This is a genomic window from Desulfosporosinus paludis, from assembly GCF_045689965.1.
Taxonomy (GTDB): Bacteria; Bacillota; Desulfitobacteriia; order Desulfitobacteriales; family Desulfitobacteriaceae; genus Desulfosporosinus; species Desulfosporosinus paludis.
The window spans coordinates 1268775-1381248 of the sequence record NZ_CP144211.1 but is presented as its reverse complement, the minus strand read 5'-3'; the positions used below and the strand labels follow the sequence as shown (position 1 = coordinate 1381248).

The 112474-nt window shown below is 42.5% G+C and carries 139 protein-coding genes and 3 pseudogenes (2 of these 142 only partly in view); 107 read left to right on the top strand and 35 right to left on the bottom strand.

What is annotated here, in order from left to right; all coding sequences use genetic code 11:
• On the top strand, positions 1-705 hold the final stretch of the coding sequence (locus tag VZF35_RS07160; protein WP_407312296.1) for an acyltransferase family protein. 999 nt of this gene lie to the left of the window's left edge; 705 of the gene's 1704 nt are visible here — the last part of the coding sequence; its start codon lies beyond the left edge, outside the window; it ends in the stop codon at positions 703-705.
• Between the two features lie 228 nt (positions 706-933).
• On the opposite strand, the gene VZF35_RS07155 is transcribed toward VZF35_RS07160, so the two are convergent.
• Positions 934-1491, bottom strand: coding sequence for a flavin reductase family protein (locus VZF35_RS07155; RefSeq protein ID WP_407312294.1), 558 nt, complete (start codon positions 1489-1491; stop codon positions 934-936).
• A gap of 267 nt (positions 1492-1758) precedes the next feature.
• Here VZF35_RS07155 and VZF35_RS07150 point away from each other — a divergent pair, with 267 nt between their 5' ends.
• The 3 genes from VZF35_RS07150 to VZF35_RS07140 all read left to right on the top strand — a co-directional run bounded on the left by VZF35_RS07150 (position 1759) and on the right by VZF35_RS07140 (position 4818).
• Complete coding sequence (locus VZF35_RS07150) at positions 1759-1944, top strand: GAF domain-containing protein (RefSeq protein WP_407314513.1); 186 nt, start codon at positions 1759-1761, stop codon at positions 1942-1944.
• A gap of 232 nt (positions 1945-2176) precedes the next feature.
• Positions 2177-2950, top strand: a complete 774-nt coding sequence (locus VZF35_RS07145; RefSeq protein ID WP_407314511.1) for an ABC transporter ATP-binding protein — start codon at positions 2177-2179, stop codon at positions 2948-2950.
• 2 nt (positions 2951-2952) lie between these two features.
• Positions 2953-4818, top strand: a complete 1866-nt coding sequence (locus tag VZF35_RS07140) for a putative ABC transporter permease subunit (RefSeq protein WP_407312293.1) — start codon at positions 2953-2955, stop codon at positions 4816-4818.
• Between the two features lie 169 nt (positions 4819-4987).
• Here VZF35_RS07140 and VZF35_RS07135 read toward each other — a convergent pair whose 3' ends face one another.
• A complete protein-coding gene (locus VZF35_RS07135; protein WP_407312291.1) occupies positions 4988-5710 on the bottom strand; it encodes a glycerophosphodiester phosphodiesterase in 723 nt (240 codons plus the stop codon).
• Positions 5711-5887: 177 nt separating this feature from the next.
• On the opposite strand from VZF35_RS07135, the gene VZF35_RS07130 reads away from it, so the two are divergent.
• Both VZF35_RS07130 and VZF35_RS07125 read left to right on the top strand, forming a co-directional pair.
• Positions 5888-6145: a hypothetical protein gene (locus tag VZF35_RS07130; RefSeq protein WP_407312289.1), complete on the top strand. Its 258-nt coding sequence runs from the start codon at positions 5888-5890 to the stop codon at positions 6143-6145.
• Between the two features lie 148 nt (positions 6146-6293).
• On the top strand, positions 6294-6656 hold the full coding sequence (locus VZF35_RS07125) for a hypothetical protein (RefSeq protein WP_407312287.1): 363 nt from the start codon (positions 6294-6296) through the stop codon (positions 6654-6656).
• Positions 6657-6854: 198 nt separating this feature from the next.
• Here VZF35_RS07125 and VZF35_RS07120 read toward each other — a convergent pair whose 3' ends face one another.
• Positions 6855-7235 (bottom strand): VOC family protein, encoded by a 381-nt coding sequence (locus tag VZF35_RS07120; protein WP_407312285.1) that lies wholly within the window; start codon positions 7233-7235, stop codon positions 6855-6857.
• A 280-nt stretch (positions 7236-7515) separates the two neighbouring features.
• Here VZF35_RS07120 and VZF35_RS07115 point away from each other — a divergent pair.
• The 3 genes and pseudogenes from VZF35_RS07115 (at position 7516) to VZF35_RS07105 (ending at position 9684) form a co-directional block, all read left to right on the top strand.
• A pseudogene (locus VZF35_RS07115) lies at positions 7516-8351 on the top strand (helix-turn-helix transcriptional regulator).
• 118 nt (positions 8352-8469) lie between these two features.
• Positions 8470-9102, top strand: coding sequence for a type 1 glutamine amidotransferase family protein (locus VZF35_RS07110; RefSeq protein WP_407312283.1), 633 nt, complete (start codon positions 8470-8472; stop codon positions 9100-9102).
• A 45-nt stretch (positions 9103-9147) separates the two neighbouring features.
• The gene (locus VZF35_RS07105) at positions 9148-9684 is read left to right on the top strand and encodes a VOC family protein (RefSeq protein ID WP_407312281.1); all 537 of its coding nucleotides are present in this window, start codon (positions 9148-9150) and stop codon (positions 9682-9684) included.
• A 750-nt stretch (positions 9685-10434) separates the two neighbouring features.
• On the opposite strand, the gene VZF35_RS07100 is transcribed toward VZF35_RS07105, so the two are convergent.
• Entirely contained in the window at positions 10435-10557 is a 123-nt protein-coding gene (locus tag VZF35_RS07100) for a hypothetical protein (RefSeq protein ID WP_407312279.1), read from the bottom strand.
• A 960-nt stretch (positions 10558-11517) separates the two neighbouring features.
• Between VZF35_RS07100 and VZF35_RS07095 the strand changes: the two genes are divergently transcribed.
• The 4 genes from VZF35_RS07095 (at position 11518) to VZF35_RS07080 (ending at position 15356) form a co-directional block, all read left to right on the top strand.
• Positions 11518-11652 carry a hypothetical protein gene (locus VZF35_RS07095; RefSeq protein WP_407312277.1) on the top strand — a complete coding sequence of 45 codons (135 nt, stop codon included), beginning with the start codon at positions 11518-11520 and terminating at the stop codon, positions 11650-11652.
• Positions 11653-11996: 344 nt separating this feature from the next.
• On the top strand, positions 11997-13169 hold the full coding sequence (locus tag VZF35_RS07090) for a PLP-dependent aminotransferase family protein (protein WP_407312275.1): 1173 nt from the start codon (positions 11997-11999) through the stop codon (positions 13167-13169).
• 86 nt (positions 13170-13255) lie between these two features.
• Positions 13256-14782: a PLP-dependent aminotransferase family protein gene (locus VZF35_RS07085; protein ID WP_407312273.1), complete on the top strand. Its 1527-nt coding sequence runs from the start codon at positions 13256-13258 to the stop codon at positions 14780-14782.
• Between the two features lie 223 nt (positions 14783-15005).
• The gene (locus tag VZF35_RS07080; protein ID WP_407312272.1) at positions 15006-15356 is read left to right on the top strand and encodes a YczE/YyaS/YitT family protein; all 351 of its coding nucleotides are present in this window, start codon (positions 15006-15008) and stop codon (positions 15354-15356) included.
• Positions 15357-15427: 71 nt separating this feature from the next.
• Here the strand turns inward: VZF35_RS07080 and VZF35_RS07075 are convergent, their stop codons facing one another.
• Positions 15428-16327: a LysR family transcriptional regulator gene (locus tag VZF35_RS07075; protein ID WP_407312270.1), complete on the bottom strand. Its 900-nt coding sequence runs from the start codon at positions 16325-16327 to the stop codon at positions 15428-15430.
• A 446-nt stretch (positions 16328-16773) separates the two neighbouring features.
• Here VZF35_RS07075 and VZF35_RS07070 point away from each other — a divergent pair, with 446 nt between their 5' ends.
• From VZF35_RS07070 to VZF35_RS07020, 11 genes are all read left to right on the top strand, one after another.
• Entirely contained in the window at positions 16774-17958 is a 1185-nt protein-coding gene (locus VZF35_RS07070) for a glycine/sarcosine/betaine reductase component B subunit (protein ID WP_407312269.1), read from the top strand.
• A 117-nt stretch (positions 17959-18075) separates the two neighbouring features.
• Positions 18076-19386, top strand: coding sequence for a glycine/betaine/sarcosine/D-proline family reductase selenoprotein B (locus VZF35_RS07065; RefSeq protein ID WP_407312267.1), 1311 nt, complete (start codon positions 18076-18078; stop codon positions 19384-19386).
• Positions 19387-19416: 30 nt separating this feature from the next.
• Positions 19417-20352 (top strand): thioredoxin-disulfide reductase, encoded by a 936-nt coding sequence (trxB, locus tag VZF35_RS07060; protein WP_407312265.1) that lies wholly within the window; start codon positions 19417-19419, stop codon positions 20350-20352.
• 26 nt (positions 20353-20378) lie between these two features.
• Entirely contained in the window at positions 20379-20705 is a 327-nt protein-coding gene (locus VZF35_RS07055; RefSeq protein WP_407312263.1) for a thioredoxin family protein, read from the top strand.
• On the top strand, positions 20706-21167 hold the full coding sequence (grdA, locus tag VZF35_RS07050) for a glycine/sarcosine/betaine reductase complex selenoprotein A (RefSeq protein ID WP_407312261.1): 462 nt from the start codon (positions 20706-20708) through the stop codon (positions 21165-21167).
• A 66-nt stretch (positions 21168-21233) separates the two neighbouring features.
• On the top strand, positions 21234-22793 hold the full coding sequence (gene grdC / locus VZF35_RS07045; protein ID WP_407312259.1) for a glycine/sarcosine/betaine reductase complex component C subunit beta: 1560 nt from the start codon (positions 21234-21236) through the stop codon (positions 22791-22793).
• 1 nt (position 22794) lies between these two features.
• The gene (gene grdD / locus VZF35_RS07040) at positions 22795-23943 is read left to right on the top strand and encodes a glycine/sarcosine/betaine reductase complex component C subunit alpha (protein WP_407312257.1); all 1149 of its coding nucleotides are present in this window, start codon (positions 22795-22797) and stop codon (positions 23941-23943) included.
• Positions 23944-23989: 46 nt separating this feature from the next.
• Complete coding sequence (locus VZF35_RS07035) at positions 23990-25477, top strand: SLC13 family permease (RefSeq protein ID WP_407312255.1); 1488 nt, start codon at positions 23990-23992, stop codon at positions 25475-25477.
• Between the two features lie 317 nt (positions 25478-25794).
• Complete coding sequence (locus tag VZF35_RS07030; protein WP_407312253.1) at positions 25795-26277, top strand: RNA polymerase sigma factor; 483 nt, start codon at positions 25795-25797, stop codon at positions 26275-26277.
• Positions 26270-27640 (top strand): hypothetical protein, encoded by a 1371-nt coding sequence (locus tag VZF35_RS07025; RefSeq protein WP_407312251.1) that lies wholly within the window; start codon positions 26270-26272, stop codon positions 27638-27640. The genes VZF35_RS07030 and VZF35_RS07025 overlap by 8 nt, the downstream gene beginning before the upstream one ends.
• A 138-nt stretch (positions 27641-27778) precedes the next feature.
• A complete protein-coding gene (locus VZF35_RS07020; protein WP_407312249.1) occupies positions 27779-28498 on the top strand; it encodes an SIMPL domain-containing protein in 720 nt (239 codons plus the stop codon).
• Positions 28499-28642: 144 nt separating this feature from the next.
• Here the strand turns inward: VZF35_RS07020 and VZF35_RS07015 are convergent, their stop codons facing one another.
• Positions 28643-29488 carry a sialate O-acetylesterase gene (locus tag VZF35_RS07015; RefSeq protein WP_407312247.1) on the bottom strand — a complete coding sequence of 282 codons (846 nt, stop codon included), beginning with the start codon at positions 29486-29488 and terminating at the stop codon, positions 28643-28645.
• A 351-nt stretch (positions 29489-29839) separates the two neighbouring features.
• Here VZF35_RS07015 and VZF35_RS07010 point away from each other — a divergent pair, with 351 nt between their 5' ends.
• Positions 29840-30442, top strand: coding sequence for a class I SAM-dependent DNA methyltransferase (locus tag VZF35_RS07010; protein WP_407312245.1), 603 nt, complete (start codon positions 29840-29842; stop codon positions 30440-30442).
• 175 nt (positions 30443-30617) lie between these two features.
• Here VZF35_RS07010 and VZF35_RS07005 read toward each other — a convergent pair whose 3' ends face one another.
• The 5 genes from VZF35_RS07005 to VZF35_RS06985 form a co-directional block, all read right to left on the bottom strand.
• Positions 30618-30878, bottom strand: coding sequence for a spore coat protein D (locus VZF35_RS07005; protein ID WP_407312243.1), 261 nt, complete (start codon positions 30876-30878; stop codon positions 30618-30620).
• A 48-nt stretch (positions 30879-30926) separates the two neighbouring features.
• Positions 30927-31061 carry a hypothetical protein gene (locus VZF35_RS07000; RefSeq protein ID WP_407312241.1) on the bottom strand — a complete coding sequence of 45 codons (135 nt, stop codon included), beginning with the start codon at positions 31059-31061 and terminating at the stop codon, positions 30927-30929.
• Between the two features lie 829 nt (positions 31062-31890).
• Complete coding sequence (locus VZF35_RS06995; RefSeq protein WP_407312239.1) at positions 31891-32217, bottom strand: YmaF family protein; 327 nt, start codon at positions 32215-32217, stop codon at positions 31891-31893.
• A gap of 84 nt (positions 32218-32301) precedes the next feature.
• Positions 32302-33867, bottom strand: a complete 1566-nt coding sequence (locus VZF35_RS06990) for an FAD-dependent oxidoreductase (protein ID WP_407312237.1) — start codon at positions 33865-33867, stop codon at positions 32302-32304.
• 347 nt (positions 33868-34214) lie between these two features.
• Positions 34215-34505: a hypothetical protein gene (locus VZF35_RS06985; RefSeq protein ID WP_407312235.1), complete on the bottom strand. Its 291-nt coding sequence runs from the start codon at positions 34503-34505 to the stop codon at positions 34215-34217.
• A gap of 304 nt (positions 34506-34809) precedes the next feature.
• On the opposite strand from VZF35_RS06985, the gene VZF35_RS06980 reads away from it, so the two are divergent.
• The 8 genes from VZF35_RS06980 to VZF35_RS06945 all read left to right on the top strand — a co-directional run bounded on the left by VZF35_RS06980 (position 34810) and on the right by VZF35_RS06945 (position 41001).
• The gene (locus VZF35_RS06980) at positions 34810-35019 is read left to right on the top strand and encodes a DUF1657 domain-containing protein (RefSeq protein WP_407312233.1); all 210 of its coding nucleotides are present in this window, start codon (positions 34810-34812) and stop codon (positions 35017-35019) included.
• A 758-nt stretch (positions 35020-35777) separates the two neighbouring features.
• On the top strand, positions 35778-36410 hold the full coding sequence (locus tag VZF35_RS06975; RefSeq protein ID WP_407312231.1) for a TetR/AcrR family transcriptional regulator: 633 nt from the start codon (positions 35778-35780) through the stop codon (positions 36408-36410).
• Positions 36411-36422: 12 nt separating this feature from the next.
• A complete protein-coding gene (locus tag VZF35_RS06970) occupies positions 36423-37313 on the top strand; it encodes an ABC transporter ATP-binding protein (protein WP_407312229.1) in 891 nt (296 codons plus the stop codon).
• Positions 37310-38839 carry an ABC transporter permease gene (locus VZF35_RS06965; RefSeq protein ID WP_407312227.1) on the top strand — a complete coding sequence of 510 codons (1530 nt, stop codon included), beginning with the start codon at positions 37310-37312 and terminating at the stop codon, positions 38837-38839. The genes VZF35_RS06970 and VZF35_RS06965 overlap by 4 nt, the downstream gene beginning before the upstream one ends.
• A gap of 300 nt (positions 38840-39139) precedes the next feature.
• Complete coding sequence (locus VZF35_RS06960) at positions 39140-39436, top strand: putative quinol monooxygenase (protein WP_407312225.1); 297 nt, start codon at positions 39140-39142, stop codon at positions 39434-39436.
• A 103-nt stretch (positions 39437-39539) separates the two neighbouring features.
• Positions 39540-40004 carry a pyridoxamine 5'-phosphate oxidase family protein gene (locus VZF35_RS06955; protein WP_407312223.1) on the top strand — a complete coding sequence of 155 codons (465 nt, stop codon included), beginning with the start codon at positions 39540-39542 and terminating at the stop codon, positions 40002-40004.
• Between the two features lie 135 nt (positions 40005-40139).
• Positions 40140-40418, top strand: a complete 279-nt coding sequence (locus VZF35_RS06950; RefSeq protein WP_407312221.1) for a transposase — start codon at positions 40140-40142, stop codon at positions 40416-40418.
• Between the two features lie 388 nt (positions 40419-40806).
• Positions 40807-41001, top strand: coding sequence for a hypothetical protein (locus VZF35_RS06945; protein WP_407312219.1), 195 nt, complete (start codon positions 40807-40809; stop codon positions 40999-41001).
• Positions 41002-41060: 59 nt separating this feature from the next.
• On the opposite strand, the gene VZF35_RS06940 is transcribed toward VZF35_RS06945, so the two are convergent.
• The gene (locus VZF35_RS06940) at positions 41061-42776 is read right to left on the bottom strand and encodes a methyl-accepting chemotaxis protein (protein WP_407312217.1); all 1716 of its coding nucleotides are present in this window, start codon (positions 42774-42776) and stop codon (positions 41061-41063) included.
• A 405-nt stretch (positions 42777-43181) separates the two neighbouring features.
• Between VZF35_RS06940 and VZF35_RS06935 the strand changes: the two genes are divergently transcribed.
• The 4 genes from VZF35_RS06935 to VZF35_RS06920 all read left to right on the top strand — a co-directional run bounded on the left by VZF35_RS06935 (position 43182) and on the right by VZF35_RS06920 (position 46000).
• Positions 43182-43574: a DUF3795 domain-containing protein gene (locus VZF35_RS06935; RefSeq protein WP_407312216.1), complete on the top strand. Its 393-nt coding sequence runs from the start codon at positions 43182-43184 to the stop codon at positions 43572-43574.
• A 247-nt stretch (positions 43575-43821) separates the two neighbouring features.
• Complete coding sequence (locus VZF35_RS06930) at positions 43822-44280, top strand: GNAT family N-acetyltransferase (protein ID WP_407312214.1); 459 nt, start codon at positions 43822-43824, stop codon at positions 44278-44280.
• Between the two features lie 224 nt (positions 44281-44504).
• Positions 44505-45698, top strand: a complete 1194-nt coding sequence (locus VZF35_RS06925) for an SIR2 family protein (protein ID WP_407312212.1) — start codon at positions 44505-44507, stop codon at positions 45696-45698.
• Entirely contained in the window at positions 45677-46000 is a 324-nt protein-coding gene (locus VZF35_RS06920) for an SIR2 family protein (protein WP_407312210.1), read from the top strand. Before VZF35_RS06925 ends, VZF35_RS06920 begins: the two co-directional genes overlap by 22 nt.
• A 16-nt stretch (positions 46001-46016) precedes the next feature.
• On the opposite strand, the gene VZF35_RS06915 is transcribed toward VZF35_RS06920, so the two are convergent.
• Complete coding sequence (locus VZF35_RS06915; RefSeq protein ID WP_407312208.1) at positions 46017-46433, bottom strand: hypothetical protein; 417 nt, start codon at positions 46431-46433, stop codon at positions 46017-46019.
• Positions 46434-46721: 288 nt separating this feature from the next.
• Between VZF35_RS06915 and ltrA the strand changes: the two genes are divergently transcribed.
• Complete coding sequence (gene ltrA, locus VZF35_RS06910) at positions 46722-48041, top strand: group II intron reverse transcriptase/maturase (RefSeq protein WP_407312206.1); 1320 nt, start codon at positions 46722-46724, stop codon at positions 48039-48041.
• A 219-nt stretch (positions 48042-48260) separates the two neighbouring features.
• Positions 48261-48578 carry a hypothetical protein gene (locus VZF35_RS06905; RefSeq protein WP_407312204.1) on the top strand — a complete coding sequence of 106 codons (318 nt, stop codon included), beginning with the start codon at positions 48261-48263 and terminating at the stop codon, positions 48576-48578.
• Between the two features lie 77 nt (positions 48579-48655).
• On the opposite strand, the gene VZF35_RS06900 is transcribed toward VZF35_RS06905, so the two are convergent.
• From VZF35_RS06900 to VZF35_RS06890, 3 genes and pseudogenes are all read right to left on the bottom strand, one after another.
• A complete protein-coding gene (locus VZF35_RS06900) occupies positions 48656-48853 on the bottom strand; it encodes a hypothetical protein (RefSeq protein WP_407312202.1) in 198 nt (65 codons plus the stop codon).
• A 275-nt stretch (positions 48854-49128) separates the two neighbouring features.
• A pseudogene (locus VZF35_RS06895) lies at positions 49129-50717 on the bottom strand (IS1634 family transposase).
• Positions 50718-50992: 275 nt separating this feature from the next.
• The gene (locus VZF35_RS06890; protein ID WP_407312200.1) at positions 50993-51649 is read right to left on the bottom strand and encodes a transposase; all 657 of its coding nucleotides are present in this window, start codon (positions 51647-51649) and stop codon (positions 50993-50995) included.
• A 339-nt stretch (positions 51650-51988) separates the two neighbouring features.
• Between VZF35_RS06890 and VZF35_RS06885 the strand changes: the two genes are divergently transcribed.
• From VZF35_RS06885 to gvpJ (VZF35_RS06810), 16 genes are all read left to right on the top strand, one after another.
• A complete protein-coding gene (locus tag VZF35_RS06885; protein ID WP_407312198.1) occupies positions 51989-52441 on the top strand; it encodes a hypothetical protein in 453 nt (150 codons plus the stop codon).
• A 246-nt stretch (positions 52442-52687) separates the two neighbouring features.
• Positions 52688-52894, top strand: a complete 207-nt coding sequence (gene gvpJ / locus VZF35_RS06880) for a gas vesicle protein GvpJ (protein WP_407312196.1) — start codon at positions 52688-52690, stop codon at positions 52892-52894.
• A 69-nt stretch (positions 52895-52963) separates the two neighbouring features.
• Positions 52964-53329, top strand: a complete 366-nt coding sequence (locus VZF35_RS06875) for a hypothetical protein (RefSeq protein WP_407312194.1) — start codon at positions 52964-52966, stop codon at positions 53327-53329.
• Positions 53330-53334: 5 nt separating this feature from the next.
• Positions 53335-54219 carry a gas vesicle protein GvpN gene (gene gvpN / locus VZF35_RS06870; RefSeq protein WP_407312192.1) on the top strand — a complete coding sequence of 295 codons (885 nt, stop codon included), beginning with the start codon at positions 53335-53337 and terminating at the stop codon, positions 54217-54219.
• A gap of 50 nt (positions 54220-54269) precedes the next feature.
• On the top strand, positions 54270-54461 hold the full coding sequence (locus VZF35_RS06865) for a hypothetical protein (protein WP_407312190.1): 192 nt from the start codon (positions 54270-54272) through the stop codon (positions 54459-54461).
• Positions 54462-54570: 109 nt separating this feature from the next.
• Positions 54571-54795 carry a gas vesicle protein GvpJ gene (gvpJ, locus tag VZF35_RS06860; protein WP_407312188.1) on the top strand — a complete coding sequence of 75 codons (225 nt, stop codon included), beginning with the start codon at positions 54571-54573 and terminating at the stop codon, positions 54793-54795.
• A 15-nt stretch (positions 54796-54810) separates the two neighbouring features.
• Complete coding sequence (gene gvpO / locus VZF35_RS06855; protein WP_407312186.1) at positions 54811-55083, top strand: gas vesicle protein GvpO; 273 nt, start codon at positions 54811-54813, stop codon at positions 55081-55083.
• Positions 55084-55144: 61 nt separating this feature from the next.
• Complete coding sequence (locus tag VZF35_RS06850; protein ID WP_407312184.1) at positions 55145-55858, top strand: GvpL/GvpF family gas vesicle protein; 714 nt, start codon at positions 55145-55147, stop codon at positions 55856-55858.
• Between the two features lie 44 nt (positions 55859-55902).
• The gene (locus VZF35_RS06845; protein WP_407312182.1) at positions 55903-56109 is read left to right on the top strand and encodes a gas vesicle protein GvpG; all 207 of its coding nucleotides are present in this window, start codon (positions 55903-55905) and stop codon (positions 56107-56109) included.
• Complete coding sequence (locus VZF35_RS06840) at positions 56106-57185, top strand: GvpL/GvpF family gas vesicle protein (protein ID WP_407312180.1); 1080 nt, start codon at positions 56106-56108, stop codon at positions 57183-57185. Before VZF35_RS06845 ends, VZF35_RS06840 begins: the two co-directional genes overlap by 4 nt.
• Positions 57178-57378, top strand: a complete 201-nt coding sequence (locus VZF35_RS06835; protein ID WP_407312178.1) for a gas vesicle protein — start codon at positions 57178-57180, stop codon at positions 57376-57378. Before VZF35_RS06840 ends, VZF35_RS06835 begins: the two co-directional genes overlap by 8 nt.
• Positions 57375-58124: a GvpL/GvpF family gas vesicle protein gene (locus tag VZF35_RS06830; protein ID WP_407312176.1), complete on the top strand. Its 750-nt coding sequence runs from the start codon at positions 57375-57377 to the stop codon at positions 58122-58124. Before VZF35_RS06835 ends, VZF35_RS06830 begins: the two co-directional genes overlap by 4 nt.
• Positions 58121-58453, top strand: a complete 333-nt coding sequence (locus VZF35_RS06825) for a gas vesicle protein K (RefSeq protein ID WP_407312174.1) — start codon at positions 58121-58123, stop codon at positions 58451-58453. Before VZF35_RS06830 ends, VZF35_RS06825 begins: the two co-directional genes overlap by 4 nt.
• 16 nt (positions 58454-58469) lie before the next feature.
• Positions 58470-58838, top strand: coding sequence for a gas vesicle protein (locus VZF35_RS06820; protein ID WP_407312172.1), 369 nt, complete (start codon positions 58470-58472; stop codon positions 58836-58838).
• A gap of 229 nt (positions 58839-59067) precedes the next feature.
• On the top strand, positions 59068-59280 hold the full coding sequence (gene gvpA, locus VZF35_RS06815) for a gas vesicle structural protein GvpA (RefSeq protein ID WP_407312170.1): 213 nt from the start codon (positions 59068-59070) through the stop codon (positions 59278-59280).
• Between the two features lie 115 nt (positions 59281-59395).
• Positions 59396-59608, top strand: a complete 213-nt coding sequence (gene gvpJ, locus VZF35_RS06810; RefSeq protein ID WP_407312168.1) for a gas vesicle protein GvpJ — start codon at positions 59396-59398, stop codon at positions 59606-59608.
• A gap of 52 nt (positions 59609-59660) precedes the next feature.
• Here gvpJ (VZF35_RS06810) and VZF35_RS06805 read toward each other — a convergent pair whose 3' ends face one another.
• The 4 genes from VZF35_RS06805 to VZF35_RS06790 form a co-directional block, all read right to left on the bottom strand.
• Positions 59661-59975: a hypothetical protein gene (locus VZF35_RS06805; protein ID WP_407312166.1), complete on the bottom strand. Its 315-nt coding sequence runs from the start codon at positions 59973-59975 to the stop codon at positions 59661-59663.
• An 85-nt stretch (positions 59976-60060) separates the two neighbouring features.
• Positions 60061-60345, bottom strand: coding sequence for a glycosyltransferase (locus VZF35_RS06800; RefSeq protein ID WP_407312164.1), 285 nt, complete (start codon positions 60343-60345; stop codon positions 60061-60063).
• A gap of 179 nt (positions 60346-60524) precedes the next feature.
• Positions 60525-61331 carry a hypothetical protein gene (locus VZF35_RS06795; protein WP_407312162.1) on the bottom strand — a complete coding sequence of 269 codons (807 nt, stop codon included), beginning with the start codon at positions 61329-61331 and terminating at the stop codon, positions 60525-60527.
• A 186-nt stretch (positions 61332-61517) separates the two neighbouring features.
• Entirely contained in the window at positions 61518-63074 is a 1557-nt protein-coding gene (locus tag VZF35_RS06790; RefSeq protein WP_407312160.1) for a beta-propeller fold lactonase family protein, read from the bottom strand.
• Positions 63075-63294: 220 nt separating this feature from the next.
• Here VZF35_RS06790 and VZF35_RS06785 point away from each other — a divergent pair, with 220 nt between their 5' ends.
• The gene (locus VZF35_RS06785) at positions 63295-63996 is read left to right on the top strand and encodes a hypothetical protein (RefSeq protein WP_407312158.1); all 702 of its coding nucleotides are present in this window, start codon (positions 63295-63297) and stop codon (positions 63994-63996) included.
• Positions 63997-64002: 6 nt separating this feature from the next.
• Here VZF35_RS06785 and VZF35_RS06780 read toward each other — a convergent pair whose 3' ends face one another.
• Positions 64003-64563 (bottom strand): endonuclease domain-containing protein, encoded by a 561-nt coding sequence (locus tag VZF35_RS06780; RefSeq protein ID WP_407312156.1) that lies wholly within the window; start codon positions 64561-64563, stop codon positions 64003-64005.
• Positions 64564-65123: 560 nt separating this feature from the next.
• Positions 65124-65438, bottom strand: a complete 315-nt coding sequence (locus VZF35_RS06775) for a hypothetical protein (protein ID WP_407312154.1) — start codon at positions 65436-65438, stop codon at positions 65124-65126.
• Positions 65439-66304: 866 nt separating this feature from the next.
• Between VZF35_RS06775 and VZF35_RS06770 the strand changes: the two genes are divergently transcribed.
• Both VZF35_RS06770 and VZF35_RS06765 read left to right on the top strand, forming a co-directional pair.
• Positions 66305-66493 (top strand): hypothetical protein, encoded by a 189-nt coding sequence (locus VZF35_RS06770; protein ID WP_407314509.1) that lies wholly within the window; start codon positions 66305-66307, stop codon positions 66491-66493.
• Positions 66494-66583: 90 nt separating this feature from the next.
• Complete coding sequence (locus VZF35_RS06765) at positions 66584-66952, top strand: DUF421 domain-containing protein (protein ID WP_407312152.1); 369 nt, start codon at positions 66584-66586, stop codon at positions 66950-66952.
• A 179-nt stretch (positions 66953-67131) separates the two neighbouring features.
• Here the strand turns inward: VZF35_RS06765 and VZF35_RS06760 are convergent, their stop codons facing one another.
• Positions 67132-67731: a 4Fe-4S ferredoxin gene (locus VZF35_RS06760; protein ID WP_407312150.1), complete on the bottom strand. Its 600-nt coding sequence runs from the start codon at positions 67729-67731 to the stop codon at positions 67132-67134.
• A gap of 475 nt (positions 67732-68206) precedes the next feature.
• Here VZF35_RS06760 and VZF35_RS06755 point away from each other — a divergent pair, with 475 nt between their 5' ends.
• Positions 68207-68668, top strand: a complete 462-nt coding sequence (locus VZF35_RS06755; protein ID WP_407312148.1) for a CBO0543 family protein — start codon at positions 68207-68209, stop codon at positions 68666-68668.
• Positions 68669-68965: 297 nt separating this feature from the next.
• Positions 68966-69877: an L-lactate dehydrogenase gene (locus tag VZF35_RS06750; protein WP_407312147.1), complete on the top strand. Its 912-nt coding sequence runs from the start codon at positions 68966-68968 to the stop codon at positions 69875-69877.
• A 28-nt stretch (positions 69878-69905) separates the two neighbouring features.
• Here VZF35_RS06750 and VZF35_RS06745 read toward each other — a convergent pair whose 3' ends face one another.
• The 6 genes from VZF35_RS06745 to VZF35_RS06720 form a co-directional block, all read right to left on the bottom strand.
• Positions 69906-70556 carry an FAD-dependent oxidoreductase gene (locus tag VZF35_RS06745; RefSeq protein WP_407312145.1) on the bottom strand — a complete coding sequence of 217 codons (651 nt, stop codon included), beginning with the start codon at positions 70554-70556 and terminating at the stop codon, positions 69906-69908.
• Positions 70547-70753 (bottom strand): FAD-dependent oxidoreductase, encoded by a 207-nt coding sequence (locus VZF35_RS06740; RefSeq protein WP_407312143.1) that lies wholly within the window; start codon positions 70751-70753, stop codon positions 70547-70549. The genes VZF35_RS06745 and VZF35_RS06740 overlap by 10 nt, the downstream gene beginning before the upstream one ends.
• Positions 70754-70870: 117 nt before the next feature.
• Positions 70871-71035, bottom strand: coding sequence for a hypothetical protein (locus tag VZF35_RS06735; RefSeq protein ID WP_407312141.1), 165 nt, complete (start codon positions 71033-71035; stop codon positions 70871-70873).
• A gap of 12 nt (positions 71036-71047) precedes the next feature.
• The gene (locus VZF35_RS06730; RefSeq protein ID WP_407314507.1) at positions 71048-71338 is read right to left on the bottom strand and encodes a hypothetical protein; all 291 of its coding nucleotides are present in this window, start codon (positions 71336-71338) and stop codon (positions 71048-71050) included.
• On the bottom strand, positions 71293-71931 hold the full coding sequence (locus VZF35_RS06725; RefSeq protein ID WP_407312139.1) for a hypothetical protein: 639 nt from the start codon (positions 71929-71931) through the stop codon (positions 71293-71295). The genes VZF35_RS06730 and VZF35_RS06725 overlap by 46 nt, the downstream gene beginning before the upstream one ends.
• Entirely contained in the window at positions 71900-72562 is a 663-nt protein-coding gene (locus VZF35_RS06720) for a hypothetical protein (protein WP_407312137.1), read from the bottom strand. The genes VZF35_RS06725 and VZF35_RS06720 overlap by 32 nt, the downstream gene beginning before the upstream one ends.
• Before the next feature lie 1032 nt (positions 72563-73594).
• Here VZF35_RS06720 and VZF35_RS06715 point away from each other — a divergent pair.
• The 6 genes and pseudogenes from VZF35_RS06715 to VZF35_RS06690 all read left to right on the top strand — a co-directional run bounded on the left by VZF35_RS06715 (position 73595) and on the right by VZF35_RS06690 (position 77463).
• Positions 73595-74279: pseudogene (locus VZF35_RS06715) on the top strand (SOS response-associated peptidase).
• Between the two features lie 344 nt (positions 74280-74623).
• Complete coding sequence (locus VZF35_RS06710) at positions 74624-74797, top strand: aspartyl-phosphate phosphatase Spo0E family protein (protein ID WP_407312135.1); 174 nt, start codon at positions 74624-74626, stop codon at positions 74795-74797.
• Positions 74798-75008: 211 nt separating this feature from the next.
• Entirely contained in the window at positions 75009-75311 is a 303-nt protein-coding gene (locus VZF35_RS06705; RefSeq protein ID WP_407312133.1) for a DUF5658 family protein, read from the top strand.
• Between the two features lie 134 nt (positions 75312-75445).
• Complete coding sequence (locus VZF35_RS06700; protein ID WP_407312131.1) at positions 75446-76396, top strand: DMT family transporter; 951 nt, start codon at positions 75446-75448, stop codon at positions 76394-76396.
• Between the two features lie 53 nt (positions 76397-76449).
• Positions 76450-76638: a hypothetical protein gene (locus VZF35_RS06695; RefSeq protein ID WP_407312129.1), complete on the top strand. Its 189-nt coding sequence runs from the start codon at positions 76450-76452 to the stop codon at positions 76636-76638.
• Between the two features lie 684 nt (positions 76639-77322).
• Positions 77323-77463 carry a hypothetical protein gene (locus VZF35_RS06690; RefSeq protein ID WP_407312127.1) on the top strand — a complete coding sequence of 47 codons (141 nt, stop codon included), beginning with the start codon at positions 77323-77325 and terminating at the stop codon, positions 77461-77463.
• Between the two features lie 50 nt (positions 77464-77513).
• Here VZF35_RS06690 and VZF35_RS06685 read toward each other — a convergent pair whose 3' ends face one another.
• Genes VZF35_RS06685 through VZF35_RS06670 form a run of 4 tightly spaced genes read right to left on the bottom strand, consistent with a single transcriptional unit; the run spans position 77514 to position 79059 of the window.
• Positions 77514-77753 carry a hypothetical protein gene (locus tag VZF35_RS06685; RefSeq protein ID WP_407312125.1) on the bottom strand — a complete coding sequence of 80 codons (240 nt, stop codon included), beginning with the start codon at positions 77751-77753 and terminating at the stop codon, positions 77514-77516.
• A gap of 14 nt (positions 77754-77767) precedes the next feature.
• Positions 77768-78031: a hypothetical protein gene (locus VZF35_RS06680; protein WP_407312123.1), complete on the bottom strand. Its 264-nt coding sequence runs from the start codon at positions 78029-78031 to the stop codon at positions 77768-77770.
• Entirely contained in the window at positions 78024-78632 is a 609-nt protein-coding gene (locus VZF35_RS06675) for a hypothetical protein (RefSeq protein ID WP_407312121.1), read from the bottom strand. The genes VZF35_RS06680 and VZF35_RS06675 overlap by 8 nt, the downstream gene beginning before the upstream one ends.
• A 13-nt stretch (positions 78633-78645) precedes the next feature.
• Positions 78646-79059, bottom strand: coding sequence for a helix-turn-helix domain-containing protein (locus VZF35_RS06670; RefSeq protein WP_407312119.1), 414 nt, complete (start codon positions 79057-79059; stop codon positions 78646-78648).
• Positions 79060-80129: 1070 nt separating this feature from the next.
• Between VZF35_RS06670 and VZF35_RS06665 the strand changes: the two genes are divergently transcribed.
• The 18 genes from VZF35_RS06665 to VZF35_RS06580 all read left to right on the top strand — a co-directional run bounded on the left by VZF35_RS06665 (position 80130) and on the right by VZF35_RS06580 (position 93151).
• The gene (locus VZF35_RS06665; RefSeq protein ID WP_407312117.1) at positions 80130-80522 is read left to right on the top strand and encodes an RNA polymerase sigma factor; all 393 of its coding nucleotides are present in this window, start codon (positions 80130-80132) and stop codon (positions 80520-80522) included.
• Positions 80523-80602: 80 nt separating this feature from the next.
• Positions 80603-80731, top strand: a complete 129-nt coding sequence (locus VZF35_RS06660) for a hypothetical protein (protein WP_407312115.1) — start codon at positions 80603-80605, stop codon at positions 80729-80731.
• A gap of 6 nt (positions 80732-80737) precedes the next feature.
• Positions 80738-80947 carry a helix-turn-helix transcriptional regulator gene (locus tag VZF35_RS06655; protein ID WP_407312113.1) on the top strand — a complete coding sequence of 70 codons (210 nt, stop codon included), beginning with the start codon at positions 80738-80740 and terminating at the stop codon, positions 80945-80947.
• Between the two features lie 8 nt (positions 80948-80955).
• The gene (locus tag VZF35_RS06650) at positions 80956-81309 is read left to right on the top strand and encodes a DUF4406 domain-containing protein (RefSeq protein WP_407312111.1); all 354 of its coding nucleotides are present in this window, start codon (positions 80956-80958) and stop codon (positions 81307-81309) included.
• Positions 81284-82096 (top strand): phage antirepressor, encoded by an 813-nt coding sequence (locus VZF35_RS06645; RefSeq protein WP_407312109.1) that lies wholly within the window; start codon positions 81284-81286, stop codon positions 82094-82096. Before VZF35_RS06650 ends, VZF35_RS06645 begins: the two co-directional genes overlap by 26 nt.
• A complete protein-coding gene (locus VZF35_RS06640; RefSeq protein WP_407312107.1) occupies positions 82093-83337 on the top strand; it encodes an SNF2-related protein in 1245 nt (414 codons plus the stop codon). The genes VZF35_RS06645 and VZF35_RS06640 overlap by 4 nt, the downstream gene beginning before the upstream one ends.
• Positions 83330-83644, top strand: a complete 315-nt coding sequence (locus tag VZF35_RS06635; RefSeq protein ID WP_407312105.1) for a VRR-NUC domain-containing protein — start codon at positions 83330-83332, stop codon at positions 83642-83644. The genes VZF35_RS06640 and VZF35_RS06635 overlap by 8 nt, the downstream gene beginning before the upstream one ends.
• The gene (locus tag VZF35_RS06630; RefSeq protein WP_407312103.1) at positions 83620-85230 is read left to right on the top strand and encodes an AAA family ATPase; all 1611 of its coding nucleotides are present in this window, start codon (positions 83620-83622) and stop codon (positions 85228-85230) included. Before VZF35_RS06635 ends, VZF35_RS06630 begins: the two co-directional genes overlap by 25 nt.
• Before the next feature lie 23 nt (positions 85231-85253).
• Positions 85254-85709, top strand: a complete 456-nt coding sequence (locus VZF35_RS06625) for a DUF669 domain-containing protein (RefSeq protein WP_407312101.1) — start codon at positions 85254-85256, stop codon at positions 85707-85709.
• 98 nt (positions 85710-85807) lie between these two features.
• A complete protein-coding gene (locus VZF35_RS06620; protein ID WP_407312099.1) occupies positions 85808-85978 on the top strand; it encodes a hypothetical protein in 171 nt (56 codons plus the stop codon).
• The gene (locus VZF35_RS06615; protein WP_407312097.1) at positions 85975-87669 is read left to right on the top strand and encodes a hypothetical protein; all 1695 of its coding nucleotides are present in this window, start codon (positions 85975-85977) and stop codon (positions 87667-87669) included. Before VZF35_RS06620 ends, VZF35_RS06615 begins: the two co-directional genes overlap by 4 nt.
• Before the next feature lie 187 nt (positions 87670-87856).
• A complete protein-coding gene (locus VZF35_RS06610; protein ID WP_407312095.1) occupies positions 87857-89731 on the top strand; it encodes a phage/plasmid primase, P4 family in 1875 nt (624 codons plus the stop codon).
• Positions 89732-90220: 489 nt separating this feature from the next.
• Positions 90221-90607, top strand: coding sequence for a hypothetical protein (locus tag VZF35_RS06605; RefSeq protein ID WP_407312093.1), 387 nt, complete (start codon positions 90221-90223; stop codon positions 90605-90607).
• 115 nt (positions 90608-90722) lie between these two features.
• On the top strand, positions 90723-91178 hold the full coding sequence (locus VZF35_RS06600) for a hypothetical protein (protein WP_407312091.1): 456 nt from the start codon (positions 90723-90725) through the stop codon (positions 91176-91178).
• Between the two features lie 114 nt (positions 91179-91292).
• Complete coding sequence (locus tag VZF35_RS06595) at positions 91293-91532, top strand: hypothetical protein (RefSeq protein WP_407312089.1); 240 nt, start codon at positions 91293-91295, stop codon at positions 91530-91532.
• A gap of 28 nt (positions 91533-91560) precedes the next feature.
• A complete protein-coding gene (locus VZF35_RS06590) occupies positions 91561-91770 on the top strand; it encodes a hypothetical protein (RefSeq protein ID WP_407312087.1) in 210 nt (69 codons plus the stop codon).
• The gene (locus VZF35_RS06585) at positions 91761-92123 is read left to right on the top strand and encodes an HNH endonuclease (protein ID WP_407312085.1); all 363 of its coding nucleotides are present in this window, start codon (positions 91761-91763) and stop codon (positions 92121-92123) included. Before VZF35_RS06590 ends, VZF35_RS06585 begins: the two co-directional genes overlap by 10 nt.
• Positions 92124-92602: 479 nt before the next feature.
• Positions 92603-93151: a P27 family phage terminase small subunit gene (locus VZF35_RS06580; RefSeq protein WP_407312083.1), complete on the top strand. Its 549-nt coding sequence runs from the start codon at positions 92603-92605 to the stop codon at positions 93149-93151.
• Between the two features lie 25 nt (positions 93152-93176).
• Here VZF35_RS06580 and VZF35_RS06575 read toward each other — a convergent pair whose 3' ends face one another.
• Positions 93177-93479 carry a hypothetical protein gene (locus VZF35_RS06575; RefSeq protein WP_407312081.1) on the bottom strand — a complete coding sequence of 101 codons (303 nt, stop codon included), beginning with the start codon at positions 93477-93479 and terminating at the stop codon, positions 93177-93179.
• A gap of 130 nt (positions 93480-93609) precedes the next feature.
• On the opposite strand from VZF35_RS06575, the gene VZF35_RS06570 reads away from it, so the two are divergent.
• The 7 genes from VZF35_RS06570 (at position 93610) to VZF35_RS06540 (ending at position 99451) form a co-directional block, all read left to right on the top strand.
• Positions 93610-94884 carry a site-specific DNA-methyltransferase gene (locus VZF35_RS06570; protein WP_407312079.1) on the top strand — a complete coding sequence of 425 codons (1275 nt, stop codon included), beginning with the start codon at positions 93610-93612 and terminating at the stop codon, positions 94882-94884.
• Positions 94885-94961: 77 nt separating this feature from the next.
• Positions 94962-95618: an HNH endonuclease gene (locus VZF35_RS06565; RefSeq protein ID WP_407312077.1), complete on the top strand. Its 657-nt coding sequence runs from the start codon at positions 94962-94964 to the stop codon at positions 95616-95618.
• Between the two features lie 223 nt (positions 95619-95841).
• Positions 95842-96663, top strand: coding sequence for a hypothetical protein (locus VZF35_RS06560; RefSeq protein WP_407312075.1), 822 nt, complete (start codon positions 95842-95844; stop codon positions 96661-96663).
• Complete coding sequence (locus VZF35_RS06555; protein WP_407312073.1) at positions 96653-96850, top strand: hypothetical protein; 198 nt, start codon at positions 96653-96655, stop codon at positions 96848-96850. Before VZF35_RS06560 ends, VZF35_RS06555 begins: the two co-directional genes overlap by 11 nt.
• A gap of 84 nt (positions 96851-96934) precedes the next feature.
• A complete protein-coding gene (locus VZF35_RS06550) occupies positions 96935-97174 on the top strand; it encodes a hypothetical protein (protein WP_407312071.1) in 240 nt (79 codons plus the stop codon).
• A 45-nt stretch (positions 97175-97219) separates the two neighbouring features.
• A complete protein-coding gene (locus tag VZF35_RS06545) occupies positions 97220-97726 on the top strand; it encodes a RadC family protein (RefSeq protein ID WP_407312069.1) in 507 nt (168 codons plus the stop codon).
• A gap of 180 nt (positions 97727-97906) precedes the next feature.
• Positions 97907-99451 (top strand): terminase large subunit, encoded by a 1545-nt coding sequence (locus VZF35_RS06540; RefSeq protein ID WP_407312067.1) that lies wholly within the window; start codon positions 97907-97909, stop codon positions 99449-99451.
• Positions 99452-99465: 14 nt separating this feature from the next.
• Here the strand turns inward: VZF35_RS06540 and VZF35_RS06535 are convergent, their stop codons facing one another.
• Positions 99466-99816 (bottom strand): hypothetical protein, encoded by a 351-nt coding sequence (locus VZF35_RS06535; protein WP_407312065.1) that lies wholly within the window; start codon positions 99814-99816, stop codon positions 99466-99468.
• A gap of 159 nt (positions 99817-99975) precedes the next feature.
• Here VZF35_RS06535 and VZF35_RS06530 point away from each other — a divergent pair, with 159 nt between their 5' ends.
• From VZF35_RS06530 to VZF35_RS06455, 16 genes are all read left to right on the top strand, one after another.
• On the top strand, positions 99976-101244 hold the full coding sequence (locus tag VZF35_RS06530; RefSeq protein ID WP_407312063.1) for a phage portal protein: 1269 nt from the start codon (positions 99976-99978) through the stop codon (positions 101242-101244).
• A 6-nt stretch (positions 101245-101250) separates the two neighbouring features.
• On the top strand, positions 101251-102294 hold the full coding sequence (locus VZF35_RS06525; protein ID WP_407312061.1) for a head maturation protease, ClpP-related: 1044 nt from the start codon (positions 101251-101253) through the stop codon (positions 102292-102294).
• Positions 102284-103561: a phage major capsid protein gene (locus tag VZF35_RS06520; protein WP_407312059.1), complete on the top strand. Its 1278-nt coding sequence runs from the start codon at positions 102284-102286 to the stop codon at positions 103559-103561. The genes VZF35_RS06525 and VZF35_RS06520 overlap by 11 nt, the downstream gene beginning before the upstream one ends.
• 21 nt (positions 103562-103582) lie before the next feature.
• The gene (locus VZF35_RS06515) at positions 103583-104059 is read left to right on the top strand and encodes a hypothetical protein (RefSeq protein ID WP_407312057.1); all 477 of its coding nucleotides are present in this window, start codon (positions 103583-103585) and stop codon (positions 104057-104059) included.
• Between the two features lie 85 nt (positions 104060-104144).
• On the top strand, positions 104145-104738 hold the full coding sequence (locus tag VZF35_RS06510) for a head-tail connector protein (RefSeq protein WP_407312056.1): 594 nt from the start codon (positions 104145-104147) through the stop codon (positions 104736-104738).
• Positions 104739-104752: 14 nt separating this feature from the next.
• Positions 104753-105082 carry a phage head closure protein gene (locus VZF35_RS06505; RefSeq protein WP_407312054.1) on the top strand — a complete coding sequence of 110 codons (330 nt, stop codon included), beginning with the start codon at positions 104753-104755 and terminating at the stop codon, positions 105080-105082.
• A complete protein-coding gene (locus VZF35_RS06500; RefSeq protein WP_407312052.1) occupies positions 105075-105488 on the top strand; it encodes an HK97 gp10 family phage protein in 414 nt (137 codons plus the stop codon). The genes VZF35_RS06505 and VZF35_RS06500 overlap by 8 nt, the downstream gene beginning before the upstream one ends.
• Positions 105488-105919, top strand: a complete 432-nt coding sequence (locus VZF35_RS06495) for a DUF6838 family protein (RefSeq protein ID WP_407312050.1) — start codon at positions 105488-105490, stop codon at positions 105917-105919. Before VZF35_RS06500 ends, VZF35_RS06495 begins: the two co-directional genes overlap by 1 nt.
• A gap of 7 nt (positions 105920-105926) precedes the next feature.
• On the top strand, positions 105927-106994 hold the full coding sequence (locus VZF35_RS06490; protein ID WP_407312048.1) for a phage tail sheath subtilisin-like domain-containing protein: 1068 nt from the start codon (positions 105927-105929) through the stop codon (positions 106992-106994).
• Positions 106995-107004: 10 nt separating this feature from the next.
• Positions 107005-107433: a phage tail tube protein gene (locus VZF35_RS06485; RefSeq protein ID WP_407312046.1), complete on the top strand. Its 429-nt coding sequence runs from the start codon at positions 107005-107007 to the stop codon at positions 107431-107433.
• 57 nt (positions 107434-107490) lie between these two features.
• The gene (locus VZF35_RS06480) at positions 107491-107892 is read left to right on the top strand and encodes a phage tail assembly chaperone (protein WP_407312044.1); all 402 of its coding nucleotides are present in this window, start codon (positions 107491-107493) and stop codon (positions 107890-107892) included.
• A 189-nt stretch (positions 107893-108081) separates the two neighbouring features.
• Positions 108082-110280, top strand: a complete 2199-nt coding sequence (locus VZF35_RS06475; protein WP_407312042.1) for a phage tail tape measure protein — start codon at positions 108082-108084, stop codon at positions 110278-110280.
• Between the two features lie 12 nt (positions 110281-110292).
• Positions 110293-110697 (top strand): phage baseplate protein, encoded by a 405-nt coding sequence (locus VZF35_RS06470; RefSeq protein ID WP_407312040.1) that lies wholly within the window; start codon positions 110293-110295, stop codon positions 110695-110697.
• Complete coding sequence (locus VZF35_RS06465; RefSeq protein WP_407312038.1) at positions 110694-111686, top strand: terminase; 993 nt, start codon at positions 110694-110696, stop codon at positions 111684-111686. Before VZF35_RS06470 ends, VZF35_RS06465 begins: the two co-directional genes overlap by 4 nt.
• A gap of 9 nt (positions 111687-111695) precedes the next feature.
• Positions 111696-112064 carry a DUF2577 domain-containing protein gene (locus VZF35_RS06460; RefSeq protein WP_407312036.1) on the top strand — a complete coding sequence of 123 codons (369 nt, stop codon included), beginning with the start codon at positions 111696-111698 and terminating at the stop codon, positions 112062-112064.
• Positions 112061-112474 carry the 5' portion of a DUF2634 domain-containing protein gene (locus tag VZF35_RS06455; protein WP_407312034.1) on the top strand. It continues 18 nt past the right edge of the window, so the window shows 414 of its 432 coding nt (coding positions 1-414); it begins with the start codon at positions 112061-112063; its stop codon lies off the right edge, out of view. The genes VZF35_RS06460 and VZF35_RS06455 overlap by 4 nt, the downstream gene beginning before the upstream one ends.

The following is a 112474-nucleotide window of genomic DNA, read 5'->3' as shown; positions in this document are numbered from 1 at the left end:
CCGATGTGGTTCGCTGTGATGCTGCTCGTTTTCGATCTGGGCTACCTCGCCTGGCGGACGGTTGGGAAGAACAGGCCGGAGAGCCCGGTACTGGAGAACCGCATGCTGCTTACGTTCCCCAGAGTTGCTCTCTTCACGCTTGCGCTGGCGGCCGCCAGTTACCTGCTTCGGATCGCCGTACCGTACGGCATACCCGTGCTCGGATTCCCGTCGCTTGGATATCTGGCCCAATACCTGAGCTTTTTCCTTATAGGAATGCTTGCCTATAAACGGGACTGGCTCCGCACAGTCTCCGGTTCGCTCGGAAAGATAGGCTTCGTTTTGGCCGTGCTCGCGACGGTCATACTGTTCCCCACGGCGATGATTATCGGCTCCGGCAGCAAGTGGATAGGCTACGGGAGTTGGGCGTCGGCCGTCTTCGCGCTGTGGGACTCGATCTTCGCCGTGGGAATCAGCCTCGCGCTGGTCACATTCTTCCGCCGCTTCCTCGACGGCGGGCAGAAGATCGGCAGGTTCCTCTCCCGGCATTCATTCACGGTATATGTCATCCACGCTCCCATCCTTGTTTTCCTGGCGCTGGTTCTGCACAGCTTACAGATGCAGCAATTGCTGAAATTCTGCCTGGCGGCGATCGTGTATTTACCGCTCTCCTTCGCTGTAGCCTGGCTTGTAAGGAAGATACCGTATGCGCAGAAAATATTATGAGGAGGTTTTAAAATGTATTTATCAATTCAAAAATTGCATCATGTAATTGGCAATAAAAGCGTCAGGAAACGCTTTTGAGCATTAGATAATAATTTCAAATTAACAACATTAAAGACCTGCAATTTAGCAGGCCTTTAATGTTGCCGTTAAGAAACTCTATTCGTCCCTTTAACAGGTCTAGGCGTTGGCGGCTAGGAGTTATACTATTCATCGTTTTATAAAGGTTTTTTATTTATTCTCCGATAGCTTTACCCCTGTTCTAAAAAGATTCCCTACGGCCTCATTTAAGCTATAATAGCTAGCCCCCATCATAATAATGGGATTCAGTTTTAGCGGGTCTGGCTTGCCATCAGTGGTGCAGTCCTCATTAACATATACGGCAACAATCTCCCCTAAAAACATTTCAAAATCGAATAAAGGAATAACCTGAATAACTTTGCAGAGGAAATTCATGGAGCATTCTTTGATCATAGGTGCTCTTCCTAATTCGTCATAGAAGGGAGTAAATAAGCCTGACTTATCGACTGTTTTCCCTGACACAATTCCACAATAATCTGTCGGTTCAACTATGGAAATCGGAGGAATGTTCACGCTAAAGTACCCGTTTTCCTTGACCCCTGGCGTTGTATAATGGGTGCTTTTTAATGAAACATAAAGCACTGGCTTCATACTTACCACTCCACATGCTCCCACAGTGACATAATTGGGCTTTCCATTAACATCTGCTCCAATAATCATCGTTGGAAAAGGACCAAAGGGTTGATTTTGAATTTTAATCTTTTTCATGGTAATCCTCCTATTCATTTAGTGAATATGAATATATTTTTTGTTTAAACTTTTCTGCTGTAGAAGGTGAGGCAGTATAAATCATTAATTTCAAATCAGGATAGTTTGATAACTGCCTTCATCGTATCCTACTACTCTCAATCGTAGGATAACCACAATATGGTTGAACTATCTTTACCTTGATATATTAGTAATATAGCAAAAAAGAGTTAAAAAATAAAATTATTTGAATTGGAGTGAATTAATTCATGAAGATATTTGTAACACATAGCTTGTGATGGAGCTTCCGCCTCAGAAATCGTCATACCAATAAGCAAGGATGATACATTGATTGGCGTCCTGGATATCGACAGCCCCGTCAAAGCCAGATTCAACGAAGAGGACCGGCGGGGCCTGCAGGGCTTTGTAGACATTTTATCCGCCAATATCCATTGGGAGGACTTGCTTCGTTAACCATGTACAGGCATAGTCCATACAGCGTTTAAAGGTTAAACTTTGTCTCTTATAAAAATTGCATGACAGTGGAAAGTCCAGTAATGCTCGCTTGTCAAATCCAAAATTCAAAGGCAGGGGCAGGCTCTTTTTTATTAAATTTCTTTGCTTCCACATATATCTTTCAAGTTTATGTTAAAGTAAGGAGAAGAAATAGTCGGGTGAAGGGAGCTTTAGCGAAGTGAGCTTTAACATAGGAGATGTTTTAATCAAGGCAAATCAATTGACCAAGCGTTACGGCTCTGAGCCGGTGGTCAAAGGCTTAAATCTGGAGGTTAGGGGCGGAGAAATATTCGGCTTCTTAGGCCCCAACGGTTCAGGGAAGACAACAACCATCAAAATGCTGACCGGATTGCTGGAGCCTTCGGCAGGAGAGGCCTTTATCTGCGGCTATGATATAGCCAAGCAGTCAACTCAGGCCAAGGCCCTCATGGCTTATGTTCCGGATCAGCCGAAGTTATACAGCAAGCTTTCAGCCCGGGAATTTTTAAAGCTGATCGCCGCGCTTTACCGCATTCCTCTGGAGTCTGTCAAACCGAGAATCGGACAGCTGCTGGAAATGTTCGGCCTGGAGGAACGGGCGGATGAATTGTTGGAGGGATATTCCCACGGAATGCGCCAGAAAGTTGTTCTGGCTTCAGCGCTTATTCATCAGCCGAGAGTTATTCTGCTGGACGAGCCCACGGTGGGGCTGGACCCGGCCAGCGCCCGCCTGCTCAAGGATATTCTGCAGGAGATGGCCCGGCAGGGAGCGGCAGTTTTTGTTTCCACGCACATTCTGGAGATTGCCGAAAGAATGTGCCATCGGGTCGCTATTTTAAAAAACGGCGACCTGATTGCTCAGGGCAGTCCGGAAGAACTGCGCCGGCAAGTGGGCCATGAGCAGGAGAGCCTGGAGGATATTTTCCTGGAGCTGACCGGCGGTCATGAGGAAGCGGAACTGATCAAAGGTCTGGAGGAGGGATAGGCATGAAAATCACGTTACCTCCGCCGCTGACCGAGCTGCCGCACCGTCAGTCTTTCACCCAGGATTTTGGCTTGCTGCTGAAAAACCAGCTGCGGGTTTTCTGGAATAATCTGCGCCACCGCCCGCCCAGGGCCATCATCGCGATGCTCATCTTTACCCTGGTGCTTCTCTCGATCCTTGTCTCCTTAGGCGCTTTGGCTTATGGGGCCTTAAAAGTCCTGTCGCCGCAAACCGCCCAGGGATTTCTTTCCTTGTTGTTTATGGGCGGTTTAATGGGCCAGATCTTTTTCGGGATCACGGCGGCTTTTGCCGCCCTGTATATGTCCGAGGATTTGGAGACCCTCTTCGTGGCGCCGGTTTCCCTGAAAGCCGTTTTTGCTGTTAAGTCTCTGAGCGTCATGGCGAGCAATTTATTGACCGTGTTTTTGTTGGCCTTTCTGCCGGGAATTTTTTACGGCCTGCTTTTTCAGGCCGCGGCCGCCTACTACCTCATGGTTTTGCTGGTGGGCATCGGACTGTGGGTTAGCGGTACGGCGATAGCGGAACTGCTTAATTTGGTGGTCATGCGGATTGTGCCGCCTCACCGCAGCAAAGAAGCGGTTGGTTTTATTGGGGCGCTGACCGGAATTCTCATCGCCGTAACCGCTCAAATTCCCAGGATGCTGGTGGGCAACGGCCAGAAGTTCAGCCTGGACAGCTGGCTCAGCGGCCATAATCAACTGATTCAAGTGATGAATTATTTTCCTTGGGGCTGGGGTTCGCTGGCGCTGGTCTCGGGGATTAGCGGGGATTTTCTGAGCGGCCTGGGCTGGAGTGTGCTTCTGCTGGCCTTGGGTGTTTTGCTTTTCAGCTTGGCCTTTGTGCTGGTGGAGCGCGGCTTCCGCAGAGGCTTTATTTCCCTGAGCCAGGGTGAAGGCGGAAGGCGCCGCAGACGGCGCCCTGCGGAAGCGGGCGCTAAGAAGAACCCACCGCTGAAAAGCCGGGTATTGGCGTTTAACCATGAAGTGAGCGCGGGAACCGCTTCCCCTTGGGCAGGGATGTGGGCGATTGCCAAAAAGGATTTGCTTTATTTGAAGCGCGATACCCGCGAATGGTTCGGTTATTTGGTGCCTTTAATCATCATGGGCGTTTTCATCCTTCAGCATTTGTTTGCCAACGACCGATCCTCACGCTCTTCCCTGATCACGGTGCTTATCATGTATACGGTGATGTTCAGCGGCAACCTGGCACTGCAATCCTTTGGCCGGGAAGGGGAGTCGGACTGGCTGCTCAACAGTGTGCCGCTGGCCGGCTGGCCGGTGGTCTGGGGCAAACTGACGGCGGCGGTGCTGCCTACTCTGGTGTTGATGGAAGCTTTGTTGGTCGGTACGGCGGTTTCCTTGGGCCTATCTCCGTCGCTGATTGGGGCGCTGGTTTTAGCGGCCGTGCTTTTGAGCATGGGTTCAAGCGCCATTGGGCTTTTTTACTCTATCAACAATAGCCGCTATAATCCGGATTCTCCCAAGCAGCGGATTTCTCCCGGCGCTTCTTTGCTGATGTATCTCATCAATTTTATTTTCATCTTAGTTCTGGGTCTGGGCCTGCTTTATCTCATGCCGCCGGGCGAGTTTGTGGCCACTCTGCGAGGGCTCCCGCCGGTTACCTATCAGGGTGGAATCGGGTCAGGTTTTCTTTATACCTTATATTTACTCAGCCGGCCCCTTTTCTGGGCTCCCGTAATACGCAGTCTGCTGGGAATTCTCATCACGGCCGGGGTGTGGTCCGCGATGTTCTTTGGCTTTATGGCCGCGACAGTGCGGCAGAGCCGGAAAGGCTTCCGGGTTCAGCTGGTCAGCCGGAGCGGAAGAAAGCTAGGCAAAATCCGTTAAAAGTAAAGTGACTGGAGCCGGGTTGCCGTCATACGATGACGCTGAAATAGCGTCTTTTCCTTTCTCTTAAAAGTATTTATGGCGGATATTTAAATTTATTAAAGAATACTTTCCGGGAGCGTTGGAGGGTGTGGGGAAATAGGTACTTTGTTCATTGGCTATGAGTTCTTTATATGGCGACATCGCTACTAAGAATATTAATACCATTCTGAAGAAAATATCTAGCTGTACAACGGTTAGTGATTCCGTAAACATTTGGGACAAGATGATTAACCTTAAGCAAAGGAAGCAATTGAGGCATTTCTATAAATGCTTGATAGGGCGCACAAGCCAAAGTAATATTGGCCTTTTTCATTCTTTCAATATTAAAATCGTCAGGTAAAAGAAGTTTTCCTAAAGGGATTAATGAATTTAGATGACGGAATATCTCCAATTGTTCAAAATCAAAGGAAATAACCGTTATATAATTTTCCATGCCACATCTATAGATTTCATAAAGGATGCGCTCAATGTCAGGAGGGGTAACTGTTTTCTTTAACTCAACATACATTTTCCCCTTATTTTTAATTGTTAGAAGTGCTTCACGAAGTGAAGGGATTTTCTCTCCACGATAGGTATTCGAGAATTTAGCTCCGGCGTCAAGTTGTTTTAGATCCCGGAACGTCAATGTCGTGACTGGCCCGAAGCCGTTAGTAGTTCGGTCTAGTGTTTCGTCATGAATTACCACAGGAACTTTATCAAAACTCATTTGAACGTCAAGCTCAATACCATCAGCGCCTAAACTCAAGGCTTTACGGAAAGCCACTAATGTGTTTTCTGGGAAAAGAAGTTGGTAACCACGATGAGCTATTATTTCGAAGCTTTTTTCACTTTTGCTAACAAATGATCTCATTTCGAATAGTCTCCTAAAGCACAGAATCAAAAGTTTTTGAATATGAAAATTTTACTTGTACATTATATGAAAATACTGTTCTGGAGGGCACAGCCCGGAATCAGGAATGACAAGCTGTGACCGTCCTAATAATTTGTGATATACTATGAAATGTTATAAAGCTTAATGGAGGTTAATATGAATCACGGACAGGAACAATTTCTGAGTTTTATTTTAGAAAGAGTTAAAGATGACAAGGTAGAGGAAGCAAAGGGATTACTTGTTGAAAACTTTAAGAAGCTTACGGAAGGCAATTTTACACAGGATGATATTTTGCAGTTTATTCCTAAAATGATGGCTTTGCTAAAGCCAGAAAAATTAGGGGAAGTACAAACAGTTGTAATGCAGTTTGCTGAAAACTTTAGTGATTTACTATCTAACAGCAAACTTGGATAATTCCTCAAAAGTCTGCCGGTTTATTTTTACCTTATTGACATAAGAGCCAAAAAGAGTAGCTTCAAATTAATATCCTCTAATTAAAATGGGGTGGCGCAAAACTACTTAAAAAAGTAATTTGCGCCACCCCCTGGTTTTTGAAAATCATTTGCCTGATCGGTGTTCGCCTTTTTCGGTCAGTGCCGCCAAAGCTGCGGCTGTCGTGCTGGCTAAGTGGACAGGCGGGGCTGTTGCCGTATCGGGCGAAACGGATTTAATGACCGATAGCAGTCCAAGTAACCCAACCACAAATTATATGACGGTAGACCCGAACCTCGGTATCTTAGATATCACCTTGGAAAACGCCAATATCAACACCAACAGTGCCTGTCCGTTCTCGATAGGGAACAACACGACGGTAAACTTGACTCTTAGTGGCACAAATACACTGAATGCCAGCTCTAGCGCTAAAGCGGGACTGGGTGTGCCGTCTGGCGCCACCATCGACATAACTGCTGCCAGCACAGCGTGATGAATCAGCGGATTTTATACTTTGATTAATATAAGGCGGGGACGGCTTAAAATTGTTCCTGCCTAAAGATAGAGGTAATTAATATTAAAACCCACAATGTATCGGGATATGAGAGAAAATAAACATTACCAAGGGGTTACATTTTTAAAGGATAATCCTTGCTTTACTATAGTAAAACACCTTCAAAGAAGTAACGAATTAGCTATTTATTTCTTCTACTGCAAAATAATTCCCTTCAACATCTGCAAAGTTAAAGGTTCGGCTGCTCATCTCCATAATTTCTCCAACCGTTACTCCTTTGGCTATAAGGTCGCTCCGCATGGTGTCTATGTCATAGCTGCCAAATAGAATAGATGGCGTTTCTAAAGAAATGCCCCCAGACATTTCTTCTACAATTGCGCGATTAAACAACACCAAGTGGCAATCTGAAGTTTCATTTGGCGCAAGCTCTATAGACAGCACCTGATTATTCATTTCTTGTTGCCCCACTTCTGTAAAGCCAATCTTTTCAGTCCAAAAATCGGCCACAGCCTGCGGGTCTTTTACATATACCATTACTTTTCCAAACTTGTTAATCATTTCTATGCCTCCTTCGTGATTTCATTATATGTAATAGCGGTTCTTTACACAACTGCTATGGTATATAGAGAATTTAATGGAAAAATTTTAGAGAAAAAAAGGAATCTACATTCAGATACTGATATTAATATTAGTTTATGAAGTTTTTTGGAAATTAAGCGAAAAATGAGCAAAAATCGAGGAAAAAAAGTGCAAATTTTGGCCCGTTTTTTTGGCCGTTTTCATAGACGACACGAGGTATTGGGTAGGATGGAATAAAGGTAGGAGAGGAGGATGTCCAATGGCAAAAAACGATAATATGCTGGCGATTCTATGGATGCTTAATTCTGGATCAAAAATAACTGCGAAGCAAATAGCGGAAAAATTAGAGATAACTATACGAACCGTTTATCGTTATATTGATTCGCTCTGCGCAAGCGGAGTACCGATTGTATCAGATACAGGACAGAATGGTGGATATAGTTTACTGAACAATTTTATGCATGCACCTTTGTTTTTCGATATTGAAGAACAAAAAGCGCTGCTTCATGCTGCCGTATTTGCCAACGAAGCGGGATACCCTTTCAGTGAGTCGTTAAACGATGCAACACAAAAATTAAAAATGTATTCAAACCGGGAACAGGAAAGTATCCTCAATCGCCACTTAGCCGGTTTCGAAGTGATAAACCGTGATATTGCCCCGTCTGTTAAGCTGACATTGGAAGAACTGGAGCTGGCTATAGCAAACGAATATTCTGTAGAAATTGAATACCGTACAAGCCGCGAAGAACAACCCCGGTCAAGAGTGATTGACCCTTATGGAATGCTCTATTGGAACAATAAATGGTATACGGTTGGATTTTGCCATCTTCGAAACGAAATTAGAAGCTTTCGGGCTGAACGGATTTTTCGGATACAGCGGACGCAAAATTTGTGCATTCATTGGTTTTTAGGTCATCACCTGAAAGAGCGTACGTCAAATCAAGCAGTTTTTTACTTGACGAAAGAGCACTTCAAGCATATGTACCTTATTTTCTTCTATCTTACGGAAAGGCTATTCAAGTGATTGAACCGCAGAGTTTAAAGAAAAAGCTTGTTTCTGTTGCATCGGAATTAATGGAATATTATCAATTATGATAGCTTCACTGACAGTAGTTGTCAGTGAAGCTGTTTTATTATGAAGATAAACATCGTTCTTTATCATGGATGGATGTTTGATTAGCGCTTGAAAAATTAAAAAATGGAGGACATGCGTATGAATAATAATACTGTATATCTTTATGTATTTGATACAATGGCTGATTGGGAAGTAGGTTATTTAACTGCTGAACTGAACTCCGGAAGATACTATAAGAAAGGCTTAACCCCATCAAAAATCGTTACGGTCGGAACTAAAAAGACTCCTGTTATTACAAAGGGGGGCCTAAAAATATTACCGGATATAGAACTTGATGATTGCAGCATCGAAAACGAAGATACCTTGATTTTACCTGGCGGAGATACATGGACAGAAACAGTTCATGAACCTATTTTGTCAAAGGCAGAGCAGTGTTTAAAGGAAGGTATTATTGTAGCTGAGATTTGTGGTTCTACAATAGGTCTTGCTCGGAAAGGACTGCTGGATTCGAGCTGGCATACGAGCAATGACTTGGAATATCTTGAAATAATCTGCCCAAACTATGCGGGAGAAAAGTACTATAAGCAGGAGTCTGCCGTAACTGACGGAAAACTGATAACTGCTTCCGGAATAGCTCCGTTGGAATTTTCCGTACATGTCTTGAAAGCTTTGGATGTGTTTTCTACAAAGACATTAGATACCTGGTACAATCTTTATAGAACTCATAAATCCGAATATTTTTATGAGTTGATGAATTCAATCCAATATTGAGGTTAAAAGTGTGGAGCTGTTATGGCTAATTAAGGAGGAATAAAAATGACTGATAATAAAAATATAGGAGTGTCAGGTAGATATACAAAGAATGGAACACCTGACGGTTTTACATCTATTACTCCATTTATAGTAATAAAGAATCCTTCTGAAGCAATAGAGTTCTATAAAACTGTTTTCAATGCAAGGATTAAGGATATTACTGAATTTCCTGATGGGAATGGCAATAAAATAGTTGTTCATGCGGAATTGGATTTTGGGAATGGCTTTTTACAGTTGGGAGCAGCGAATCCGGCATATAAATTGGTCTTACCGCCGGATGAGGATAATGCATGCTATTCTATAGCAATTTACGTTGCTGATGTTGATCAGGTATTTGAAAATGCAGTGGCAAGAGGAGCAAAGGTCAGGGAGCCGATTGCCAATTTTGTTTCAGGTGACCGATTCGGAAGCATGTTAGATCCTTTTGGCGTAAGGTGGACCATTATGACCAGAATTGAGGACTTATCGGAAGAAGAGAGCGTTCGTAGAGTAAGAGAATGGGCGGATAGCTTTAAAAGAATAGAAAAACAAAAAGAATAGGTTTGATTGAAAGGAGCAGAAATTGTGAGTGGATTTAAAATGGAGCATAAGAACCCCAAAGGGTTATTATGGCTGTCACACCATTTCATCTGACTCAAAAAGAAATTGCATTATTTGTTTTTTGCAGGTGTTGCAGGTGCTGTTGCAGCATTCTCCTTTGCGCTTACCCATTTTTGACCTAACCATTAGAGTTAATTTCTCCATTATAAGGTTTAACGCATTGTTCATATAAAGTTCATAGAATGGTAACAAATATAGTTTATGATGAGACTATAGACAATACATAAGAGGTATGCATTGAACAATTTATCAAAAAAGGATGTAGCTTATACATGAAATTAATTATTCTTCTACTGCTGATTGGTATTGTACCCTTCTTGTCGAGAGCGCTGCTTTACAGCGAATAAGTCCATCTTAACAATAGACAGTTATCCGCTAAGCAGTTAACATATAAAGTCTTTTTTGTTCATCCTCCTATACTACCCTCCTAGTGAGGGATTTTCTTTTTGCAAAGAGGGAACCAGCGAATGTCTATGTGTATGGAAAATGCAGAAGAGGGCGTAACGGAGCTTTATCGTTACGTCCTTCAAGGATTTCCGCCTGAATTCATTTAGAAGAAGAGACGATTGGCGAATCCTATGATTAGCTGAATTGACATTTACAACTGGATGAATCACGGGGACAGTCCGTGGAGTGTAATAATCCCGCACGCAATATTGAGGGGGGCAAATTAGTTGAACAATATTCTCTTTAGAAAATAACGCCTAAAGCGATAAGAATCAAAATAGCAATAGCGATAATCCCTACGCCTACGCCGACACCTGTGCCGCCGCCGCATACTCCGCCCATACCACTATAACCCATTCCGTACATTTGATTTCCTTCCTTTCGAATTTAAAATACGATTCCCAGTGCGATAAGCAATAGAATAATTACGACAACAATTGCGATTCCTTCAAATCTTTCGCCACGACGAAAATCTCCATCAACACCACCGAATGCCATTTGCAGTTCCTCCTTTGCTAAGAGATAATACATAATATGTTAAATGTTGGCAAAATGGTACAGCCTTTAATAAACCAATTGAATCTTAATTTAATAAAGCTCTAGTTTTTATCCCATCTCAAATTAGGCTTCAACTGAATACATGTAAGTGGATGCTTGTGGAAGGTCTAACTCATTTGGCCCTCGCGGGAACGGTGGGAGGGCTTACATTAAGATATCATGATCGCGGCAGCATAATAATTCAAAATCTCGGGTAAAATGGTCTTGTCAAAAACAACCGTCCTACTTGGCTCCCATCAATAACGGTGGGGCCCTTTTTAATGGTATAATAATCCAGAACCTTGGGTAAAATAGATTCTACACACTATTCTCCCCTACAAAGCTCCCGTCAATGGCGATGGGAGTTCTTCTTTTGCATATAGTTTCCTTAACCCTGCATAATGAGCCCAATTTCAGGCAAACTAACAGAGAACACCATTCCTTTTCATTACATATCGCTCTCGTCAGAAATGGCGGGGCCTATTTATTTCCCTATAAACGGTATAACACCTAGATTCTTGGGTAAAATGATCTAGTAATCCCTGTTTTTTCTGTTCTCCTCTATTTACCTTCATCTGTTGGATGGGGGTTCTTTTAATGTTATCAGCCGAAATTTAAAACCCTTTTCATGGATAATAAATTATCCATGTGGAAAGAATTAGATTTGCACTTTCCTTATCCTCTTAACTCCCTCATCATTGCGATGGGGGATTTTTTAATATATCAGAAAGTATAAGTTTTGGGTACCTAAGGGTACCCCTTTACTTGGGAACTTGGTATTCTGAGTTTATGGAAACAAATGTTTTAAAGCAGATATTTTTCGATACGCGTGGACATTGGGATGCTTTCGTCCAGAAATACGATAAACGAGTCAGGTCTATCGTGGTTAAAGAAGTTGAGAAATTTCGTAAGCTGACCTGTTAATGGTAAAAAAACTTAGAGTCTATTATGATCCCCAGACTGGCAAAACGATTTTACTACGAAGTTAAAGAAAAATAACTATACCATACATTCCCAGGCTCTTCCGGCCTGGGATTCTGTTTTGTCATCAGTTGATGTAAGATGGGGAGTTGAGTAAATCCAAAACCGGATGCAGAAATTTAAAGAGCAACAAACTGAACGGGCAATGCGGGAAAAGCGCTCATTTGACTTGAGGTATTCATATCACATAATTGGATGGCTAAAATAATCATCCAATTGGATGTTGCCTGTTATAGAATAAATCCATATAATAAGCCCAAAACTATAATATTCAGGAGGAGTTAATCATGAACTATGCTTTTGCCGAAAGAGTCAATCATATGGAAAGTTCGGCCATTCGGGAAATACTCAAAGTCGCCGAGAGCCCGGACGTAATCTCATTAGCCGGCGGCCTGCCTGCGCCGGAATTATTTCCAATTCAGGAAATACAGGAAGCCTATAACCACGTATTAGGAGCAAATGACCCTTCCGTACTCCAGTACAGCACCACAGAAGGCTATCTTCCATTAAGGGAAGATATCGCTGAAAAAATGAAGGAAAAGGGCATGCATGTCAGCCCGGATAACATTTTATTAACCAATGGATCTCAACAAGGGTTGGATCTAATCGCGAAATTATTTATTAACCCGGGTGATCTTATTGCCGTCGAAGATCCAACCTATCTTGGAGCTATTCAAACGTTCTACAGTTACCAGGCCAATTTTTTGACAGTCCCCACCGATAAAGAAGGAATAAATGTCGATGCCCTCGAAACAGCAATTAAACTCCAACAGCCCAAACTCATTTATTTGACACCGACCTATAAAAACCCCACGGGAGTCACCCTTAGTTTAGAAAGGCGTCAGCATCTAGCAAAAATACTTGCCAAGTACAATATTCCGTTGATTGAAGATGACCCTTACGGGGAACTCCGCTACAGCGGACCGGTAATCCAACCCGTAAAATCTTTTGACACTGCTGAAAGGATTATCTATTTAGGAACATTTTCCAAAACGATTGCCCCAGGGTTACGACTTGGCTGGGTTGTCGCCTCCAAGGAAATAATCGCCAAATTGGTTTTAGCCAAACAGGGAACCGACCTCCATACGGGTACACTTCTCCAACGAACGACCCACTACTACCTAAACAATTCCCAAATCGAGAAGCATATTGAGACGATTCGTCAGGAATACGGCCACCGGCGGGATATTATGCTTAAAGAGCTGAAAGCAAACTTTTCCGGCGAGGTCAGTTGGACCGAACCATCCGGTGGTATGTTTTTATGGGTGAGTCTACCGGAACACTTCAATACTGTAAGTCTGTTGCCCAAAGCTGTTGAAGCTAAGGTAGCCTATGTTCCAGGTGCCCCGTTTTACGCCAAAGGGGGAGGATTAAATACCTTAAGGTTAAACTTTTCGAACTCTTCCCCATTGCAAATTCAAGAAGGGATTAAACGCCTGGCCCAATTGTTTAACAAATAGATGAATAGGAGGGCAGGCAGTCTCAGTACTAAAAAGGGGAATTATTGGATTAGCTCTTCAAAATTGATTAAGGAAGGAGAAAGGCATTGCGTATTATTCTTGATCGTGAAAGCAAGATTTCTCTTTATCTGCAAATCCGAAACCAAATCCGCCGCTTAATCCAAACCCATACTTTTCCCCCAGGATATTGCCTGCCCCCGGAAAGAAAACTGGCAACGACTCTGGGAGTGAATCGTAGCACGGTCGTCAATGCCTATCGAGAACTGGAAGCAGACGGTCTGATTGAGTCCCATGTTGGCAAAGGAACCATTGTTAAGCCCATGGCCATCTTAGAAAACGTAAAAGAACCGGATATCCCGGTTCAGCCCCTGATCTGGAAAGACTTCTACAACAGGCAATCCGAAAAAATGTATAACCCCGCGCTGAGCAATATTTTGGATCACCTGGCCCAGGATGATCTCATTTCATTTGCGGCAGGTGCACCAGCTCTCGAAACTTACCCTTTGGAGAAATTTGCACAAATAAACTCAAATCTCATCATGAAGAGTCAAGGATATCCTTTTGAATACAGTTCAACGTTGGGCCTTTATTCACTCCGGGAATATCTTGCCGAATTTATGGCTGCACGAGGGATCGAAACCCAGCCGGAAAATATTATAATCATTTCCGGTTCTCAGCAAGGCCTCGATTTGCTTGCTAAAATCTTTCTCGAACCCGGTGATGCCGTCGTAGTGGAAGAACCGACTTACCTCGGGGCTATCGGCGTGTTTAATGCAGCCGGTGCTCACATCCTTACCGTACCAGTCGATGAAAATGGATTATGTACAGATATACTTGAGCAGATCCTGGCCCGGCACCGCCCTAAGTTTATCTATTCCCAGTCAACATTTCAAAACCCTACCGGAGTGACAATGGCTTCGGACAGGCGCATGAAATTGTTGCAACTCGCGTACCGCTATCATGTCCCGATTGTCGAAGACGATGCTTACGGGGAACTCTATTACGATACCCCTCGGGTTCAATCCCTCAAAGCAATGGATGACTATAACCACGTGATCTATTTAAGCACCTTCTCTAAAATCCTTTTCCCGGGTCTACGCCTTGGATGGATTGTCGCACCTTCATCTGTGATTGACATGTTCGAGCTGGCTAAACAACATGCCGACCTCCACTCTGGAACCACTGTGCAGTGGCTGATAACGGAATTCTGCCGTCAGAGTTTACTCGAGGAACATTTACATAATGTAAGAGATAAATATACCTCGAAAAGAAATGTTATGCTAAGAGCTTTAGAAAAATATAGCCCGCCGGGGCTTTCCTGGAATGTGCCGAAGGGTGGTTTTTACCTATGGTGCCAATTGCCCTTAGGGATTAATGCCACTACCCTGCTGAGCAAGGCATCAGAAAAAAAAGTTGCCTTCTTACCGGGTGACGCGTTTTACGTTAGTACCGGAGGCCAGGATAAAATCCGCCTTTGTTATTCCCGCTGTCCTCAGGAAACAATAGAAGAAGGTATCCTAAGGATTTGCGAAGCTCTTACAGAAATTAGTCAAGCTCAATCTTCAACCCAAAATTCATATAACCCTAAAAATAGAATCAACCCTTTTATATAAGGATTTTCCGATCAAAACCAAGGATAGTAATCACCACAAGAAAACCAACCTAAGTGCTTGCCATTGAAAACGGTATATCTATGGGGTTTTACGGCCTATTATCGAAGCAATCGTATTTCTGATGTAATATTTGTTAATTAAAGAGATGTTTCAAACCTAACAATCAGTCAAAGAGCGGGGATATAGTAGTTATAGAATTTGTAGAAGGTAATGGTGGTAAGTATTGAAACAAATGATGCAAAAGGTTATAAGACTCTTCATAGGTCTTTTTCTGTATGCTATGGGAATAGTTTTGACGATTAATGCAAACTTGGGTCTTGCGCCGTGGGACGTTTTTCATCAGGGAATGACGCACCTTATTAGTATTACTATGGGTCAGGCAAGTATAGCTGTAGGAATAATTCTCGTATTATTAAACGCGGTACTTGGAGAGAGATTAGGGTGGGGAACCTTATTTAACATGTTGTTTATTGGTTTATTTATGGATCTGATAATGCTTAATCACTTGATTCCGATTATAAACAAAACCGTGCGAAAAAACTTTAATCGCACGGTTCTTTGTTTCCGCTATTAGTTTAGACATGGATTCAATTCATAAAATGATGGATGTTATCGTCAGTTGTGTAAGGCACTAAACCATAACAGCTATTTTGTAAATATATCGTAGCTGAATTTTAATAAATGGGATGTTATGGTATCAACAGCTAAAAAATTGAAATCCTTATGCCTCGTTAATATTCCGACAGTTCTAACTGGGCTGGAGGATAAAGTAACATAATGAGGATGACTGGGTTTCGGATAGTTGACACAGGTTTTGGGGACCAAGGCAACACCACAGCCGCTTTCGACTAGAGATTTAATTGATTCTGTCCGTTCCACTTCCATTATGATATTGGGCTTGTATCCGGCTTTAAAGAAACTGTTTAAAATAATTTCGCGCAATTGAAACCCTTTTTCATAAATAATAAACGGCTCATCTTTAAAATCTACAAAATCACAGCAGCGGTTCGGCAAGGACATCAAGCGGTGTTGTTCCGGCACAATTAGGACTAACTCCTCTTCATATAATATGGTCGACGACAGAGAAGGATCTTTAGAAGGCAAGGTAGTTATTCCGAGATCGATTTCATAGTTTTTCAAGGATACTTCTATTTTGGCAGAGCCTTCTTCCTTAATGGACCATTGGATTCCTCGGAGCTTCCCGGAAAACTCGGCGACAAATAGAGGCAGCCAGGACAAGGCAATTGTAGGCAATACTCCGATGTTAATTTTGTATTTGAGTCCTTCGCTTATGCTTTGGAGGCTAATGATGGTGTCGTTTAAATACTTAATAATATGTTCACAGCGATCTCTCAGAAAAATTCCTTCATCAGTCAGATGAATTCGTTTCCCTTTTCTTTCGAAGAATTGGCACTCTAATTCTTGTTCCAGCTTACTGATCTGTTCACTGAGCGTAGATTGGCTGACATAAAGGTTGTTTGCAGCCTGGGTAAATTTCAGACATCTTGCTACTTCCAAGAAATATTCGATCTGTCGCAGTTCCATTTTTTCCCCCCTCCTTAAGAGGCTGACCTATCGGCAGTAACGATTTAGTCAATGGGATCTAAAGATTGTACTTAATTTAACATTCCCCATATAATTAAGGGCATAAAGTACTTTGATATTAAGTATTAAAGTACTTTATGCCCTTATTATACTATAGCGAAATGATTATTGTATATAACTTTAATCTAATCATAAAAATTCCCGATTAAAACAAAACATCTTTAAAGGGGTTGTATTAATTATGCCATTTTTTAAATAAAAATGGGAGATTAATTAAGATATTTTATCTTGTTACTTTGCAAGGAAACTCTGTTTTTAAGAAAGGGGGAGAAATTTCTAAATTTATCCGGTAAAGAGATTAAGAATTCAATTTACGAACGCTTATTTAGTGATATGAAAAGCTAAGATGAAAAAATGATTCCCGGCTTGAGAGGGTGATAGTGTTAATGAGTTTGACGCTGCGTTATTTCAAAGTAAAGAAAGTTCAATTTGGTGAAACCACCTCGCTCTTGGATGGAACCCTCACCATTAACAAGTATGAATTGCAGCAGGTAATACTTGAAGATCCGGTTATTGCTGACATCGATATTGAAATCGTCCAGCCTGGCGAATCGGCTCGCATTATCCATGTCATGGATGCGGTTGAACCTCGTATCAAAGTCGGGGGAGCCGGAGGGGTATACCCGGGGATGACCGGCCCAATCAATTGTGTCGGCGAAGGGGTTACAAACGTTCTTCAAGGAGCGGCCGTAATTCAAACCGGACAGCGGCAAGGTGTTCAAGAGGGGATTATTGATATGACTGGGTCCGGAGCCGGTCTGTCTGTATTTTCTCAGCTGTGCAATATTGTGTTGATTCCCAAGCTAATCGAGAATGTCGGCGGGGTAGAGTTTGATCAAAGCATGCGCATAGCAGGGTTTAAGGCTGCCGAATACCTGGCGAAAGTAACGCTGGATACCCCAGCGGACTCTGAGGAGTTATTTGATCTCACCGCCACAGGTGTTCAGGATAGTGAACAGCTGCCGCGGATCGCCTATGTCTATCATCTGCAGTCCCAGGGATTGCTGCGCAATACGTTTATATATGGTCAGGAAGCGCTGCATATTTTGCCGACGCTAATCAATCCGACAGAAATTTTTGACGGCGCAGTCGTCAGCAGCAACTATATAATTGCCTGCCAGAAGAATCCTACCTACTTTCACGTCAATAATCCGGTAGTACTGGATTTAGCCCGCAGACACGGCAAAGATCTAATTTTTGCCGGAGTTATCTTAGCAAATGAACATAGCACCCTGGCGGATAAATCGCGTTCTGCAAGTTATGCCGCTAAGTTAGCAAAATTCATCTCCGCCGCTGGAGTGATCATAACGCAGGAAGGCGGCGGGCATGCGGATACGGACCTGATGATGGTTTGTAAAGAGTGTGAAACCAGCGGAATAAAATCCGTAATTATTGCCAATGAGGTGGCCGGCCCGGAGGGAGAACTTCCATCTTTGGTGGATACCGTTCCTGAGGCTGTGGCTATTGTCTCAACCGGCAACAATGATGAGCTGGTCACGCTTGATTCCGTGGAGCGGGTTGTCGGGGAAGCACGATTTTTGGCCGAACCGAATCTGCCAATGAGGCCTTAAAAACCTCGCTGGGAATCATTTATTGTGCTACCAATCAGTTGGGCATGTCGATGCTGACGGCTCAGCAATTCTAATCAAAAAAGTTCAGTAATTCTAGATGTCAAGGGGAGGAAAGCAATGAGTACTGCAAAATATCGGGTTGTACATTATTTGAACCAATTTTTTGGGCAGATAGGCGGCGAAGAGAAAGCGGATATAGGTCCCTGCGTCCGGGATGGGGCAGTGGGACCGGGTGTCTTATTGCAAAGGTTATTAGGGGATGAGGCGACTGTTGTGGGCACAGTGATTTGCGGAGACAACTATATCGCTGAGCATCAGGATTCAGCGGTTGCCGAAGTAATTCACTTGATGGAAGAATTTCATCCCGACCTGGTTATTGCGGGTCCCGGATTTAACGCCGGGCGCTATGGGCCTGCCTGTGGTGCAGTCTGCAAGGCGGTTCAGGAGAAGCTGGGGATACCTGCTGTGACCGGAATGTATCCTGAGAACCCTGGAGTTGAACTTTACGGACAAGCCATTTACTGCATTGCCACGGGTTCTTCCGCCGCCGGTATGGGCAAGGCAATGCCGGCCATGGTCAAGCTGGCCTTTAAGCTTTTGGCAGGAGAGACCATCGGGAGTCCAAGCGAGGAGGGGTATATTGCCCGCGGTTATAAACGCAACACCTTCGCCAAGGATAATGGAGCAAGACGGGCCGTGGACATGCTGCTTAAGCGTTTAAAGGAACAGCCCTATTTTACAGAGCTGCCCCTGCCGAAATTTGAAAATGTTGCTCCGGCGTCAGCGGTTGCTAATTTAGCAGAAACAACGATTGCCCTCGTTACCGAAGGGGGAATCGTTCCCAAAGGGAATCCCGACCGCCTGGAATCCGCCAGGGCTTCTAAATTTCTGCGTTATAGCATCGAAGGAGTCAAGGCTTTGTCAGGTGAGGATAGCCAAAGTGTGCATGGAGGATATGATAATACCTTTGCTAATCAGGACCCGAATCGAGTTCTGCCTTTGGATGTCCTGCGTGAGCTGTCCGCTGAAGGTAAGATCAGCGGCATATATCCCTATTACTTCACAACGACCGGCAATGGGACAAGTCTGGAAAATGCCAAAAAATTCGGCGCGGCAATGGCGCAGGAATTAATAGAGGCAGGAGTGGGAGCGGTCCTTTTAACCTCAACCTGAGGGACAGGTACTCGTTGCGGCGCAACGATTGTCAAAGAATTTGACCGGGTTGGAATTCCGGTCGTCCAATTGTGTACGATTGTGCCTATCGCTCAGGCCGTGGGGGCAAACCGCATTGTTCCCTCAGTTGCTATCCCCCATCCGCTGGGCAACCCGGAACTGCAGCCCAGCCTGGAAAAGGCCTTACGGCGCAAATTAGTTGAAAAAGCCCTTGCAGCTTTAACGACTAAGATAGATACCCAGACGATATTTTAGCCGGCAGTATTAGAAAAGGTGGGATTTTTAGTGGAACAATGCGATTTGGTTATCATCGGAGGAGGACCTGCGGGGCTTAGTGCGGCGCTCTATGCCGGACGTTCCCGGCTAAAAACCATACTCATTGAAAAAGGAAAGACCGGAGGTCAGGCAGCCACAACCGAAGATATCCTGAATTACCCCGGCTTTCCGGAAGGAATTACCGGTCCGGAACTTATGGAGAGGATGACAGCCCAGGCCCTTAAGTTTGGAGTTGAAATTATCCGTGACGAGGCCGTTAAGGTCGAGGCTGAAGGAAATGTGCGGCGGGTATACGGCAAAAGACAGTCTTATGAAGCGAAAGCAATCATCCTGGCGATGGGTGCGGCTCCTAAAACTCTAGGGGTTCCCGGTGAAGGCAGGCTCAGAGGCAAAGGGGTATCTTACTGCGCGACCTGTGATGGAGATATGTTCACCGAGTTGGATATTATCGTGGTCGGCAACGGGGATGCCGCTTTGGAAGAAGCGGTTTACCTTACCAAATTTGCCGATCGGGTGAGCATTATTGTCAGGCGTGACGAACCCGATCTCCGTGCCAGCAAGAGTATTCAGGAAGAAGCTTTTAATAATCCCAGAATTAATATTATCTGGAGCTCTGTCGTCGCTGAGATCCTTGGTGAGGAACTTGTGGAAGCGGTTCGCCTGCGCAATGTCCATACCAATGAACTCACGGAAATGGAGACCAATGGAGTTTTCATCTATGTAGGAACTCTTCCCAAGACGGAATTTGTAAAAGACATGCTGCAGACAGATGATCAGGGCTATATTCTGGCCAATGAAAAAATGGAAACGTCAATACCGGGAGTTTTTACGGCGGGGGATATTCGCTATACCAATCTGCGCCAAGTTATTACCGCTGCCGGAGATGGTGCAATCGCGGCCACTATGGCAGAAAAATATATGGAAGAACTAAAAAAACGCGGTTAGAAAAATTTTGGAAAGGGGGAAAACAAATGCTTAATGTTGACAAGGAAAACTTTGAAGCAGAGGTACTGCTTGCAGAACAGCCGGTTCTTGTTGATTTCTGGGGGCCAAAATGCGAAAAATGTTTGGCCATGATGCCCGATGTTGAAGTATTATCCCAGGAATATGGTGGCAAAGTTAAGTTCTGCAAAATGGATGCCAGTAAAAACCGGCGTCTGGCAATTTCTCAGAAGGTCTTAGGCCTGCCGTCCATTGTTCTTTACCGCAAGGGGGAACGCATCCTTCATTTGGTTGAAGATATGAGTGTGGAGAGTGTCAGAAAAGCATTAGAGGAATTCACAAAGGGGGTAATTTAATTGATTAAGGGCAAGAAGGTTATTGTTCTGGGAGATCGTGATGGTATCCCAGGTCCCTCCATCGAAGAATGTGTCAAATCCGTAGGCGGAGAAGTTATTTTCTCAGCAACAGCCTGCTTCGTCTGAACTGCAGCCGGAGCTATGGACCTGGAAAATCAGGCGAGGGTAAAATCGCTGGCCGAACAATACGGAGCGGATGATATTGTGGTCATCCTCGGCGGTGCTGAAGCAGAAGCTTCAGGACTTACAGCCGAAACCGTAATCGCCGGTGACCCGACCTTTGCAGGTCCATTAGCAGGAGTCCAGTTAGGACTTCATGTCTATCACGTCATGGAAGAAGAGATTAAGAACGAAATCGATCCGGCCGTTTATGAGGAACATGTCGGGATGATGGAAATGGTTTTGGATGTGGATGATGTGAAAAAGGAAATGAAAACGATTCGCGGGCAGTTTGGGGTTTAGGCTCTCGCCTAAACCCATGACCCAACCTAGTTATGGCTGACATTTCTGGAGTCTTGGAGGTGTATTATGTCTTATCCTGTGATCTCGAAAATAAGCTATTTTCTGGCTCATGCCCCGCAGCTGCTTATGGAATGCGGTTCGACGCAAATGCTGGAAAAGGTCAAGAATCCGGGAGGCAATTATCTAACGAACCTAACTAAGAGTCTGCGCACTTATGAACAGGTTGTGAGCTATGCCCCCAATCAAGTTTTCATTGGAAATCTGAACCCTGAGGATTTAAAGTCTATCCCTAAACCTTGGTATGAAAATTTACTGCAACCGAAGCGCTTTGGCGAATTTGGAGAAATCATGCCGGAACAGGAGTTCTTTGGCCTGATGAAATTAGTGGATACCTTTGACTTGGTTTTTTTAGCCGAAGACTTTACAGCTGAGCTGAAAAAGGATCTCGTCAAGCATCCGCTCTTAACGGACAAGGAAATCGAGGGTTTAGGGCAAGGCATCCCCCTGAGCCGGATCGAGGAAATGCTTGAACAGCAGACGGCAGTTCCCCTTGAATGGAAAGGCCGAACCGTCGGCTGCGTCAAACAGGCCCACGATTGGGACCCCAACTTATCCGCGCATGTCATGGCAGAAAATCTCGCAAGTAAAGCGTCCGGTGTCATGGCGGCTAAACATTTGCTTCAGGAAAGCCAAAAAGCCGAAGAGGTGGAATACATTATTGAATGTTCGGAAGAGGCTTCCGGCGATATGAACCAACGCGGGGGAGGAAATTTTGCCAAGGCAATCGGGGAACTATGCGGCTGTACTTCAGCCACAGGCTCAGATATCCGCGGGTTTTGCGCAGCACCCAACCATGCCGTTATTCAAGCGGCTGCCCTTGTTAAAGCCGGTGTCTATAAATGTGTTATGGTCGTGGCCGGGGGAAGCGTAGCCAAACTCGGCATGAATGGACGCGACCATGTTAATAAAAATGTTCCGATTTTAGAAGATGTCATTGGAGGATTTGCGGTTTTAATTCAGCCTAATGACGGGATAAATCCGATCATTCGCACTGATTTGATAGGGCGTCATAGAATCAGGTCTGGCGCTTCACCCCAGGCTGTCATGCAGGCCATTGTCGCCGATCCCTTGGAGAGCAATAACTTAAGTTTACAGAGTATTGACAAGTATGCGGCGGAAATGCAGAATCCCGAGATTACCGAACCGGCCGGGGCGGGAGATGTTCCCAAAGCAAATTACCGTATGATTGCTGCTTTGGCTGTCTTGAAAGGAGAAATTGAGCGAGGGGCAATTCAGCAGTTTGTTGATGAACACGGGATTCAGGGGTTTGCGCCGACTCAAGGGCATATTCCTTCCGGGGTGCCCTATCTGGGTCATGCCAGGAAAGCGCTTCTTGAGGGCAGGATCGAGAAAGCCATGATCATCGGCAAGGGAAGTCTGTTTTTGGGCCGCTTAACCAATCTCTTTGACGGAGTATCCTTTGTCCTGCAGCGCAATGACGGAGCAGCGGAAGATTCAGAATTGCGGCCGGCAAATTCCAAGGCAGAATTAAAGCTCCTTGTGGCTCAGGCTTTGCGTAAAGCTGTCGAATTTTTAAATGAAGCGGATAAGTCGGGAGGGGAATAAGGTGAGTGAACTGAACCTTAACGGCTTGGCATGTGAAGTCTTTAACGAACTGGCTGATTGCTTGGAGAAGGGAAGTCCGCAATTAACAGTAGGTATCACTACCTTCGGCAATGAGCACGGAATAGGCGAGGTAATCAAAGGCGCTGAACTTGCCAGTGAACGCTATCCGTTTGTTAATGTCGTTCTCATCGGAGACGGCCAGGATTCAGGACTCCCTCGGGAAGCGGCCAGAGATGAAGCGGAAGCCAGAAAGAAAATGAAAAATTTGCTTGATGAAGGAAGTATTGATGCAGCGGTAACGATGCATTATGATTTTCCTTTGGGAACGGCGACAGTTGGCAGAGTCATCGCTCCCGGCAGCGGCCGTGAGTTTTTTCTGGCGAGTACAACCGGTCTGTCTGATGCCCAGCGGATGACTGCCATAGTCATGAATGCGGTCGGCGGGATAGCCACTGCAAAGGCATTCGGCAAGGATAGTCCGACAGTAGGAATCCTCAATATTGATGGAGCGGTTCAGGTGCAACGTGCGCTCAATGATTTGCGGACGAAAGGTTATAGATTTACGTGGGCCGATTCTCTCCGCCAGGACGGAGGGCCCTTAATGCGGGGAAATGATGTTCTTTCAGGGACACCGGATGTACTTGTCTGTGATACCTTAAGCGGCAATCTTCTGGTAAAGATATTAAGTGCTCTGACCACCGGCGGCAGGATAGAAATCTCAGGTTGCGGGTACGGGCTCGGCGTAGGGGAGAATTTCGCCCAAAATATTGGGATTGTTTCTCGAGCCTCCGGAGCGCCGGTGATTGCCAATGCCCTTGGCTATGCCGCTCAAGCGGTAAGAAATAATCTAAGCAAACGGGTTCAAGCCGAGTACCTTCAGGCCAAACAGTATGGACTGACGGCTATTCTTGAACGATTTAAACTCTCGGAAAAATCAAACGAAGATATTAAAGCTCCGGAACAGACAGTTCCGGCAACCGAAGAAATTCGCGGAATTGACGTCTTAGATATTGAAGAAGCGGTCCGCGGAGTCTGGAAAAATGGAATATTTGCGGCAATGGGCATGGGGTGTACTGGGCCGGCTATTATGGTAGCCCCTCAGGACAAAGAGAAAGTAAAGGAAATACTTATACAGAACGGCTATCTATAATTCATGATGTTTTGAAGTGCCCCCGCAATTTGAAGGAGGAGAAATTATGGAAAGTCACCAGACAGTAATTTCAACTGCTAATAGCCCCAAAAAGGGAATTAAGATTGGGAGTATAATAGTTGCCTTTCTCGTGTTGGTTGGATTTTTGAACCTTCCTTTTTCTCACGGACTTACACCGACTGGCCAAAGTTTGCTGGCAGTATTGTTATTTATGGTGGTACTGTGGGTAACCGAGGCCATAAGTTATTCAGCCAGTTCGATTGTCCTGATGGCGGCAATTGCCCTCGTTGTTGGCTTTACTGTGGAAAAGGGAAAGCTGGTTGGGACCACGGCAGGACTTAATATGGCCTTGTCCGGTTTCGGCACCGGAACCTGGGTTTTAGTTGCCTGCGCTCTGATTATTGCCGCTGCTTTGGGGAAAACCGGATTATCCCAGCGGATTGGTTTAAGCGTACTTTATCTCGTGGGTGCCAGAACCAAGCGGGTATACCTGGGTTTGTCAGTCATGTGTTACATTTTTGTTTTGGTAGTGCCCGCGCAGGCTGCGGTTGCAGTTGTCCTGACGGCAATCTGCATGGGAATTATTAAAGAATATAACATAGCAAATCATCAGAATTTTGCCAAGGGCATGCTGCTGATTGTAGCTCAGGGCTCCGGTATCGCGGGACTCGGTATCCTCACCTCCGGTGCTCCACCTCTGCAGGCTGACCGTTTCATTGCCTTGGCGACTCATCATACCATTACTTGGATTGATTGGCTGATTTACGGTTTGCCCTTTAGTATCGTTTTATTTGCAGTCCTCTACGTTTTGATTATTAAGCTCTTTCCTCCCGAGATGGAAGAACTCGAAGGAGGACGGGAGGCTATCCGCCAAAAACTTAAGGATATGGGGCGAATGCCGGCCAAGGAAAAACGTTTGTTGGTTATCATGGTCGTTACGGTAATTCTCTGGGCCACAAGCTCAATCCAGCCAATTGATAACTCGACGGTGGCAGTTCTGGCGTCCGCAGCTATTTTGTTTCCCGGAATAGGCGTGGTCTCCTGGAATGAGATTGAAAAATCCGTAAACTGGGGCACGATTATGCTTTTCGGGGCGGCAATCTCCTTAGGAACCTATCTGCTGCAGACAGGAGCAGCCGCTTGGGTTGCTAAGGCTACGATTGGACAGCTGGGTTTTGAACATCTGTCGGTTTGGTTGATCTTAGTCGTTGTTGCCTTTGCCTTTGGAATATTTAGTTTGGGCTTTTCTGCCCGGACGGCCGCTGTCGCAGCCTTAGTCCCTACGGTAATTGGGTTTGCTCAGAACCTTCATATAGCCCATCTAAATATCTGGGGGTTTTCCTTAATACTCTATTACGCAATTCAATTTACGGCTATTGTACCGGTTAATGATCCTATGGCAATTATCGCTTTTGGCTCCAATACCTTTACGGTGAAAGACATGATTAAATTATCCGTGCCTTTAGTGATTATCTCCATGCTCTTAATTGGCTTATTTGCCTTGACTTATTGGCATTGGCTGGGAATCATATAATTTTTGTCGAGAGATAAATAAGTTCTGGGTGGGGAGGCTGTAGTCGCTGATTACTTTTCTGAAGTAACCGGCGACTTTTTCTTTAATCTTACAACAAGCACCGTGATGGCTGGCTCAGGTAGTGTTGGAAATGATACACTATCTGGGGGTAGGTAAGATGTTTTAATGGCTCAGGATGAAGATCCTGAAGCAAGGCACAACTCATCCCTTATATTGCTGAAGTTGCGTTTGCCGACATTGTGAACGTGAAAAATATTTAAATCATTTGTGACTTTTTTCTATAATCCTTCGTGTTATATATGAAAGGAGATTCTTACATGTCCCAATTGGCGATCAGTAATTTTTCACATAAATACACTTTGTATGGCAATATGGTGTTCAGGATAGCAATGGTCAATCTTGGGAATAAAGAAGACGCTGAAGAAACGATGCAGGAAGCTTTTTATAGACTTCTGTACAAAGCACCGGAATTTAAGGATGAGGAGCATGAAAAAGCGTGGCTCATCAAGGTTACGGTCAATCTTTGCCGGGATATCCTGCGCAGTGTTTGGCAAAAAAGGGTTGTTAAAGTGGAAGATATCGAAACATATTACGGCGATCCTCACGACTTAAATGTTTTAAAAGATATTGTCCAATTACCAATAAAGTATAAGACAGTGATCTATCTTTATTACTTTGAAGATTATTCCATTAAGCAGATCTCAGAAATTTTGAAAATTAAAGAGTCGGCCACTAAAATGCGTTTACAGCGCGGCCGTCAGCTTTTAAAAATAGAATTGGAAGGAAATGAAAATGGATAAGCATGATATCAAACGTGTGCTTGGCAGGCTCGAGCCTGATGAGGGAATGGAATATCGATTGGCCGAGAAGCTAAACAAGGGTCTTCCCAGAAGGGTTCCCTCTAGGGCCATAGCTTCGCTGGCAGCTGGACTGGTCATGATTATCGGAACGGGCGCTTTTATGTATTCCCATTTAGCCGCGGATGCCAAATTAAGCGGGCAAAGCCTCAAGGTTAGCAAGGAAAGTACAATCGCCCAAGTACCTGACAAGCTAATTGGAAAATCAGATCCGGAAACCCAAGGCAGTGCAGGCGTTATAAATAAGCAGCCCACCGACAGTAACCTGCCAAATAGCAATCCGCCGAATAGCAACCCGCCAAATAATAACCAGTCGAAGACTAACCAGCCAGCCAATACCAATCAAGAGCGGGAGGAAAACGCTGCCGGAAGTGAAAACAGCCCGGTTGGAAATTCCGTCCCGTTGCCTGCGCAAGACAGTGCTCAGGAAACTCCGGGGACAGCCAAGCAAGATACCGGGGCTGAAGTTCCCAAGGCGATGCCCCCCAAAAGCGACGAAAATTCGGATACCCAACCTATGCTCGGAAGCGGTGGTGCCGACAGCCCGGCGGCACTCTTGCCCCAAGTCACCAATGAACTAAATACAGGTATCTCTATTCCTAAAATCCAATTACCCAGCGGCCAATTACTCAGTGACACTAAGCCGGGGGCTAAAATGATGGGGCTTATTGTGTATCAGGGCAGAATATATATGCAAAGCTCTTCATCTGCAGAGTTGAACAATGCTGCTGAACTGGTTGGTGAAAAACTTGGAACGACCAAGGGGAATCTGACAGAATGGAGTGGTCAAAGTGATTATGCGGTTGAGTTGGCTTCAACGGTAGGAGTACAGGATGTCTATACTGTTAAAGGGTACGATAAGAGCTTTAGAATCATGACCTATGGCAAGCTCAATGGGCAAACTCATGCAGATATCTTTGAGTGCTTAAATGGTATCACGGTTAAAACGGGAAATGACGTTTTTGCTAAGTTCAAAATTGAGAATAATATAGCTTCTATTAACTATGAAGACTTTGACAGTTGGAACAATGGTAAGGATAATTACAAAGCCCTTGTACGCTTTGATCAATTTGCGAGTTTTCTGGCGGCCTTAGAAAACTCTGTTCCTCTTGAACAAGAGAGTTTAGCCTATTTATTTGCCGAACAGGATTCAACCAGCCAAAAGTTTTTACAAGTAAAACTGAAGGATGGTACTGAAGTGAATTTGAGACTCTTTAAGGACGGCTATGTTTACTACAACGGCATTAATATAGTTTTCAAGGTTGAGGACTCTGCCTTTGCGGGTCTTTGGCATGAACTCAATTAACAGATTTTTGCTCTGAACAGCAGGGAAAGGGGTGATAGTTTTCGAGCAGCCAGCATGAAGGTTCCCCATATTTGTCCGGAATAATGACAGGATTACCTGCCGGAGTGCAGCCCATTAAACAGTGAAGGAGAGCTGATTATGAAAAAGAGTTTAAAAATTTTGCTGAGTGTACTAGCGATGATCTTACTATTAGCCCAAAATACCTGGGCAGCGGAGCTGCCCCAAGCCGGTGTCATTGAGACTTCGGCCAGCAGTTCAATGAGCGTGGACCCGGATGCTGTTCAGCTTAGCCTGACCGTTAGAACCGAAGAGAGTACCAGCGCCGTAGCCCAGGAAAAAAATGCAGCTGCCGTAAGCCAGGCCATAGACCTGCTCGTAAGCGAAGGAATTAGTAAAGACAGCATTAAAACGACGAACTACGCTACCTATTCTTACACTAAGACTGATGGCGACAAGAATACCAGTGAAGTTACCGTATATTCAACCAACAGTGGCCTGGAAGTTAAGCTTACTCAATTGGATAAAGTAGGGGAAGTTCTAAGCAAACTGGCTGGTATTAACGAAGTTAACGTCAATTCTGTAAACTATTCCGTTCAGGATACCGCAAAATACAAGGAGCAGCTGATTTCCGCGGCGATCGCTGATGCCAAGCAAACGATTCAATATAGCGCGGATGCTGTAGGGGTTAAGCTGGATAAATTGAATTCCCTGAGTATAAACTTCAGCTCAGATTCAATGGTTCATCCTTATGTGAGATCAGCAGACAGCGTTGCGGGAGCCGCTGTACCTCAGCCGCAAAATCCGGATAAAATTGTTATTTCGGCAAGCGTAACCATGTCCTATTCTGTACAGCAATAAAAATCCGGCGGTTACTGGAAGCCCTTCTTTCCTGCTAAAATGCGAGGAGTCCGCTAAGGTCCTCGCATTTTGCTGTTCTTTATTCAAGCATTAGATAACGGATTGGAACTTAAAGCTGGCGATGTATTTTCTGAAAATAGGCTGTTAGTCACGGATTTTCGACATTTTCTGCTGATATTCCTCAAAAGAAATCTTTCCTCCAAAAAAGAGCACGTTGATCATTTGTGCTTTTTCGGTCTTGGTATGGGGTCTATCGCTATCTATCTCAATAGCTTTGTTTTCATTTTTAACAGGCGCGAGGATATGACATTTTTGGTCATAGGCTTCATAGTAGCGCAGACCGAAAATCCTTTGGGATACAGCGTTTAAATGAATACCGTCTGGATTGCAAGTCAGTCCCTCTGCTGTGACATAATAACAGTTACTATGACTGTGGGCAAACCTTTTAAGTTCTTCGTTGACCCGGTTGTATTCATTAAAATATTCCCCCATGATGCCGTCGCCAAGATAGTCACCAAGACCGCCAATGATCAGAGGAATTTCTGGAGCATTAAGTTCTTGGCGCAGTCTTTCAATAATTATGAAGAATTTATCGTGATAGTCATGATACTTTCCTGAATTAGACTCAGCTTCTCCTTGGTGCCAAATAATTCCGTCCAATGTGCTGACTCGTTGAGCAAGTTTTGTCTGTGCTATTGCATTGGCAAAGAGTGCACCGTCCACTGCCCAATCATCAAGACTGCTGCTTCCTTCGGCACAGGGAATAAGGCCTATCTCATCCTGTTTGTTTTTCTTGCACCATGCAGCAGCAAAAGATGCCGCAAGACCAACACCGGCAATTGAACGGTCATAATTTATGGGTTCCTCCATAAACTGAAAAAGCCCATTACGGAGCATCTTTATGCGTTCGTTATAAATAGGTGGAACATCGTTTATAAAACCTCGGCCAGCCATATTTGACTGTCCGATCATTAAAAAAGAATGAATCATTGTGAAGCAAACTCCTTTTTATACATATTTTGCAAGTGACTCAGTACGTAACATCATTCATATTATATCGAATAATAAAAGGGTGTGCGGTTTATAATCTGCCTATACGGTTTTTATAAAAATAGCGATGTGTTCTTTGAAAGCATGTGAATATCAATTTGCCAAGGCCTTGCCAGCTTCAAACGGCATTTTTTTTGACTGTTCAAGGCATGTGGAGACAGTTGTTCTTTTGATAAAGAACAAATAAAATGATAGACAAGATGCTATTGCTTTGTGAGGATAACCTTATGATTTTGATGTTATAGCATGTATTTGAAATTCTAAGATTAAGGCAGATAGGAGAATTAAAGTATGGGGAATACCGATATCTTTGACATGATGGCTAAAAGGTATGACACTCTTGAAAGAATCCAAATTGCAAAGTTAGCATCAGATGCCATTCGAGAATACTTGATTGACGCTAATGATAAGAAGGCTATTGATTTTGGATGTGGGACTGGTCTTGTTGGAATGAACTTGTTAAATGAATTCAATTCGATACTTTTTCTGGATTCATCTCAGAATATGATTGATCATATTAAACAAAAGATTATAGGTTTTAATATTCAAAATGCAGATACATTATATTTCGATCTCGAAAAAGAATGTTTATTGGACTTACATGCAGATTATATTTTTATGTCTCAGGTTCTGCTACATATTCATGACGTAAAGTCAGTTTTATCAAGATTATATGATGTTTTAAATGTAGGAGGGCATTTAATAATCGTGGATTTTAATCTAAATGAAGAAGTAGTATCAGATATGGTTCATAATGGATTTGATCAAGCAGAGCTTAGCGACCTTATGGCTAAAGTAGGGTTTAAAGAAATTCAATCAAAAACTTTTTATACGGGAAGTAAAATATTCATGAATCATGATGCATCTTTATTTATACTTGATTCTCAGAAGTAAAATTTGAGCCCTTATTTGGAATATCCGACCGATTTCTGCATTAAGGTGAGCACCTACGTTCCTTTATCCTTGTTTTGTATTTAAAGTACTTGTAAACAAATGCTTTGAAAAATGTGGAATAGGGCGTAACGAAGCTTAATCGTTACGCCCTTCAAGGATTCCCGTCCGATTTCAATTAGAAGAAGAGACGATTGGTGAATCCTTGACCTTGAAAACCCTGACCCATAAATCCTTGTCCCGGGAAGCCCTGACCTTGGAAACCTTGATCAACCGTTACATTTCTTGTGGTTTGTTGAATGAAATGCTGAGGAACATCAACAATGTTTTGCCGATTGATTGTCACGACGGGATGAATCACGGGGACAGTCCGTGTAGTATAAAAATCCCGCACACAATATTGAGGGGGGCAGCAAATTGGTCTTACGCAACCATACATAAAGAAATCCTCCTTACTTAACTTCAAATTAGTTGAACAATATCTTCTTTAGAAAATAACGCCTAAAGCGATAAGAATCAAAATAGCAATAGCGATAATCCCTACGCCTACGCCTACGCCGGCACCTGTGCCGCCGCCGCAGCCGCATACTCCGCCCATACCACCATAACCCATTCCGTACATTTGATTTCCTTCCTTTCTAATTTAAAATACAATTCCCATTGCGATAAGCAAAAGAATAATTACGACGACAGCAGCGATTCCAGCACCAAAGCCACGTCCTGTTCCGCAAGCCCCATCAACAGCGCCACCGAAAGCCATTTGCAGTTCCTCCTTTGTTGAGAGATAATACATAATATGCCAGATACTGGTAAAACGGCACAGACCTTAATAAACAAATTTAGAATCTTGATTTAATAAAGTGTAATATCTGGTTTTTATCCGTAACTTAGGTTTGAACTGAGTACATGTAAATGGATGCTTGTGAAAGATATGCAGAAAGGAGAGTCCCACCATACTCTCCCTTCAAGGAATGCGGATGCCTATAAGTGCATTTCCAATATATAATATGGTAGATTCTCCAATAAAGTTACAACCTGTCCCGTTAGTTTAAGTCCGATTGGGGAGATGTAACGTCATTTTGTAATCTTTCTTTCTTGAAAGGTATACCGTAAAACCTTAACCTTCTTTCAAGCGCCTATCTCACCCGATAGGAGTTCTTTTTTTCTTGCATAGCGTTGCCATAAGTCAAATTAATTATTGGCAAAAATGGGGGCTTCATTAATTAACGTGTCCTATTTTATTCATTCGCTTCGACATCTTTGGTATCGTAAAAATCCGCCGGCAATTGGGGCAGATAAAGCTTATGCACGATTGGGGAATGACTTTTCATGAACAAAGCTTTTTTGACTAAAGGGTTTATCAAAATTAATCAAAACTATACAAATGTAACTTTGATATACCAGATGGTTCGATTAGATCAATGTAATACCCGGCCCCAGGCCGGATATATTTAGTTATAAGCCTTATTGAATAGATGTGCGAAATCCGCTAATGAGGTTTGCCCACCATATGAATGCATATGGGAATGCTGAATTGTAGTTGTACCACAATAGATGTGGGTATGGCCGCCTCCGGGCAAATAGATTGATGGTCCGGTTACTCCAGAGAAGCAGTGAACGTGACCGTCATCAAAGGTTGTCACGCCCGAGTAGTAATGAACGTGTGAGCCCCCATATGGCACACTGTCACTTGTTACTCCAGCCATACCATGAACATGACCATTGGCTAAAGATGTGCGTGTCGAAAAAGAATGAACATGATAATCCGATGTGAACATAAAATCACCCCCTTGTTAATTCCATTGTATTCCAAATTGAAACAGGAGTGACAAGTTACGCCTTTGAATTATGCTACAAAAGGATTAAAAGTCATCTTTGAGAAGTTTCTCAATAGTGTTTACATCATGATGAATATCCAGAGGTCTAAGTGCTGGACCTTCGATCACATCACCTTCATAGGTGAATCTTGAGCCATGACAGGGACAATCCCAAGATTTTTCAGCAGAATTCCAATTTGCTTCGCAGCCCATATGTGTACACGTTGTGTCTACAATATGTAAAGTTCCTTGGTTATCCCGGTATACTCCAGCTCTTTGCCCATTAGCTTCGATAACTTTCCCCTCGCCGGGTTGTATATTAGTGTCTTTGGGCAATGGTGAGGTTTTTCCTTCGATCAATTTATCTGCAACATTAAGATTCTCAACAACAAAATTTTTAATAGAAGCTAAAATGGTTTGTCTTGAAGGGTTATAGACATCCTGCCAGGGACTTTTCCCATCGGTAATTAAATCTCTTAATAGCATAGCTGAAGTCATGCTATTGGTCATTCCCCATTTGCCGTAACCTGTTGCGATATACATATTAGGTGTATCTGACGTGTAATGTCCGACATAAGGAATTCCATCCAACGTCATGCAGTCTTGTGTAGACCATCTGTAGGGAATACGCTCTACTGTAAAAGTCTCATTGGCGAAGTCAACCAATGCCTGGTAATGTTTGATTGTATCTTCAGCTTGTCCTGTTTTATGGTGTTCACCGCCAACGAAGATTAATTGGCCATCATCTGAATCTTGGCTGCGGATAGAGCGACCAGGTTCCTCTGCAGTTATATACATTCCACTCGGATAGTTTTCCTTTGCTTTAATAGCAACAACGTAGGACCGTTCTGGGTATATTCTTGTAAAGTATAGTCCAGGCTTATTGTAAAAGGGGTAATGGGAAGCGATGATGATCTTTTCGGCGGTTACCTTTTTGCCTTGATCTGTCATTAAAACATAGTTGCTTTTGTCTTCAATATCTACAATCTTAGTTCGTTCAAATAGTTGATTACCTCTATTGGTAATCTCCTTTGCAAGAGGTAATAGGAATTTAAGCGGATGGAATTGAGCCTGATCATCAAAGCGGACAGCAGCTTTAACTGAAAAGGGTAAAGGGAGTTCTTCAAGGTAGGTTGCCTTAATTCCAAGCGAGTCGGCAATCGTTGCCTCATCCTGTATTTTGTTAATGTATTGGTCTTGTAAAGTGTATATATAAGCAGATTGGGGAACAAGGTCACACTGAATATTAAGTTCATTGGCTATTTTCTCGTACATACGAATTGCAGATTCGTTAGCGTCTGCATATTGTCTTGCCAATTCCTCACTGATTTGATTTTTGATTTTACTATAGATTAGCCCGTGTTGTGAGGTGATTTTTGCTGTGGTATGCCCAGTTGTACCCTGTAGGATATGGTCAGCTTCAAAGACTGCTATGTTTAACCCTTTATCACCCAGTAGATAGGCACATAAGATACCGGTAATACCGCCCCCGATTATTGCTATATCAACCTTTAAATCCTTCTGTAAGACGGGGTAGTGTGTTTCAGGCGTCGAAGCCATCCAATAAGATTGAGGTGGTTCGGTGAAAATCTTTTGCTTATCAATGTTCAAATAAAGTCCCCCCTTAACTTAAATGCCTACAAACATATAATTAATAGTTATCTTTTGTTAAGGGTCATAGAAATATCCAATTTGCGCTACATTCCAAACAATATATAAATATTTACATATTGCCCTAAACAGTGTGGGAACCGACAAATCAAGCACTCACGCAAGAAGAGAGTTTGAATCTGTCTCAGATCACCAAGATGGGGAAAAGTTACAGGTTTCAGAAGGGCAAGGTTTTAGTTAACCATAACAAATTCCTCGATTATATTTTATCTCGCACCTGAAAACTGTGAAGGCATTTTCTGCACAAGTAGTACGATAAAGAGTGATTTTTAAGTATGATCTTTATGTTAATAATTCGGATTCATCCAAAACCTGATAAACTCTATAAGTTGTTTACCTTCAGACGTAAGTACTTTTCCCCTGCCATGACATTCTTTGCAGACAAAGGACATTGGCTCGGTTGGTTGATCTGGAGTTATCTTTTCAAAATTTATCGATCGATCCTCGATCTCCGAAATTCGAAATGAATTTTTGAGACCCTCTAGTTTGGTCCAAAACTGGAACCAATGAGGATTTTCTATTCTACCTAGTCCAGAACATCTTGAGCACTGTTTATCAAGAACATTTAGGTCAATCATGTCCAACCTCCGTTCAATGATAATTGCAATAATATTCTATTCAAGGAAATAGCATAAGAGAAACAGAATTTATTAATTTAATACTCTGATTTTTATGCTTCAATTTAAGTACATAATTATTAAAAATCTTCGGGTATAATACCCTAAATAAAATTGCTCGTCCTTTGCAATTGGCTCCCAGTGGAATGGTGGTGGGCTTATTTTGATAAATATTACTTAAAAATTGACTAAAGTGGTTACGAATAAGCAGAGTAAATAAAGGAACAATGTACATAATAATTTTAAATATGTAGGAGGGATTAATTTGACTGTACAAGCAGACTTAGAAAAAGCGGTAGCCGCCGCACAATCGGCACTTGGAACTTACGAATCTTTTGCAACCTGTACTTTGGATGAAACCGCTAAAACAATGTTCAAAGAAATGTCCAGCGATATGCAACGTCATGTTTCCCAACTTAGAGGTCGCCTGGCTTACGTAACTCAAAATAACAGTATGAATAAGCCATTAAGTTAAAAAATGCTTTAGATTTTCAAATGCGAAAATTAGCCGCATCATTTAGCAGATGTGGTTGATTTTTTGTAACTGGTAATTTCCAGAACAATTTCAGTGATCTTTAAGCGGCTTCATTTCTATATTAGGTGCGCCTGAAAACGGTGGTACGAATATTACTGGCTACCACCTTTAAGTGGTGATAGCCAGTATTGCAACTTAGAAAATAACGCCTAAAGCGATAAGAATCAAAGTACATAGTATGTAAAAAATAGTACAATATGGGGATGATACTTGCCGAGAATTGTAATATAACGACCTCTGAACTAGCACTCAGAGGTCTTTATTGGCATAATTTGGAGTGTAACCAAAAAGGGGAGGGGATTTCTAACAATGTATCATCATGTTCGTAGAGGTGAAACTCTTCATCATATAGCTAGACGTCATAGGACAAATGTGCATCGTCTGATTTCATTAAATCCACACATTCATAATCCTCATCTGATTTATCCAGGTCAAAAAATTAGAGTACGTTAATTGGTTTGACCTAGATCGAAATTGGATAGTAACCTTGGTTGAAAATGAGACGGGAGGCATTACGCCTCCCTTTTTTGTTGTTTGATGAGGTACTCAAAAACAGAGAAAAACAACGTGGAAAGGGAAACTATGTAGCATTGACTAATTCGGTCAATAACGATAGAATATGATTGACTGAATTAGTCGGTATAATAAAAATAAATATGACCCCAATAGTCAATAATGATAATAAAGGAAGGATCTCCATGGTCAAAGAAAACAAGACAAGCGTACCCGGTTTAGAAGATTCCAAACGTATGAGTATCTTAAATGCTGCGATGACGGAATTTTGCAGTGGTTACGAAAAAGCCTCGACTGATGCCATCGTCAAATCTGCCGGTGTATCAAAGGGTTTGTTATATCATTACTTTGGATCTAAAAAGAATTTGTTTTTACAGGCGTATGACGATGCGATCAAAACTGTCATGGCTGAGTTTTATAATTTGATCAACCTGGATGAGAGAGATATTTTGGAACGATGGAGACAAATCGCCTTGCTTAAGATGGACTTGATGAAGAAATACCCGATGATTTTTAATTTCATCGCCCACGCCTCGTTCCCGGATAGCGAAGAGGTTAAAAGCAGCATCACTGAGCAGCAAAATAAGCTTACTAATGACGTATATCCAAAATTGTTTTATGATATCGACTGCACTCTATTCCGTCAGGATATCGAGGCGGACACGGCAATCAGCGTCATCATCTATACCATTGAAGGCTATGCGCAAAATGTAGCGGACCCCGCTAAGTCGACAGCGGATTACTATGGCGAATACGACCGGTATTTAAGCGATCTTGAACGCTACATCCGGCTTTTCAGAAGCAGCTTTTATCGTTAGGAGGAAATTACGATGGCAATCATTGAAATAAATGGCCTGACTAAGTCTTACGGAAAAACACAGGCGCTTCGCGGTATCGATCTATCCGTGCAGCAAGGTGAAGTCCACGGGTTCATTGGCATGAACGGTGCAGGAAAATCCACCACGATCCGCATCTTACTCGGTATGCTGAAAAAGAATGGCGGGGAGGTAAAGCTGCTGGGCGGCGATCCTTTCAAGGACTGTGTAGAGCTGCATAAACGCCTTGCTTACGTGCCCAGTGAATTCAATCCGTGGCCCAATCTAAGCGGCGGGGAGGTTATCGACCTGCTTTCCCGTATGCGCGGCAAGCCGGAGGCCAAACGGCGCGGGGAATTGATCGAGCGTTTCCAGTTTGACCCCAGCAAAAAATGCCGCAGCTATTCCAAGGGTAACCGGCAAAAAGTTGCGCTGATTGTGGCGCTTGTGTCGGATGTCGAGCTCTATATTTTCGACGAACCGACCTCCGGGCTTGACCCTTTGATGGAATCGGTGTTTCAGGATTGCGTGCGAGAATTGGCGGCGCAGGGCAAAACCGTGTTCCTGTCCAGCCATATCCTGGCAGAGGTCGAAAAGCTGTGCGATCGTGTAACGATTATCAAAGAAGGGCGAATTGTGGAATCGGGAAGCCTGCGTCAGTTGCGGCAATTCTCGCGGCTGATCGTGCAGGCGGAATGCAGGCGGCCTGTCAGCGGAATGGAGCTGCCGGGCATCTACGGTCTCCGCTGCGAGGGAAACAAGCTGAGCTTCAGCGTCGATGCCGCAGCCCTCAATGCGGCCTTGAAAAAGCTGACGGAATATGAAACGGTTTCCCTCCACTGTGCTCCGCCGGAACTGGAGGACCTATTTTTACACTATTACTCCAAAGGCGGTGAAGCGCAATGAAAGAAAAGGGATATACAGCGACAGGGAAGCTGTTGAAACTATATCTTCGGAATAACAAGGTGATCACCTTGCTGCTCATTTTTCTGCCATTTCTCTTTGCTTATGCCGCCGCGGCGTCCAACATGGCAGTGCTACGAACACCGGAGCAGCTAAGCACCTATATTGCGGAAAATCAGGGCAACCTGCTCCAGGGCATCATTGCGGCCAACACCATTGCAGCCGTGACAATCTGGCGCATCCGGCTTTCCACTGCAATCATCATGTCAATTCTCAGTATCGTGCTTATGATCAACAACACTCGCAAGGATGAGGAACTAGGTAGGCTGGAGCTCCTTCGCGCCGGTGCCGTAGGCCCGGAAGCGCCGCTGACGGCGGCACTCATCAAAGTATTGGGCGCCAATTTGCTGGGCGGACTGATGATGGACATAGGATTTATCGCAGCTGGTTTTCCCGCGACGGGGTCGTTTGCAGCAGGGCTTTCTACTGCTCTTTGCGTCTGTTCGTTTATTGCCATGGCAGCCATTGCAGCACAGGCAGCTCCGAATGCGAGCTTAGCCCGCGGTTTCTCTTTTGGAGCGATTGCTTTCTTCTTTGTGTTCCAGATTATCGCCAATGCTGCAGGAAACGAGAGACTCCTGCTCTGGACGCCCTTCGGCTGGTGCGCCTACGCTCGTCCCTTTGCAGGGGAGAATTTCCTGCTGTTTGCCTTTGCAATTCCGGTCATCGCGTTACTGGTGGTTATCGCCTATAGTTTGTCGGACAGGCGCGACATGGGCAGCAGCTATCTACGGGAACGACATGGCAGAGTTTATGCGCAGGAAGGATTCAATAGCCCTTTGGCACTTGCTTGGCGTCTGCAAAGAAGCATGCTTATCGTTTGGGTGGCAGCATATGCTCTAATGGGAATGATTATGGCGTCCCTCATACCCAGTATCAATAAGATGTTTGCAGGTACGGATTTCCTGCCCGAACTGTCGGCAGTTTTAGGCGGAGCCGGGCGCGCCTTTCTGGCGATACTGGCTTATATTCTAACGCAAGTGCTGACTGCCTATGTGATTATGGCGGTATTGCGTATTCGGGAAGAAGAAGCTATGAACCGTGCCGAATTGGTGTTATCTTCCGCAGCGTCACGCCTGCGCTATGCGGCGGGTTATGTACTGATTGCCTTTGCCGGCAGCGCGGCGGCCCTCGCGATCTTCGGCTTTTTCACCGGTGATTTTGCCTCCTCTATGGCACGGCTTCCGGCAGTGTGGCTGATTGCTTCGGTTACGGTTCTTATATATGGGTGGATACCTCGCGCGGCGGCGCCGGTAGGATGGGGATTGTTCGGTGTCTCGCTCTTGCTGGAGTTTTTATGGGAGATCAGGGTAATCGGCAATCCTGTGTTTAGGCTTTCTCCTTTTTCCTGGGTTTACCCAGGTGTCACGGTATCATTCACTCCCATTTTTACGATGCTGCTGCTTGCCGGCCTATTGGTCAGCCTGGGTCTGATCAGCTTTTCGCGCAGAGATATGATCACGGAATAATAAGCCCCCATGACAAACAACTGCCAAGTCCCAATTCCGTGGCGGCAATGCATAATGTTTGTAACGGCACAGGAGGTGTTGATCGCAGCATATAATCCCTCCGTAAATGTACTTGCGCTAGATTATCTTGACATCTAAGGGTATTTTCATAATACTAAATAATAAAAGAATGCATGTACGCAGAATAAACTAACCCGGTATTTTCAACGTAAATGGAGAATGCGGGTAATGCTCAAACTCAGCAAGATATAGCTGGTATACTATTTATCCTAAATTCGGATGTTAAAGGAGAGAGGGTATATGTTAGTTAAAATCGTAACCATATACGTCAAAGAGTCAGAGATCAAGGCGTTCATTGAGGCAACAAAGGAAAACCGGAGGAATTCCCTCCAGGAAGAAGGCATAGAGAGCTTCGACTTTTTTCAGTGCAGGGATGATTCCTCAAGATTTGTGCTTTATGAGGTTTACAGTTCTCAGAGCGCTATGGATAATCATCTTAAAACTGCGCATTTTAAAACGTGGAATGAGACCGTCAGCCCTTATTTTGCTAAACCCGTAGACAGGGCGATCTACATTCCGGCAGCGGAGAATATCTAAATAAATTTGGTGTGGTTCACTTATTTTTGCAGGGGACATTTAGTTTTGTGAGGTATACTTATTTTGGAAGGAGAATCCGATTTTTTCGGGTGCGTAAAAAACAATGTTTAAGGAAATGAGAAATAGAAAAAGGCAATTGGACAATGATGAGACGCGGGAAATACTTATTAACGGCGAATACGGGGTTTTGGCGACCAGCGGTGAAAATGGCTACAGCTATGCCACTCCGCTGAATTATGTCTACCTTAATAATAAGCTATATTTCCATTGCGCGGCCGAGGGCCATAAATTGGCTAATATAGCGCTGAACAACAGGGTCTCCTTTTGCGTTGTCGGCAAAACGCAGGTGGTGCCCGGTAAATTTACGTCAAGATATGAAAGTGTGATCCTATTCGGGAAGGCATTCCTTGCTGATGAACGTGAAAAAAGGGAAGCCTTAATGGAATTTATCAAAAAATATTCTCCGGACTATGAAAAGGAAGGAGAAAATTATATTAACAAAGCTATTCAACATACGTGCGTTGTTAAAATAGAAATTGAACGGATAACCGGCAAGGCGTCCCGATAAGCAGCTCAACAAATTACAGAACGGAACTGATGCCGATTCCATAAATGATTAGCTGGCCAGGTAGATAATTGGTATGCTCCCCTCAAGGTGACAGGTTAAATAACAAAAATCTGTTACTAGAAGGGGAGCATTTCTATGTCCAGAAAAAGTAAATATACTGCAGTAGAAAAGTATAAAATCTTAATGGAATATGCAGATGGAATAAGTACGATTAGGGAAATCACTAATAAGTACGACATTAATGATGATACTTATTTCATATGGAGATACAACTTTGATAAATATGGGTTAAATGGCTTGAGAGAATCCAAGACATCTAAAAAATATTCAAAGGAACTGATGGATCAAACGGTAAGTGATTATCTTTCAGGGGACTACTCGCTAAAGAAACTTGCTTGCGACCCTAATTGTTAAAGTATGTTTCCGTGAACGGAGCACGTTGAGACCGTGACTAGTTTGAAAACACTCACAGATTAAGAATCCGCTATTCATGCTGGTTGTATGGTTTTAGAATATTCGGAATTGAATCGGAAACAGGCGCAATGTTTTCTACCTACGTCCACAGGAACATGTTGTCTCTTCTTGGATGTAATATATGGGAATTAAGTTTAACTAGTATTGTGATGGAACGTTGTATAACGGGAAACTTTCATGCATGGTTTGGACGGGGGAAAAAGCGGAGATGGCATCAAAGCCTTACCTATTGTTATTATCCAGTATGTAATTGTTTCCATTGGTGTTGTAGTTTTTACTGTGATTATTTAATTCCTCTGGAGAACTGGAGGAAGTCCGAAACAAAAGGTTGGATCATGATAAGGTAAACGACTTGAAGGCCGGATTGAAACAAAGGTTTGATGAGATTGTACAGACAATAAACAGTAGGAATTCACTGCTTGAAGAGTTCGATGAAGAAATATTTAATGCGTTGGTTCTCACGCCAACGCATTTTATTTTTGAGTTTAAAAGCGGAATGAGGGTAGAGGAAGGAGGGAAGTGAAAATTTAAACAAAAATTTTTACATTCCGTTGAAGTTGGGGACACCTCTTTCATATTTAACTAAATAGTAAATTTACTAACAACATTTTGTAGCTCCGTTGCCATAGTGGCCAAATTTTGGGACGATGAAGCAACTTGCTCCATCGCCGCTGTTTGTTCCTCGACTCCATCAGATATCGTTTGAGCTTGAGATGAAGTTTCTTTACTGAAACTATCAATTTTTTCTGCGGAAGTTACTATATGTTCAATGCCATTCGCTACTTGTTGAATCGTAGCCGTTATTTCTTCCACTCGTGACGAAACATATTCTACGAGTTTAGCAATTTCACCAAATGATTGTTCAGCTACATTAACGACTTCAATACCTTTTCTTACATTTTCGACCTCGTCTTTCATCGCCATTACTGCCAATCCGATGCTATCGTTGTTTTGATTGATAAGAGTCGTAATTTCCTTTGTGGATCCACTTGATTGTTCCGCAAGTTTTCGAACTTCCTCAGCAACCACTGCAAAACCTCTACCATGTTCACCAGCTCTTGCTGCTTCAATAGCCGCATTAAGAGCTAGTAAATTAGTCTGTTCTGCAATGCCTGTTATAAATTGAATAATATTTCCGATTTTCTCAGAACTCGTTGAAAGTTCTTTGATTCGTTGTTCGATGGTATCTGTGCCGACACTGATACTATTCATCTGTTGAATAACTTCATCTAATGCTTTTTCTCCTGCTTGAGTGGTCGTCAGTGTTTTGGACATAAAACCAGCAATCTCACTACTACTGGTGGAGACTTCCTGCGTACTCGCAGATATTTGTTCTATAGCAGAAGTTGTTTCATCGATGGCATTCGCTTCTTTTTCAGTCCCATGTGCCACCGTTTCTATGGCTGATGCTATTTGATTTGCGGCTTGTGCATTTTCCTCAAGAATAGCACTTAGCTCTTCAGCTGAAGAAGTTACTTGTTCAGAAGAATTATTAACGTGTTTAACTAATACAAGTAGATGTTCTTTCATTAGGTTAAAACTCGTAGCTAATTTACTAACCTCATCATTTCCTTTGATAATGACATCCTCTACGGTTAAATCTCTATTTGAGACCCGTTCCACTCCTGCTAGAACTTTTTTGATGCTATTGGTAATTAAACTAGCAATTACCCCCCCTACTAAAAGACCTAAAAGAATCGCTACAATAGTTAGAATAAGTATGATTTTTTGAGCTGCGAAATTATCAACATCATTTTTGGCATAAATATCATCTGCTTGTTTTGCATTGTAATCAGCGAGTTCTTGCAACGTTGCATTCATAGTATCAAGGTGAGATTGAGCATTGTTCGCATAATATTCTTCTCCCCCTTTTATGTCACCTTGATTTGCCATATCAATCGATTTTTGTCTTTCCGTTCTATATGTATTGAGCTCTTGATCTATTTTAGGCGTTCTTTCTTTTTCATATGGGTCATTAGCTAATTTCGAATACGATGTAAAGTCTTTATTAAGATTATCTGACCTTAAAATCATCTCACTTTGTAGTTGTTGTTGAGTGGCTTTATCTTGTGCCCAAAAAAAATGATAGGTTGCTGCCTCGCCAGCCCTACCCTGCGCTCGTGCGTCATTTATGTACTTTATAGACATTAAGGAGTTTGAATATATGTACTCCATTTGAGCGTTTCCTTTGTTATTGTAATAATAGCCAATAAAACCGACCGTCCCAATAAACAAAGTCATGAGTATAACGAGTGATAAAATTTTTGTCCTGATCTTCCAGTTTCTAAACCAATTCATTAAGTTCTCCTCCAAATTTCGAATTTATTGCCTACTTTATTTTTCTTTGGTGTTTCCTTAAACATTATATACCCTTTTTAGACCATGGTCCGATCATAAGGTTCCAATTTTAGGGCATATACTTCCAAATTTTTATTTTAAATTCTTTTAAATTTGGGTCCGTTAAAAACATTTAGTAAAGCTCCTAAAAATAATATTCTCTGTTTTAGTCCAAATTTCTCTCTTACAGCCGATTTGCCTGCTTTCATTTTCTCTTTTTCTGGCTCATTTTGCGTGTTTAAACCGAAGCGTTAAAGTCCGTTTTTCGCTCGTTTACGTCGATTTACTATGGTGTTTTTTTGCGGGATGGATAGGTGCGAATGTTTGTAAATCATGATTTGTGACAGTATGGTAGAGGGGTTTCATATGAATAAGCTGGCTTTTTGTGGAAATGATTGTTCGGTATGTCCGAGGTACATAGCTACTGAAAAAGGTGATATTTCTCAACTAAAAGAGGTTGCGGAATTATGGTTTCAAGTTGGATGGCGTGATACAGTTGTATCTCCTGAGGAAATCAAGTGTTATGGGTGTTTAACTTCAAATTTTTGTAGGTATGGAATACAACAGTGTGCGAGTACAAAAGAAATAGATAACTGCGGAATGTGTTCAAGCTATCCATGTGAAATAAGCTCCAAAACATTTAAACAGACCAAAATATACTCCGATATCATTAAAGATAAATGTTCTAATGAAGAATATATTACGTTACAGTTGGCATTTTTTCAAAAGAAAGCGAACCTTGACAGACTTCATTCGTAATAAATATGGGGCATTTGGACTAATTCCAGACACATCCAGACAACCCAAATCGGCGGTATTTCGAGGACAGCATCGACGGCGAATTATCTCGCCGCTTGCGCCCTGCTATGTTCAAGAAGAAATAACCGCCTCTTTCAAAGCCTAGCCAGCAGTCGAGTGGCGAGTTTTACGTGTGGGGTCTCACCGGGTGTGATCCTTCTAGCCGGAGGGCGTTCGAGGGGTTGTTTTATGGAATGGGGGTAGGATTTTGAACGTTACATTTGTCGAAGGTAGCGAAGAACTGTTAGATAGAGTAGCTCCACTTTGGGAAAAATTGAATGAGCATCATGTTGGTATTTCAACCTTTTTCAAAGAGCACTTAGGAAAAAGGACATTCAATCAGAGAAATCAACAATGGATTGAAAAAGCGAAGCACGGATTTTTGAGAATTGACTTAGCCGTGGAGAAAACTTCTGACAAGGTCATAGGATATTGCGTAACCGTCATTCATGATGATTACGGTGAGATTGATTCGATATATGTTGAAGAGACTTTTAGAAAAATGGGGGTAGGAGGCTCCCTTATTGAATTAGCACTGAAATGGTTGGATAAGAAAGCCGTTATGAAGAAAAGGATTAATGTTGCTGTAGGTAACGAACTAGTCTTGCGTTTTTACCAAAGATTTGGCTTTTATCCGAGGGCAATCATATTGGAACAAAAAACCTAAAACTTATAAGAGATTTAGTTAACATCCCTGCGAGAAAATCACCCATCGGTTCGCTTTGCCAGGTTCAAGAAGCCGCCTTGATATAACGGCTTGCTGGTATCAAGTGCCGAGTCTTGCGTGGGGTCAACGAAGATAGCCCTTTTACCCAGAGTTGGAGGTAAAATTCAGGTCTACCTAGCGCCTGCTATGATTTGGGCTTTGGACTTTTATTACTGGAGGATACAATGGAACTTCAAGATTTTATAAAGAACTTAACATTTGAAAATAACAGCGTGCGATCCTATATATTATTTGAAACGCTAGTACTAAAATTATTAAGTAAATATTTAGACGAGCAATCGAAAATTATAATATTTGATAATGATAAAATTAAAAAAGATTCTACTTCACGGATTGGTATTTATGACGGGTTAATTCCAGAAGGAATCGATGAATTACCTGGTCCGACGGCAGTAGAAATAAAGTTTTATCGCAACATAAAATCAAATTTGAGTTCCCTAAAGAATACCATAGCTAGTATTATTAATGATGTTAACATTAAAAGTTTACTTTTGATAATCGGAACTAGACTTTCAGAAAAAGATAAAAACTTAATAATGAACAACAGAGAAAAAACAATAGTAGAAATTTGGGATTTTGACAAATTATCTGTTCTTTGGAATATGTACTCCGAATATGTCAACGATATAGTACCTAATCTATCTGAAATAATGATTAGTAATATAGTATCGAATAGTATAAATCTTCCGTCAAACGAATGGAAAATTAAACGTGACCAATTATTGAAAGAGTTAAAAGAATCTTACCAAAAAGATGACTTAGTGTTGTTTTTAGGAGCAGGGGTTTCCAGAAAAGCAGGTGTTCCTGATTGGGGTACTCTTGTTTCTGATTTACTTGTAAATATGATAAGTGATAAACTAGGGGAACTTAACGTTACAATGAATGAACAAGAACAAGAGGCAATAATCCAGGAAATTAAATCATCAAATGACTCATCACCATTATTACAGGCTCGGTATATCCGAACTGGACTTGAAAAATCTTTTTTTAAAGTTTTAACGAGAGCGTTGTACAAGAACTTTAATCAGAATAATTATGGAACTTCAGATTTGCTAAAGTCTATTTCAAGGTTATGTATACCTCCAAGAAATGGAATTGGAATTAAGGCAGTCGTTACATATAATTTTGATGATCTAATAGAAATCAACTTGGAAAAAGGTGGTGTATCTCATAGGACTATATATAGAGAAATGGATATTGCATCACAAGATGAACTCGGAATATACCATGTACATGGTTTTCTTCCGCGAGAAAATCAAGATCTAGAGATATCGCCTGATAACCTACTGGTGTTTTCTGAAGAAGGGTATCATTCATTATTTTTAGATCCATATTCATGGCTAATATTGTGCAATTGAATTTATTACGTGAAAATACATGCATTATGATAGGATTATCAATAACAGACCCGAACTTACGCCGATTACTCGACATTGCCGTACGAAAGAACGTTAAGCCAAAACATTATGTAATACTAAAAAGACCTGCATTTGAACAAAAGATCAACGACAATGATACAATAAGGCAAGATGTTATATCAAAATACGCATCTGTTGATCAACAATTACAAGAAAAATCATTACTCGAGTTAGGGTTAAAGGTAATTTGGATTGAGAATCACGATGAAATTCCCGGTATTTTAGATACCATTAAGAGTTAATAGATTGCAAGAATCTCTAAGTCCACGTAACTTGGACACTAATTCTGGCTGTACTCATGGATCGATAATCGGCAACACTGACCGCATTATCATTAAGTTCAAGAAGAACATGCGGTTTGAAATAACCGCCTCGATTGCGCCAGGATAAGTCTGGTAAAGGGGAATGCCAATAGGCTGAAACCTTTAGTAGGAACCTTGCAGGGGGAAGTGACCTGCCCGGTAAAGTTTGGTCAACAGCCGGAAGCGAGTCTTGCATGTTAGGAAGCAATTTCCAGCTTGAAGCGTAGACAGCGAGTGCAAAAGCCGTGTGATTGAGCCTCGAAAAGTTAATAATGTTGGAGCCTTCGTCTTTCGAGGGTCGGGGGCAGCACAGTGGTACTGTAGCGACCTGGTACCAATGTCCGACCGGGGTCAAAGAGCAGGGCAAATGCACGAAAGGTTCCCCAGGAACCTGGGAGGAACTGTTATGTCCATCCTGATTGCCGGGGGGAAACCGGAATAACAACTCCAGGCTTCCCATGGCCTGGTCTCAGCCGTTGGGAAGAGCAAACAATGAGAACAAGGGTGGTACCGTCAAGCGAAGGAAACGAAGTGCGGCGGGAAGCGTAACAGCTCGTCGTAATGCCGTCATAGTACCCATGAAGTAGGAGAACTCACCTGAGAGGATCCTACCGAGGGAAGGGCGTTGCATCTTAATATGGAATCGTTGAGAGGAAACACTATGAATGCATCGGAATTCAGCTCAGTGTCAACGAAACAACAACGAATAGCACAACTGGCGAAGCAGTCGTCGGAAATGGTCTTCACATCGCTGGCATATCACATGGACGCTGAATGGCTCATGGAGGCCTACAAGCGGACAAAGAAGAATGGTGCCACAGGTGTAGACGGTGTAACGGCAAGGGAATACGAGGTTAATCTGGAAGAAAACCTCAAGAGTCTCCTTGAACGAGCCAAATCAGGACGCTACCAAGCCCCTCCTGTGAAAAGAGCCTATGTTCCAAAAGGTCAGGGAACAGGAGAACTTAGGCCAATCGGCATACCCACTCTGGAGGACAAGGTACTCCAAAGGGCGATTTGTATGCTAATCGAACCCATATATGAACAAGACTTCGAAGATTGTTCATTTGGGTTCCGTCCAGGACGGTCACAACACCAGGCACTGGAAGTCATCTGGAAAGGAACCATGGATATAAACGGCGGGTGGATATTAGATGTCGATATTCGGAAATATTTCGATACTATCGACCATACACAAGTACAGGCAATGCTTCGACAGCGGGTAAATGATGGAGTCATAACAAGACTTATAGGTAAGTGGTTAAATGCAGGAGTACGAGAGAAAGGGCAGCTTAGTTATCCAGAATCTGGATCCCCTCAGGGAGGCGTGATTTCACCGCTTTTGAGCAACATCTATTTGCATTATGTAATGGATGTCTGGTTCGAAACGGTGGTCAAGCCGCGAATGCAGGAGAAGGTATTCATGGTTCGTTTTGCTGATGACCTAGCGATAGGGTTTACGATTAAGCAGGACGCCATGCGAGTGCTGGAGGTACTTCCTAAGAGATTTGCGAAATTTGGGTTAACAGTGCACCCCGAGAAAACGCGTCTGGTCTCCTTCAATCGACCGAAGAAGTCAGACTTGAAACCGAGCGAGGATACAGGGACATTTGACTTCTTGGGATTTACTCACTATTGGGGTCGAAGTCAGAAAGGGAATTGGGTAGTCAAGCGGAAAACTTCGAGTAAGCGTCTGAGCAGCAAAATAAAAGGAATAGGGGAATGGTGTCGGAATAACCGACATCTACCCATACGAGAACAGCATAAAACCTTATGTGTAAAGCTGCAAGGGCATTATCAGTACTATGGCATTACAGGAAATTCCAAAAGTCTTAACTCTTTCCTTCGTGAAGTTGAGCGATTGTGGCTGAAATGGCTCAATCGACGGACGCGAAAAGGCAAGAAGAGTTGGGACTCGTTTCTTGACTTTCTCATTCACTTACCACTCCCAAAGCCAAAGATTATGCATTCCTACATTTAGCGAAACCATACTAAGAGGAACCGGATGCGGGAAATCCGCACGTCCGGTTTGACGGGGAGTCCGGGGCAGTAATTCCCCGTCTTATCCTACTTGCGAATAAATAGGCTCTTTTAGTTTCTTTTATAATCAGGAACAATCTTGACAGATTTTCCATATAGTAAAAATGAAGGGGGACAAGTTAGTCTTCCCTATCCAGAAAATAGTGGGAGGAAAATAACATTGAATGAGCAAGAATTAGACCTATTCCAAGAAGTACAGGATTCGGTTCAAAGATGTAGGCCCAACTGTGCTTGTAGGCCCTGCCCGCAAGGTGGTCGAGGATTTATAGAAGACAGTTTGTTTATTGTGAAAAATCACAGAATTATTTGGGTTGTAATCCTGTTTGATGGTGCATTTGCCTTTAAGGAAGTCTCACCAGAATGGCTGGAGATATTTTCGGAAGTAATAATGGATTCACCAAGTATTTTCGTGGAATTCGACAAGTGTCACAAAATAGTTGAGTATATTACGCACCAAGATAAAGTGCTGCCGAACTAATTTTCAATAAAAGTAAGTGTTAAAAGGGGCTGTCTCTTGTAGGAATTCCCATTTTGAGACAGCCCACTTCGTTTTACTTAGGCATTCTTTGCAACGTGTTTACTAGTGTACTTAGCTTGAAACTTGACCGTCTTATGGACCGATGTCTTAGAAGTCTGTTTTTTAGCCTGATGATGAGTACTCTTGGTTGAGGTTTGCGACACTTTGGAATGATGCACAGGGGAAGTAGTTTTAGCGCTTGCGACACCTGCTGTTCCTAATAGTAGACCGAACATAGTAATGAGTGCGATACTGACCTTGATCCGTTATCTCCTATTGCGTGATGAGTGTTATTATGTACTGGCGCCGATTTGTTATATATTGCCCTCCTGCCTTAATTGGAGGTGATTTTTTTGTTTTTCCAGATATATTTTGATAATTAAGCTACACACGGCGATGTTCGACATATTTCTGACTGGCGTTTGACAGTTAAAAAGTTAAAACCCTTGCAGTGCAAGGGCTCAGAAACCTTAAAAATGCGCGCACCACTACAATTCCCTCTTATTGGAAGTTAACAGATGATTTGTACTCTCTCTGGTATTTTGGCTCCCACAACTCTGAATGCCATGTTGGCAGCACCATGTACTTCAGTTCTTACGAGATGTTCACGCTCTTTAACTTTAAGTTTAACGATATTTACTTTCCGCAATGATCGGATGACATCGATATAACTGTATTCACTGCCGACCTCTTCAAGAAGCTTTTGGAACTTGATCTGTATTACCAGGGCTAGGAAACAGAGCATAATGTGGCCGCAGATTCGCTTTTCAGTCCAATGGTATACGGGTCTAAGATCAAGCGTACTTTTAAGGCTTCGGAAAGCTCTCTCAATTTGCCATAAATCTCGATAAGCTGTAGCTACTTCTTCTGTCGGCAGGCCAGTGTTTGTCTGAATGATGTATAGTCCATCAAAGAGTTCTGCTTGTTTCAACTTCTCTTCGTTAATGGTAGCAGCCTGATCCACAACATTAAGGTAACGTTTATATTCACTGTTACCAATTAAATCTTTGACGTTGCCGTTTTTTAGCCTTGCGCGAAGCTTTTCCTCAATGTGTTCACGGACAGCTTTGTCCCGTTTAGCTTCCTCTTCATTGAGGCAAACAATATAGCGGTTGTCATTTAATAAAACTTCTTTGACTTTTAGATTATCCTTACCATCAACCGTAAGATAGGGAGTGCTATCATGAATAATTTCCGGGGCACTTTTTATGCTACGCATCCGAACCCCCAAAATATATTGCAAATCAAGTTCTTTAAGAAGTTCTAGGGTTCGTTTACCCATCATTCCTCGATCACCAACGACAATCACGCGTTGAATCTTGAAGCGATGCTTTAAGTCTTTAACAGCTTCCATGAACGCTTCCGTATCAGGAGTATTTCCAGGAAAAACATGATGAGCAATGGGAATACCATCTCGAGACATTAAGACCCCAATCATGACTTGGAGCCGATCGGGACGATGATCCTTTGAGTGACCGTAATCCAGAAGATCGAAGGCTCCTACATCGCCTTCAACATAGGTACTCGTCGTATCGAAAAACACCAAATCAAGTTGCCCACTGAAGAGATCTGTATGCCGATAATAGAGCTGTTCTTCGATGACATCCTTATTTTCATCGAGAAAATCAAGAGCACGGTAGAAATGATGAAGCTGAAGAGATTCAAACTGGGGGCGATACACCGTATCTTTCCAATCGTTCACCCCTAGCTTGCTGGTAGGTTCGATTAAACGATTAAGGACCATGCAGAAAATAGCCTCTTGAATGTCGATGGTAATTTCACTTAGGGATAATAACTCAGCAATAATCTTATGTAACCCAAGTTTTTCCAAAGTTTACGAAAAACCATAGCAGGACCGTACTCTCGACTCCAATCAGCAAAGAGATCCTCAGCAGCAGATATTACAGCCACATTTTGAGAGAACTTAGCCAGAGAACGAATCAGATCGTCAAGTTTTCCATCCTGGAGCTCCTCCACTCTCCCTAGATTACAAAGGACTTTTTGACGAACTTTTCCTTCTTCGCGTTTACTCTCACATATTTGAAGGTAATGGCGTTTCGAGCCATCCCGATTGTTAGCGGATTTAATTCTTGCAAACATAGCAACACTATTATATCAAGAAACTATAGATTACAACAGTAATTATATGTAAATGTGCGGCACTACATTTATAAATTTGGTCCGTTTTTTGAGTTACTGCGGTGGATGAAACCTGCATGGCATGAGGTTATTTAAATTAAAAAGCAACTACTTTTGAGCAGTTGCTGTCAAACGCCAGATAAAGGTGGCGTCTGTATCCGTTTTCGAGTAACTGTTGCGCTCTGCCAGCAGTTCTTCTTGTTTTTCGTAGTTCTTCATACGAGGTAAGTAATCTTTCAACAAGACTCTTTTAACTTAATGAGTTTCTTTTCCTTTGGGTTTGTGGTCAACCGTTCATCGATCTTTTTAACCGTTTCTTCTATAGCTTGTGAGTCAATCGGTTTTTCTTCTCCTAGTTCTTCCAGGTTCCGGTCCCCATACTCCTTATTTTCTTTCTGATTGGTCAACTCCGCAAACTCAAAGAGTTCCCGGCACTTTTCCCGCAGCTTTTCTATGTAGCGCTTGGTTGATTTTCCCCAGACCCAGCTATACTTATTGGCGTTAGCTTCTATTTTTGTTCCGTCTAAAAAGTAATTTTCCAGCTTGATATAGCCTTGTTTATGTAAAAGTTCAACAACCTCACTAAAAATCTCAACCAACACGTCTTTCATACGTTCGCCCCGGAAGGTGTTGATGGTTTTAAAGTCTGGACTATTTCCTCCGCACAACCACATATACATGATGTTTTCGCGGGCTGCCTTTTCTATGCGACGGCTAGAAAACGTTTTATCGGCATAGGCATAAACGATCAGTTTGGTCATCATGACGGGATGATAGCTCGAACGTCCACCTCCCGGATATTTAGCTAAAAGAGGTTCCAGATTCATTTGATCGATAGCAGAGTTTACCACTCTGACCATATGATTAGGAGGAATAAGACATTCCAGATCCATCGGTAAGCTCAGTTGATTCTGATGGTACTCCTTAAAAACAACTGGTTATGTACTTTCTTTCTCGGTTTTGACAAGGAGAAAACACCTCCCCCATCTCGTTCTTTCCTTGCCTTAATTATACCATTTTTCTCCCAAATACGCGGAGAAACCGCCGAAATCTAATGATTTCTAGCGGTTTCTCTCGGCTGTGTTTTCACACAGCCCCTTCTGGGTGCAATTAAGCAGTCGTGCCCAAGCATTCCTGTATGTGCTCGGTAAGGGTAGCAAATCTTACTTTTTAAAATATGATAGGAGAAAGATCATGTTGAAGTATTTTGTGAAAGTGGGGTAAAGGTAAAGGTGGTTGGTGTAATTACAGTAGGTTTTTGTGGTGTAGCATTATTAATATTACTTATTATTATCCTGAAATCATACACGAGGTTCAATGAGATCGATAAAAAGTATGGTAAACCCTATATGGCGAAATTAGTCAAGATGATTGGTGGTCACCCGAAATTGAAACGAGGGTCGATGGCTATTTCGTTTCACCCCAAGGGTGCAATAGCATTTAATCGCAAGGTTTTTCTATTTTCCCAGATAGGTTTAATTAAGGTTATTCACAAATTACCTCAAGAATTAACAAATGGTAAGAAAACAACTGTAGATTTCGGGGTAGAAGAACAATATCTTTGCATTGTAGTAACGGATGAATCTGGGGAACATGAGGTTGTTTTTACTACAGGATCTGGTTTTCAAGAAGTTGCAAATGAATTAATACAAAAGTGGAATCTTTATAACCTTATTTCTAGATAGAGAAGAGTTTAAAAGAATGATTTTCGATTTAGTTAAGGATTCTATCCATTTTGTGGATTTGGTAACAGCGAGAGTCTGAGACACATACAGTGTAAAGGAACCGCGGGGGGGAATTATTTCTGAAAAGCTTGCTCACCTTTTCTCGAAAATAGCATAAATTGGGAGTAGGGAAGAAAAGAGCAGAAGAGCTCGGTTCGCGATATTCCCCAAAAAAATTCTTTTAAATTCGAAAGGTAGGTAAACAAAATGAAAAAGGACATTGATTCTTCAAGCTTAGCAGAAGTTGTGGACCGCATTTTAGACAAAGGTATTGTTATTGACGCTTATGTAAGGGTTTCTCTTGTGGGTATCGAACTTCTTGCTATTGATGCTCGGGTTGTCATTGCAAGTGTTAACACCTGGCTGAGATATGCAGCAGCTGTTGGCTTAACAGAACTCCAACACGATTTCTAATTTGAGTTAAGTCTTGTTAGGGAGGGGGAGAAACTCCCTCCTATTTATTTATTAAATAAAGGAGAAAAAATGATGAGTATGAATCTTACCGAATTAGGACGTGTGTTATGCCAAGAGTTAGACCAAAGGGAGCTCGAATTGAATACACTCCATTCGGAAATTCGAAAAAAGGTAATAAACGATCAGAAAGAACTTGTAAAACTGCAAGACGTTGACCGTATTAATCAACAGAAGGCTCGAACACAAATTCAAGAGGATGTTCGTGGCTTGTTAGATAAGTACAGAGTTGAAAGAAAAACCATGGAGCAGGTTCTGAAGGGCGACAGAGTTTTGCAAATTAATGAAATGAAGACCTGGGCTAATGAGCGAGGGGAAGAATTGAAGGGCTGGTATAAAGCTGGAAGGTATCTGTTAAGAAAGCGTACAGGGAGGTAAGGCAATTGTTGGATGGATTTATCGAAACCGCATATTTCAAGGACCTTACGAACCGCGCTTTACTCTATCTCGAAGCCGGTTATGCCGTTCATTTTTGTGGACCAGCCGGAACCGGGAAGACTGCTCTGGCAATGCATATTGCTGAGCTGTCGGGTTGCCCAGTAGTAACACTTCAGGGCAACGACGAGTATAAACCCTCTGATTTAGTGGGAGGCAACTCAGGAATGCGCAGAAAGAAAGTACTCGATAACTACGTTCATTCCGTTTGGAAGGCTGAAGAATCCATGGATAGTGTTTGGTATGACGGGAGAATAACTCATGCCTGCAGAAACGGCTATACTTTTGTATATGACGACTTCACTCGTTCAAGACCAGAAACCAATAATGTGCTCCTCTCTGTTTTGCAGGAACGGACCCTGGATTTATCTGCAATTCAAAAAGGAGAGACAAAGGTAACTGTCCACCCTGATTTTTCAGTTCTATTTACCAGTAATCCAGTAGAATATGCAGGGGTACACGTGCTTCAGGATGCTTTGAAAGACCGTGTTATTACTATCGAGCTAAAAGGTTTAGACCGTGAATCCGAGGTAGCTATTGTTGCAGGCCGATCAGGGTTGCCCTGGCGCGAAGCTGCTAGAATTATAGATGTCATTCGCGGGATTCGAGGAAATGATGTTAAGAAGCCCAGTGTTCGAGCAGCAATCATGGTCGCCACAATCTTGGCGACGAATGGATCAAGGCCTGTCCGAGCAAACCCTTTATTCTTCCAGATCCTAATGGATGTTATTGGGTCGGAATTATCCTATGAAAACAATGGCGAAGACAATTCTTTGCTTGCTGAACGTATTAAAGTGGAATTAGATAAGTATACCCCAGAGGATAGGAAGTGAAAATGATGCGCCAGCATCCACCTTTAAGGCCGAAGCTAATACGACCTACAATGCGTGATCATAAACCAAGTTACTTTCAGATGCACGTATACGACCAGGAATTGCAACGACTCACGGCAGAGCGAGCTGAGATAGCTAAACGAGTTAGCATCATAGAGGAAAGGGTACAGGTCGTTCAAGGGGAGTTACACAAACTTGAGCAGATGCTCAAACGAAGTGTGATCTCCCGTACGGGTAATTGAGCATTAATGCTCAGTCAAAATAGAAAAACACCAATGTTAAACTACTGTCATGATTTCTGATCCCCTATCATATATATGTCATAGATAAAGTTCGGGAGGGGGTCAGATCATGGCATTAAGTAAAAGCGTAGAGTCAAGTAGTTTAGCGGAGGTCATTGACCGAATTCTTGACAAGGGAATTGTCATTGACGCCTTTGTCAGGATTTCGTTGGTTGGAATTGAACTCATTACCATTGAAGCGCGTATTGTGATCGCTTCAGTGGATACCTATTTAAAATACGCTTCCGCCATCGGGCTTACCCTTGTTGACTCTTCCTCGATAATGAGGAATTAAAGGAGGAGATTAAGCATGGATATCAAACAATTGGTCAATGATGTAAAAACCTTCTTCCAAAGTGTCTTGGAAAAGGAGGCAAATGTCATTGGCGTAAGGCAGCACGAAAAAGGTTGGATGGTACAAGTTGAAACAATTGAAGATTCGGACTACCAGCGGCGCAGGGCACTTGATGACGTTGTGGGTCTTTATGAGGTAGAAGTAAGTAACAATATTGAGATTATAGGATACAAGAGGATCGGGTTGCGTGAACGGGACGAAATCGGTCAAATAGGTGACGAAGAATAAGTGTCTAAAGTCGTGTCGTGACATGACTTTCTTTTTCTTTTTTAGGTAAGGGGTGGGGAATTTGTATTATGGTTACGGTATTATTCGAGCAAACTCGATCAAAGCAGAATCGTGGAAATTAGACCCTAACCAAGAGCCTCTCTGCCTCATTGTAGAAGGTGAACTTGGGATGCTCTGTGCTAAGATTGACGATGACTCGATGGCAACGGCAACGAGAGAAAGTATGAGTCTCTACACGGATGTACTTTGTCAAGTTATTAAGCACACCACGGTAGTTCCTTTGCGTTTTGGAACTTTCTTCGATGAAGAAGAAGAAATCCGGAGAGTTTTAAAAAAAGAGAAAAAGAGTTATTCAAAGATTCTCACCAACCTGGACAACAAAATAGAAGTTGAACTCAAGGTTTGGTGGAAAAAAGAAAGTTTCCAAGAAACAATGATGAAAAACAAACGCTTAGACCGTTGGAAAAAATCGTTAGAAAGAGGAGAAGGCCAGGGTTACGATGTCGTAGAGTTCGGCAAGGCAATTATGGAAGTAGCTGATTATGAGCGTAAAGAAGTCGAAAAGTCATTTCTCGCAAAGCTTCGTCCCTTAGCTGCCGAGTGGGTGGTTAAAGATCCAATGGATGAATTCCAAGCCTTTAATGGAGTATATTTGGTTGAACGTCAAAAGGAAGAAGACTTTGATCAAGCCGTTGGAGCTCTTTATGAAAAGTACTCTGCAACTATGATTTTTAAATATACAGGCCCTTGGGCGCCGCACCATTTTGTTAACTAAGAAAAAACGTTACGTGAATTCTCGGCCTGGAGGATGGACAAAGTATGTTTAGATTTCCGATTTGGGCGATCAAACAAGTTATTGAACATGCAGAGGCTGAGTTCTATAGCCCTGAAGCCATACGGAGAGAACTTAGCCAGTGGCAATATATGCTAGAAAATCAAGAAATTACACCAGAGGAATATCGAGAACATGAAAAGCTGCTTTTTGCACGACTGATGGCTGGCCAGGAAAGAGGGATTGAAGAATGAAGTGGTCCCTTGGAGGGTGGGAACAGAAAGTAGAAAGGCTTGTGAATCAATGCGCGGATAAGGTTATCTTAGAACTGGAAGAAGTAATTATGACGCGTTTGAGAGAGGCAGGTGAAACTGTTATTCAGGGGCTTTTTGATGCTCCAGCTAGCCTGGTGTTTTCTGGAATAGAGCAGCATGAGGTTGGTGAAGAGGATAAAGCGCTTCAAGTGCTAATTAATGATGACAATAATAATCGTCAAGTTAACAAGGTGTGTGATTTTAGCAGAGCTGATCTAACACCATTAATTGATGATGAGGTTTTGTACGCTTTTGGCATTATTAATACAAATCAAGAGAGTACGTTTGATTTGATTGGTATGGAGAATAGACATTGTAGCATTGTTGAAAATGGAAACCTGGGTATGCTTGTCTGCCCAGTCCCTCGAAAAGAGTACAATGAAGATTCCCTCCATCTTCATATGGAGGATATGGCCTGGGTAGAGAGTCATGCGCGGCGTCATGAAGAAACCTTGTTGAAAACAATGGAGGATAGGTCTGTAATTCCCCTGCCCTTTTGTACGATCTTTACCAATGAGGAAAATATCAAGCGACAATTAGCCCAGAATACCGAGGAGTTACAAGAAGATTTGCAAAGGCTAGGAAGCCACAATGAGATGCATGTCAAACTCTTTGTTGATCAGAAACGGCTTTTAGAAAAGCTTCATGAAGAGCTACCGTATTCAGGTGGGCAAAGCGGAGGGGGGTATTTTCAAAAACGTCAATGGGAGAAAAAGATCGAAGAAGAAATGGAACGAGTCATGAACGACTATGGAGAATCTCTTTATCAAGATTTAAATAATATTTCTGCGGAAGTAATCCTCTTAGATAAGGCGGGAGTTCTCGTGCCGGAGGGACAACATGTTGTTTTTGCGGTGCAGTATCTAATGGCTAAGGAATGCCGTGAAGAATGGGATAAAAAGCTTGTAGAATTTGATGAAGCGGCAGATTCATTAGGTTTCATTTTAGATGTATCCGGTCCTTGGCCTCCCTATCACTTTTCACAGTTAATTAAGGAGGAAGCTATGGGTGGGTGATATTGCAAATTCAAAACAAGTTACGCTCCTTGAAGTTGTAGAGAAACTGCTCGATAAAGGAGTCGTTATCTCCGGTGATCTTATTCTTAGTTGTGGCAATGTTGATTTAGTGTATTTAAATTTAAAACTCGTTCTCACCTCGGTCCAGACGTTGCTCGAAGGGAACACCATAAAGAAAGATGTGAATCTATGAAAATACCCTATCTTTTGGGTTTTATTCGTAATTGTACTGATTTACCCAGCGAACCACCGTTGTTGACGGAATTGACAACGGTGGGAGAGCATAGTGTAATTTGGTGTAAGTCCCCAATTGAGATTTTTTCGACGAAACAGGAATTTTTATTGGCTATGTTGCAGTGGTTTGAACAAATCCGACAGCTTGAGTTAACGGTGCTGCCTATACAGTCCGGCGTGAGTGTTTCTAATGAGGATCATTTGGTTGAACTTTTACGGACTTATAAAAAAGAAATGGATCTGTGTTTTGACAAAGTGGAAGGCTGTTCGGAGTACTGTTTGAGTATTATGAATAGGAATCAGGAGTTCGCTCATTTATCATATTCATCGTTGAGAGAGAATGTGCAAAGTGGGAAGGAGTACCTTGATCGGGTGAGGGTATGGTGTCAGCTGGTAGAAAGGGAAGCGTTGCAGGCTCGAGAGGTCATTTCGTATTTTGGCTCACGGTTAACCCCATGGATTAAGGATTGTTGGTCTGAAATCCCTCAAACTCGAGGAGCCGGAATTAATTTGGGCTTTTTAGTGCCTAATACATGCCAACAAGAGTTTATCAATGAATCGAAAACACTTTTGGCTGAAGTTAATGTCACGGACGAATGGACAGGACCGTGGCTCCCGTTTCATTTCAGTTCATTTACTTTAAGACCGGAAAGTTTTCTTATTCACGAATCTTTGAATTGGGGGAAGGAGAGGGTTACCTCATGATCGAGGATGACGAATCGGGTGTAAAGATCGCAGAGTGTGTTGTAGATTTTGAAGGGCAAAGCACTGCAAGGCGTGTTAATGCTAATCAAGATAATGCGGATCAGGGGCTCGCAAAACTTGTACTTACTTTGGTGGAATTATTAAGGAGAGTAATGGAGCATGAAGCTTTGCGGCGCATTGATGGTGGAACATTAACAGAGTGGGAAATAGAAGAAATGGGAGAAACCTTCTTGAAATTGGATAACAAAATGATTGAAATGCGTGAGATATTTGGACTAAAAGATGAAGATCTAAACCTGGATCTAGGGCCTCTGGGAAATCTTATGTAGGGGGGTGGGGAGAAGCGTGGCAATTCAACATTCGAACAACAGTACTGGTTTGGGAGATCTCTTAGAACGTATTTTGGACAAGGGAATCGTGATCGCCGGGGATATAAAAATATCGTTGGCCGATGTTGAACTATTAAATATCAAAATACGCTTGCTTGTGGCATCCGTGGACAAAGCTAAAGAAATGGGGATTGACTGGTGGGTGCATGATCCTTATCTTTCGTCACGCGCGAGAGTACCTGAACAACAAGCAATTACTGGAAATGCAGAACCAGTACATATTCTGATGGATGAGGTCGCAGAAGTTAGCTTAATGGCCAGAGAAGAGAAAGAATCAATTGAAGAGAAAGATTCGATTATAAAAAGACCGAGATATCGAAATTAACGTATCGAGTAAACAGGGAGGGTGAAAGCCTTCCCTGTTATTTTTTTTGTATCGATGATTATCCGCTACTGGATAAGAGCTAAATTTCAGATGGAGGTTAACTCCTATCTTAAATAAGTTTCCTTTATGAGAAGAAAAATCGAAGATTTTCAATCACCCTTGTCCATTATGGAACATATGTTGTGGTAGGACAAGTACAAATACAAGAATAAGGAAGGAGGGAAAACGCATGAAAAAGGATGTCGATTCCTCAAGCTTAGCAGAAGTTGTCGACCGTATTCTGGAGAAAGGGGTAGTCATAGACGGATATGTAAGGGTTTCTCTTGTTGGCATTGAACTTTTAACGGTGGATCTGCGTGTCGTGATTGCTAGTGTCAATAGTTTTTTGAGATATGCCTGTGCAGTAGGGCTAACCACCGAGTATCACGGTGACTTGTTTTAACAAAAGGGGAGGGAGAAATCTTTCCTTAAATTTACTTTAAAGTTGAAGATTTTTAAACACCCTTGTTCGATATGAGGCATAAGCTATGGTAGGACAAGGTAAGGAGGAAAAATGTATGAAAAAGGATGTCGATTCCTCAAGCTTAGCGGAAGTTGTCGACCGTATTCTGGAGAAAGGAATAGTCATAGACGGATATGTAAGGGTCTCACTAGTTGGTATTGAACTTTTAACGGTAGATTTACGTGTCGTGATTGCAAGTGTCAATACCTTCTTGAGATATGCTTGCGCCGTGGGGCTAACCACCGAGCATCACGAAGATTTGTTTTAACAAGAAGGGAGGGAGAAATCCCTCCTTTTTACAATGTACAGGGTCGTCTCCCCTACTCGATCACGGTTTTATTAGCTTCCAGAGTCATTGTTGCTACTTTGGACCAAGGATAATGGTCATGTATATGCTGATTTAAGGGCAGGGGAGAGGCATTAAAGGATTGTTCAAGTGCCTTACGAAAGCTTATGTCATCGAGTGGATGAACATAAAGGGCCATATCTTGGAAATATTCATTAGGGCTTCCTTGGTTTATGGAGATCACAACGGTGCCGCAGACACCGGCCTCTATGCTGGATAAGCCTGGGGTTTCAAACCAACAAGGCATGGGCTTTGGCGGCCGAATAAGCTGAAGCGAGAAGTATCCCATGTAGAGAACTTCTCCCCTAAGAAACTTAGACAAGGGATAGTATAAGAAAAAGTAAAAAAATAAATGACATAAAAAGGGAATAGAGTTATAACTTTTCTAGAAACGGCCGAATCGACTGGATGCGATGATGATAGGTATGATTGCGGTACACTTCTTCCTGACCATGGCGAGCAATTTTTTGTCGGAGATCCTCTCGGCTTAGATAAAAATGCACAAGTTCTAACGTCTCCTCCGGATGACGACTCCAGACGAGATGGACATAGTTTTTAAATGTGTTTTCAATGGTTGGGGACCAGTGCGTTTGGAAGAAGGCCTGACAGCCTAAGGCTTCGAAGGTGCGCATGCTCATCATGGCGGGAGAATCTATCACGGAATGCAACTCTAAAACAATCTTTGCTGAGGAATAAGCGCAGGGTAGCTGTTCAAGGGCTAAATATCCTCGATAAATCTCAGGTGGCAGGGTGTATTAGTATGTGTTCACAAGCCAGTGTTCATTACCGAAAATCTTTAAATGAAATGGACCAGAACGCAAAGGGGTGAGAATTGTTTCTAGCCCAGTCTCCTTTGGGGATAGGAAGTATAGTAATTAGCGACAAGAAGTAAATCACAAGTATACTCAATGGAAGGTTGGTTCTGTAGGGCGATGAAAGGCGGGGTTACAGGCAAAGTGGAAATACAGCGCACGTATTTTCTCGCGCTGATAAAAGGGTATACATTCCTCTGCAGGGTAAGGAACCAGTCTCGCCCCGCGTCCCAAAGGACGGGACATTCGGCTCCAATCTGGGAGATCATCAATGGCCCAATAGACGAGCGGAAGGGAATGACGGCGTAAAAGAGGAAAAAGTTTCTTTGCAACTTTGAAATCGAAACCCCTTCAGCATGGGCGAAATATGGCTTCCAGCTCCTTAACAGGTTAGTCAAACGGCTGATGGTTAAAAAATGGAGGTTCCCCTGCCTATCAAAGTTGACATTATTAAGGGGCTCACGTGGGTGAACTACTTCTCCCATTCGGGTACTTTGCCAAGAGACACCATTCCAAAGGCGATGTTCGATATGCCAGAGATTGGGAACTACTGGATGAGTTAAGGCGTAAAAAATATGTATCATCTTGCCTTGGGGAAAGAGAAAAAGCCGACGGTATTTTGTGGCACCAACATCTAGTTTGGCAATGAGCGTTGTCTGGGGTGCTGAAGTTCCAGAAACCAGAGTGTAACAGAGTTCTCCGCTGGTTTTAAGTACCACGAGATGGACGGTTAAGCAATGGTTCTTGTATCCGAAAGGAGGGTTCTCTGCTTCCTTCACCGAAAAGAGTTCATCCTTGAGGAGTGACGTGCGGGTACATGGATTCATGTTCATCTATTAGAAGAAGGGGAGTCATTATGGTTTTACTTTGGTTAAGCCAATACGATCACTTCCTTTGTTTTAATTGCTTATAAGTGATTAAAATCTTGGTTACTGAAAGGGCCGTTTTAGACGGCCCTTTTAGTCTGGAAGGACAATAATCTTGAATTCATAAAAAAGTGACTAATATGGGATAAGAAGTTACTGGCAAGTATCCAACTGTGGTGGGAAGAAATCACTCGGGAATGGAGTGAGAGTGGTGTCAAAGAAATTGATACATGGATTTTGTGGTATATTCGGGAATTCTTCACAGGCTGGAGGTTCTGGGCAGAATCCGAAAGCTGGAACGAGGAGTTGAACTATACCCGTTACCTTCGTAATAACAAAGCTTCCAATGGCGAGTTGAATCGTGGCTACCGTAAACAGCGGGCTCGTTAAGACTTCAGTTCTTGTTTCAATGCGCAAGTTGAAGTCGAATTCTGGGCGAGTTGGCGGGAAGTAGAGCACAATGTCTTTGTGGATATCTGGAAGGGTGCCTGTGAGGGTAAACAAGGCTCCGGTAGAATCTCGCAAGGTCAACGTGTAGGGGATTTCAATCGTGAACTGAACTCTGGAGAAATTCGGGCGGGCTGGAATAGGTGTAATGACGACACTGCCCGAAACAATCAAACCGTTAGCGAAGGTCATGCTAACAAAGGTAAACGGAGGAACGCCCGTCGACGGCAAGGTGACTGTGAAGGCTGGGAAGCATTCCCTTTGTTGACAGCTAGCATAAACTTTTTCTACGATGATGCAAACAGATTCTGTTATTTCTTCTAGTTGATATGGGTCAGTTAGGTCAATGGGGTCACTGGGTGATAATGCAGACCCAACTCTGCCGACTGTGACGCCTCGAGGCGGGAAAGAAGTCGGAATTGCAGCGGCAATGGTATTCGTGTTTGTGTTAATAATACTGATCGAGCTGTCCCCTTCGTTAGCAACCCATACTTGTGTGCCATCGCCGGTAGCATCTAGGCCAAGAGGGTTTATACCAACAGGAACTGTCGTTATCACATTAAGTCCGGTTGTTGAGATTACGCTGACAATGTTTGACCCGAAGTTGGTCACGTACATAAAGACTGGATTCACTGGATTGGCTGCGATTTTTTGTGGATTTGAGCCGACGGGAATTGTACTGAGAAGAGTATTGCTGGCAGTGCTGATTACACTGACGTTGTTGCTGCCGCTGTTAACAACAAAAAGCTTTGAATTATCCAAGCTCACAGCCAGACCGTTGGGTGAAGTACCCACGGCGATCGCAGCGATGACGGTATTGGTTATCGGATTAATGACAGAGACTGAATTGCTACCGCTATTGCTAACGTAGACGCGGCTACCATCACGGGCAATAGTGACATCGACAGGGCCTGTGCCAACGGTGATGGTGCTCACAACGGTGTGGGTCGGAATGCTAATGACTGAAACAGTTCCACTTCCAGAGTTTGTCACATAGGCTGTTGTACTGGTAGGATCAATCGCTACTGAAGTAGGTTCAAGGCCCACCGGGATCGTTGCCAAGACATGATTTGCTGCAGTGCATATGACAGAGACAGTGTTGCTTCCCAAACTAGGGACTAAAACTTTTGTACCATCCGGTGTTCGTTTCGGGAATTGCGGGTTAGTGCCCACGGGAATAGTTGCGACAAGCACATCGCTGTAAACATTATATATGGCGACGGCATTGTCGAGTGTTACCCAAGCATGGGTTTCAAATAGCATATGTATTTCCCCCCTTTTTCTTGATTCAAGAAAGACTCATCAGGACTTTCAACGTATACTATTCGATCGTGGAGTAGGTTGTTACACTCCATTCTTCATGTCCATAACTACGAGACATAATGACCGTTTACCGGACTCCCAAACCATCAAACATATATACCCATTCCTGTAGCTGCCGTACCCGCTCCACCGAATTTTTCCTTTTCAAATTCATTGGCCAATGAAAAGATTTCAGCCCCCCCATCTTCACTGGGGGAGCGCTACGGCAGTCTTACAGCACTTTAGCCTCTATCACAGTCAAACCATTGATATCACTGGTAGTTTTACCGATTTCCAAAGTGTATCAAATTCGGTGTATTTACAAGCTTCTTTAGATAAAATTGCCCAGGAAACCGGTATAGCCCATGAAGTAATTAAAAAATACAAGAAAATCCGTAATATTCCCCAAGAATATAAAGATATTATAAATTCCTTGGGACTTGGTCATGAGGCACTATTAGCTTTAGATAGAATTCAAAAGCGTCTACCACCAAAGACCTTCTATCTGATAGTGGACGTACTGAACCAGAAAAGCCCCAATATCTTTAGTTATCATATTGAAGCAATTGAATATTTGACAAAGGTTGATGAATTTCGAAGGTTATCGGAATCCGCAGTAAAACGTTCAGTTCACAAAACCTTTAAGCAGAAAGAAGCACGGGATATAGTGAATATTGAGGCTGTCGTTCTAGGCATTATGAAGAATGATGCAGCCATTGGTCGATATCTGGACTATGTTAAAACTGAGGCTAGAGAACTCGAAAGAATTATATTATCTCCAAATCTTATGATGAACGTTCCTCAGGTAAGAAGTAAAGAGCTTGTATCAATCTTTGAGAATTGCCTAGAAAAAATAAATTCCACTTATCGAAGACGTCCATAGTGTTATTTAGAAATCTTTCAATCTTCTTGTGAGTCGTTCCACGCATCTATCGGCATCTCTATGAATTTGGCTACCAGAAAAACGTATAACTCCCCAGCCTGCATTATTAAGCCTCCGGGTACGGGAGCGGTCGTGACTTTTTTGTTTAGGAGTCGAATGATAGGCTTTTCCATCACACTCTATATCAATTTTTTTACCATCTTCGAGAATAGCAAAATCAAGTCTATATCCGGATTCTTTGTATTGTGGGATTGGTTCATACCCAGCACGTTTAAGGGCATAGTACATTTTCTCTTCAATTGGTGTCATCTCTATTTTTGAGCAATTATCAGGAGTATTTATAATTAAACTTGATATAAACCACCGAAGGGCAACCCATATCAAGCCTCCTAGGATGGCTAAGATTAGTAGAACCCAGAAATAGGCCACAATTGCTTGAAGCAAAATAATCCCTACGATAAGTATAAGTAGACTTTCTTCATTTTTCCCAAATCTTAGACCAGAATGTCTTCGTCTGTACGGCATAATAATCACCAACCAATGAGATTTAAAACTTAGTTTTCCCATTAAATTAGTAGATCATTCTTGAATAAAAAACATGATCCGGAGACTATCTTTATCTCGTATTGACTATCTATTAATACAGCATTGCCAAAAATAAAGGACCGTAGCTTTAGGATCCTTTTATATCTCAATATCTCCATTTATTCCGCTGCTAACTGAAATCCTTTTACCGACCATGATGTCTTGAGTATTCAGCCCTTATGATATTCGGCGCGGCCCCTTCGCTACGCGGTGGTTGAAGGGGTTTGTCTGAGGGTTGTCGTTGAAATGAGCGTCTCACATCCCTCAACTTCTCAACTTCTCAACTTCATCTATGGTTAATGTTACGCTTTTTTCCCATCCTAGAATGCATATATAATCATGCACTGAGCAGGGGAAAGAGCATTGCTGCTCTGGTAGAGGGCCGATACTTCCAAGAACAAAAAGATAAATATTGTGAGCATGCACACTTAGCATATGCAGTTGTTGATAATTCTCAGAAAGAGGTAATCGATTGATTTAATTCAAAAAGAAAGGACCTTAACTTTAATTGGTCCTTCTTACTAATTCATTTTAATAAAAAATTAATAACCTTTATATGGATTATCATAACGGGGGTCAAATGGCTGTGGAATACCCATCTGACGTTCTAAACGCTGAAGCCAAGCGGGTTCAAATTGTTCTTCAAAGAGCTCCCACCAAATAGGTTCTTTTCCATGCACAAAACCCATGCGTTTTTCCATTTCTTCAATCCATCGCGGTTCAAACTGTTCTTCATAACGTTCCCACCAAGCGGGTTCGTAGCCGCCCGTATAGTTGACCGGATACCAACGTACTTGATGCGGATAATGACCATATATAGGAACCACATTTGTTCGGGGATGATACAATTCTCTCACCTCTGGTTATATTAAATTAGTATTGTTTAGAGGGATAGTTCTCCTCTAGTTCCATATTATTCAATTATGCGATCTCTGAAAGTTGACCTCTATTTTTTCTAGGCATATAATGCAATGAAAAAAGGTGGGACATTTAGATTACAAGAGAATAAGATGATCGAGTCTGATGAAATAACTTTGGTTAATACAATATTTGAACGTGTACTAACAATTCTCTATTGTCATAATTTGGAGTGTAACCAAAAAGGGGAGGGGATTTCTAACAATGTATCATCATGTTCGTAGAGGTGAAACTCTTCATCATATAGCTAGACGTCATAGGACTCACGTGCATCGTCTGATGTCATTAAATCCACACATTCATAATCCTCATATGATTTATCCTGGCCAGAAAATTAGGGTTCGTTAATACAGGTGTAAGAAAGGAGAGCTTAGTCGCTCTTCTTTTCGTTTGTTGTGAGTGGGACGGATTTCTCTTTTCCATATTCCGCACGTCCTACCTCTCAATTGGCTCCCATCGGAAACTGTGGGGGCCTTCATATTATGCATGGTCTCGATTGACCAGGTATATAAAATCCAGTTTTAGGTAAAAACTACATATGCCCATCTTTTTTCTAGTACAGCTCCCATCAGAAATGGCGGGGGCCTTCCCTATTTGTAGTTATTACTAAGTCTTAACTTGTATTTGTAAAAATAAATCTAATTACAAATAATATTTACCATTTTTGTTAAGAGTAATTCTTTAACTGTTCACACAAAATCCGACAGAAAGCTAATGTTACAGCAACAAAATATCTTATGACAAAATAAGGATTCACAAGAGGTAGGCAAATGCAAATTGACATTTTACCGAGGACGGCACTTTCATTTTTTATCCTATTGATATTACCCGGCTATTAGGCAAACAACAACTTAGTCAACTAACATTTTTCAACTATATTACAGGGATAACCTTTGGTAATATTGCCGCAGAGCTTGCGAGCGACAAAGAGTTAACAACTATGGAAGGCTTAGGAAGTTTAATTCTTTGGACGGGGTTAACGATTTTAGTTTAAGTTTATGAGCTTAAAGTCGGGGACTATAAGAAGAATATTAAATGGTGAACCTACTATTTTAATAAAAAAGGGAAAATACAACGGAAAGTTATGTCCAGAATAAGATTGAGTATAGACGATTTACTCACCATGTTAAGGAATAACAATATTTTTTCTATTAAGGATGTAGACTACGCTATAATTGAAACTAATGGTCAAATCAGTATTTTCAAAAAGCAAGGGCAACAAACGGTTACTAAACAGGATATAAATATTCCAATTACTACAAGTTTCCTTATTCCAACCGAGATTATTGTTGATGGTAAAATCGTTAAGCGTAGCCTTCGGGAGTTTAACATGAGTTACCAGTGGGTTTACGAAGAACTAAGAAAGATAGGAATTAATTCAGTAAGTGAGGTATTATACGCTGAGCTTCAGAGTGACGGCACACTGTTTATTGACAAGTATAGGAACAATTAATGAGCCTCTGGCCTCTGATGTAAGGATTGGCCTAAATTATTTATAGAAAGCCTTGAAAAGGGGCATATGTAGCTAAAGAGATAGGCTCAACGGTATAACTCCGCTGGGCCTATTTTGGCGTTAAGTACTAGAAATTTTTTAACTACAAGAATCGGGAAAAGTTATCGGGTCGGTTGCTTTCATTTGGGAGCCAGGGGTGAAGTGGTTTGCCCTTGACAAACTTGTACACACTCTGAGCATCCTCGAATAGCTTTCGGGAAACACCGTACTTTATGGAATCGGTTTCCCTCAAATGCCTTTGCTGGGCAAGCATTGATACATTGCCAGCAGTGATCACATGCATGGTTTAGTTGATCTGATCTAGACTGGGAAACGCTCGATTCTAAGGGAGCATTAGTAAAAATTGAAGCAAATAAAAGCCTTGAACCATATTGAGGGTTTACCACCAGGCCATTTTTTCCCCAACTTCCTAGACCGGCAGAGACCGCCAAGGGGCGAAAATCACCGAAAACAGAAAGAGGTGTTTTAAGGTCCGCGAAATATCCTTCTTTGCGCAAAACTTCGGCAATATCGCGAAGTAGTTTCCAACTTTGCCATACCTCCTCCCCAAACCTTTTTGTTATGTAAAATGGACGATCTAAGATCCATTTATTTGAAAAAGGAAAGCCGATCACCATTACAGGCTCTACTCGCCTTATTTTTGTGTAGCTAACAACTAATGCACCATGGTCTAAAGATATCTTGGAAAGGTACTGCTGCAAGTCAGTTTTCTTTTCCACTTAATACACCCCTTTGCCCATTCCTGCCGGGCACGTTCTAACATCTGCTGTGTAGTGGCTTTTTCGATATCGCGTTTTTCCTTGTCTATAAATCTTAAACTCTCCTCGGTTACATCTTTTCCACTCTTGGGATAGATATTAATGCCAGGAAAAGTAAATTGACAAAACTTGTTGATAGGACATGAGTATGGCGATAAGGAACAGAAGTCCCATAGCCAATCTCAGTATAAAAATTATAATCTACAACTTACGGAAACGTATGGTGTCCTTATGAGAAAAAGATTCTTGTCAACATGCAGATAGAAATCAGCCATTGGCCAAAACAGAACAAATATTCCCCAAAAGTATACCTAAGACATATCAGTAGAATCTTTTTCCTGATTTGTCAATATGACGTAGTGTTAGTCATGGGGCTCTATAGAAAAGTTTTAATTGGATAAACTAATCCAATAAAACAAAGGGAAGACGGTGTCAGATGCTAATCAATATTCTATTAGGATTTTTCATTCCTTGGATACTTGGGATTTCTCTTTACAGAAAAGACAAAAGGATTTTACTAGCTATTTTCCCGGTCGGTTCCTTAATGGCTTTTACAATCAATATTTTTGGGTTCTACTTTGAATTTTGGAATCTAACTCCTATCCTCAAAGAGAAAACCATGGCTGCTCTTCCGATGGATCTTGGTGTGTACCCCATTTTAGGGTGTTATCTCATATACCTTGTTGACCACAAACAATGGAACCCATTTTTACTAATAGCAATATTTGCTGGGCTTACGACAGTTTTTGAGTTTATGGGTGTTGTTACGGGCAAGGTTGTTTACATGAACCATTGGAATATCGGCTGGTCATTTGTCTCATACTTTATCCCTTACACCCTTGAAGTTTGGTATTATCGCATACTCTTTTGTTTATTTAAAAAAACCTCTAGCGCTTAAGTTAGAGGTTTTACCTAACGAACATTATCAAACCTCTGCTACCAAAAACAATTAATTTCTATCCTGCCAATGTCGAGCTATCATCACTACGCCTGGGAGAGACCGGGTGTAGTGATGTTTTTTAGTAGTAATATGCTCCAGCATACGCCTGAGTTTTATTTATAAGGGGGCAAGCATTAAAAAATACGCATCGAAAGCATTGGTTTTGTAGGTATTTAAGCCTCTCGGAGAAAGTTAATCAATAGAATAATACCTTACTGCGTAGGAGATTATAAAACCTCAAAAGGGGGCTTTTAATTGAACATAAATCCCAGTAAGGTCGTTATTATAGGCAGCGGTTTTGTTGGTTCAAGTATTGCATATGCCAATTTAATTCAAGGACTATGTACGGAACTTGTTCTTATTGACAGTAATAAAGATAAAGCAGAAGGAGAGGTTATGGACTTAAGTCACGGCCTCCCTTTCACTAGTCCGATGGAGATTCGGGCTGGCCAATACGAAGATTGTCGAGAGGCCAATGTCATTGTGATCACCGCCGGATCCAATCAAAAGCCTGGACAAACTCGAATGGACCTTGCCCAAAAAAATGTAGACATATTACGTTCAATTCTAGATCAAGTATTAAAGGTAGAACAGGAAGCCATTTTCCTGCTGGTGACAAATCCAGTGGATGTCCTGACGACTATTACAAGAACGTATCCAGAACTAAAGGCACACCGTGTAATTGGCTCGGGCACAGTTTTGGATACAGCCCGTTTTCGTTATATTCTTAGTCAGCATTGCCAAATAAATCCTGGAAATATTCATGCTTATGTAGTAGGCGAACATGGCGATTCAGAGGTCCCATTATTTAGTTCGGTCAGTGTGGCAGGGACACCATTAAGTTTTCTTTGCCAAGAATGTAATAAGCTCTGTGGATCAGAATATCAGAAAGAAGTGATAGCAGAAGTACGGAAGGCAGCATATGAAATAATAAATCGTAAGGGAGCAACGTACTATGGTATAGGTTTAAGTTGCGCGCGGATCTTACGAGCTATTTTGCATGACGAAAGAAGCGTCTTAACAGTTTCAGCCTTGCTTGATGATCAATTTAAAGAGCTGGGAGTTGCCCTTAGTGTGCCAAATTCTTTTTCATTCAATCGAACTTTGAACTCAGGTTCATTCCCATCCTTTACTAAGAGAAATCCTATATTTTTACTGTTAACATAATCCTCTTCGTTCCAAAATAAGGTAAGTTTCACCTTATATGAGCACTATCGTAAGGGCAAAAAGTTGCGCAGTTTCCACATTCATTGCATATTCCATCAACATGAACGATCTGATTCAGATTACCGAGACCCTCGATCTTGACGTCTATATTTGCCCGGTTGGGACATACTTCAGCGCAGATATCACAAATACGGTGGCACTCAAGGCATCTTTCATTTTCTTCTTCCTCGCGACAGCCGTCTCTAAGTACCCCTTTTTTGACAATGATATCTTTTAACCTTCTGTCTTCATTAAAATTTTCGAAACTGATTATATCAGCCAAGTCTTTTTCCCAAGGGAGGCTTTCTTTAGCCAGAATAGCTTTGGCAACTTTTGTCGCGTGGGCAATCCCCAATACGACCGTAGCCGGACCATATAGGGCATCTCCTCCAACATAGACATTCCTTACATTGGTCTCAAAGGTATCCGGATCAACCATGACATTCCCCTTTTCGTCTACTGCAATTCCATTTTTTTCAAATACTTCATGATTAACAGTCTCCCCGATCGCCGAAATAACAGTGTCTACAGAGATCTCCTCAAACTCTCCTTCTTTAAGAATAGGATTACGTCGGCCAGAAGCATTGGGCTTTTCCAGCACCAGTTTTTGGCACTTAAGAACTCCTTTTGTTAAGGACAAAGCGCGAGAAGTTCCTTAAATCTTACCCCTTCTTCCATGGCAAGATGCAATTCCTCCGGGTCCGCAGGCATATACTTTTTAGTTCTTCTGTAAATGATGTAAACATTTTCTATACCTTTCAAACGAAGAGCTGCTCTGGCTGTATCCATAGCGGTATTTCCACCACCGATAACAGCTATGTTCTTACCTAGATTCATTGAAAGCTTCTAAGAAAGGAACAGCGCCCATGAGCTTATCAGTGTCACCTTCTAAAGGATAGGTTTTGCTCTTACCCGCACCAATAGCAATGTAGATATAATCAAATCCACGTTCTTTTAAACTTCAATCGAAAAATCAGGGTTAACACCAAACTGAAATTTAACCCCCATCCTCTTGGCTATCTCGACATCATTTTGGATAGCTTCTCTTGGAATACGGAAATCTGGGATAACAAACTCGACTGTTCCACCAGCTCTATCCCTTTTATCAAAGATCGTCACATCCAAGCCCGCTTAAGCCAGAAAGTAGCCTGCAGAAAGACCAGACGGGCCCGCTCCGACGATAGCGACTTTTGCATTGTATCTTGCAGTAGCAACCGGATGTTTTTTGAGCCAGGCATCATACCCATTCTGAGCAGCAAATAGTTTCATATCTCTAATCAGTACGGATTCATCATAATCGAGCCTGGTACATTTAGTCATACAATTATGGCTACAGATCGTACCCGTAATAAATGGCAAGGGATTTTTCGCAGTAATCACATCAAAAGCTTCCTCGAACCTACGCTCACCTGCCAGGCGGATATATTCCGATACATCTTGTCTGATCGGACAACCAACGGTACAAGGTGCAATGAAACAGTCGGTAAGGGTAACTTCCAGGAAATTTTATGACTATTCACGGGCCTTTTATCTTTAAAATGATGAACATCCTCAAAAACACTTTCCGCTAATTTTTGAAGTTTCTCAAGGTTGATTTTACCGGACTCCTTGTTATCAAGCTGATTTTCCAGGAGAACGGCAATTTGTTTAAATCGAAGATAGGCCCCTGGCTTGAGAATGGTTGTTGCAACGGTAATAGGTCTAATTCCCGTTGCTAATATGCGTTCTATATTGAAATAATCAGCTCCGCCAGAGAAGGAAATCTTAAGATCTCCTTCGAACTCAAGTGCTAGTTTATAGGCTAAACTTATGGTCAAAGGATAAAGAGCCCGGCCGGACATATACATCTCCTCACCCGGCAATTCTCCTTGCATGATCTTTACAGGCAGGGTATTGGAAAGCTTAACCCCAAAGTCTTTATGATGCTCCTTGGCAAACTTCTTAAGCCTTTTGAGCATTTTAATGCCGTCTGAATACTGTAAATCATGGATAAAAATGAGCTTCTTTAAGCTCAATGTAAGTGTAACCCATCTTATCAAAGGCATTTCTGACGTTATCGTAACCTAAGAGGGTGGGATTCATCTTAACGAAAGTATGTAGGTTCTTCTCACTTAATAGGTATTTCGCAATCGCCTCAATCTCTTCAGGAGGGCACCCGTGCAAAGTTGATAAAGTAATAGAATTACAAACATTGGGAGAAATACTTTCGATAAAGTTCCTGTCGACATACTGGAAGCGATCAACTTCTTCCAATAAAATGCGCTTGTAATCTTTAAAGATCTCTATATTGGAGGCATCTTTTAGTCCTTCAATAAACCAATCAATTTTGGGAGATTGAATTCCTTTCAGGTCATAACCGACACTCATATTAAACATAAAACGACGTCCATCTTGTTCAAACAGCTCTTTTTGCAGAATGTGGAGTATAAACCAGGCTTTCATATACTCGGAAAACGCGCCTTGAACAGAGAGTTCAGTCGACCATTCCGTATTATAACATTCATCTTCAGCCCAGATACAAGGTTTTTCGATCTCAAGTTGATCGAGAATCTGTACCGTTTTAAGCTCGAAAAAGCGGCTCCCGCTCATATAAGAAGCAATGATATTTTGGGCAAGTTGAGTATTAGGGCCGGCTGCCGGGCCCACAGGTGAATCAATAGACTCACCAAATAGCTTGATATTCCTTCCGCTTTCATTCTTATAAAACTTTTCCTTGGGTACACCAAAAATGGTTTGATTTTTCCCATACTCTGAAAATACCCACTTTAAAAGTTACTCAAACGGAATTGGTCTCATTATATCACTCAATTGAACTCGCCCCTTATGATTAATATCTTTAAACTTTTGCTAGTATATCCCAAAAGGCTCCTCCGTACTATATTGAAATCCCGTTTTATTTAATTACTAAGGATCTACTGGCTTATCAAGGTTGGTTAAAAGAACATCTTAGTGGACATAAGCAGACTTATAGCGAAAGTAAAGATTATGGGAATAATATCTGAAGATGGAGCATGAATCCAATATGTAGCCCCCTACTGTTTTAGGTGAGACCGATACTAAAAAGAGTTGCCTATAATAATTTGCCAATAAACTTGCTAAACACAGTCAACTAAAAAATCTCCCAATGTCGCCGATGGGAGTAGAAAATGTTTCAGTACAAAGATCATTTTTCCCGAGATTTGGGTTTGTTATATGCCCACTCCAGTTTTCATTTGGGCCGCCTGTTTGAAGTCAGGAGGTTTTGCTCAATTATTGACTACTATTAGTAAGTTTTAATTCAGTGGGGAAGTACCTTCCCCATCGTGGCATCTGTACTCGTTCTACAACAAGGAACTTCGATTCCAGTTCCGAACGTCTGATGTTCAATTCGTAGAAGGTTTGCTCTAAGCGATGCCTTTAAGCATTTTGGGCAGAAATAGTACTGGTGATTAGCCGCAATAATTATTTTTATTCTTACTGTTTCAGCTGAACATTGGATCCACTTGCTTAAATAGTCCTCGTTCTGACAAATAGGGCAAACTAAAAACACTATTGCTTCACTTCCTCAGAGTTAGCCTATGGTTAAAAAAAGACAACTGTTACAGGCTTCTAAGAAGTGATGGAGCAATTTTCAATATTTTTATAGACTATGACTGGCGCTAAATTGCATTAGTACATATAGAAAGGTTATAAAGCAAGATGTGTGGACGTTTTTCGTTTATCTCACCTAAAGACATCATAGAACGTTTTAGTATAGTCCAACTTGAATTTGATTTTAAGCCTCGATATAATATCGCTCCATCTCAACCAGTTCCCGTGGTAATCCAGCAGAATGGAGGCAACCACCTATATATTTCGATGGGGTCTGATACCCTATTGGGCTAAAGATGAAAGTATTGGAAATAAATTAATCAATGCCCGAGCGGAAACATTGGAGGAAAAACCGAGTTTTCGCAAGTCCTTCGAGCAAAAGCGTTGTCTTATCTTAGCGGACGGTTTCTACGAGTGGAAAAAGGAAGGGCGTGTCAAGAAACCCCATAGAATAACCCTGCATGATGGGAAACCTTTTGCATTTGCAGGCCTGTGGAATTCTTGGGTGTCACCTACGGGTCAAACAATAAACTCATGTACGATCATTACGACGACGCCAAATAGGTTGATGGAGCCAATACACAATCGGATGCCAGTTATATTACCGCAGGACATGGAGTCACTTTGGTTGGATGAGCGTTTAATATCTAGTAATGAAGTTAAAGGTTTATTGAGACCTTTTCCAGCGGAACAGATGGAAGCTTATGAGGTATCACCGTTGGTTAATTCTCCTCGTAAAAATGTTCGTGAATGTGTGGTTCCTGGAAGTAGTATGTTTCAAAATACAGCTTAAGAGACTAAATAAAGTTAACGCAACAAAGCCGCCTACTTGAGGTCAGGCGGCCTTGTTAATCTGTAGATTTGCCAAACATTCATAAGGAAAAATAGCAAGGCTCCGGCTTCACCGCTGGGGTCAATCTTCCATTATTAGGTTTAACATATTCTTCACATTGAGTTCATGGAACGGTAACAAATATATTCTAAGATAAGAACAATAGAGGATTACTCGCTGTCTAGCGGTTAACATAAGGCCACTTTTTTATTTTTCTATTCCTCCTCCTTCTTTATACCCCTCCTTGTGAGGGGATTTCTTATTGTTTAGCCACTAATTTTCAAGCAGATGGACGGAGGGCAAATATGTCGGAACTCGAAGAACAAATACAGCAAAACGAAGAATTACGATTAAACATGATCAAGATTAAAGAAGGCAAATCCTATACAGATCCTGAGGTCATAACTGCAAGTCAAGAGTTGGATGCTGTTTTAGATAAGTATCAAGAACTGATGATGAAAAAGTCGAAGAAGGAGTAGGAAAAGAAAAGATTCCCTCGGTTTAATTAGTTGGGGCCTTTGTCGATACTTACTGAATAGTCTTCTCGATTTCCTAAAAACTCAATTTACGAATAGCTAATTCATAAGAAAAGGAAGTAAATATCATGTTAGGCCAATTACCGGAACTCGCATGCAGCCCCAATTTATTTCTTTTTGAAATCTGACAGCAAATAAGAACATATTATAATTAGTGGATTGGAGGGCAACCCCTCTGAAAAAAGAATATAAACTGTTACTACTTTTCTGCATACTAAACGCCCTGGACTACCTTACAACTACTTTTGCAATAAGCCAAGGGGCGGGAGAAGGCAATTTAATACCAAGTTATTTCGTCAGCCATAATGCGCTTCATTACTATAAATTCGGCGGAGTTGCCTTCCTCAGTATGTTGCTAATATATTTAGCTAGGAAAAATATGCCTATTGTGATAAAAGTGTTTTTGGCTACGAATTTTTTTCGGATTAGAGTTCTTTCTAAATCGTTGTGTATTTAATCCAAACACATTATTGATAGGTTATTAGTATGGAATACCACTTATTGAAGTGGCAAGGTATAAAAGTGTAGTATACTTAATCGTAAATTGCTCTAATAACTTAAATAGGATTTTAAGGAGAATAAATTTTTATAATGAGAAAAATGAGTTTGACGGTAAGAGCTTCTATTGTGTTAACTTTGGCTCAATTATTATATGGCGGAAATTTAGTAGCAGGGAAAATCATGGCGCAGAAAATCAACCCGCTAGTCTTAGCAGCTTTACGTGGATGGATTGGAATTTTGGTACTTTCTTTCATCATCTTTAGACAAATTAGAAAAGAGCCTATGCCTGAGTGGAGAGACATGGGCTTATTGGCCTTGGTTGGTAGTATGGGGATTACACTTGGTTACCTTACCTATTTAATAGGTTTACAGAATAGCACGGCAATCAATGCTGCAATCATATGTGCTACATTACCAACAGTAACCAATGCCCTACTGATTATTGGATGGAAGATGAAACCAACGCTCCTAGAGATTATCGGGCTTGGTATTTCTTTTTTAGGCTTGATAGTGATATTTACGCAAGGTTCACTTACAGACTTGCGTGAATTTAAGTTTAGTTATGGTGAATTGGTCTTGATTGGGAATGTATTGGTTTCCGCTTTATTTAGCATCTTTGGGCAGAAGGCTATGAAACGTTTCTCTCCGATAGTTGTTACCTTTTTTGCTTCTTTTTGGGGAGCATTGTTTTTAACTCCCGTTGGATTGTGGAATATATCATCTGTTAACTGGCATATCAGTTGGTCTGGATGGTTACTTATATTTTATATGGGTGGAATCATTACCGGCTGTGCCAATTTATTATTCTTGTACGGTGTTAGCCTAATTGGTAGTGGTAGAGCGGCAATTTTTAGCAATATGTCGCCGGTATTTGGTATATTGCTTAGTGGAGTAATTCTAGGAGAACGATTGGCATGGTATGATTGTATTGGATTTATGCTGGTAATGACTGGAATCATATGTTCGATACTGAAAAATAATTTAAGGCCATTGGGTAATAGTGAAGTCAAGTTCGATCATCTAGTTAACCATGTAAAATGAAAAGTCAAAGCCGGCTTTGATGCTGCTTGAAATCTATAGGTAGGAGAACTGACATGGAATACATTGTCACAAGATGGCTAGAGAATCCGGCAACGGCTACCCAACAAGCGACTATAACAGTAACAGTCTGCGCAGCGAACCACCTTGAAGCTTTGGAACTTTCGGGACTTAAGGCACCAGGGGCATTAATTAGTGTAAATCAATTTAGGCGGGATGAATATCCGGTATCGTGTGGAATCTAATTGTTGTATTATCGAACTAGCAAGGTATAAGGGTAGTTGAAGCTCAATAGAAAATTGTGAAACGTGAAAGATACTTTAATTAACTCTACTCACATTAAAAGCCGCCCCACAGCAAGGGCGGCTTTTAGTCTTTTTCATGTGTTATTTTTCTATGATGTATGTCTTTTTTATATCTTCTGAAATAAGAATACAATAAAGATCGTGATATTTTATCAGCTTGGCGTCAAGAATTTATTAAGAATCTTGATATAGTAAAACGTAAGACCCCCTATTAAGGAGGCCTTACGTTTTGTCATAATAATATAGGCGAGCTTTTTAAAAAGTCCCTCCGAATTGCTGTCCCCGGAGGGCAATTTAAGGTTCATGAAAAAGACTAAGGGATTACCCCTTGAATGTATTATATCATGATGAGTTATATTAGCTATTGGTAATAAAAGGCGTTATAAAAAGGAAGACCTCCGCGTCCGAAGGTCTTTTGTGCAATGCCCATTAAATATCTTGTTTCGACTTATTATACCTTATAATGACATATTTGTGTTAATAAGTAATCAGGTAATTTTATAAAGGTAACTCTAGCTTCACAAGGTATAATGTGCTTGACTATTCTGGCATTAAAGTGTAAGGTATTTTATTAATTATTCAGAACGGAAAAGGTAAAAGTATCATCTGTTGGAGGAAAAATATATGGATGCGCCAATTAGAATTGTACTACTTCGTGATGCCGATAAATGTGAAATTAGCGCTGAATTAATGGATGCAAGAAATGAGTATACAATAGGACAGTTGGAAAACGAATATTATCAGTGGTTGGATGAATTAGTATAAATAGTGTAAAGGCGGCTTCAGCTTATAAAGTGCTGAGGCCGCTTTTTTTATTACTGCAAAGTCTTTTCCAATTCCTCTAAGCCACGATCCATTATGAGTTGAGCTTTTTCATCGTCGGAGACAAATTTAGAAAGGAAATGTCTTTTATATATCTCGTACATACTGTCATAAAATTCATTCTTCTCAGTCAAACTCATTTTTCGAAATTCCCTAGACTTTTTAAATTGTACAATCGACTCAGGAAAGAGAGAGCCAAAATAAAACTCCCGCCGGAATGTGTACTCATCCATGTCTAGACCTCCTCTTAATGCATGTCTTTTTTTATTTCCAGCCGTGCACGTTCTAACATTTCTTCCATCGCAGCATTTTGAATGCTGCGTTTTTCTTCGGTTGAAAGACCTTTTGAAAGGGAATCCGTCTTCACTATGTTGTAATAATCATCGAATAATTCTTTCTTCTTAGTTATGTTCATTTTGCGGAATGGACGATCATTTTTTATATGATCGATCATTTCAGGTAGGTTCGTTTGCAAATCAAGTTCTCGCCGAAAAATGTAGTCATTATCCATTGCTAAGCCCTCCTTGATTATAGTTTGCAAAGTGTTGCTTTGTTGTCAAATGCAGTGCAGGAGGGGAGGTGGGTGAGCTCGAACGAATTGGATTCCCAATCAAGGAGTGATCGAAAATCGTAAGGCAACCGACATGTTTTGAAAATTGATGTCCATCTGGAAGTGGAAGTTTAGTTCCATCAGGAAAGTAATCCCACATTGATAGAAAAAGACCAATAATGATAAAGAATATCATGATCGAAAACAAGATTATCCTGATCGGTTTTACCGTCTTAAATCGTATGGATGTTTCTGGAGAAAATAATAGAATCACTTCTCCAATAAGACTCTCAACGATATCCCAAGCTGACTTAGGATTCACTTGCATAACGGTAACCCCGTCCTGATCAATTTTTTGAACAGCCACTTCGTCCTCAACAGTATTACTCTTTTTTGTAATCATAAATGCATGAGATAATCCTATGAGAAGGAGAATTGCTACAACACAACACCAAGCAATATCATTTGAAATGTCTTTAATACGAAGTGCTCCACCATATCCAAAATGATTAGTCAGGAAATCCATAATGCTAATAAATATGCTATGAAATGCCTGAAGCATAGGTTATTCCTCCTCATTTTTTCTCAGCTTCAATTTCATCGATTACTTCTTTGTAAGCTTTATGGATCGAGTCACATAGACGTTCTTTTTGTTCATCTGTTAGACCTTTTCTACGGCTAATTTCTGCAATGGTTTTTGCAAGTTTTTTATTTTCGGCAATTACATGATATGAAAGAATTGGTATCTTACCCCATCTAAAAAACAGATCATCAACGTCTGTGTTATATACTTTAGCGATTTCACCTATAAAATGATCGGACGGTAATCTTATTCCTCGTTCAACTTCACTCAAATATCCTTTAGAAACATTCATTAGCTTACTGATCTCAGATAAGGGTCGATCCCCTCGTAATTGTTTTAAATGTTGTCCTGCATCAAATTGCCTAAGCAATTGTTCTCGTTCAGCATTTACATTGCTCTCGCCCACACATTACCAACCCCTCTCAGATATACCATAAACCAACTGTAGGAAATTACAAATGCTTACAGTATAATGAACATGTCGTTCCGAATTAGTGAACGATCAAACTAAAAAAATATAGAACCTAAGAATGATATAACTTTAAACTAAATGAACATTTGAACCCTGTACGATTATTTTTTGCATAAAGTCAATAAATAATCAAGTGAATGTATGTAAAGGATGGTAAATTATTATCGACATAAAAGTCATCACTACAGAATTCGCATTTAATTTAGTCTGATCATTTGGAATTAACAAGGCATCAATTACAAAAGTCAGACAAAAATTTGCCTATGTCTTGCCTTCTGTAAGGACGTGCCCTCAGTTTTGTGATCAATATCTTTAACGGATCTCTGTCTTGCTGGAAATTTGTTTTTGTCGCTTATAACAGAGTTCGAAAGATACTGTTGTGCCATTTTCTCATTCGCAGATAGTTTTTATTCAAAGCAACCATACCTCATGTTAAGTTTGGTTAGCACAGATCCTCTAAGACTAATAGAGCAACCCTGAGAGATATGAATTATTTTTTAGTTTATTTTGAAGGGTGAGTAGGAGGAGTAAAAATGACAACTGTGGCAGCAATGGATCTCAAGGGTGTGGTGGCATGTCCAGCATGTGGTAAGGAATTTGTATTTGTATACTGTGACGCAAAAGGACACGCTTCAGTACCCTGCATAAGATGTAGTCGAATTTTAATGGTTGATTATGAGAGTATGATAGCTACCTTAATGCCACCTAAGCGACGAAAAAATCGCTGTTGATGCGAATTGAATACGAAACCGAGCACTGAAGAGCATGGCTAATGCCATAGTTATAACCGCCGGTTGGAGTTACTTAAACAGTAATTCCGATCGGCGGTTTTTAATTTAATATTGAGTTAATTTGTACTGACTGAGCCACTAGGGGCCAACGAGCCACCACAAGGCCGGAGTATAGCTAGAAAAAGCAATACTCCGCGCCTTTTTTTGACTTTTAAGTGTTCATGAAGTGCTGCTCTCTTTCTAGCTATCTCCGGTAGAAGAAAGGAGCACTTCATGAATATCAAGTATGAATTCTTAACCGGAGAGACTCTTGAAATTGAGGTTACGGATGATATTGGTGGGGTATCTATTGAACTGGATCGAGAGATTTATAACAGTGATCATCGAGAAACTCGCAGGCATAAATCCGTTGAGAATCTACAGGAGCAAGGTATTCAATTGATCGATCAAAAGGCGGATGTTATTTCAACCATTGAAAAGCTTGAGACGAGCGAAATCTTACAAAATGCACTAGCCAAGCTATTACCCCAGCAGCGAGAGCTGATTCAGAAGGTATTCTTTGAGAGTAGATCGATTGTAACAGTAGCTGAGGAATTAGGCATCACAAAACAGGCTTGTAATAACCGTTTAAATAAGATTTACAAGCAACTAAAAAAATATTTGTAAGTGGGGGTTTACTTTCGTCATTCTCGTGGCTTATATATAGAGGCACTTTTTCGAGCCTCAACAAAGAAGGAGGCGACAACATGCAAACCATCAAAATTACCATCACCACGCCTACTCCAGTAAACATTGTGGTTAAGGAATGTGCTCCCGAAAAACCGAGCGCAGAGGAGGCATTGGCTAACTTATTTAAGAAATTGCAGGAGGATTAAAGCATTGTGAAATTATCCAAGGAAAAAATAATCTCTCTCACTCAGCAACAAGGATTATCCCAAAATGCGCTTGCAGACCAGATCGGAGTTCAAAGAGGTACTCTCTCCAATGCTCTAAACGGTAAAAGAGGGGCAGGAAGGACATTACTGGCAAAGCTCTTGAGAGCGTTTCCCAACGAAACCGCAGCAAGTCTAACCGTTAAGGAAAGGAAGTGATTCAATTAATGAAGCTAGTCTATATCTGCTCGCCACTACGCGGCGACATCGAACGAAATATTAATCGAGCAAATAGCTACTGTCGATTTGTTGTAACTCAAGGGGCTGTACCACTCGCGCCTCATACAATCTTCACTCAGTTTCTAGATGACGAGGTTTTGGCAGATCGTGAATTAGGGCTGCAAATGGGGTTGGAACTACTGAAACATTGCGGCGAATTATATGTGTTCGGCGATAGGATTTCTGATGGAATGTTGAGTGAAATGGAATACGCAAAGCGACTTGGTATCCCAATTCAATACTATAGTGATCAATGCGAAAGGAGAGATGGGCAGGATGAGTGGCGATTTAGCTGTATTTGAACAACGAGATGTTCTTGGCAAAGATTTTAAGATCTATGGCGACCCAGATAATCCGCTGTTTCTGGCCAAAGATGTAGCGGAGTGGATTGAACACAGTAATTCAAGGATGATGCTGCAAAGTGTCGATGACTCAGAAAAAATAAAGATTGAATACCCCGTAAACAATCCTTATGGGGGACCACAAATAGAAGAGCAGTGGTTTCTCACCGAAGACGGCCTATACGAAGTCCTGCTACAAAGTCGTAAACCCATCGCTAAAGAATTCAAGAAGCAAGTCAAACAAATCTTACGAGACATTCGAAGACACGGAATCTATGCAACGCCTGATACTCTGGAATTCATGCTAAGCAGTCCAGACTTTGGCATAAGGCTCCTTAATGAAATTAAATCAGAACGAGAGACAATTTCGAAACTCGAACAGAAAATCGAAGAGGACAAGCCGAAAGTCGCCTTTGCTAAAGCCATTGAAGCCACCAAGGACACCATTTATGTTGGTGATCTAGCCAAACTTCTCAAGAAAAACGGTACGGAGATTGGACAAGCCCGACTGTTTGAGTGGTTAAGACAAAATGGTTATCTCATGTCGGGCTTCAGTAAAAACACACCGACCCAGCGTTACCTGGAAATGGGCCTGTTTGATGTTAAAGAGGATGTCTTCACCTTCCCTAACGGAGATGTTCGAATTTCTAAAACCCCAATGGTTACGGTTAAAGGGCAGACGTATTTTATTTATTTATTTGCGAAAAGAGAGGCAACATTACGCTCCGCTGTTAATGAAACAGAATGATTCAACTTCTCCCACATCAACAATCGGTTCTTGAACAAACCAAGAAGTTCCATCGAGTAGCCTATTATTTGGATATGGGTTTAGGAAAAACTTTCCTGGGCTCAGAGAAAATGGATCAGCTTGAAACACCCTACGCCTTATTAGTTTGCCAAAAGTCTAAGGTTGAAGATTGGGTAGCCCATTTCAGAGAGCACTACGACTATAACGTGATTATTTTCAACAACCAACCAATCTCTGAAATCACAGAACACTCGGTGCTCATTATCAATTATGACCTTGTTTGGAGAAGACCTGAGTTATTGAAACTATCCCATTTCACTTTAATCCTAGACGAATCCTCATGTATCAAAAACGAGACTCGGAGACGATCAAAATTCATCTTAAAACTCCACCCTGACAATGTCATATTGCTCTCAGGGACACCCACCGGAGGAAAATACGAGGAACTTTGGAGTCAATGTAAGCTTCTCGGCTGGACAATCTCGAAGAGGCTCTTCTGGAAACAATTCATCGTCACAAAAATCCTTGATGTCGGGGGATGTCCAATCACCGTTGTTATTGGATATAAGAACGTTGATCGTTTGAAAGCCAAGCTCCGTCAGTACGGTGCAGTATTTATGAAGACCGAAGATGTTCTCACGTTACCAGAAACGATTGACCAAATTGTTAATGTCCCAATTGCTAAGGAATACCGCCAATTTAAAAATGAACGGATTATTGAGATTAACAGTAAAACTTTAATCGGAGACACTCCACTGACCCGGTTATTATATCTGCGTCAATTGGCCGGGATGTACAACGAGAACAAGATTGAGCGTTTGACAGAATTATTTCAAGCAACAGGGGATCGCTTAATCGTGTTCTATAATTTTGACCTTGAATATGGGATTATTAAACGTTTATGTGAGAAAACGGATAAGCGGGTTTCTATGGTTAATGGTAAGTTAAAGGATTTGAGTGCTTATGAGCAATGCTCAGATTCAGTTACTCTGGTCCAATATCAGGCAGGAGCTATGGGTTTGAACCTGCAACTTGCCAATAAGGTCATCTATTTCTCACTCCCATTATCCAGCGAACTATTCGAGCAATCTAAGAAGCGAATTCATCGGATCGGGCAGACCAAAACGTGCTTTAATTATTATCTGCTCACGAATGGAAGCATTGAGTACAAAATCTTAGAAGCTCTGAAACAGCGCAAAGACTTTACGGATCGCTTATTTGAGGAAATATGCCATGACTGAAGCCCAATTTCAAAAACAGGTCCAAGAATTTCTGCTCAGGCAGGGTGTTTGGTACGTGAAATATTGGGGAGGTGGACAATTCACGAAAGCCGGTGTTCCAGACCTTTTATGCTGTGTGAACGGACGCTTTGTGGGCATTGAGCTAAAAACGGAAAAGGGCAGAGTGTCTAAACTCCAAGAATACACCCTGGCTAAAATCAAAGAGTCGGGTGGACAAGCCTTCGTTCTTCGCCCGAGTGGCTTCCAAGCCTTTAAAGAGTTTATCAAGGGGGAGGTGAATCCGTGCAATTCAGTCACAGCCGAGTAAGCATCTTTGAAAAATGCCCCTATCAGTTCAAACTACACTACCTCGACCAGTTAAACGTCCTACCGGACCCGGCAGCGAATGACGCACTCATCGTGGGTAATGCTCTGCACTTAGGCGCAGAGAAGGATGAGTTGGCCATGCTCGACTTTTACTTCTCCCAGTTCCCCTTAATCGATGATCAGCAAATTAATGAAGGCATAAAACTCACAGCCATGCTTAAGAAACTTAAAACGCACCTAGGCGGTATCCCCGGCAAATTCAAGCACGAATACAAACTTGAGCGACCTGAATTCGTAGGTTTCGTAGACTTGATGGTTACTAACCCAGATAGAAGTGTTGATGTCTATGATTTTAAGCACTCCAATCATATCAAAAATTATCTGGAGTCCAAACAATTACACCTTTACAAATTCTATTTAGAACGCGAAGGCTACAACGTCAAGCGAATGGGTTTTATCTTCATCCCCAAAACCTCCATCCGTCAGAAGAAAACGGAAGACCTCTATCAATTTCGCAAAAGACTCATCGAAACCCTTACTGGGATGGAAATTCAAGTTGAGTATGTAGAGTATGACTTCCAAAAAGTTAAAGAGTTTTGGGAGTCCTGCGAGGGGATCAACGGGGCGACCGAGTATCCCAAAAACCCCACTAATTTGTGTGATTGGTGTTCTTACCAGAAATTTTGCCAAGAAGGGATTGACTATATGTTATTACCAAGTTCTGACCGCCGCCAGATTGACGCAGTGAGTAAAAAGGTGATCTGGATTTACGGTGCTCCGTTTACAGGGAAGACCTACTTTGCCAACAAGTTTCCAAATCCACTCATGCTCAATACCGACGGAAATGTAAGGTTTGTGGACGCCCCATTTATTGCCATCAAAAACGAAGTCACGGTCGAGGGACGGCTGACCAAAACAAAGCTGGCCTGGGAGATCTTCAAAGAATCGATCGCCGAGTTGGAAAAGAAGCAGAACGACTTTGAAACCATTATCCTCGACCTCCTAGAAGATACCTACGAGCACTGTCGGCTCTATATGTACGAAAAACTCGGTATCGAGCATGAATCCGATAACAGCTTTAAAGCCTGGGATATGGTCAGAACAGAGTTTTTATCGACTCTAAAGCGCCTGATCAACATGGATTATAACATTGTCCTCATCTCCCACGAAGACATGTCTAAGGACGTTACCAAACGGACGGGAGACAAGATCACCCGGATTGCGCCTAATATCCAAGAGAAAGCCGCCAACAAAATTGCTGGGATGGTTGATATCGTGGCCCGTGTGATTAACGAAGACGATGAACGGTTCTTAACCTTTAAGACCAGTGAAGTAGAGTTTGGTGGCGGCAGGTTAACCTTATTGACCAAAAAGATACCCCTAGACTATGAGGTGTTTGTTAAAATCTATGAGTCTGTGCAGAATGAAGGCCCGGCTTCGAAACGAGAACGGAAGCCCAAAGATACTGCAGAAGTGGCAACCCTTCAAGAAACAGAGGATACCACACAGGGAGATGCTACAACTGGAGATCCAAAACCAGAGATAGAGACCGAGTTACCAAAACGCACTCGTCGAACAAGACAATAACGTTAAAGGAGATTGATTACGATATGCCAGCAAATGTATGGGAAAAGTTTAATAAAACCATTGATCTTGGAGCACTCAGAGAGGATTTAAAAGCCGCACAAGAAAACAAACAGGAATTTCGGGACGTTCCTAAGGGTAGCTACGAAGTTCGGATTGATAAATTAGAGCTCGCAGAATCCAAAAGTGGTAATCCCATGATGGTGTGCTGGATGAAGATTCTGGGTGGAGAGTACAAGAATCAAAAACTCTTTTATAACCAAGTCCTTCATGTCGGTTTTGGTATTCATAAGGCTTGCGAGTTTTTGCGCTCCTTAGATAGCGGGATCGATGTCCAATTTAACGACTACGGGCAGTTTAACGAACTGCTTCTGGATATTCATGAAGCGATCGACGAGAGTTTTGAATATGCCGTGGAATACGGGGAGGACAAAAAGGGCTACAGCACCTATGACATCAAAGAAGTCTTTGAGGCTCAATAAGTTAACAACAGATAGGGGATTCGCAAGAGTCCCCCTTTTCAAAGGATCATAGAGTACCGTAGAGGGGTATATCAAGAATACTAGGGGGTATAAGCGTTATGCGGAATCGACGGAAGCAGAGGGGAAACGGAAAAATGCATCGTGAGGAAAGGCTAGATACAAGAAATGACGAGGGATATCTTGATAGAACTGCGTTTCTTGCTGTGGCAAGGATCATTGACCATAACAAGCCGCGACAAAAGCCAGCCTCTTTAGGGCAGACAAAATGATTTTCTTTGATGCTGAGGTGTTTCGTTACGATTGGCTGTTTATATTCATGGATAGCGATTCTCAAGAAGCGATCGTCATCGTGAACGATCCAGAGAAGCTTAAACAGTTATACGAGCAGAACAGTACGAATATCTGGGTGGGATTTAACAGCCGCCACTATGACCAATATATCTTCAAAGCGATTCTCTGTGACTTCGACCCGTATGAAGTGTCCCAGTGGATTATTGCCAATAGACAAGGTGGCTGGGGGTATAGTGGAGCCTTTCGGAAAATCCCCTTCTACACCTTTGATGTTATGACGGACCGCTATCACGGCCTGAAACAGTTAGAAGGGTTTATGGGTAACGACATTCGGGAGTCCGATGTCTCCTTCGATATCGACCGAAAACTGACAGAAGAAGAATTTGAGAGTGTCATCAAATACTGTCGGCATGATGTTGAACAAACGATCGAAGTGTTTCTAAACCGACTCGAGGAGTTTGAGTCTCAGATGTCCTTAATAAAATCCTTTAAACTCCCTCTCAGTTATATCAGCAAAACGAAAGCCCAATTAACTGCTGCCGTTTTGGAGGCCAACAAAGTTGACAGAGATGATGAGTTTAACATTGCGTTCCCGGATACTCTGAGAATTAAAAAGTACCGCCATATTATGGACTGGTATTCAAAGCCTGAGAACAGGAACTATGAGAAAAGGTTAGAGGTGGATATAGCTGGAGTACCCCATGTATTTGGTTGGGGCGGGCTGCATGGAGCCATTCCAAATTATCAAGGGCAGGGGATCTATTTAAACGTGGATGTGGCATCTTTCTATCCGGCCATCATGATCGAATACGGCTTTCTTTCTCGCAACGTCGCCGACTCCACCAAATACCGACAAATACGGGATGAACGTCTAAAGCTCAAGGCAGAGAAAAACCCGATGGCAAACCCACTGAAAATCGTTCTGAACGGCACCTTTGGAGCATCGAAGGACAAATACAATCCGTTATTTGATCCAAGGCAAGCCAACAATGTTTGCGTAGGTGGGCAGTTATTACTTCTGGATCTTATCGAGCACCTAGAAGGATCTTGTGAACTGATTCAGTCCAATACCGATGGATTGTTTCTCAAGGTTCGGAGGCAGCGAGACATTGATCGAGTGAGGGCCATATGCGCGGAATGGGAAAAGCGTACCCGAATGGTCCTAGAGTTTGATGAGTTCGAACGGATCTACCAGAAGGACGTGAACAATTATCTCGTGGTGCATAAGGACGGTAGCTATAAGTCTAAAGGGGCGTATGTCAAGAAACTGGATGTACTCGATAATGACCTGGCTATTGTCAATAAGGCCATTGTGAACTATTTCATTCACGACACTTCCGTAGAAGAAACCATTATGGCGGCGGACAAACTGATTGATTTTCAGAAGATCGTCAAAGTCAGCGAGAAATATACCTATGCCATGCATGGCGACCAGCGTAGACCAGAAAAGGTTCTAAGAGTGTTTGCCTCCAGAGTAAGAACTGATCCTGGTGTATTTAAGAAGAAGCAGGTTAAAGATGAGTCAAGAATAGAGAAAATCGCCAACACCCCAGAACGTTGTTTCATCATCAATGACGAGGTGAACGGTCAAGAAATTCCAAGAAAGTTAGATCGAAAATGGTATATCGATCTGGCGAAAAAACGGATTGAAGATTTTTTAGGTCATTGATTAACAACAGTGGATTTAAGCTTAGTGGAGGTTTCTCCCAAAATAAGCCTGATTCTAATTAAAAATTGGAGGAAAAACCTCCAGCTGAAACTTAAGATTCCTCAACCTTAGTGAATTTTCACTTGAAAAGTGGAGGTTTAACCTCCAGAAAATCGTTTCGAAAATAGCAAAATAATGGAGGTCAGCAATGGAGTTTTATAAAGGGTATATCCCTACAAGAAATAAGAAACCCCTTAGGGAATTCAAAGACGGCAACAATTTTATTGTTCTTGACTGGGCTAGGAAACTCGACGAGTATGCAGGTGTGCTTGCTGAAGGAGTCATCCTTATCGATGTTGATGATATGGAAAGTTCGGATATTGTTCTTCGAATATTGGATGAATTTGGGATCAGTACGCTGGTTATTGGGACGACTCGCGGAAAACACTTCTTATTTAACAATACCAATGTGATTTCCAATAAGACTCACACGAATACTGCCATTGGCATAACCGTAGATATCAAGCTTGGCACTAGGAACTCTTATCACATTTTAAAGTTTGGTGGAGTCAAAAGACCTGTTCATCGTAAAGCTGATGAATTGGCGGAACTTCCAAAGTGGTTACTGCCGATTAAGAGTAGCATCAGTTTCTCTAGTCTGGAGGAAGGCGACGGACGCAACCAAGCACTATTTAACTATATTTTGACTCTCCAATCAGAGGGATTTACCAAGGCCGAGATCATTGAAACCATCGGGATTATTAACAAATATGTTCTCAAGGTCCCCCTGGAACAACGAGAGATTGATACGATTCTTAGAGACGAAGCCTTTAAGAAAAAGTCGTTCTTTACCAAGCAGGGATTTCAACACCAAGACTTTGCTAAGTTCCTGGTGCGAGAGGAACACATTGTTTGGCTTAATAACGTATTGCATATCTATAAGGACGGAATTTACTCCGACAAACAACGAGACCTTGAAATTGCTATGATCCGTCATATCCCGGAGCTTACTCAATCGCGGCGCAGAGAAGTCTTAACCTATTTAGAACTTGTTGCTGAACATGTCAAAATGTCGCCGCCCAATTTTATCGCCTTAGGTAATGGTATCTACGACTTGGAGACGGACGGACTCCGGGAATACTGCCCAGAAATTGTGATTAAAAACCGGATTTCCGTCAATTATGAGCCAGAAGCCTATGATGAAACCGTGGACAAGACGCTTAACAATATCTGTTGCCAGGACGTAGAACTTAGGACGCATCTGGAGGAAGTCGTCGGGTATTTGTTACTGCGTCGAAACGAATTAGGGAAATTTTTCGTTTTAACAGGTTCAGGTTCCAACGGTAAATCCACGTTTATTGATATGCTCAAGTACTTTCTCAAGCCGGAAAACTACTCAGCATTGGCTCTTGGAGAACTCGGTCAACGGTTTAAAACAGCAGAGGTATTTGGGAAGCTCGCGAATCTGGGGGATGATATCTCCGGTAAGTATATTGAAGAAACCGATATCTTAAAGAAACTGGTCACCGGAGAAACACTTAATGTGGAGAGAAAAGGAAAAGATCCCTATGAATTTGAAAGCTATGCTAAGTTAATCTTCTCTGCCAATGATATGCCTCGAATTAATGATCTCTCGGATGGGCTAAGACGACGGTTAGTAATCATTCCGTTCAATGCCAAGTTTAGTAGCAGTGATGACGATTTTGATCCCTTTATCATTGACAAACTGCTTTCAGAGAAGGCTATGAAATATTTGCTACGAATCGGGCTTGTGGGATTAAAGCGAGTGCTGGGAGCCAAAGACTTTGTTAAACCGGCGGTGGTTAAAAAAGCATTAGCCCACTATGAACTTGAAAATAACCCACTGCTCGGATTCCTCGAAGAACACCCGAAACTCAACAACGAACTGGTCAAAGATGTGTATTTACGATACGACGTATGGTGTCGTCAGTGCAATCTCAAACCTTTAAGTCGCCCAATGTTTGGTCGTGAACTGGCTAAGCACGGGTATAAAAGTAAAACCATCTCCCTTCAGGGTGAAAGCAGCCGAGTTTATATCCTGACGAATCCCCGTAATAAGTGAGAGAGGGGTGTAACCCTTGAAAGGTGCATGGTTAAAGGGAGCTGGAATAATAATGACAGAATGACATTGAGTTTCACTTTCTTATTATAAGAAACAGACTAAAACTAGAGTGCTCTCGCGCATTAGATATTAACTATATTGTAAAGAGATTAATATTATATAGTTTGCAAGAACCGTGCCAGCTAACAAATCCGCTCATATCAAAGACCCTGGGGATTAGAATAAAATAGTAATCAAGCAATTGGAGGTAAATTATCTGTAATTTTTCTGTAATTAAGTGTCATTGGCTGTCATCAAAACGAATGACCGGAGATGATCCGCATTACTGAAGCCATTGTCATCGGTAGCAGCATCATCCAACTGGCAAAGAAAGCTAAATCAGAATCCATAATAAGCAAATCCTCCTACATCGATTTTGCTTATTATTACCAGAAAACGGAGTTGCATACAAAGGAGAAATCGGTCGGTTAAAGAAAGAGAGGAATAGGGATGAGTTCAAGGATTCATAGCAACAAGGTGATAGCAACTTTGGTTTTCGAAGAACTCAAACGAGCCAATAAACTTTATGGGACAAGCTTCGTGTCACCTCATGAAGGCTATGCGGTGATCTTGGAAGAGCTGGACGAAATTTTTGAAGAAATCAAGAAAAAGAGTCCAGATAAAGACAGGATGATGGAAGAAGCTATTCAAGTTGGTGCTATGGCAATTAAGTTCATCCAGTCAATGGATCGGTGGCCTTGGCTGGATCTAAAAATGAGCGCCCATGAACTGAAATGTCTGCAGCGTCGATATGCTGTTCTTACTGTCGATAAACTTGCTGAATTGGGACATGATCCGTGTTTGAGTTGCGATAAACTGTGCCAGTGGAAGCCATAAAACAACACTGCATAGGCATAAAGGTAAAATGTGAATAAGCGCGTTAATTACTGTAAGTTTTGTGGATAATCTTGCTTCGCGAAAGGAATTATTTCGGATTCTAAGGAGGAAGTCAATGAATTACATCGAAGAAGCCGAGAATTTACTCTTGTATTATACCGATCTTTATCAGAGCGTGGAGAATTTGAATCGTGAAATTGCCAAGTTGGTTCGTTATCAAACACCAAGTTCCCTCAATGCGATCCAACTGGAGGAGACGGGCATCCGGTCTAGTAAGGTTGAGGACACGTATAACCTGCTGTTTAAACTTAAGACGATGGTGGAGAACAAGGAAAGAACCGAATTAGAATTAAAAGAGATCGACCGGGTTCTTGAGGAAATGAGCCAGGATCCGGGATGTAAGTACTACGGGAGATTGTTGAAGGAGTGGTATGTAAACAGGACTTCGAAAGAGGATATTGCTGAATTAATCGGTTACGCCACCAAAAAGAGTGTGTATGAGCTCAAAAATCGTGCAATTAAGAAGTTTGCGATTCGATACTTTGGTTTGGATGCATTAAGGGTTATGTAATTTGAAATGATTATAAAGTATATAAAAACTGTATACGCTTATTTGATTTTGAATGTGTTAAAATGTCATTAGTTAAAAAAGGCGTTCCGACGGGAGCGTCTTTCTTTTTTCATCATGTTTAGAATTATGGCTGCCTTACGGCGGCCTTTTTATTTAGGAGTGGATATGAGTGTATGCTTGTATTTTTTACCCAACAAAATAGGCCATCATGATAACTGCGCCAACTGCAGACGTTGGAACGGTACTCGATGCCAGATTGAACGGCCATGGATTAAGCCCTATGAGGATAGCGAAGAATTCGATTTCTATGATCGGTTAATGCGCGACAATAAACCTGTCGCTGGACCGTTATGAATTCGTTTTCTGTCAGGGGGAACGCATTTTGCAGACCTTTACTGTAAAACAATCCTACGTCATGGCAAAGGTTTTACGAGACGTCATTCATGCCTATGGGCTTTCCAAGACCCAACTCACCCGTCTTACCAAGGAGTTTGGAATCACGGAAGCCTCCACGAAGGGAATGGAAATACAGCTCATCCGAGCTCTCAACAATGGAGAAGATTTGGACTGGAGCAAGAAACGATGCCCATAAAACCGCGTCGTCCTTGCTCCTTTCCAGGTTGCCCGGAACTGACGTCGGGTCAATATTGCAATGAGCACCAAAAGCAGATAACCAAAGCCTACGATCTCAGACGAGGCTCAGCAGCCCAGAGAGGGTATGATGCCCGATGGACCAAGGCTCGAAAACGATACTTAAAAGAGCATCCCCTTTGCGTGGAGTGTTTAAAGGCAAGTAAACTTACGCCAGCGAACGTCGTCGATCATATAATCCCCCATAGAGGAGACAAGAGTTTGTTCTGGAATGAATCCAATTGGCAAAGTTTATGTAGTCATCACCATAATTCAAAAACTGCAAAAGAAGATGGACGCTGGGGATATCGATGAGTAGTCATGATATATACGTTTGTAGCAATGTGGCGTTTAACGAGTGATTATGTAGCTTTCGATCCGTTAAGATTGCAAAAGAAAGGACCGGGCATATAGCCCGGCTAAAATTGGTTACATGGATGAGGTGGTTTTTTGTGATGTTCTAACTCCTCAATTTCATGCAAGATGCGGAATAATAACCAAATAATCACCGCTAATTGTATTGCGATAACAGGAAAGAAAATAAAAGATAACATAAAATGGTCTCCCTCCTCTGCGTATATTACTTGAATCCTAATATAAGGTATGTACCTTGTCCTTATGTTGTGAGTAGGCAATTTGGATTTTGTCTTATATACCTGAAAACTAATGAGAGTGAACGGGGAGGGGCGGCCATAATAGCTACCGCCTTGGAAAATATCACCGGGTGCTTGGTCACACGCGAAATTTCGCAGGTTCAAGATGGGGTATAGGCAAGGTTCAAGTTGTAAAGTGAGGTGAAATCAATGGCAAACGGACATGGCGGTGCGCGTATCGGGGCAGGTGGCAAGAAAAAGCCCCTTGCTGATAAGATTTTGGAAGGAAACCCTGGGAAACGAAAACTGAGTGTAATTGAGTTTGAAGGTGTAGCAGATTTAACCGGCCAAGAGATTCCGCCGCCGAGAGAGTTTTTATCTGCAGCACAAAAAAATAACATGGACATCCATGCTGTTGAGATCTATGAGAAAACTTGGCAATGGTTGAGTGAACGCAATCTGGAACACTTGGTCTATCCTCAGCTCATAGAGCAATATGCCATGTCGGTAGCGCGATGGATTCAGTGTGAAGAAGCCATTAGCGCATACGGCATGCTTTCAAAACACCCAACAAATGGTAATGCAATGCCATCACCATTTGTTGCAATTTCGCAGAGCTTTATGAAGCAGGCTAATAACTTGTGGTATCAGATCTATCAGGTTGCGCGGGATAACAGTACTCAAAGCATATCAGGTGCTAATCCTCATGATGAGATGGAACGCTTGTTAACAGCAAGAAAGGGTGGGTAAAAGATTAATAGGTAAGATAACAGACCTAATGTGACGAAGTAAATACCTTTGCTGCCTCGGTAATCATTTCTTTCCATGATTGAAAATTTGTCGTCTTTAAGACAAACGCATCGATTTCTTTATCTGGAATTGCATCGTAATCTTCTTCTGAATTGACTTCAAATCCACCGGATGATAGTAGCTTTTCGATGGAATCAAACTTAGTGTAAATTTGCATAAATTCGGATGTAAAAAGATCGTTTAAATATATGGGCTCCTCTGAGGTTGGATTTTGCAGATCATTAGACCTATATTGATTTTGGTTAATATTCTCCATTGAACAATCCATTAATTTGCACTCCTCATGTTTTAAGATTTTTATTAGTTTTGAGTTCTTAGACACAGTTTTTACTGTAATCATAGTATTATTCAGATTTAGACATGCCTTAATCGGTGTTTATTTTGGGAGGATCAAACGATTGGAAGTAAAAAACGTTAGGATAGCTGAGCTAAAAGAACACCCGCGAAACCCAAGGGTACATCCTGATTCAGCTTTGGATAAACTGGTTAAGAGTATCAACGAATTCGGCTGGACGAACCCGGTGTTAGTAAGCAAAGATGGTTATATATTGGCTGGACACGCAAGATGTAAAGCAGCACAGAAGGCAGGGCTTGAAGAAGTTCCTGTCATTTTTCTTGATCTTGAAGGTGAAAAAGCTGATGCCTATTTAATTGCTGACAATAAGATTCAAGAAGAGACGGATTGGGATATTCCGCTTCTAACCGATTTATTAAAAGACCTTGGTGAGAATGGTTTTGATGTCAGTTTGACCGGTTTTGAAGCAGCGGAACTGGATGAGTTGTTTGGGAACTCAGGCACTTCGGGATCTAAAGAAGTTGAGGAAGATGAGTTTGATGCCGAGGAAGCTGTTAACCAAATCGAAAAACCGATAAGCCAGCGTGGGGATATTTTCCTTCTTGGCAGGCATCGCCTCCGTTGCGGCGACTCCACCATTGACGCCGAAGTTCAGGAATTGATGAACGGACAAAAAGCACGGTTGATTGTTACCGACGCACCGTATAATGTCGCCTTCAACCAAAATGGAAATACAAACCACCCGTCGTGGAAAAAGCGGGAAGGCATATTAAACGATAATATGTCAACAGAGAAATTCAAGGCCTTTTTACACGAAGTCTTTACTTGTGCCATTCATGCGGCAGAACCAGGAACGGCAATTTACGCCTTTATGTCAGCACAGGAATGGCCGACAATTGATTTCACGTTAAGAGAAGTCGGCTGGCATTGGAGTTCCAGCATTATTTGGGTCAAAGACAGTTTGGTACTTGGACGAAAAGACTATCAACCCAGATACGAAGCTATTTGGTATGGTTGGCCGGAAGGCACTACTCGGCTATACCCCTTGAAAGAAGATAGGACGCAAACGGACGTTTGGTTATTCGACCGGCCAAAACGCAGTCCGTTACATCCGACTCAAAAACCACTGGACTTGATCTCTAAACCTATTACATTAAGTTCTCGGTCGGGGGACATTGTGCTGGATCTCTTCGGGGGCAGCGGTTCCACATTGATTGCCGCAGACCAGTTAGGACGAACCGCATATTTACACGAATTGGATGAAAAATTTGTGGATGTCATCGTGAAGAGGTATATCGAACATAAAGGCGGGAGCGATGACGTTTATCTGATTCGTAATGGTGAAAAGACTGCGTGGGAAAACGTTAAACAAGCATAAAGCTATATGTTAAGAGCAGAAAATGGACATGTCCGGATAGAGGTTTTTTTTATTGCCAAAAAGAAAGGCTGGGTGCTATGTCTCCTAAAAGGGATCTAACAGGACAAAAATTTGGGGGCCTTCAAATAATCGCTGAAGCAGGGCGCAGCAAAAGTGGGGACACACTTTGGCGATGTAAATGCGATTGCGGCAAAGAAATCATTGCTACAGGAAGTAATATAGCATTAGGTAAAACCAGAAGTTGCGGAAGTTGTTATGGGAATAGCTACAGACTGTCTGAGGATGGGGATTGCATGATTGGAACTTTTCCAAATGGCAAGGTGTTCCTATTTGATATCGATGATTGTGAAAGAGTTATATCCGTCCATTGGCATTTAGATACTAAAGGGTATGTCTCTGGGTATATAGATCATAAAAAAATAAGGATGCATCGTTATTTAATGGATGTGCCAGATGGTATAGATATAGATCACATAAATGGGGTTAGAACTGATAACCGGAAATCGAATTTACGGTTTGCCACTCAGGCAGAAAATAGGCGTAACAAACGAGTTCGAAAAGACAGTATATCTGGCGTGAAAGGAGTATATTACGACAAACGATTCAACAAGTACGAGCAGGTATTAGGATCGATCGTAAACCAATTCATCTCGGATATTTTCAAACACTTCTTGAGGCAAGCGAAAAATATGATGAAGCAGCACTCAAATATTTCAGAGAATTCGCTTGGTTAAATAACCTTGGAGAGAAAACACTGGAAGCAAGAAAACCAGTGTTTTTTTGTTGTCCGTCACCTAAAATATATCATGGGGAAAAACTAAATCAACTGAATATGTTTATTTAAGTATGACTTGACTTCCTTACCCCGGAGAGCGAACATGTACACTACCCAAAGGAAATACCAGGAAAGGTAGTGTAAAATCCATGGAAAACAACTGTTTCACATACTCGCTTAAAGTGACAGGATTAGAACGGAAACAAATAGCTACCGTTATTGCGAAAGGATTCATTGAAAGTGTTGAGTACCAAGGGGTCCCAACCTTTGCCTATCGGACCACAAGTGGCTGGACGATTGACCGGGACAGCGTTATTACTTCACCCGAGATACCTCTAACGAGCAAAGACACCTTACACAAAGTGCTTGATGCCCTGAAAGCTGCTGAAGTAACTGCCGAAGGAGATGGAACGGTCACGCTTTCACTCGACGATCATAATGGGAATGCTTTGAGAAACGCGATTAACCTTATCTGGTCCAAACAGAAATTGCTGAAAAAATCCTTTGATTGGCAGGCCGATATTGTACCGGAAAGTCTTGTGAGCGCGATCAACGCTGTTCCTATCGATACGCTTGAAGAGTTTGCCGACGTAGTCAACGATGGAATAGACAAAGGGTTAATTGTTGGCGACAGTAACTTGGACTTTGATCTGACAGCCCGAACCATTAGCTTCAGCTTCATAAAGGGCACTCTGGGCTATGAAGAGGTTTTGGCTTTTATAACCTTTTGCCAAAAACTCAGTGAGCAAGCGAAACAACAAAAGTTTAGTTCAACCAAACAAAAGGAAGCAGTCAATGAGAAATATTCTCTACGCTGCTTCCTTTTAAAGCTAGGATTTATCGGTGAGGACTATAAAACCGAGCGCAGGATACTTCTTCAGAGATTAGATGGAAACCCTGCCTTTAGGACGTTTGAGGCTCAACAAGAAGCTGAGAATAAACGCAAACAGATTAAACAACAAACATACCCTAACTCTGGAGAAACTAAGCTCCATGTTCAGTGAGTCTAGAGTTGATACCGAAGAGAGGACCTTCTTTCTCAGAGAGGTTCCATTCTTCTACTCAACGATCCCGAGTTCGCTTTTGCATGCAAAAACCGCTGCCGTAGCTCTTACTTTCGGAAAATCCGGCGGCAATTTTGGAGTTAAAACAGCCACAGTGTTAGAAAACTACCCAATACCTGCTCGCTAAAAACTTAACCCAATTAACTTGACCATCTGTTCGTTTAGAGTGATAAATAGAATACTCAATAGCGAACAGGAGGTTTATGAGACGATGAAAAATAGGGCCGAAACGAATAAGTTTCTCACTCAAGAGAGATGTTCACGATGTGGTGGAAGATTAGTCATTCGCTCAATGTCTCGTATGAATGATGATGTTTTGTGCATGGATTGTTTGGAGCTGGAGAAAGCTCATCCCCGTTACCAAGAAGCCTTTGACGCTGAGCTTGAGCAAGTGAAAGCAGAAAATAACAAGTACCCCGGTCTCTTTGCTGGTAAGTCATACCCCTTTTGACGTGTTTCGATGTGCTACTCACAGCGAAACGAAAGGGGAAAGAGCATGCGAAAGATTAAGGTGTTAGAAAAAGTTAATGTGGTAACGATTCAATTGGTGAAAGAAAAAAGTATTGTCTATCGTTCTAAACGGATCACTTGTCCGGGAGATGTCGCCATAATAGCCGGAGATTTTTTAACGGGAGCTGACCGGGAACATTTTGTAGTGATGTGCTTAGATACCAAAAATAACGTCAATGCTCTCAATACCGTTGCGGTAGGTACGCTGAACTCCTTACCGGTTCATCCGCGTGAAGTATTCAAAGCTGCGATCTTAGCCAATAGTCATGCCATCGTTCTCATTCATAATCACCCGTCGGGTGATCCGACTCCAAGTAAGGAAGATTTAGAGATAACTCGGTGGTTGATTGAAGCCGGTAACATTATGGGGATAGAAGTGTTCGATCATGTGGTGATTGGCCATGATGGAGACTACGTGAGTCTAAAAGAACGGGGAGATTTTAGTATGCAAAGTAAAGCACACACAACGCCTTGGAAACATGAAAACCGCTGAAAATCGGCAGTGTGTCAATTTTAAAATGAGCATTAAGCCTTAAGTCGGAAGCCAAGATTGGCTTAAGATCGTCAAGAATCGATAAACTATTCCAGAGGAACTTCGCGAGAGGTTCCTTTTTTGTTGTGCCATTTTATACGAGAGGAGGCTGCCACCATTGGTAAGAGAACTAAGCCGTATTTGGATAAGGCCAAAGCCAATCATGCCGTTCAATTTATTAATCTGTTAAAGCATACCAAAGGCGAATGGTATGGACGGCCTTTCAATCTGATTCCCTGGCAGGAGACGATAATCCGGGACATTTTCGGGACCATGAAACCCAATGGTTACCGTCAATATAACACGGCTTACATTGAAATCCCTAAAAAGATGGGCAAAAGCGAACTGGCGGCAGGCGCCGCCTTACTTCTGACGTGTGGTGATTTTGAGCATGGTGGTGAGATATACGGCTGTGCCGCAGACCGGCAACAAGCCTCTATTGTTTTTGATGTTGCCGTTGAAATGGTTGAACAATGCCCAGCCTTGAAGAGCCGGATTAAGCCCGTGCTGTCTCAGAAACGTTTGGTCTATAAACCCCTCAATAGTTTTTATCAGGTGCTATCTGCGGAGTCCTATACAAAACATGGCTTGAATGTCCATGGCGTTGTTTTTGATGAGTTGCATATCCAGCCCAACCGGGACCTTTATGATGTGATGACGCACGGCTCCGGAGATGCCAGAAAACAGCCGCTGTATTTTCTGATTACCACAGCTGGAACAGATCGTCATAGTATCTGCTGGGAGGTTCACCAAAAGGCTGAGGATATTATAAAAGGTCGTAAAGTCGATCCCTCCTTTTACCCCGTAATTTATGGTGCGGAGGATGATGATGACTGGACGAATCCCAAAGTGTGGGCCAAAGCCAATCCTTCGCTGGGTATTACTGTCGATATCGAGAAACTACAAATTGCTTGCGAAAATGCCAAGCAGAATCCGGCAGAAGAAAACCTATTTAGGCAACTTCGGCTAAATCAGTGGGTCAAACAATCCATCCGTTGGATGCCCATGGACCAATGGGATCAGTGCGCCTTCCCGGTTAACCTGGAGAGTTTAAAAGGCCGGGAGTGCTACGCAGGGCTAGACCTCTCCAGCACCACGGACATTACAGCGTTTGTATTGGTTTTCCCGCCAGAATATGAAGCTGATAAATACCAGGTCGTGCCCTTCTTTTGGATACCTGAAGATAATCTTGATCTGAGAGTAAGGCGAGACCACGTACCTTATGATGTCTGGCAGAAGCAAGGTTTCCTTAAAACGACCGAAGGTAACGTCGTTCATTACGGTTTTATTGAAACTTTCATTGAGGAACTCGGCGAGAGTTACAACATTAAAGAAATAGCCTTCGACCGTTGGGGGGCTGTACAGATGACTCAAAATTTGGAGGGCCTTGGATTTACCGTGGTTCCTTTTGGCCAGGGCTATAAAGATATGTCTCCCTCCAGTAAAGAACTCATGAAGCTGACCTTGGAAGACAAAATTGCACACTCCGGTCATCCGGTGCTTCGCTGGATGATGGATAACATCTACGTTAAAACCGACCCAGCGGGTAATATCAAGCCGGACAAAGAAAAGAGCACCGAGCGAATTGACGGTGCTGTAGCGTTAATTATGGCGCTCGACCGAGCGTTAAGGCATCGGGACGATGGAGGAAATGTCTATGATAAACGAGGGCTATTAATCCTATAATACGTATCGATTATTTAAGGTTGGCTGAAACTCTGTGTGTGTTGAAAGTTACCTCGACGATTTCTTTCTTGACGGTCTGTCTGTTGGTTTTGGAGCAATAAGGAGCAAATCCCAACGGAAATAACAATGGTAAGCAGTAACGCGAGCAGTTTCTTTTTGTTGGAAAGAATGCTGCGAGTAGCCGTTTTAATCCATTGGGCATGAACAACCAAATGAACCAAAATAAGGATGGCCATTAGATACCCTGAAATTTCATGCGCGAATCTCAGCCCATTGTCAAAATAGATACCCGTGAAAACGCAAACTATTGTCACAATGACGAGTGCCATATTAAGTAAATAGTTTTTGTCTGATCTTGTAAGCATCTTAAGCATATCCCTTCTTGAATGGTTATTTTTAACATTATAGCATTTGGAACCCATTAATATGTTATCTTCAAACATTGTTCACAAATCCTTTAGACAGAATTAAAGAGCTTCCTGATTGTAGAACTTCATAAAGCCAAAAGGGTAGGAGGTGATCTTATGAAGTTTTTTCAACGCGCCAAGTTTTTCTTCGGTCAAGGCTTCGATGACTATATCCAACGATTCTTAGCCGGGGACGACGTCTCCGATCTAAACTCACCTAGCCAAGTGGATTCTCGAACCGCCATGAAATACACGGCGGTTTTTGCCTGTGTACGGGTCTTAGCAGAAGCTTTAGCAGGTACTCCCGTGATGCTTTATCGCAAGAAAGAAAACGGAGACCGTGAAACTAGAACCGATCTTGCCGTCTATGATATTCTGCATAATCAGCCGAATGAGGAAATGTCCCCGTTTAATTATAAAGAAACCTGTATGGTTTCCTTAAACCTTGGTGGTAACACGGTCAGTCAAAAACTCGTCAACAAATACGGGGATCTCGTTGGGTTATACCCATACGATTGGTCAAAAGTGACCATCACTCGGGACCCAACCACGAGTTGGCTTGTTTATAAGATCCGAGATGGAACGAAACAACTGGATTTACCGAGAGATCAGGTGTTTCACGTCGCCGGACTGAGTATGGACGGTGTTGTTGGGTTGTCCCCGATAGAATACGTTTCTTCAGCCATTCGTTTAGGATTATCGTATGAACGATTTGGGATCAATTTCTATAAAAACGGGGCCAACGCTTCAGGAGTGATTGAGTATCCGGGTGCTCTGATGGATACCGCTTATGAACGTTTGAAAAAGGACTTCGCCAAGAGTTATCAAGGGCTAGCGAATACCGGAAAGCCAATCATCTTAGAGGGTGGGGCAAAGTTTAGTCAACTTGCGATCAAGCCCGCCGATGCTCAACTGATTGAAAACAAGAAATTTCAGTTGGAAGACATCGCCCGAATCTACCGCGTTCCTTTGCATTTGATCCAGAACCTTGACCGGGCCACGTTCTCCAACATCGAACAGCAAAGCTTGGAATTTGTCATGTACACGATGCTACCATGGTTCAAACGTTGGGAAGAAAATATCAATATGCAGCTATTAACCCCACTTGAACGTAAAGCGGGGTTTTATATTGAGTTCAATATTAACAGCTTGCTTCGCGGCGATATGCAAAGCCGAGCCATGGCCTATGCCCAAGGAAGACAATGGGGCTGGCTTTCCGTCAACGATATTCGCAAGCTAGAAAATATGCCACCGATCCCCAACGGAGATATTTACATGCAGCCTCTTAATTTTTCAGAGGCAGGAAAAGATCCAGCCGCAACGGATCCCGCTTCAGCCCAGGCTCTGGCGGAAGAAACCTACAATATGATTCTCCGGGGGAGGTGATAATGATTGAAACCATTTTGGAAATTCCAAGCCAAAACGGATGCTCCCTCGGTTGGGGAGCTCTTACTTTATGGAGATATCTCCAGTACCACTTGGTGGGGAGATGAAGTCACCCCAACAGCTTTTGCGCAGGATTTAAAGAATCTTGGTGAGATATCCACTCTCAACATTTATATCAACAGCGGCGGCGGAGATGTTTTTGCCGGTCAGGCGATCTATTCAATGCTTAAACGCCACCCGGCACAGAAAAATGTCTATATTGATGGACTGGCCGCCAGCATCGCATCCGTGATCGCGATGGCTGGCGATGTTGTTTTTATGCCTAAAAACGCCATGCTCATGATTCATAAAGCCTGGACCATGGCCATTGGTAATGCCAACGATCTCCGTAGACTGGCTGATGACATGGACAAAATTGACGAGAGCATTTTAACGACCTACCAAGCTAAAACAGGACTTGAGGCAGAGAAGATTATTGAAATGATCAATGCTGAAACTTGGCTGACAGCAGATGAAGCAGTGGCCTTAGGTTTTGCTGATGTGATTGAAGATAGTAAGCAAATTTCAGCATCCATAGCAAATGGTCAGCTCTTGGTTAATGGTCAAAACATGGATTTAGGCCGATTCCGCAATACACCTCAATTCGTTAACAACAAAGATCAAAACCAGGCTTCCCGAGATCCAAAGAAACCACCATCCGAAGAAGAACCTAAAGAACAACCCAATAACCAGGCAGTGGAAAGCAAAGCAGCTGAACCACTGCCTATTAATTTGCCTGAGTTACGTAACGCAGGTCGAACTATATCGTCGGCCAACGAAGCTCTGATCCGCCAAGCCGTGGATTGTTTATCGGAAGTCCTCTCTCAACTCGATGGTGGCGATGACGAGACGGAAAGCGATGACCAGGGCTTGGATAGTGACGATTCAGATACCACTTCCGATGGTGATGAGAACCCCGGAGAGGACGATGAGGATGTCGGACTCATCGGGGTTTCACTTTACCAAGCACAATTAAATTTAACGCGAAGGAGACTGGACTATGGATTTTAAAGCCTTACTTAAACAGAAACTTGATGCCCAGCAAACACTGATTGACGCAGCAATGGCCGCAGGGCTAGGCTTCAACGCCGAACAGCAAGTCCAGTTTGATACTTTGCAATCGGAGATTGCCAACCTGGAAAACACCATCAAGGCGGCGGCAGAACTGGAAGCCCGTCAAAAAGAGATTATCAACCCAGTGAACCAACCCCTCTATCCTGAACCCAAAGCTAAGAGAGAAAAGTTCGCCTCCTTTGGTGAACAACTTCGTGCCGTAATTGAAGCAGCTCGTCCCGGCGGTTCGATAGACAACCGGTTATCTATCAAAGCAGCAGCTGGTCTCAATGAAAATGTAGGCAGTGATGGCGGGTTTTTAGTCGAAGATGACTTTTCCAAAGAGATCCTAAAACGAGCGTATGACACAGGCATCTTGGCGAGTCGTTGTAATAAAGTGCCGTTAAGTACCAATGCCACAGGATTAAAAATTAACGCCATTGATGAGAGCAGCCGAGCCAACGGTTCACGCTGGGGCGGCATTCAGGCATACTGGGAAGGGGAGTCAGACCAGCTTCTGGGCAGCAAACCAAAGTTCCGGCAAATGGAACTGAATCTTCATAAACTGACGGGACTTTGCTATGCGACGGATGAGCTTTTGACGGATGCCACTGCTTTGGAATCCGTGATTTCCCAGGGTTTCGCGGAAGAGTTTGGCTTCAAAATGGATGATGCCATCATTAATGGAACCGGGGTTGGGATGCCTTTAGGGATTATGAACAGCAAAGCTTTAGTGGCTGTACCCAAAGAAAACAGCCAAGCAGCTGGTACCGTTAACATTCAAAATATCGTTAAAATGTGGTCCCGTTGTTGGGGCCAGTCCCGACAAAATGCCGTGTGGTTTATTAATCAGGACATCGAACCTCAACTCTACACGATGGCTCTATCCGTTGGAACAGGAGGAATTCCCGTTTATATGCCAGCAGGAGGTATTTCTGGTTCACCTTACAGCACCCTGTATGGTCGTCCGGTCATTCCTTTAGAACAATGTCAAACGCTTGGTACTATGGGTGACATTGTGCTGGCGGATTTGTCGCAGTACCTGATCATCGACAAAGGAGGACTTAGTGCGGCCTCCTCCATTCATGTTCGCTTTTTGTATGATGAGAACTGTTTCCGCTTTATTTATCGCGTGGATGGACAGCCAGTTTGGAACACAAGCCTTCAACCTTTTAAGGGTTCTAACACACTTAGCCCATTCGTCGCTCTAGCCATGCGATCTTAATAACAACTGGAGGAAATAACTATGTGCAATATTCCCGAAAAAGACAAACCCCTTGAGGCAATAACCCCACAAGCTGGCGGAGCTATTACCGGAACGTATGTATCCCTGCGGGATGCTGAAGATTGCTATGTCCTTGTTCAGATTAACCAAGCAACAGCTGAGCCTGTGGCCATCACCCTAGAACAAGCCACTGATGTGGAAGGTTCGAATAGTAAACCCCTTACGAATTTAATTCCCATTTGGGCCGATGAGGACTGCACATCATCGGATTTGTTAGTAAGACAAGCCGACGCTATCTACTATACGACCAGTACCACGGCTAAGCATAAATTAGTCGTTTTTCAGATTAACCCAGCTCACTTAGATGTCACGAACGGTTTTGATTGCATCACCGTAAAAACCGCTGCTTCTGATCCAACCAATATTACGGCGGCTCAATATATCCTCAGTGATCTGCGGTTTGGTGGTTCAACTCCGCCAACGGATATCACCAACTAATTCATAGAACTGATTCACTTTAAAAGATAGGGAGGCATTCAGTTGCCTTCCTATTTAAATAATCAATACGGAAAGGATGGATGCTGTGAACTTAGTCTTAACAGTACCTCCAGCCGTTGAACCCTTGAGTCTTCAGGAAGTGAAAGATTATCTTCGAGTCGATAATGATACAGATACGACAGGAGACAATTACTTGAGCGCCTTAATGACTGCCGCCCGGGAGTACTGTGAAGGGTTCCAAAACCGCGCCTATATCACGCAGACTTGGCAAATGAGCTTCGACTATTGGCCCAGTTATGTTATCAATATTCCGCGCGGGAACCTACAGACCATCAACTCTGTTTCCTATAAAAATTCGGCGGGCGCTGTAACACCCCTGACAGAAATTCTCCAATACGTTGTCAGCACGCGCGGAGTTTTAGGTCGGATATCGCCACCTTACGCCCAGCCTTGGCCACCCTTTATCCCGTTTCCCCTGGATGCCGTTGTGATCGAGTTTGTCTGCGGTTACGGCGATACGGCAGAGAGTGTGCCTGAAAAAGTCAAGCAGGCCATGAAATTATTGGTCAGTCATTGGTACGAGAATCGAACTCCTCTCACGGAGTTAAGGCAAGCACCGGCGGAGATCGCGTTTACAGTATCGGCGTTGTTATGGCAGGACAGAATCGTGGTGGCATAAAAGGTGGGTGAAGCATGAATCCCGGCATACTACGGCATAAGATTACGATCCTCACCTCAGTGGAAGGAACTAATGAAGCAGGAGATACCATTCTCATTCCGTCAGTCTTCAAAAGCGTCTGGGCCAGTGTCTCTCCAGTTTCCGGCAGAGACTATCTCGAAGCCAAAAAGCTCCAAGCAGAGCTGACCTATAAATTTATCCTCCGTTACATTTCCGGAGTCACGCCGGATATGCAACTACAATTCAAAGGACGAATTTTTCTCATCCAGGACATTCTTAATCCTTTGGAAACCAACGAAACTTTAGAGATCATGGCAATTGAGAGGGTGGTTAAGAATGGCTAATGATTTTGAAATAACCTTCCATGGCCTAGAACAACTACAAGCACGTCTGAATGAAGTAAGAGCACGTTATCCTTACAAGGAAGAGGAAATACTTCTTAAATTGGGAGCAACCCTTAAGGCCAGTTCTAAGGAGAAAACCCCTTTAGGGAAGCATAAAAAACATCTAAGGAACCAGTATAAACTTTCCAAGGTTCAATACGATCGAGACGGATCCTTTATCACTATGACCAACACAAGTCCGCATTTTCATCTGGTAGAAAAAGGCCACCAGATTGTCGGCAAAAACGGGCAGGAACATGGCTTTGCCCAAGGGATACACATGGTTGAAACGTCTATGATCGAACTGGAACAAACCTTATCGGAAACGTTAGGGACTTGGTTAGACAGTATCTTAGGTAGTGTGTAATGGCCACTTTAGTAGCAATAAAGCAGGCCATCAACCAAACATTGGCACCCATTGGCCTCAAGATTTATGGTAACGAGGTCAAAGAGGGATTCTCTCGGCCTTGTTTTTTTGTGAATCTCGTTCCGTTAAAGAGTGAGATCTTTAAGAAAGACACTCGAGAAAATTCGTTGATGGTGGAGATGGTTTACTTTTCGGCCAACAAAACCGACTTGGAAAACCTCCAAATGTATGACATCCTTCAAGGACTGCTCACGCCCATCCTAGTGATCGGGAGCAGAAACCTTCTCGTGCAAAATTTTCGGGCCGAAGTCATTGACGAAACAGACCATATCTATTCCGTGAAATTCAATCTCAACTTTTATGATGAAATTATAGATACCACGCCCGATGCCGATCCTATGGAGACATTAACCATTCAGTTAGGAGGTTAATAAGGAAATGGGACTTCCCGATATCGAAGTCATTTTTAAGTCCCTTGCCGTTAGCGCTGTCACCAGGGGAGCGCAAGGGATTGTCGCCTTAGTCTTAAAAGATTCCGTTCATAACGGAGCCAATACTTATACCGATCCAACAGCCATCCCGCAGGACTATTTAGCCTACAACCTCAACCAGATTAACCTGGCCTTTCAAGGGGGTGTGCAAACGCCGACAAGTCTTATCGTTTATGTAGAACCCAGCGATGCTACGGACTATACCGCCGCCATGAACTATTTGGAAACCGTGAAGTGGGATTATGGTGCTGTTCCTGGGATAAACTCTGCTGATGCGCTGACCGTTGCAACATGGTTAAAAGCCCTCCGAGATACTAAAGACATTAAGGCCAAGATGATACTTCCCGACACGGCTGCTGACCATGAAGGGATTATTAACTTTGGAACCGATGGAATTGTTTTATCTTCAGGAACCGTTAATGCCACCGATTATTGCAGCCGGATTGCTGGGATATTAGCCGGAACCCCCATTACCATGAGTGCTACATTCCAGGTGCTCCCAGAAGTGCTCGACGTTCCGCATAACAGCAAAACTCAATTTGACACCCTGATCAACAGCGGTCAGCTTGTCCTCATGAACGATGGCGAAAAAGTAAAAATTGCCCGAGCCGTCAACAGTATAGTGACGCTGACACCGACGAAAACCGCCGATTGGCAGAAGTGCAAGATTGTCGATATTATGGATCTTCAGCATAATGACATTATAAAAACGTTTAACGATAATTATGTCGGTAAAGTCCCCAACGACTACGATCATAAGTGTTTATTCATCACAGCCATCAATGCCTACTTGGAAGGGTTGGAAAACCATATGCTGCTCGATTCCGGCAAAAATAATGTGAGCCTGGATGTCGAGGCCCAAACCTTGTATTTACAGGGCAAAGGTATTGATACCAGCACCATGAGTCAGTTGGATATTAAGAAAGCCAACACAGGCTCCTTTATCTTCTTGACAGGAACCGATCGCCCGCTTGATGCGATGGAAGATTTAACGCTAAATCTCTATTTAAATTAGGAGAGGAACCATGAATAACTATACTGCCGATCAAGTCTTAAATGGCACCTGGGGAGAAATGTGGCTGAACGGGGATTTAATGGCTGAAACCACTGCTCTGCAAGCTAAAGTGACACTGACCAAAACCGCCGTGGAGATGTGCGGAACCTTAGTGGCCGGTCAAAAAGTCACAGGAATGGAACTCAAAGGAACGCTCAAAATGAACAAAGTGAGTTCGGCGATGATTAAAGCCAACTCCGATAATATAAAGGCGGGCAAAACGCCGGAGTTTACCATCATCTCCAATCTTGATGATCCGCAGGCCTTGGGGGCTGAGCGAATTGTACTCAAAGGCGTTATGTTTGATGAACTGACCCTTGTGGATTGGGAAGCCAAGAAGAATGGGGAAGAAAGTATCCCGTTTACCTTTATGGATTGGGATCTGCTGGACTTGATCTGAAAAATCTCTTCTTACATTATATAGGGCCATTAAAATATAAATTTGGAGGGCAAATCGGTGAACTTAGTTGAGCAACTCTTAAAAATTGATGCTGGGCTGATAGAAACCCCGTCTAAGGTAATAACCATCCAATCGAAAAAGCTAAAAGAGCCCCTCGACTTTCCCTGTAAAGCCGTGGACCCGGAGAAGTACGCCGAGATCCAGGAAGGGGCGGTGGAGATTCGAAAAGGGGACGTTAAGAAAATTAATATGTATGCTTTGAAGACGCTCATTGTGATTGAGGGCTGTCCCGAGGTATTTAAAAGCAAAGAAGTCATGGACCATTTCGGAGCGCCAACCCCTAAAGAGTTGGTCAAAACCCTTTTACTCAGCGGAGAGATCGATGATCTGTATAACGGAATCAATGAGTTATCCGGCTATGAGAAGGATGCAGAGGACGAAGAAACCATAAAAAACTGATTCAGGAAGATAGGAATGTGCAAACAGCCTATCTTCTTTTTAAGAATAAAAACATGAGCCCTCAAGAGTTTTATGATAAAAAACCCGGCGAGAAGAAAATTCTCCGGGCGTTTCTTTTTTATGAGCTCGCTGAAAGAAACCGTGAGAACAGCAATTAATAAGGCATGAGGCGGGAAGGGGGTAAAAACCATGGCGCGAGTCATTGATGCTGTGATTCAGCTCCGTGACCAATTCAGTGCGACGCTCAGAAATGTCAATGGCAACCTCTCAGCCTTTCAAAGACAGGCCAACTATGCCGGGAGAAACATGATGTCTGTTGGTAAGGACTTACAAAGTGTTGGGAAGACCTTTACAAAAACGCTGACCGTTCCTATAGTGGCTGCTGGGGCAGCCCTTTTAAAGTTGGGTGAGGATTTTCAAAATGCCGAGAACACTATACGAATTGGCACGGGGGCTACCGGTAAAGCACTCCAAAACTTAACGAGTGATTTTAAAGCGACTTACAGCCAGGTAAGCAATAGCATGGCCGATACCAGTAAGGTCATTGCTGATTTAAATACAAGAACAGGTCTGTCCGGAAAACCTCTGCAAGACTTGTCCGTCCAAATGCTTAACCTCTCTAAGATCACCAAGGAAGACTTAAACACGCTGATTCCAGCAACGACTCGGATGTTTCAGGATGCCGGTCTTAAGCAGTCGGATTATTCAAAGGCGTTGGATTATACCTTCAAAGTCAGTCAAAGCACCGGTATATCCGTAACCAAACTTCAGGAATTAATGACTCAGTTTGGCGGCCCCTTAAGACAGATGGGTTTTAATTGGCAAACGAGTGCCGTCATGCTTGGGAAGTTCGAAAAAGAGGGGGTTAACACCGAGCTGGTCGTCGGGTCCCTTCGGATTGCCCTCGGGAAGATGGCTAAGAAAGGAATTTCAGATCCCTCAAAGGCTCTTCAAGAAATGGTTACCAAGATTAAGGACGCTGGCACAGCAGGAAAGGCGAACGCCATGGCCTTGTCAATGTTCGGTGCTAAAGCTGGACCGGATATGGCGGCAGCAATTCGGGAAGGACACTTAGATTTAGACAATCTCCTGCAAACGATTAAGAACAGTCCGGAAACGATCGACAAAGCCATCGCCGACACCATGACCTTTGCTGACAAAATGGCTAAGGTGAAGAATCAACTGGCGGTAGCTTTTGAGCCAATAGCAACCAGTCTTTTAGATTCTTTGGATAAGCTTCTCCCGAGCATAAAAAATGTAGCTGATACCATCGCGCAGTTCGCGAAAAGAATCGCGGAGATGTCGCCTGAACAGCAAGAAATGATTCTTAAGCTTGCGCTGATGGCAGCCGCAGCAGGTCCGGTCATCCTTACGGTTGGTAAATTAGTTTATGGAATCGGTGATGCTGTAAGAACATTTACAAAATTATCCCGTTCGATCTCTAACGCAGGTGGCATCCTAAACTATCTAGCAACTCCAGGTGGTATGGTAATCGCTCTTGTTGGGGCTTTAGCAATCGCCGGATTGTTACTTGTTACACACTGGGGCCAGGTCACTAAGGCCTTTAACGACTTTAAGACGGTTCTAAAAAATAATGAAACTGCCATAAGAAATGTAGCCATCGCGCTTGGGGTTGTTTTTGGACCGGCGCTCGTGACATTAGGGGTTCAAGCACTGATCGCAGGCGGTCAGATCGCCGCCGGACTGATTGCTTCCCTTGTAACCTCGGGTATTCAAGCTGCAATAACCGCAGCAGCGTTTACAGGGAAATTGATGGTCTCCCTCATTTCATTTGCCCTTCAAGCCTGGAAAACCGTTGCTGTTATCGGTCTTCAGACAACTTTATTTGTGGCTCAAAGACTTGGAATCATTAGTGCCGCCGAAGCAACCAATATTATTACGGCGGCTCAGTGGTTGTTTAATGCTACCATGGAGGCGAATCCAATCGCGGTTGTTATTACAGCGCTCGCTGTTTTGGGGGTGGCTATTTATGAGGTTGTCCAGCATTGGCAAGACATCTGCACCTGGGTGGAAAAAGCTTGGGATTGGCTGACCAAATGGAATGGAACTCAGTCCCAGGACAAAACTCTCAATGTTACCGCAAACACAACAACTTCTGGTTCTGGCACGACAGCCGTCCACAATGCGCTTGGAACCAGCTACTTTGACGGCGGTGAAACGTGGGTGGGAGAGCACGGGCCGGAATTACTCACCCTTCCTAAAGGCTCTCAAATTATGGATCATAGAAGCTCGGTAAGTTCCGGAGCGAAAAATATATCCATTGCCAAACTAGCTGATACCATTGTTATCCGGGAAGAAGCCGATATTGACAAAATTGCCACGGCGCTGGTGCTCAAACTTCACTCGGTCGCCATTAACACGGCTTAGGGGGTGACATAAATGGAATTTTGGCTTATGCAGGATAAGGAAACCCTTCAGCTTCCCGTTCCACCTCCAAGTTATGCCATCAAGAAATCTCTGAATAATACCTCGGTTATCGTCGAGAGCCTTGGGGAAATTAGTTTTATCGGTAAACCGAAACTTGCCGAAATCCCGCCCATAAGTTCGTTCTTTCCGAAGAATGATTATAGTTTTTGTCAGTACCATACGTTTCCCACCCCTAAGGAATGTACCGATTTGATCGAGAAGTGGATGGCGAGTGGCAAGCCAATCCGCTACCTTGTAACCGGCACAAGTATTAATACACATTGCTCAATTGAAGATTTTCAGTATGGTGAGCAGGATGGGACGGGGGATGTCTATTTCACGCTGACCCTGAAAGAATACAAGGTCATCCCAACATGATTAAGGTTTACAGTAATTATTTTGGTGGATTGACAGACATTACTATGTTTTGCAAAACCGTGCAGTGGTCCGGCGATAAGTCGCAAGTGGCTCGAAAAATTGACGTTACCCTAGCCTATGCAATCTTTGGCAGAAATCAGCCCAACACCCAAATCTCCCCCGGCACGATGGTATGGCTTGTCGATGATACGGAAGGTGAAATTTTTCGAGGGATTGTTTTTGTGCGTTCGCTCAATTCCAACCAAGAATTACAATTCACGGCTTACGATTTTTTGATTTATTTCCTCAAGTCCAAGGCCACCTACAACTTTAGGAACACCACAGCAGAGGCTATAACGGCTAAAGTGTGCCAGGAAGTCGGCGTGAGCGTCGGAAATTTAGAGCCAACTGATGTGAGTATAAGCCTCTTAGCATCGAACAAAACGCTATACGATATTATCATGCAAGCGTACACTTACGCATCCTACTCCACAGGCAAGCAGTATTTTCTCCTAATGGATGGAACAAGACTGAATTGTATTAAAAAAGGCAAAAACTTAATAAATTTTACGCTCGATACGAATGCCAATTTAATCAATGCTGTCTACGATGATAGCATTGAGCAAATGATCAATAAGGTAAAAATTTATAATTCGAAAAAAGAATTTACCGGGCAAGTGGTGGAGAACAAGGACTGGCAAAATCACTACGGAATTCTCCAGGACACGTATACCATCAACAAGTCTAAGAACACGTTGGTCGAAGCGTCGATCCTACTTAAAGGCATGGAGCAGGAGGTCGAAGCCACGGCACTCGGTAATGTAAACGTCATCACCGGCACAGCCGTTAAAACCAATATTTTTTATGTCAGCGTTCTTCAAAACGCCACCTGGTACGTCGATACCGACATCCACACTTGGGAGATCGGCACCAATAAGTACACCATGAAGCTTAATCTCAAGAGCGAGAATTTAATGGATATGAAGGAAGGAAAGGTCGATGGAGAGTAGGGGGGTACCATGAGGTCTAAAAACCCTTATAGTGAAATACTCAAAATGATGCAGGACCAGGGAACGAAATATAACCCCTTCTCGGTCCAATTAGCGACGGTTATTGCAGATTCTCCGCTTACGATTACGGTTGGAGAACTGCAACTGGCCGGGGATAATTTATTAGTTGCTGATTCCCTTTTAAACTATTATTCAAGAGAAATCAACCTTCCAAGTACAACAGCCAGTGGTGCCACTTCAGATGGCACCATTTCTAGTCTCAGTATACCCGACGCGGTTTTAGAGTTCACAGATGGACTCAAGGTGGGTGACACTTTAGCGGTGGTTCAGGTCGATAGCTCAACCTTTGTCATTTTGGCAAGGATTGTTAGTGTATGAGCATTTTTCCTCAAAACTTCGGACAGGCTCTAATCACACCCAATGGACCGGGTTCCTCAGAGTTACCTTTGGCGAAGGAGTATGCCTGGGACTTTACGAACAACCAGTTTCTCCTTATTGATGGCAAGAGTGTGTTTGTGACAGGAAGAGATGCCGTAAAAATTTGGGCTTGGAAAGCTTTGCAGACCCCCAAAGGAGTGTATAAGGCTTATAGCTTAAATTTTGGCAACGAACTGGAATCGCTGATTAATCAGAGTCTTTCAAAGGCTGCCATGTCCTCAGAAGTCGAAAGGTATTTAAAAGAATCACTCTTAGTCAATCCCTATATTACCGGAATCTCTAACATTACATTGAGCGTTGAAGGAAGTAAAACTAGCGTGAGTTTTACGGCTTCAACGATCTATGGTGAG

Excerpts from the sequence above, each read along its gene's own strand:
- VZF35_RS06795 (WP_407312162.1), bottom strand. The coding sequence starts at position 61,331 with ATGAACATGAATCCATGTACCCGCACGTCACTCCTCAAGGATGAACTC.
- VZF35_RS06685 (WP_407312125.1), bottom strand. The coding sequence starts at position 77,753 with ATGGATGAGTACACATTCCGGCGGGAGTTTTATTTTGGCTCTCTCTTT.
- VZF35_RS06970 (WP_407312229.1), top strand. The coding sequence starts at position 36,423 with ATGGCAATCATTGAAATAAATGGCCTGACTAAGTCTTACGGAAAAACA.
- VZF35_RS06950 (WP_407312221.1), top strand. The coding sequence starts at position 40,140 with ATGTCCAGAAAAAGTAAATATACTGCAGTAGAAAAGTATAAAATCTTA.
- gvpA (WP_407312170.1), top strand. The coding sequence starts at position 59,068 with ATGAAAAAGGATGTCGATTCCTCAAGCTTAGCAGAAGTTGTCGACCGT.
- VZF35_RS06485 (WP_407312046.1), top strand. The coding sequence starts at position 107,005 with ATGAATAACTATACTGCCGATCAAGTCTTAAATGGCACCTGGGGAGAA.
- VZF35_RS06925 (WP_407312212.1), top strand. The coding sequence starts at position 44,505 with ATGGAACTTCAAGATTTTATAAAGAACTTAACATTTGAAAATAACAGC.
- VZF35_RS07070 (WP_407312269.1), top strand. The coding sequence starts at position 16,774 with ATGAGTTTGACGCTGCGTTATTTCAAAGTAAAGAAAGTTCAATTTGGT.
- VZF35_RS06635 (WP_407312105.1), top strand. The coding sequence starts at position 83,330 with ATGACTGAAGCCCAATTTCAAAAACAGGTCCAAGAATTTCTGCTCAGG.
- VZF35_RS06555 (WP_407312073.1), top strand. The coding sequence starts at position 96,653 with ATGTTCAGTGAGTCTAGAGTTGATACCGAAGAGAGGACCTTCTTTCTC.
- VZF35_RS06600 (WP_407312091.1), top strand. The coding sequence starts at position 90,723 with ATGAATTACATCGAAGAAGCCGAGAATTTACTCTTGTATTATACCGAT.
- VZF35_RS06755 (WP_407312148.1), top strand. The coding sequence starts at position 68,207 with ATGCTAATCAATATTCTATTAGGATTTTTCATTCCTTGGATACTTGGG.
- VZF35_RS06660 (WP_407312115.1), top strand. The coding sequence starts at position 80,603 with ATGCAAACCATCAAAATTACCATCACCACGCCTACTCCAGTAAACATT.
- gvpO (WP_407312186.1), top strand. The coding sequence starts at position 54,811 with ATGGATATCAAACAATTGGTCAATGATGTAAAAACCTTCTTCCAAAGT.
- VZF35_RS06645 (WP_407312109.1), top strand. The coding sequence starts at position 81,284 with ATGAGTGGCGATTTAGCTGTATTTGAACAACGAGATGTTCTTGGCAAA.
- VZF35_RS06740 (WP_407312143.1), bottom strand. The coding sequence starts at position 70,753 with ATGAATCTAGGTAAGAACATAGCTGTTATCGGTGGTGGAAATACCGCT.
- VZF35_RS06890 (WP_407312200.1), bottom strand. The coding sequence starts at position 51,649 with ATGGATCTGGAATGTCTTATTCCTCCTAATCATATGGTCAGAGTGGTA.
- VZF35_RS06985 (WP_407312235.1), bottom strand. The coding sequence starts at position 34,505 with ATGATTGACCTAAATGTTCTTGATAAACAGTGCTCAAGATGTTCTGGA.
- VZF35_RS06460 (WP_407312036.1), top strand. The coding sequence starts at position 111,696 with ATGAGGTCTAAAAACCCTTATAGTGAAATACTCAAAATGATGCAGGAC.
- VZF35_RS07015 (WP_407312247.1), bottom strand. The coding sequence starts at position 29,488 with ATGATTCATTCTTTTTTAATGATCGGACAGTCAAATATGGCTGGCCGA.
- VZF35_RS06470 (WP_407312040.1), top strand. The coding sequence starts at position 110,293 with ATGGAATTTTGGCTTATGCAGGATAAGGAAACCCTTCAGCTTCCCGTT.
- VZF35_RS06620 (WP_407312099.1), top strand. The coding sequence starts at position 85,808 with ATGCGGAATCGACGGAAGCAGAGGGGAAACGGAAAAATGCATCGTGAG.
- VZF35_RS07005 (WP_407312243.1), bottom strand. The coding sequence starts at position 30,878 with ATGTATGGTTGCGTAAGACCAATTTGCTGCCCCCCTCAATATTGTGTG.
- VZF35_RS07030 (WP_407312253.1), top strand. The coding sequence starts at position 25,795 with ATGTCCCAATTGGCGATCAGTAATTTTTCACATAAATACACTTTGTAT.
- VZF35_RS06765 (WP_407312152.1), top strand. The coding sequence starts at position 66,584 with ATGTCCAGAATAAGATTGAGTATAGACGATTTACTCACCATGTTAAGG.
- ltrA (WP_407312206.1), top strand. The coding sequence starts at position 46,722 with ATGAATGCATCGGAATTCAGCTCAGTGTCAACGAAACAACAACGAATA.
- VZF35_RS06680 (WP_407312123.1), bottom strand. The coding sequence starts at position 78,031 with ATGGATAATGACTACATTTTTCGGCGAGAACTTGATTTGCAAACGAAC.
- VZF35_RS06940 (WP_407312217.1), bottom strand. The coding sequence starts at position 42,776 with ATGAATTGGTTTAGAAACTGGAAGATCAGGACAAAAATTTTATCACTC.
- gvpJ (WP_407312188.1), top strand. The coding sequence starts at position 54,571 with ATGGCATTAAGTAAAAGCGTAGAGTCAAGTAGTTTAGCGGAGGTCATT.
- VZF35_RS06530 (WP_407312063.1), top strand. The coding sequence starts at position 99,976 with ATGAAGTTTTTTCAACGCGCCAAGTTTTTCTTCGGTCAAGGCTTCGAT.
- VZF35_RS06710 (WP_407312135.1), top strand. The coding sequence starts at position 74,624 with ATGTCGGAACTCGAAGAACAAATACAGCAAAACGAAGAATTACGATTA.
- VZF35_RS06830 (WP_407312176.1), top strand. The coding sequence starts at position 57,375 with ATGAAAATACCCTATCTTTTGGGTTTTATTCGTAATTGTACTGATTTA.
- gvpJ (WP_407312196.1), top strand. The coding sequence starts at position 52,688 with ATGAAAAAGGACATTGATTCTTCAAGCTTAGCAGAAGTTGTGGACCGC.
- VZF35_RS06690 (WP_407312127.1), top strand. The coding sequence starts at position 77,323 with ATGGATGCGCCAATTAGAATTGTACTACTTCGTGATGCCGATAAATGT.
- VZF35_RS06965 (WP_407312227.1), top strand. The coding sequence starts at position 37,310 with ATGAAAGAAAAGGGATATACAGCGACAGGGAAGCTGTTGAAACTATAT.
- VZF35_RS06975 (WP_407312231.1), top strand. The coding sequence starts at position 35,778 with ATGGTCAAAGAAAACAAGACAAGCGTACCCGGTTTAGAAGATTCCAAA.
- VZF35_RS06785 (WP_407312158.1), top strand. The coding sequence starts at position 63,295 with ATGAAAAGATTTCAGCCCCCCCATCTTCACTGGGGGAGCGCTACGGCA.
- VZF35_RS07155 (WP_407312294.1), bottom strand. The coding sequence starts at position 1,491 with ATGAAAAAGATTAAAATTCAAAATCAACCCTTTGGTCCTTTTCCAACG.
- VZF35_RS07035 (WP_407312255.1), top strand. The coding sequence starts at position 23,990 with ATGGAAAGTCACCAGACAGTAATTTCAACTGCTAATAGCCCCAAAAAG.
- VZF35_RS06640 (WP_407312107.1), top strand. The coding sequence starts at position 82,093 with ATGATTCAACTTCTCCCACATCAACAATCGGTTCTTGAACAAACCAAG.
- VZF35_RS07140 (WP_407312293.1), top strand. The coding sequence starts at position 2,953 with ATGAAAATCACGTTACCTCCGCCGCTGACCGAGCTGCCGCACCGTCAG.
- VZF35_RS06605 (WP_407312093.1), top strand. The coding sequence starts at position 90,221 with ATGAGTTCAAGGATTCATAGCAACAAGGTGATAGCAACTTTGGTTTTC.
- VZF35_RS06960 (WP_407312225.1), top strand. The coding sequence starts at position 39,140 with ATGTTAGTTAAAATCGTAACCATATACGTCAAAGAGTCAGAGATCAAG.
- VZF35_RS06955 (WP_407312223.1), top strand. The coding sequence starts at position 39,540 with ATGTTTAAGGAAATGAGAAATAGAAAAAGGCAATTGGACAATGATGAG.
- VZF35_RS06840 (WP_407312180.1), top strand. The coding sequence starts at position 56,106 with ATGAAGTGGTCCCTTGGAGGGTGGGAACAGAAAGTAGAAAGGCTTGTG.
- grdC (WP_407312259.1), top strand. The coding sequence starts at position 21,234 with ATGTCTTATCCTGTGATCTCGAAAATAAGCTATTTTCTGGCTCATGCC.
- VZF35_RS06475 (WP_407312042.1), top strand. The coding sequence starts at position 108,082 with ATGGCGCGAGTCATTGATGCTGTGATTCAGCTCCGTGACCAATTCAGT.
- VZF35_RS06900 (WP_407312202.1), bottom strand. The coding sequence starts at position 48,853 with ATGTTCGGTCTACTATTAGGAACAGCAGGTGTCGCAAGCGCTAAAACT.
- VZF35_RS06865 (WP_407312190.1), top strand. The coding sequence starts at position 54,270 with ATGCGTGATCATAAACCAAGTTACTTTCAGATGCACGTATACGACCAG.
- VZF35_RS06790 (WP_407312160.1), bottom strand. The coding sequence starts at position 63,074 with ATGCTATTTGAAACCCATGCTTGGGTAACACTCGACAATGCCGTCGCC.
- VZF35_RS06625 (WP_407312101.1), top strand. The coding sequence starts at position 85,254 with ATGCCAGCAAATGTATGGGAAAAGTTTAATAAAACCATTGATCTTGGA.
- VZF35_RS06615 (WP_407312097.1), top strand. The coding sequence starts at position 85,975 with ATGATTTTCTTTGATGCTGAGGTGTTTCGTTACGATTGGCTGTTTATA.
- VZF35_RS06575 (WP_407312081.1), bottom strand. The coding sequence starts at position 93,479 with ATGGATTGTTCAATGGAGAATATTAACCAAAATCAATATAGGTCTAAT.
- VZF35_RS07105 (WP_407312281.1), top strand. The coding sequence starts at position 9,148 with ATGACTGATAATAAAAATATAGGAGTGTCAGGTAGATATACAAAGAAT.
- VZF35_RS06920 (WP_407312210.1), top strand. The coding sequence starts at position 45,677 with ATGGCTAATATTGTGCAATTGAATTTATTACGTGAAAATACATGCATT.
- VZF35_RS06825 (WP_407312174.1), top strand. The coding sequence starts at position 58,121 with ATGATCGAGGATGACGAATCGGGTGTAAAGATCGCAGAGTGTGTTGTA.
- VZF35_RS06935 (WP_407312216.1), top strand. The coding sequence starts at position 43,182 with ATGAATAAGCTGGCTTTTTGTGGAAATGATTGTTCGGTATGTCCGAGG.
- VZF35_RS06505 (WP_407312054.1), top strand. The coding sequence starts at position 104,753 with ATGAATCCCGGCATACTACGGCATAAGATTACGATCCTCACCTCAGTG.
- VZF35_RS06595 (WP_407312089.1), top strand. The coding sequence starts at position 91,293 with ATGTTTAGAATTATGGCTGCCTTACGGCGGCCTTTTTATTTAGGAGTG.
- VZF35_RS06875 (WP_407312194.1), top strand. The coding sequence starts at position 52,964 with ATGATGAGTATGAATCTTACCGAATTAGGACGTGTGTTATGCCAAGAG.
- VZF35_RS07130 (WP_407312289.1), top strand. The coding sequence starts at position 5,888 with ATGAATCACGGACAGGAACAATTTCTGAGTTTTATTTTAGAAAGAGTT.
- VZF35_RS06515 (WP_407312057.1), top strand. The coding sequence starts at position 103,583 with ATGTGCAATATTCCCGAAAAAGACAAACCCCTTGAGGCAATAACCCCA.
- VZF35_RS06550 (WP_407312071.1), top strand. The coding sequence starts at position 96,935 with ATGAAAAATAGGGCCGAAACGAATAAGTTTCTCACTCAAGAGAGATGT.
- VZF35_RS06495 (WP_407312050.1), top strand. The coding sequence starts at position 105,488 with ATGGCCACTTTAGTAGCAATAAAGCAGGCCATCAACCAAACATTGGCA.
- VZF35_RS07075 (WP_407312270.1), bottom strand. The coding sequence starts at position 16,327 with ATGGAACTGCGACAGATCGAATATTTCTTGGAAGTAGCAAGATGTCTG.
- VZF35_RS07090 (WP_407312275.1), top strand. The coding sequence starts at position 11,997 with ATGAACTATGCTTTTGCCGAAAGAGTCAATCATATGGAAAGTTCGGCC.
- gvpJ (WP_407312168.1), top strand. The coding sequence starts at position 59,396 with ATGAAAAAGGATGTCGATTCCTCAAGCTTAGCGGAAGTTGTCGACCGT.
- VZF35_RS06490 (WP_407312048.1), top strand. The coding sequence starts at position 105,927 with ATGGGACTTCCCGATATCGAAGTCATTTTTAAGTCCCTTGCCGTTAGC.
- VZF35_RS06610 (WP_407312095.1), top strand. The coding sequence starts at position 87,857 with ATGGAGTTTTATAAAGGGTATATCCCTACAAGAAATAAGAAACCCCTT.
- VZF35_RS07010 (WP_407312245.1), top strand. The coding sequence starts at position 29,840 with ATGGGGAATACCGATATCTTTGACATGATGGCTAAAAGGTATGACACT.
- VZF35_RS06565 (WP_407312077.1), top strand. The coding sequence starts at position 94,962 with ATGTCTCCTAAAAGGGATCTAACAGGACAAAAATTTGGGGGCCTTCAA.
- VZF35_RS06700 (WP_407312131.1), top strand. The coding sequence starts at position 75,446 with ATGAGAAAAATGAGTTTGACGGTAAGAGCTTCTATTGTGTTAACTTTG.
- VZF35_RS07110 (WP_407312283.1), top strand. The coding sequence starts at position 8,470 with ATGAATAATAATACTGTATATCTTTATGTATTTGATACAATGGCTGAT.
- VZF35_RS07025 (WP_407312251.1), top strand. The coding sequence starts at position 26,270 with ATGGATAAGCATGATATCAAACGTGTGCTTGGCAGGCTCGAGCCTGAT.
- VZF35_RS07095 (WP_407312277.1), top strand. The coding sequence starts at position 11,518 with ATGGAAACAAATGTTTTAAAGCAGATATTTTTCGATACGCGTGGACAT.
- VZF35_RS07135 (WP_407312291.1), bottom strand. The coding sequence starts at position 5,710 with ATGAGATCATTTGTTAGCAAAAGTGAAAAAAGCTTCGAAATAATAGCT.
- VZF35_RS06995 (WP_407312239.1), bottom strand. The coding sequence starts at position 32,217 with ATGTTCACATCGGATTATCATGTTCATTCTTTTTCGACACGCACATCT.
- VZF35_RS06695 (WP_407312129.1), top strand. The coding sequence starts at position 76,450 with ATGGAATACATTGTCACAAGATGGCTAGAGAATCCGGCAACGGCTACC.
- VZF35_RS06665 (WP_407312117.1), top strand. The coding sequence starts at position 80,130 with ATGAATATCAAGTATGAATTCTTAACCGGAGAGACTCTTGAAATTGAG.
- VZF35_RS06805 (WP_407312166.1), bottom strand. The coding sequence starts at position 59,975 with ATGGGATACTTCTCGCTTCAGCTTATTCGGCCGCCAAAGCCCATGCCT.
- VZF35_RS06520 (WP_407312059.1), top strand. The coding sequence starts at position 102,284 with ATGGATTTTAAAGCCTTACTTAAACAGAAACTTGATGCCCAGCAAACA.
- VZF35_RS06545 (WP_407312069.1), top strand. The coding sequence starts at position 97,220 with ATGCGAAAGATTAAGGTGTTAGAAAAAGTTAATGTGGTAACGATTCAA.
- VZF35_RS07055 (WP_407312263.1), top strand. The coding sequence starts at position 20,379 with ATGCTTAATGTTGACAAGGAAAACTTTGAAGCAGAGGTACTGCTTGCA.
- VZF35_RS07120 (WP_407312285.1), bottom strand. The coding sequence starts at position 7,235 with ATGATTAACAAGTTTGGAAAAGTAATGGTATATGTAAAAGACCCGCAG.
- VZF35_RS06585 (WP_407312085.1), top strand. The coding sequence starts at position 91,761 with ATGCCCATAAAACCGCGTCGTCCTTGCTCCTTTCCAGGTTGCCCGGAA.
- VZF35_RS06780 (WP_407312156.1), bottom strand. The coding sequence starts at position 64,563 with ATGGGAAAACTAAGTTTTAAATCTCATTGGTTGGTGATTATTATGCCG.
- VZF35_RS07000 (WP_407312241.1), bottom strand. The coding sequence starts at position 31,061 with ATGTACGGAATGGGTTATGGTGGTATGGGCGGAGTATGCGGCTGCGGC.
- VZF35_RS06500 (WP_407312052.1), top strand. The coding sequence starts at position 105,075 with ATGGCTAATGATTTTGAAATAACCTTCCATGGCCTAGAACAACTACAA.
- VZF35_RS07100 (WP_407312279.1), bottom strand. The coding sequence starts at position 10,557 with ATGTACGGAATGGGTTATAGTGGTATGGGCGGAGTATGCGGCGGCGGC.
- VZF35_RS06650 (WP_407312111.1), top strand. The coding sequence starts at position 80,956 with ATGAAGCTAGTCTATATCTGCTCGCCACTACGCGGCGACATCGAACGA.
- VZF35_RS06465 (WP_407312038.1), top strand. The coding sequence starts at position 110,694 with ATGATTAAGGTTTACAGTAATTATTTTGGTGGATTGACAGACATTACT.
- VZF35_RS06675 (WP_407312121.1), bottom strand. The coding sequence starts at position 78,632 with ATGCTTCAGGCATTTCATAGCATATTTATTAGCATTATGGATTTCCTG.
- VZF35_RS06535 (WP_407312065.1), bottom strand. The coding sequence starts at position 99,816 with ATGCTTACAAGATCAGACAAAAACTATTTACTTAATATGGCACTCGTC.
- VZF35_RS07020 (WP_407312249.1), top strand. The coding sequence starts at position 27,779 with ATGAAAAAGAGTTTAAAAATTTTGCTGAGTGTACTAGCGATGATCTTA.
- VZF35_RS06845 (WP_407312182.1), top strand. The coding sequence starts at position 55,903 with ATGTTTAGATTTCCGATTTGGGCGATCAAACAAGTTATTGAACATGCA.